Raw genomic sequence first — 115,343 nt, forward strand, 5'->3', positions numbered from 1 at the left:
ATGTTCTTGTTAATGAAAAAGATGTCTTTATTAACGAAAAAGATGTTCTTGTTAACGAAAAAGATGTCTTTGTTGATGAAAACCCAGCTAAGTCTAAATTTTTTAAGTTTGTTGCGAAATTTTAGAACAAAAGCGGTGTGTTAAGAAGTAGATAGGATACACCTAGTCAAGATAGGATATGATACTTGAAACTGCGGCGATCGCTGTTGGTACTATAATAGCCACCAAAGCCTTAGAAAAAACAACTGAAAAGGTAACAGAAACTTTAGTGGATAAGATTGGCAAGTTTCTTGTCACCCTTAAAAGACAGTCTCCCCAGACTGTACTGGCTATAGAGAAAGCACCAGAGCAACCACTCGATTATGGTAAAGCTGTACTAGAGGTGCAATCAGCTGCTAAAGCTAATCCTGAAGTGGCTCAAGCTATGCAGGAATTGGCCGCAGCAGCTAAAGCAGAACCAAATCCTAAATTGGCTGAAATTCTGGCTATGCCTAACCTGGAAAAATTAGCAGATAAAATTGGTCAAGTAGTTATGCCAGGTGGAACAGGAAATATTGAAAATATGTCTTTTTAAATTATTAACAAAAGTTATCGTGTTACTTAACCCCTAGCCGCTTCCCTACAAGAGAAGGGGAGCAAGATTCAAAGCCTCTCTCCGAAACGGAGCTACCGTGTGTGTATACACAAGTCGAATTACTCCCCTTAATCCCCCCGATGCATTGGGGGGAAACCGGAAAATTTAGTTCCCTCCCTTTGCAAGGGGAGAGTTAGGGTGGAGTAAAACCAATATTTATCGTGGAAAGCGGAAAATCTAGTTCCCTCCCCAATGCATCGGGGAGGGTTAGGGTGGGGTAAAACCGATATTTATCAACGACTTCAGACTTGTGTATACACGGTAGTCGAAAAAGAGAGAGGTCTTTCAGTTGTTGTGAACAGCAAAATTTAACTATGTATGCCTGAAGACTCTGGGAAGTTTGCCGAAAAAATTGGCGCTTTCGCCGCCCCTGGTTCTCAAGTTAATATTGGCACTCAAATTATTGAGGGGCAAAAACAGCTAACTCCCACAAAATCTATTCCTTATCGCGGTTCCCTCCATTTTGTCGGCGAGAAACAGAACTGACAATGTTGCATGAAGACTTGCAGCACGGAAATTATGTAGCAATAGCCGGAATGGGTGGCGTGGGCAAAACTGAATAAGCTACCCAATACGCCAGACGATATCAAGAAGATTATGGCGGAATTGCCTGGTTTAACGATAGGGAAACCAATCTCGCCGCCCAAGTTTTAGAGTTTTTCCGGTTGCGATTCGGTTTGGAGATTCCCCAAGAATTAGGAGGAAGATTTTTAAGCCTTAAAGAACAAGTCGCTTGGTGTTGGTCTAAATATCCTAACTCTGAGTTGCCAATTTTAATCGTCTTCGATGACGTAACTAATTTAGATAACCTCCGCCAAGTCGTTCCCGATGATAACCGCTTCCAAGTTTTAATTACTACTCGACTGCGGCATTTAGACCCGAATTTTATTCAAGAGATTCCCTTAGATATTCTCTCGCCTCAAAAAGAACCAGGCAAAGCATTAGAATTGTTAAAACTATTGTTGGGGAAAAAAGATAAGCGAGTTGAAAATCAACTACAAACTGCAACAAATATATGTGAATGTCTGGAATATTTGCCCTTGGGAATAGAGTTAGTTGGAGGTTATTTAGTACGCGACCTGGAAATATCCTTAGATATGATGTTTGGGCGATTGCAAGAACGTAAATTAGCAGAAGCAGCTTTACAAGACCGAGAAACTCTCAACTCCACTCAACTGGGAGTCAAAGCCGCTTTTGACTTAAATTGGTCAGAACTCGACCCACTAGCGCAACAACTAGGAAAATTTTTGAGTTTATTTTCTCCTGTACAAATTCTTTGGGATTTAGTTATTTGGGTGGCGACAGGTGGAGGAAAAGCAGAAAATCAAGAACAAAGACAGCTAACTTGGTCTGAAGATGAATTAAACGCAGCTAAAAATCAACTTTACGGGCGCAACTTGTTGCAATTGATAGAAGAAAGAGAAGGATATTATAAAATTCATGCCTTAGTGCGGTGGTTTTTGCAAGAGGAGTTAGGAAACTCTGGCGAAACCAAATCAGTTTTAGAAACAACTTTCGTCACTGCCATGATAGCTCTTGCTCAAATACTTTCCGATTCACCAACTTCTGAGCAAATTGAAAGCATCAGAGATATGGTTTCCCATCTTGAAGACCTGGGAAAACATTTAATTGCAGAGATAAAAGAAGCAAAAGAGAAACAAATAATTTCTTCAGCATCAGTCCCTAACGATAAAGTAATCTGGATATTTGTGGGGATAGGAAGATTTTACGAGGGACAAGGATTATATAATTTAGCAGAACCTTGGCGTAAAGAATGTTTAAATGTCTGCCAAGAATTGTTCGCAACCGACCATCCCAATGTGGCTACTAGCTTGAACAATTTAGCAGCACTCTACGAAAGCCAAGGGCGGTACAACGAAGCCGAACCCCTCTACAGCCAAGCCTTAACAATGAGAAAGTGCTTGTTTGATAGTGACCATCCCGATGTTGCACAAAGCTTAAACAATTTAGCGAAACTCTACAATAGCCAAGGGCGATACAGCAAAGCCGAACCCCTCTTCAACGATGCCCTGGAAATGACAAAGCGCCTGTTTGTTGGCGACCATCCTAATGTGGCTACTAGTTTAAACAATTTAGCAGGACTCTACAATAGCCAAGGGCGGTACAGCGAAGCCGAACCCTTCTTCAGCGATGCCCTGGCAATGAGAAAGCGCCTGTTTGTTGGCGACCATCCTAATGTAGCTACTAGTTTAAACAATTTAGCAGGACTCTACAATAACCAAGGGCGGTACAGCGAAGCCGAACCCCTCTTCAGCGATGCCCTGGCAATGACAAAGCGCTTGTTTAATAGCGATCATCCAGATGTGGCTGGTAGCTTGAACAATTTAGCAGGACTTTACCATAGCCAAGGGCGATACAGCGAAGCTGAACTCCTTTGCAGCAATGCCCTGGCGATGAGAAAGCGCTTGTTTGATGTTGACCATCCGGATGTGGCTGGTAGCTTGAACAATTTAGCTTTACTCTACCATAGCCAAGGGCGGTACAATGAAGCCAAATCCCTCTACACCAATGCTTTGGCAATGAGAAAGCGCCTGTTTGATGGTGACCATCCGGATGTAGCTTCTAGCCTGAACAATTTAGCAGCGTTCTACGAAAGTCAAGGGCAGTACAACGAAGCTGAACCACTCTTCAGCGATGCCCTGGAAATGACAAAGCGCCTGTTTGTTGGCGACCATCCTAATGTGGCTACTAGTTTAAATAATTTAGCTTTTCTCTACAAAAGCCAAGGGCGGTACAACGAAGCTGAACCACTCTTCAGCGATGCTCTGGCAATGACAAAGCGCCTGTTAAATGGCGATCATCTCAATGTGGCTACTGGTTTGAACAATCTAGCAGTAATCTACGAAAACCAAGGGCGGTATAACGAAGCCGAACCCCTCTACAGCCAAGCCTTGGCAATGACAAAACGCCTGTTTGATAGAGACCATCCCAATGTAGCTACTAGCTTGAACAATTTAGCTTTACTCTACCATAGCCAAGGGCGATACAGCGAAGCCAAACCCTTCTACGCCCAAGCCCTGGCAATGTGTGATCGCATTTTAGGCGTTAATCATCCCACTACAGCGACAATTCGAGAAAATCTAGCAATCTTGCAACGCCAGTCTACTCCCCGTACTATCCGGAAAGGTCGGTTAGGTCAGTTTGTGCAAACGTTAAAGGCGATATTAATTTTACCGTTTTCTCTGCTGTGGCGATTTATTAAAAAATTAATTCGTAATTAAAAGAGCGAGTCCAGGCGATATTTGCAATCTAGTAGTTGTGAGCGATCGCTATTCTCTCATCAACCAAGGTGTGATCGTTATTTCTAAGCTTTAATTACCAGATAGTCTCAACAGAATACTGTGCAATTTTCTGGCCTATGGTTACAATTGGCAAATTCTCTACTTGACTTTGGGCAATCAGAATCCGGTCAAACGGATCTCGGTGAATGTTTGGCAAAGTCGCAATCTGTAGAGTGTGTGTCATTTGAATATCTAGACTCTCAAAGCGGTTCACTGCTAGTCGGTTTGGAATATATTCTTTTACAGATTCAGGTAAAGTTAGTTTACCCAATTTAGTCTTTGTCTGATTACCTTGGTGGAGCAATTGCTTTTCTCTCATCAACATAAATGCGTAAGCGTGACTGTCGTAGTCGATCGCCTTTTACAATTGGAGTGTTAATTGTATTTACGTCTATGAACTTTCCTCCCCAACTCCAACAAAAGATTGAAAAATGGGCGAACAGTCAGGGAATTTCGACTGAGCAGTTTGTTTTGCAAGCTATTGCAGAAAAAATTGACACACTGAGTCAGCAAGTCACTGAAGAACATACTCAACAAAACTCTGAAATAACCAATATACTGCCCCTTAACCAAGCAAACATTTACCGAAAAGAAGGGATTTTAGTTGTAGAGGCAGAATTACCAGAAACCTTTGATATTAATGTTTTTATAGATGAGTTGAGAGAAGAACGCATTCAGGATCAAACAACTTAATGAAAGTCTTGTTTGATACTTCTGTCTTAGTTCCTGCATTCATTGTCAATCACCCACAACATTCTGTTTGCTTCTCCAAGATTAAAGCTGCAAAATCTAGGCAAACTCAAGGGTTTATCTCAACTCACAGTTTAGCTGAAACATATTCTGTCATCACACGCTTACCCATTCAACCGCGTATTAGTCCCCAACAAGCTGAGATGATTATTGTAGATATGTCTCAGTATTTAGAGGGAGTTCCACTGCTTTTCAATGATTATCAAGCTGCAATCGCTCAAATGGCAGCCTTAAATCTTCCAGGTGGCGGTATTTTTGATGCTTTAATTGCTCAAGCTGCTTTAAAAGCAGAAGTAGATGCTCTGTTGACCCTCAATCCAAATCACTTTACTCGTTTGGAAAATGCCATCGCTCACATTGTGCAAGTCCCTGAGTAGATACGTAGATGCTTCTTTGGCTTGTCGTTAAACTCAGGCGATCGCTTAATTTACCTGAGAATATCCCTGATTTCATCCTGGCATATTTCAAGGAACTTAACTGCGATCGCGTGAAAACTGAACCAGATAACCCTACTGTCTAACTTGTACAAATCTAAGCAATAAGATAACAATATAAGTATCTTTAGATAGAGCCGGAATCATTGACGTTCTAAGTAGATACGCAATAAAATTATTGTTGTAGAGCCTAACGATGGCGTTAATCAAAATAATTTGCCCAGAGAATAAACACAAGCAATATTAAAGATAATTTGGATAAAACAGATGAACACCAAAATTATTGCTTTCTTGGGGATTACGGCAGCCTTTGCAAGCTTAGGAAGCCAAGTATACGCACAATCACCAACATCAAGTTCAAATCTACAACAACACAGATCAACTGGTAATTCTCTCGTTGGAATTGATCAAAGAACAGCTCAAGAAGACTTTAAAAGCTTTTTTGAGCAAACTAATCCAGCAAGCCTTTCCAACAATAATAGAAGAGACAATAAAACTCCAGTCAAAATCAACTTTAACGAATCATTATCACAGCCAGACACCTCTGTTTTATTAGCACCAGCTCAGTCTGGGAGTGACAATGATGGATTGCAAGTACAGTTAGATATAGGAAGAGAATAATTTGGAGCAGGGAACAGGGAGAGGAAAAATCGCTTTAATTCCAAAAATTAGATAATTGATTTTTTGAAGTCCCCTAAAGTTCCAGGCTAACAGCTAAAGTCATACTGAAGTAGACTAATATCAATTTCATGTGAAGCTGCACAAAATGATTAACCCTCTCTTCTTGGCGCTCTTGGCGTTCTTGGCGGTTCGTTTTTAATTCTATGCATCTTCATAAAGAATTGGTATAAAGAGTTTTAACTATATTTAGTCATCTTCAGATGACTTTAGCTATTAGCAAGGAATTTCAATGCCTTGCAGGACACAACTTTTACGTTAAAGTCCCCTACTATTCATCTGTTGCAAAATTTTTGTCAATAGTATCAGACCAAATATTCCTGCTTGAATCAAAATAGTTTTGTTAGGAAATATTATTAATACAGCAGCAATTTTAGCTGCTCGTAATACGTCCTCCACAAGCATAAAGTTTCTTATCTAACTAAATCAGCCTTCCTGAGTTGCTAAATGTGCAATCATTTTGCAGTAAAATTAATCGTCTAGATAAGAGGAGGGCTTTTAGATGACTCGTGTCATCATTGTGCGCCACGGTCAAAGCGGTTATAACACCGAGCGGCGTATTCAGGGACGCACTGATGCGTCAACATTAACCGAGAAAGGTGGTAACGATGCCAGTATTGTTGGCAAAGCCCTCAGCAATATTTTATTTAATGCAATTTACAGCAGTCCCCTGCAACGAGCCAAACACACAGCAGATATTATCCATAGTGAGTTAGCTACTCATCCTGAACAGTCTGCTGTAATCCAAGTTTCTGATTTGCTGCTAGAAATTGACTTACCTTTATGGGAAGGACTGCTAACTGCTGAAGTTAAGCAGAAATTTGCCGAAGACTACCGCACTTGGCATCAACGCCCCAACGAACTGCGAATGCTGCTAAATGATGCACAAGGGACAAGAGAACATTTTCCTGTTCTTGCTTTATACGAACAAGCGCGGCACTTTTGGCAAGAAACTTTGTCTCAACATCAAGGCGAAACTATTCTCATAGTGGGACATAACGGCATTAATCGCGCCCTAATTAGCACAGCTTTAGGAATCCCTGCAAGTCGCTACCATTCAATACAGCAATCTAACTGTGGCATCAGCGTACTAAATTTTGCTGGAGGATTGGGGGAACCAGTTCAGCTAGAATCCTTAAATCAGACGCAACACACTGGGGAAAGTCTACCCTCATTGCGACCGGATCATCAAGGAATACGGTTATTATTAGTGCGTCACGGTGAAACTGACTGGAATCGCCAAACCAGGTTTCAAGGGCAAATTGATGTCCCCCTCAACGACAACGGTAGACAACAGTCGCAAAAAGCAAGCGAATTTCTCCAAGACGTAGCGATTGATTATGCTGTCAGTAGCCCAATGCTGCGCCCTAAAGAGACAGCAGAGATCATCCTAAAACAACATCCTAATGTAAAGTTAGATTTGCAAGATGGTTTAAGAGAAATCAGCCACGGACTCTGGGAAGGAAAATTTGAAACCGAAATAGAACAAGAATTTCCCGGAGAGTTGCAGCGCTGGCGGTTAGTGCCAGCCCAAGTGCAAATGCCTGAGGGAGAAAATTTGCAAGAGGTGTGGGAACGTAGCGTTGCAGCTTGGCAATCAATTGTAGAAACTGCATCAACTAATCAATTTAAAACTGTATTAGTAGTAGCTCATGATGCAACTAATAAAACCTTACTTTGTCACGTTCTAGGTTTATCGCTAGAAAATTTTTGGAATTTCCGTCAGGGTAATGGTGCAGTTAGCGTTATCGACTATCCTTGTGGAATCGATAGTATACCAGTATTGCAAGCGATGAACATCACCGCTCACTTCGGTGGAGGCGTACTAGATAAAACAGCAGCAGGGGCGTTGTGATAAAGAGACAAAGAGACGCGATTAATCGCGTCTGCACAAGAGAGACACGATTGATTAATCGTGTCTGAGGAATAAAGTTAGAAGTAAGGAATTAGAAGTGAGGAATTAAGGTTAGAAGCAATGACTGAGGAACAAATAACTCATAATTCCTAACCCCTAACTTATAACTAAAAACTTTTATGACTGAACTACTGCAAAAAGTACGAGTAATTGACCCAGTTTCTAAAATCGATGAACTTTTTGATGTGCTGATTGCTGATGGTTATATTCAAGAAGTGGCTTCGCACATTACTGACATCAGCCCCGATGCTTCAATCAGAGATTGTCGGGGATTAGTTATCGGGCCGGGGTTAGTAGATTTATACAGCCATTCCGGTGAACCAGGGTTTGAAGAACGAGAAACCCTGTTGTCTCTCTTACAATCTGCTACTGCTGGCGGCTTTACTAGAATTAGCATTTTACCCAATACATCCCCAGCTATTGATAACCCTGCACTTGTGGCACAGTTGCAGAAGAAGAGAGGGGAGACAAGGGGACAAGGGGACAAGGGGACAGGGGGACAAGGGGATAATTTTTCTCCCTTGTCTTCTCCTCTCCCCCTACTTCATATCTGGGGTGCTATCACCCTAGATGTTGCTGGGAAGCAAATGACGGAATTGGCAGATTTAGCATCTGCTGGAGTTGTTGGTTTTAGCGATGGTGAGCCTTTGGAGAATTTGGCGCTGGTGCGGCGAGTGTTAGAGTATGTCCAGCCGTTGGGTAAACCAGTAGCATTTTGGCCTAGCGATCGCCAGTTATCAGCAAATGGTGTAATGAGAGAAGGGGTAGATGCTCTGCGTTTCGGTTTACCCCCAATACCCGCCAGCGCCGAAACTAGTGCGATCGCAGCTTTATTAGAATTGGTTGCAGCTATCGGTACACCAGTCCATATCATGCGCGTTTCTACATCTCGCAGCGTGGAACTCATCGCTTCAGCTAAGGCTGCTGGTTTACCCATCACCGCTAGCACCACCTGGATGCATCTTTTACTTGATACAAAAGCGATTAAGAGTTATAACACTAGCTTGCATTTAGACCCGCCGTTAGGAAATTCTAGTGATGTCGCGGCGTTACGTGCAGGGGTGCGTGCAGGTGTGATAGATGCGATCGCTATTGATCACACACCCTACAGCTACGAAGAAAAAGTCCAAGCCTTTGCTGAAGCACCCCCAGGAGCAATTGGTTTAGAGTTAGCCTTACCTTTACTGTGGCAATATCTTGTTGAAACCGAGGAATTTACAGCTTTAGAATTATGGCGAGCATTGAGTACTAGTCCAGCAGAGTGTTTGGGGCAAAAAGTCAGTGCGATTCTACCTCATCAACCAGCAGAACTTACTTTATTTGATCCCCAGCAAATTTGGAAAGTCGAACGAAAAAGTCTTTATACACTTTCACAAAATACACCTTGGCTAGGACAACAAATCAAGGGTCATGTTGTGCAAACCTGGTGTTGAAAAATGGAAAATATAGCAAGCGACTGGGGACTAGGTGAAAAGTTTTTTTGTGTCTAAGTTTTATCATCTGTTGATGTCCTAACCACCAAGGCTTTTGCTACACTCTGACAGCTATGACATTTTCAGTAGACCGAAAAGTTTGGCGATCGCTATTGATTACGCACCTACACCTCAGTCGAACTCCAATTCATGCCCCATTCTGACGGCTGATACCTTTCTTCTTTTTTGTTAAACTTCTCTACCGCCTGTATGTGAAGAAGTTAACGTTAGTAGATAGCCGTCGGGCCCAGTCAAAAAAAATGAGCTGTGGATTCTGCCTGTTTCAATCTCAGAAACAGTCAGCCCCCACTTCTTAAAAGTATCTCTTGTGGCAAAAACATCGTCTACCATCAGATCAAAAGGCGCATTAATTCCAGGCGCGATCGTCTCTGAACTTGTTCTCAAAACTAAATGCGTTCCTCCCCGTAACTCTAAAACAGCTAATTGTTCTGATTGAGCGATCGGGCGCAGCCCTATTCTAACGAAAAAATCCCTAGCCTCTGGTACATTACTTACATATAATCTCACATGCCCAATCGCCACCGGGGGACGCATATCTTTTTCTTGTGCAATAGTCTCTGGTAGTGACATAGGTTTAATCCAAAAATCTTTAGTTACCGTTTAACTCTGTTGGCTTCAGCAGGTTTGCCATCTCCCAAATCAGCTTGGTCAAATTCAGCAGTTTTGGGCAAATTTATCTCAACGTTTGATAAAGTATCAAGTTCTACTTTAACATTTTGAAATTGTCCATCTAAAATATGTCCTCCAGTTTTCCGATTTTCAGTTATGAAATGAAAGTGATAGCCATTAACATTTACTCCTTGCATATATTTGGGTGTCCGAAAACCTACTAAAGTACCATTGACATTCCTTAACTCAAAAATTGATGATTGTTCTTTAACCACCTCTGTTAAAAGACGATAGGGTGGGGTTTGTTTGGGAATACTTCTAAATTTTAGATAAGGAAAATCACCATGAAGACGAATAGCATAAGGATAATTTTTAGTTGGTAAACGCTGATCTAATAATTGCTGCAATTGTTGATAATTAATCTGCCCTTCTAGATTAATTAATATTTGTGGTTTAAAAAAAGTGACTGTAGCAAAAGGGCTTGTCATCGAATCAGGAATCACAGAGGCAACTCCATCAGCTTTTATTTGGTAAAATTTGCCATCTAATCCAATCATTTCTCCATCAAGATAATTTACTGTCCCCAAACCAAAATTACCGTATTTTTTCAACTGCTTAAAATTAGTATTTCCCTCATAAAGACCTATTGACAAAGCAGTAAATGTAGATGTTTGAAACAGAGTCTTTGATGAGGTATATTGCTGAGTGTTCCCTGGAAGAATGATACCTAATAATGCAGTTATGGTTAAAATAGCGATCCATAAATAACGCTTGATTTTCATAAGATACAATTATTGTTTTTAAATACTCCCCTAGTACGTAGTAATATCCCTAGATGCCTGCAAGGCGGCTTATCATAAAGTAGGAGATAGACAGCGACTAGCTTACAACGTAGCAATAAATGCAAGCATGGATGAAACAAATCTTTTTGCTGGGTGCTTGATTCTTTTGTCTATCTTGTGATACTTTTCTTTCTACGTCCTAAAAATACTATAAACCCATCAAATTACCGTAGTTTATTAAATATCATTAACCTAGTTGTAGAGATTTGGGTTAAGAAGGACTAGCTAAATCTATCGATTTTATTCTTGTAGGCAGTACATCGTGAACCACCGCTCTAGAAATTCATCTCTAAGCCAGGGCATTCTCTATGAGTAAAATCCGTGCTGTGATTGTTGATCCGAATGTGGTTGGACGTTTGGCACTGAGTGAAGTGACTGCACCGAAGCCTGCCCCAGATGAGGCACTAGTCAGAGTGGCGGCGATTTCCCTCAATCGGGGAGAGGTGAAACGTTCAACTTCTGCTGAGGCTGGTTGGCAGCCTGGTTGGGACTTGGCAGGTGTAGTGGAAACCTCTGCTGCTGATGGGTCGGGCCCTCCCCAAGGGACGCGTGTCGTTGGCTTGCGCCGCGCTGGCGCTTGGGCAGAACTTGTGTCTGTTCCCACCAACGCCTTAGCAGAAGTGCCGCCATCGGTATCTTTTGCTCAAGCTGCCACACTGCCTGTAGCAGGTTTAACCGCGTATCATGCTCTGCTAAAAGGTGGTTCGTTGTTAGGTCGCCCAGTTTTGGTTACAGGTGCATCAGGAGGTGTCGGTTACTTTGCGATCCAATTAGCGCGGCTGTCAGGGGCGCACGTTGTCGCATACATTCGTCAAGGTAGTTATGAAACTCTAGTTAGAGAGGCAGGCGCACAATCGGTGGTGATTGGCGAAGACCTCTCACCCGCCAGCGAGTATGGCCCTTATCATCTAATTGTAGAGTCAGTAGGTGGCAAGACTTTGGGGGTAGCCCTTGGCTTATTGGCACAGGATGGAAAAACTGTGCTGTATGGAGTATCTGGGGGAGCAGAAGTGACATTCAACGCTGCCCAATTTTTCGGGACTGGTGGCGTGAGTCTGTATGGTTTACGTCTGTTTGATGAATTGAGATTTGAATCAGCATCAGTTGGTCTAAAACGGCTTTTAAGTTTAGTAGAAGCAGGTCAGTTGCGTCCTCACATTGATTTAGAAGCTTCTTGGACACAAATAGCTGATGTAGCCCAACAATTACTCGACAGGCGTTTTCCTGGCAAAGCTGTATTGCATATTTCAAAATAATTCGTAATTCGTAGTTCGTAATTAATTCTCTTTCATGTACTCATTTATGGAGAAACACTAATGTTCTTCTTTGTTGCAATCAAGCAGATTTATATGTGGGGTGATAATTACGAATTACGAATTAACAATTACGAATTATGCTGACTTCTGGTTCAAACTAGATCAGCTTGTAGCCGCTAGCAATCTCAAGATAGAACGCCCAAAAGGGACATCACATCCACGTTATCCATCCTTAGTTTATCCACTTGACTATGGATATTTGCAAGACACTCGCTCTGGAGATGGAAATGATATTGATGTTTGGATAGGTAGTTTGTCTAGTCAAACAGTAACTGCCGTCATTTGTGGTGTTGATCTGGAAAAGCGAGATACAGAAATCAAGATACTTCTGGGTTGTACATCTGAAGAGAGTCGAGTCATCTTGGATATCCACAATACAGGCTCTCAATCGGCAATATTATTGCTTCGCAAGTAAATTACATTTTTGAGCGTAAGATTGTATGAGTTTAGAACTAAAATTATCAGGTAAAACAGCGATCGTCACAGGAGGAAGTGCAGGAATTGGTTTAGCCACTGCCAAAGCACTTTATAGTGAAGGTGTGAATGTTGCGATCGCAGCCCGCAATCAAGAACGCTTAGATCAGGCTGTAGCAGACATCCAGTCCTTACCCACGCCAGGCGCTAAAGTTATTGCCATCAGCGCCGATTTAACTAAAGCAGAGGATGTTGAGAAAGTTGTCTCTACAACATTAGCCCAATTTAATCAGATTGATATTTTGATTAACAATGCAGGTTCAGCCCGTGCTGGATCTTTCCTGGAATCCACTGATGATTTATTTTTGGATGCTTGGAACTTAAAATTATTGGGCTATATTCGCTTAGTTAGAGCTGTCGTCCCACATCAAAAAAGTCGCGGTGATGGGCGGATTGTCAATATAGTCGGTGGTGCAGGACGCACACCTCGCCCTAACTTTTTAGCTGGTGGTACAAGCAATGCTGCTTTGCTGAATTTCACAAAGGGCATTTCTAAAGAGTTAGCCGAGTACAAGATTCGCATTAATGCCATATCGCCCGGTGCTACAGCTACTGAGCGTGCCGAGACTTTAGCGCGGCAGAACGCCCAAGCGCAAGGGATCACCGTCGAGCAAGTAAAGGCGCAAAACATCCAAAGTATTCCTTTAAAAAGAATTGCCCAGCCAGAAGAAATTGCCGCGCTGGCCCTATTTTTGGTATCCGATCTTGCTGCATCGATTACAGGAACAGAGATTATCGTTGATGGCGGCTCTACTCCTGGTGTTTAAAGAGCGATTTTTACCAATGTCAGAGTTAAGAATGTCAGAGTTAAGACAATGGTGAAAATTAGAAAGGCAGAAATAGCAGTTGCACGAGATCCCAACAGCGACCTACTAAATTACAACCCTACAGGTAAAGTACCAACCCTAGCGACTGATGACGGATTTATTTTGAGTGAAACACGTATAATTTGCGTTTATCTAAATCACTTAAATCCTAAAATCAAACTAATTGCTGACATTTCTAATGGCTTTTTACAGGAACTTGAAGGTATAACTGGTGGGTTTATAGATGGTATTGCTGTCTGGGTACGGCAGTTAAGGCGTCCTTTCAACGAGCAGTCTCCTGGGGTAATCGAGTTTGAGCGTGAGCGAGCATTAAGAATTTTGGACTACTTCGAGAAGATATCAGATAAACTCGACCAAACTCCCAAACTTGCTCATATAACTCTCGCCTCTGCACTTGGACTAGAAATCCGCCTTCCCGATCTGCAATGGCGGCAGAAATATCCAAAACTTGCCCATTGGTACGATGAATTCTCTAAACGGCCTTCCATCCAAGCAACAAGACTAGAGTCCTAATAACTAACATTTTCTTATTCCAAACAAGAGAACGAAAAAAGCATAAGTACGCCCTCGCAAATACAAATATGAGTACAAAAAAACAACTTAAACTCGGAGCATTTTTACCCGGTAGTGGACATCACGTTGCAGCATGGCGACATCCCAACACCCCGGCTGATGGAGGTCTGAACTTCCTACATTATAAGCATCTGGCACAAACGGCTGAACGGGGTAAATTTGATATGCTTTTCCTCGCTGATGGTTTGGCTGTCTGGGATAGAGGACAAGGGGCTGAGGCTTTTAGCCGTTCGGGACAATTCAGCGTCCATTTTGAACCTTTAACTTTATTGTTGGCTCTGTCTGCGGTGACAGAAAATATCGGGTTGGTGGCGACATCATCAACGACTTATGATGAGCCGTTTCATCTCGCCCGCAAGTTTGCATCACTGGATTATCTAAGCGGTGGTCGTGCCGGATGGAATCTTGTAACCTCTGCTGCTGAAGCCGCAGCGCAGAATTTCAGCCAAGAAAAGCACCTAGAACACTCACTGCGCTATGAACGGGCGAGGGAATTTGTGGATGTTGTTACTAAACTTTGGGACAGTTGGGAAGACGATGCTTTTCTCCACGATAAGGAGTCAGGTATTTACTTTGATGCAGAAAAGTTGCATGTTCCCCACCACAAGGGTAAATATTTCTCGGTGCGTGGCCCGCTCAATGTGGCGCGTCCACCACAGGGATATCCAGTAATCGTACAAGCTGGATCTTCCGAGGCTGGACAGGATTTAGCTGCCCAAACAGCAGAGGCGATTTTCACTGCACAACAGACATTGGCAGAAGCTCAAGCTTTCTACAGCAGCGTCAAGGGGAGATTGTCTAAATACGGACGTTCCCCTGACCATCTCAAAATTATGCCAGGGGTATTCCCGGTAATTGGTAAAACTGAGCAGGAAGCTAAGGATAAATATGAGCAACTTCAGGAGTTGATTCATCCCTTGGTTGGATTAGGGCTGCTTTCTGGGCTAGTGGGTGGCCATGATTTGTCCAAATATCCCCTAGATGGGCCTCTGCCGGATCTGCCAGATACCAACGGCGGCAAAAGCCGCTTGCAGCTGATCACCGATCTTGCCCGCAGAGAGAATTTAACAATCCGACAACTGTATTTGTGGATTGCAGGAGCGCGGGGACATCGAACGATTCTCGGAACACCAGAACACATTGCCGATCAGTTAGAAGATTGGTTCGTCAATGGTGGGGCTGATGGATTTAACATTATGCCGCCCTGGCTACCTGGAGGTTTAGAGGAATTCGTGGACTTGGTAATTCCCGAACTGCAACGCCGAGGAATATTTCGTACTGAATATGAAGGTAGTACTTTACGCGAAAATCTTGGTTTGCCCCGTCCCGTGAACCAGTTCATTACAAAGACTGCTCCTGAACCTGTGAGCGTTGGTTCCTTTGCATAGTCTTGGTTGAACAACTGGCAGCGTTTTTGAAGCGACGGCTTTGATTTCCTCAAACTTCATCTGGTTTGTTATTCCAGTGATTTTAACAATACAATCGAGTCGTCTCTAAGGAAACTTTTTATCGTGCTGGGCATCCTGACGGTTCTTCTATCCTCCTTTGTTTTGACGTTTCACAACGTTACTGTCCGAGTTTTGTTTTCAGAACATCTCGTACTAGGTTTATTTTTACTCGGTGGATACGTTAAACCGGATTTGCAGAATTCCTTCTTGCTGATGTTCATGCGAATGCTGCTGGTAGTTCCACTTATGGCATCTCTGTCATTTAAGCTGTATCCATCTGCTTGGACAGAATTTCAAGACTTGTTCACCCGCAAGCGCAGAGATGTTCTAATCCAAGCTCTTGGCTGTGGAGCGCTGATGTTTGTATATATTGCCTCACTCTACATTGCTATTGGCTTGATTCCCACAGGCATTGCCTTGACCCTCTTCTTTACTTATCCCGTATTTACAGCACTGCTATCTTGGAGGTTTTTTGGCGATCGCCCCACATTGTTCCGTTGGCTGGTAATGGCTATTATTTTGGTGGGAAGCGCTCTCACTATTCCCCAATCTTCTGCCACCTACAGCAGTCATACTATTGCGATCGGCATTTTCGCTAGTTTTGGCGCTGGGATTGTTTACGCCTTTTATTGCATCATTGCTCAAAAATGTTTAGAAAAATTTCATCCAATTCCCTTTACCTGGATCAGTTTTGCCTGCACTCTACTGCTCTCTGGTATTAGCTTAGTATTCTGGCCAGGTCAAAGCGCTCAACTTGACTGGACACCTTTATGGATTGGTAGCATATTTTCGGGTCTTGTCAGCTTTCTCGGACACACTTTAAACAATGTGGGGATTCAGATGGTTGGCGCATCTACCGCTTCCATAATCGGCTCTAGCAGTCCAGCATTGACGGCGTTAGTGGCATGGATAACCATTAACGAAACTTTAAACGTGATTCAGAGTATAGGGATTGGTGTTGTTACATTGGGGATCGCGTTACTTAGTGCAGAAGGCTTTGTGAAATCGCTCAAAATTAGGGGTTGAATTGGGAATTAAGATATGCTTTTCTCCGTTATCCTTTTCGATCTCGACGGGACTTTGACAGATCCTAAACCTGGCATCACTGGTTGCATTCAGTATGCACTCTCTGAACTCGGTTACAAACCGCCTGATGCCGATGAATTACATTGGTGTATTGGCCCACCACTGAAAGATAGCTTTTCGCAATTACTCAATACCTTGGATAGCAAAGTAATTGAACAAGCTATTTTACTTTATCGTCGTCGCTTTGCCACAATTGGATTATTTGAAAACTCCCTTTATCCTCAAATTTCAGAAGTCCTAAAAGCCATTCATTTTGGTGATTATAAAACTTTTGTTGCTACTTCTAAGCCATATATTTATGCTACGCAAATCATTGAACATTTTAGATTAATACCATTTCTTTGTGAGGCTGCACCAAACCCTCTTAAATTCTTTCTTTCTTTGTGTCCTACCCTGCGGGAAGCCACTTCGTGTCTATGCGTCCTTTGTGGTTCGTTTTTCTTCCTTGTACTTAAAGCGCATCTTCATACAGAACTGGTATAACGCTCCCATGACATTATTGGAGCCAAGCACAATTACATCGCTTCAATTGGTGTTACCTATGGTTATGGAACTGAGGAGGAATTAAAAGCTCATGGTGCTGATTTGATTGCCCATTCTCCAAGTGATATTCCCAAATTAATAATTCCTAAATAATGCCACCATCTTTAACACTTTTCCATAGCTTGCTATTGTTTAGTACCGCTTTCATTGCAGGCGGCTTAAATGCTGTAGCGGGTGGTGGAAGTTTTATCACCTTTCCAACTCTTATTTTTACGGGTGTACCCCCGATCGCAGCTAACGCCACCAACAATACTGCAATTTGGGTGGCTTCCCTAGCCAGTGCTGGAGCATATCGTCAAGATTTGGGCATTGAGCGGCGAGATTTTTTACTTTTATGTGGCGTCAGTTTATTTGGTGGCATGATTGGCTCCATCGCTTTGTTGTATACATCGCCAGATGTCTTTAAAAAGCTGATTCCCTATCTGTTACTGCTAGCAACCCTGGTATTTACCTTTGGCGAACCGTTCAAAAAGTGGTTGCAGCGTCAAAACCAGAATACATCACCGGAATCTGTACCCTTGTTTAATTTGGTACTGGCTCAACTTGCGATCGCAATCTATGGCGGTTTCTTTGGCGCAGGTTTAGGGATTTTAATGCTGGCAACTCTGACATTTTTAGGTATAAAAAGTATTCACAAAATGAATGCTTTCAAGACATTTTTAGGGAGTTGTATCAATGGTATTGCTATTATTCCATTTATTTTTGCAGGTGTAATTGCTTGGCATCAAGCTATTTTGATGGCTGTCGGTGGCTCTCTTGGTGGTTACTTAAGTGCCCATTATGCTCGTCAACTTGAACCGCACTTAATTCGGAAATTCGTGATGATTGTTGCCTTCAGCATGACTGCCTACTTTTTTATTCACGGTTAATAACTGGGAACTACTCAGGAGTGATATATGGAAGCATCAAAAAAATCACAAGTCATGCTCCGTGCTTTTAGTTCCAGAAATTTTCGCCTGTACTACATAGGTCAGGCAATTTCTTTGATTGGTACGTCCATGACTCAAGTGGCTACAAGTTGGCTGGTGTATCGCCTCACTGATTCTGCTTGGTTACTAGGTTTAGTGGGTTTTGTTAGCCAAATTCCCACACTTCTATTGATTCCTCTGGGTGGAATCATTGCCGATCGCACGAACCGCCACCGCATTCTGCTTGTTGCCCAGATTCTGGGGATGCTTCAGTCTTTGGCTCTGACTTGGCTGGCCTTGAGCGGTACTATTAACGTCTGGCAGATTGGATTTCTTGGTGTACTGCAAGGGATAATCAACGCCTTCGATATTCCCACCCGGCAGGCATTTTTACCAGAAACGGTCAGTAAGGAAAATCTCGGCAATGCGACCGCCTTGTACTCCTCCCTTGTCAGCGTTTCACTTATGGTTGGGCCTGCGATCGCAGGCTTGTTAATTGCGGCCATTGGTTCAGGCGCTTGTTTCCTAATTGATACTATCAGTTACATTGCCGTAATTATTGCCCTCCTAGCAATGCACCTTGCCCCCAAAAAAGTCGTTATTTCCACACGGAAACCCTTAGAAGAATTGAAAACTAGTTTTAACTACGCTTTCGGGTTTTTGCCAATTCGCTCAGTTTTGATTGGTTCGGCTTTAGTCTGCTGCGTGTGGGGATTTTATTTAGCTTTGGGGCCGATTTTTGCCAAGGAGATTTTGCAAGGTGGCCCTAACACCTTCGGCTTCTTGATGACAGCTTCCAGTTTGGGAACCTTAGCAGGTGGTATTTATTTAACTAAGCATAGCAATGTACTGGAATCGGGTAAAGTTCTAGCATTGGGTATAGGTTTTATGGGAATAAGCTTAATTATCTTTGCCCTATCCCGTGTATTCTGGCTTTCGCTGCTCTCATTATTAGCAGCTGGTTTCAGCTTTATTTTGCAGATAATTGCCGGACGCACTTTGCTTCAGTTGTTGGTGAGCGATGAAAATCGCGGGCAAATTACAGGTCTTTACGTTATGGCATCTACAGGCGCATTTGCTATCGGCAACTTAATAGCTGGCGCACTAGCAAGCAAAATTGGTAGTAGCAATACTGTCATCCTTGGTGCAAGTATTTGTATTGCAGGCTCAATTTTCTTTATGCAGCAAATCTCCACCTTCCGCGATCTGGTTCGTCTGAATTTACGTACTGAAGGAGCTTAAAAGAAAAATAGCTCTGACGATTTAAAAGAGTGCATAATCAGCCATAACATCAAAAATTGGTAACAACAATGACTACTATAAATGACCCTGCTGTTGTAGCTGAAGTAACCGATTTGTACCTCAAATACGAAGAAGCCCTTTCTAATAACAATTTGGAGGTGATGGATAGCTTGTTTTGGGATGCGGTTGAAGTCGTGCGCTTTGGAATCACAGAAAACCTCTATGGTAGCGATGAAATTCGTAACTTTCGTCAGAATCGACCCAACCCGAAAATAGAGCGAGAAATCTCGAATCTCAAGGTTGTCACCTTTGGGAAAGATGCAGCAACAGTGACATTAGAATTTCGCCGGATTATCAATGGTGTAGAGCGTTTCGGGCGACAAAGCCAGACTTGGTACAGGTTTATCGAAGGCTGGAAGGTAGTTTCAGCCCATGTTTCATTATTGCCAGTGTGAATTTTAAAAATTAATTTTGAATTTTGAATTTTGAATTTTGAATTCGGAGCGAAGCGACGTGACTAGCATTACCGAAATTGCCCCAGATATCTATCGCATCTCAACCTATGACCCAAAAATAGATATGCAATTCATCCAGTTTTTAGTGAAGGATGAAGAACCATTATTATTTCATACGGGTCTAAAGGGGATGTTTTCACTAGTACATGATGCAGTGGCAAAGATTATTGATCCATCACAAATTCGCTGGATTAGCTTTAGCCATTTTGAAGCTGATGAATGTGGATCGCTAAATGAATGGCTGTCCATTGCGCCAAATGCTCAGACAGTTTGTAGCCCTATAGCAGCCTTTGTGAGTGTAGATGATTTTGCAATTCGCCCATCCAAAATTATGCAACACGCTGAAGTTTTAAATACTGGTAAATATAGTTTTCAGTTTCACCATACACCACAAGTTCCTCACGGTTGGGATGCAGGATTATTCTTGGAAACTAATCATAAAACCTTATTTTGCTCAGACCTTTTCCACCAGTTTGGAGATGTGGAAGCAATAACTGAGTCTGATGTGATTGAACGGTTCCGTCAAACAATCGTCAATTATGAAGCCAGTCCTTTTCCCAATTACATACCATATACAACACATAGCGATCGCATTCTCCAAGAATTAGCAGCTCTCAAGCCGCGTACACTGGCGACAATGCATGGTTCAACGTTTGTGGGAGATGGTGAACGTGCATTGCAGGATTTAGCAGTTGTGTTGCGAGAAGTTTTGGTGAAGAAGTAGATATGACCACTTATCCTATTGCCTCAAGTCCATCATTAGTGCAGCAGGCCGAATCTCTAGCTGCACAACTTGAGTTTACCCAATCCTCACTCCCAGAAGTTGGTCGCCTATTGCACGTCCTCACCAGCCACATCACACAGGGTCAAATTGGCAAGATTGGTAGCGGGTGTGGAGTTGGTGCAGCGTGGATTGTGAGTGCATTACAGCCAAATAGTACATTCATTACTATTGAAAGCGATCGCGATTGTGCCAAAGTTGTGCAACAGCTATTTGCTGATAAGTCTAATGTCCGCGCACTTCAAGGCGACTGGCGCGACTTGCTCACCTACGCTCCCTTTGATTTGTTATTTGCCGATGGCGGAAAGGCAAAACTTACAGAACCTCAGACATTAATCACAGCACTCAAACCTGGAGGCTTCATCTTACTAGACGATCTCACACCCGAAGAATACTGGCCTCCAGAATGGTACGGACGCACAGATCCAATTAGGGAATTTTGGCTCAAAGATCCTCAGATTGTTGCCACAGAAATTCGCGTGACGGCAAAAAATTCAGTAATTCTAGCAACATGCATTCAATGAAATAATTACTGTAAAAAGCAGACAAATAGAGGTTTAAATATGAAAAATTCATTTGATTGGATTGTATTAAAATCTAGACATTTAGTAAAAGATAAATGGATTTCAGTCAGGTCTGATACTTGCCAAATGCCTAATGGAACAATAGTTGACCCCTATTATGTTCTGGAATATCCAACATGGGTAAATGTTGTAGCTTTAACCAAAAATCAGGAAGTTATTTTAGTAAAGCAATATCGCCACGGTCTCAAAAAAACAATTTTAGAGTTGCCCAGTGGTGCTGTAGAGATTGAAGATATTTTACCAGTGGAAGCTGCAAAACGCGAATTATTGGAAGAGACTGGTTACACTAGCAATCATTTTATTGAAACTGGTATATTATCACCAAATCCAGCTACTCATACCAATTTAACCCATTGTTTTTTAGCAAAAGATGTGGAATATGTAGCTAATTTAAAGTTAGACATAACCGAACAAATTGATGTAGTTTTATTACCTTTAAAAAAGCTCATTGGAGGTATTGATGAAGGTATACTGCTGCAAACATTACATATTAGTTCATTATTTTTGGCTCTAAAAAAACTTGATAAAGTGCAATTTTCTTAGTCATCAGGCTAGAGTTGCTTTTGTCAATAACTTCACTAAAGGATAAGAGACAAATGACTGCAACCATTTCATTTGATCGCGTTTCTGATATCTACGATGCAACACGAGGATTACCGCCTGAGATTTCCGAGCAAATCACAGATTTTATCCTGAATCTAGTTTCAGCAACAGCAGAAACAAAATTCTATGAAACAGGTATCGGCACTGGTAGAAGTCTCATAGCAATTTTCAGGTATTTAGACCACAATCAGGCGGGAACTAGTCTAGTTTAATTACTTGAAAAGCCCTATAAGCACTGAAGTCCTTACTATGTACCAGACAAAGATAAACTGGACAATGGCTAAACGAGGATTCACTAATGATATTGGAAACTCAACGCCTATTCCTGCGGGAAATGACGCTTTCTGACCTCGACGCGCTACTGCTTGTCCTCGGCGATGCAGAGTCGATGCGCTACTACCCAAAGCCCTTTGACCGCGAGATGGTGGAACAATGGATTGACCGACATCGCCGCAACTACGAACAGCATGGCGTGGGCTTATGGGCAATGGTTCTTAAAGCAACGGGCGAGGTAATTGGCGACTGCGGACTGGTTTGGCAAGAAGTCGAGGGACTTCGAGAACTCGAAATTGGTTATCATGTCCGCCGCGACCAACAAATGCAGGGTTACGCCACCGAAGCCGCGTATGCTTGCCAAGACTACGCCTTTAACGTGCTGGGTTGCGCTCGCGTCATTTCCTTGATTCGCCCAGAAAACATCCCCTCTCGGCGCGTAGCCCAAAAGAACGGACTCAAGGTTGTTCAGAAAACACTCTGGCGCGACATACCGCACTATATTTATGCTGTGGATCGCTGAAATTTGAACTTTTTGCAAGATGTACCTAAAGCGATCGCAGCGACAACAGCCTGATAAGCTAATCGTCATTCATTTTTCCAGAATGATTCGCTTGTAGTCAGGGCTTCAGCCCTGCTTTTATGCAATTTAAATGCCGATTAGCTTACTATTTAAGAATTAGTTCCACAGGAATAGGAGAAGTGATTTCTCTACAAAAACTAAATATTTCCAGCTTGCGAAGGGCAATTAAGCGAGTGTTGACGAAAAATTCTTACAAAAAAAATGCCCGCAGAATTCAGCAGTCAATTGAACTTTCAGGCGGCGTGAAACAGGCAGCAAATATAATTGAGCAGGTTACTGAACAAAAATCGTTGGATTTAGTCATTAGTCATTAGTCACTGGTACTAATAGCTAATGACTAGATTTTCTCACGGCTTTTTATGAAAACGATAGCGGAGCGTTAACGAGTCTATGAGTGTCGCGATCGCAAGAGCATGTCAAATGTTTTCGTAGCCGTGGGATGATACCAATTCACAATTCGCAATTCGCAATTCGCAATTCGCAATGACGCTCGCAGGCTCGCTACCGCTACGCTAACGCAATTAAAAAAATTAGATACAGCAATGCTTTCAAGGTTTGCATCTATATCATATTTTTCGTGAAATGGTATGAGTTGAAGGTTTCAAAGTTAAGGGACTTCCAGAAAATAAATTATCCAATTTACTCAAATAATATATATTTTCTTTCTCTTCCTGCTCTCCTGCCTACACAGCGATTGATTACTTTTTTATTGTAAGCTTCCTGCACTCTTTTGCTCCTGTGTTCGCCTCACTTTAATAGTTTTTTGCCTGTTCATCCAAAAAACACCATAACCATTGTTCTCCTAACTCAGCCGAGCTAATTACTGAATGTCCAGTTTCCTCATAATGCTGCCGGGCATGTTGATGAGGAGAAGAATCACAGCACAACATCTTGCCGCAACTTTGACAAATACGGAGATGCACCCAGCGACTGTTTATCAAGATACACTCTTCACAACGAAATACTGGGTAGTTTGCTTTAGAAATCAGAGTCTCCGCAGTCAGACTATCTAAATGTTCGCAGCTCATAGGGTTTGAATTACACGTTAATTAGAGTATAGATTTAGTGCAGGGAAACACAGCTAACTTTATCAGTTAAGAATTTTAAGAATTAAAGTTTATATCTAAATAGTACGCTTGATTAGGGCAAATTCATTATTTATAGGACTTACGCAAAAACCCTCTAAAACTCTGATTCCTCCGTGACCTCTGTGCCGCGCCAGATGCTACCCTGCGGGAACGCTAAGAGCGTAGCTTGCTTCCCCGTAGGGGTACAAGTCGGCACCGCCCAACGCACTGGCTTCTCTGTGGTAGTCTACGGCAAGCCACTGACGCTCCTTTGTCGCTACCGCTTCGTTAATGCGTCTACGTTTTCCGTTACCCGTGTGTAAGTCCTAATTTGTAAAGGTTTCAGGTACAGATATAGTAAATGTTCAGTGGGATTAAGATTATGTTTTCTTAATATTGTGACAACATTAGCAACATGAAGCCATCGTAGAGAACTGGCATAATTTTAACTGCGATCGCAGGAGCTATCATTACCGCTATCTTGATTTTCTACATTAAGCTGTGGAAGTAGTCGAATTTGGAAAAACATTGAGACTACTACCACTATTTTTCCAGCATTCAGTCTAAGTATCCATAGGTTCAGCTGATTTCATCCGTTCTTCACCGACCTCAGCCCTTGCCTCTGCGATAATATCGTCCCAAGTTTCGCTCAATTCGGCTAAAGCTTTTTTATTTCTGTCATAAAAAGCGATTCCACTTTTGACAAGCGCTTTAGCTATTGGCCTACCAGCACCACCGATTACTGGCAAGAATACTGGTAAAAGAATTATCCCTACAATACCTGTGACTCCTAATCCTTCCACTAAATCTCCAAGGTCGGGTAAAAGTTTCACTGACATAGTTTTTTCCTCTTTCGTCTTCTTAATCTCATCATAATGTAAGTGGAAATTAGTAGCCTGCTGAAGTACACAAGTTATCAGGTAGGCGCAGTTCGTTAATATAATCCTTCTGGTGGGGAAATATCAGATCCGACAGTCACACCAGTGTTAGTAGATTTAATCCCTGGTTTAACAGTAGGGGATTGTTGTTTTAACGATTGTAAAACAGAAGAAGAGTTATCTTGCTCAATTGATATATTAGTATTTGCTTGTTGTTGGGATATCAAAGCTAATCCTCCCATTGCACCAGCAAGAAGAGCTGTATAACCTACATATAAATGCGTCGGACAAATTTCCAATCCCATTCCTTTTTTAGATTGATCCAAAAAGGGCTGAGTTACTGGTGTAGCTGCTAGGAATGGCAAAGAGGCAGCTAAAGCAATACCATTAAGTCCTAAAGCATCTCCATAACGTCGGATAAATCCACGGATAAAAATGTCATCTGATGATTCTTTCCAGTTGCCGTTTTCTAATGCCTCTATCAGCTCTGTTCGGATATGAGTGGAAAGCTGGATGTGATCCAAAGAAAGCCCTTTGGACTGACGGGTTTTTTGGAGTTGTTGCCCGATTTGACGTAGGCACACTATGCGTTGTTGGGCTGCAAGTTCGGCTTTTTGAGCAAGTTTTGCTTGAGAAACTCTCTGATGATTCAGCAATTGTAGTGGTTTTTTCCACAGCGAATTTTCTGCTGTATTTTTAGAGGGTTCCTCCTGAAGAGTGCAATGCTCTTGCTGTATCTCTGGTGAAGAATTGACTGTTTCTGTGGCTTGCTTGGTATCTGTAGGTGTTTCAACTTTTTGAGATTGTTGGGCAAATTGTCGAAATGCTAACCCAATCGCTTCTCTACCTACGGCTTTTAATAAATCTTGAGCCTGGTCTGTTTCTGAACCTATTAACTTCTGCATAATCGCTAAAGCACGTCGATAAACTCCGCTACGATGCAGTTGTACTTCTATTTCTCCTAAAAGCGATCGCAACTCATCTTGAGAAATCTCAATATTCGGATTGTCCAGAATTTGCAAATAGTATACAGGAGTAGTAACCATTGTGAAAGCCTTTTATATTAACTCAAGAAAAGAAAGTTACAATCATATCTTCACTATTTTCCTAACTTCACCTTTTGTTTCCGGATATTATTGTATAATTTAAATTTTTTAATCACTCCTAAACACTGAAATACGGCAGTAATAACCGCAACAATAATTGCAAAAATGATACTAATATATTTTTGAGGAATAACCTTGCGTACCAAGGGTAAGTTCTAGAAGTACTGCAAAGTCGTCTACTATAGTCAATTGCAACAATCTACTAGAAGGGTTGTGGAAAATTAGTTTGGAGTGAATAGTAATGTTTCCTAATTTTCTACCAGCACAAGTTAATCAGCTAACAGACCCAAAAGCGATCGCTTTTGTTCAAAGTATTGAGAGAATTGCCCTTACAACCTCCCTAAGCCAACACCCAATCCTCACAACATACATTCACAAAGGTAGGGGAATCACACCAATTCTGCTGCTACACGGCTTCGACAGTTCCATCCTAGAGTTCCGTTTTCTGTTGCCATTACTTGCTACTCAAAATGAAACATGGGCAGTAGATTTGTTAGGTTTTGGCTTTACACAAAGGCAAAAAGAAATAAATTATAGTCCAACTACAATCAAAATTCACCTTTACGATTTTTGGAGAACTTTAATCAACAGACCGATAATACTAGTAGGTGCATCAATGGGAGGTACAACTGCAATTGATTTTACTCTAACTTACCCTCAAGTTGTAAAATCACTAGTATTAATTAATAGTTTAGGTTACACTAATTCTCCCCCCTTTACCAAATACTTGTTTCCTCCTTTTGACTTTTTGGCTGTGGAATATCTACGTCAACGTCACATCTTGGCATTAAATTTATGTAGTAAATTACCTAATTTAGATACCAAAATACTTTTGGCTATTCAATGCGCCATGCTACATCAAGAAATGCCTGGTTGGCATGATGCCATGATTTCTTATGTCAAAACTGGGGGTTATAGCAACTTGGCGAATAGAATTGCCAAAGTTGAAAAACCAACACTAATTTTATGGGGAGAAGCTGATGGAATGCTCCCACCTGAAGATGCAGAAAAATTTCAACAATCCATTGCCAATTCTAAATTAATAAAACTCAAAAATTGTGGTCATGCTCCTCAAGTTGAACAGCCGGAAATCACATCTCAATATATTTTGCAGTTTCTAAATAATCGTAATTTCTAATTGATTTCAAACTGACTGCGTTGTTTACCGCCGCAGGAATTATAACGCCTCAAATTGCTGCCAACAAAGGTACAATGCACGCGGTACGTGAAAACATCCTTTCCATTTGCCACCTTTAAGGTTCAACAATACTTCTCCACGCCGATTGAGGTAGCCAAACCACTCACCGTATTCTGAATCAGCAAAGTGTGACCAGGTGTAATCGTGCATCTTTTGATACCATTCCCAGCACTCCTCACGCTCACTCAAGCGATAACCCATTGCTAATGCAACCAACGATTCTAGGTGAACCCACCACAGCTTTTGATCCCATTCCAATTGTTGTGGGGGATGACCATCTGCATCCATAAAGTAATACAATCCGCCGTACTCGCTATCCCAAGCAAAATTCAGGATGTTTAGCACCACATCAACGGCTTGGTTAATAGTTTTAGTGTCATTTTTACGACGCGCGATATCCATGATAAACCACATAGCTTCGATACCGTGGCCTGGATTAATCAGCCTTCCCTCAAAAGAATCTATGTGAGAACTGTCAGGGGCAACATTTTCGTACATTAACCCCCTTTCTTGGTCGAGAAAATCAGTCATCACTTCGCGGACAGTCTCAGCTAAGACATTCTCTAGTGTTTCCTTTGGTAGCAACCATTCCATTTCTAGAGTTAAATTGGCTAAAATCATTGGTACAGCCAACGATTTCATCGGGCGTGTGCCGGGGTAGGTTTTATTATATTTGCCTTTGGGGTTGTCCTTACGGCGTAATACGTTATTATAAGCCTGCATCGCCACATCCTTTGCCCATTCTTCGCCGCCAGCGAGTGCATATTTACTAAATGCCATTGCTGCAAAGCAGTCAGAAAAGATATTGTAAGGCTCAACCAGTGGTTTCCCTTCACGAGTGAGGGCAAAGTACCAGTTACCATCACTATCTCTGCCATGTTGGGCGAGAAAATTAGCGCCATTGCTAGCAATTTTTAACCAGTTTTCGCGTTTTTCTAGCTGGTTGTAAAGCATGGAAAAAGTCCACACCTGGCGGTTTTGCAGCCAAATAAATTTGTCGTTATCATAAATTTTGCCGTAGCGATCAAGACAGGTGAAATAGCCGCCTTGCTGCCAATCGAGAGAATATTTTTCCCAAAAGGGGAGGACATCGTTGAGGAGAGCGTTTTTGTAAAGTTCAGCGAGTGCTTGAAAATTATAGTCCATAAACTTTCTTCCCTTTCGTGCTAAAACCAACAGCTTAACAGTTATCATATTTTGGCTCTAATATGGAGCGTAGGCGTAGCCCGTCGTAGATATCGCGTCAGCCTTTTACAAGATTTAGTCAGCAGCAGGTATACTTCTATCTTGTATCTTGCACCATTCTCAATAACCGTAGGGTCATTTTTTAGAGATGAGGTTGTTATGAGTCAGATTGAACGAGTTGCGATCGTTGGAGGAAGCCACGGTAATGAGTTAACCGGAGTACATCTTGTCAAAAAGTTTCAGCAGTATCCAAATTTAATCGACAGAGAAAGTTTTAAAACTTTGGCATTACTTGGTAATCTCAAAGCTATTGAAGAAGGTAAAAGATACATTGATAAGGATTTAAATCGTTGCTTTACTAATCAAGGCTTACAAAATCTTCAACTCTCAAGTTATGAAGATACGCGGGCAAAAGCAATTCAACAGATATTACAACCGCAAAATCAGCCCTTTGTAGATGTAATTGTTGATTTGCATAGCACAACTGCCAATATGGGGTTAAGTCTGATTTTTTGTAACATGCATCCTTTTTTACTTCGATTAGGTGCTTATTTAAGTTCTATAAATCCGATGGTAAAGGTTTTTGTAAATCAACAATCTAGAGAAGGTGGATTTCTCCGTTCTCTGTGTGAGTTGGGTTTTGTTATAGAAGTTGGTGCTGTGGCTCAAAATATCTTAAACGCAGAATTATTTCAACAAACAGAGCAGCTTATCTATGGAATTTTAGACTATTTTGAAGGCTGCAACCAAGGGAATATTCCGCAGATAAATAATATGCTGACATTCTATCAATACATTAAATCTGTCGATTATCCAAGAAGCGATGCCTACGGCGGGCTGCACCAACGCGGCGAGATTAAAGCCATGATTCACCCTCAACTTCAGTTTAGAGATTATCAACCTTTGAATCCAGGCGATCCAATGTTTATAACTTTTGAAGGAAAAGACATTTTCTATGAGGGAGAGTCTACTGTTTATCCTATTTTTATTAATGAAGCAGCTTACTACGAAAAAGGAATTGCAATGCATCTAAGTCAAAAACAACAAGAGATAGTTTAATTAGTAGTAGTGGTACAGGCTTGGGATTATCAACTAGCTATTCGATTGTGGTAGAAAACATGGGGGTCAGTTAAGCTGCATTTCCATACCAGGAGAGGGTACAGAATTTATCATTGAAATTCCGGTGTAAATTTTTGCTTTTGTTTATAAAAAACTTAATATATCTGGGAATACTAAATCTGGAAGTTTTCAGGATTTAGCAATTATGGTTAATACTTTTCTCAGTATTCCCGGATATGGCATCAGTGAAGAACTATACAATGGTTCCAGAACGCTGGTTTATCGAGGGTATAGAGAGACTGACTTATTACCAGTAGTGATTAAACTGCTAAAAAATCCTTATCCAAGTTTCAGCGAACTCTTGTCGTTTCGCAATCAGTACACCATTACTAAAAATCTTAACTCACCTCTGATTGTCCAAACTTACAGTCTCCAAGCCTATCAGAATGGTTATACGTTGGTGATGGAAGACTTTGGGGGGATTTCTTTAAAAGAGTGGGGAATGGGGGGAAGCGTAGAATTTCTAATGGAGTTTTTAGAGATAGCGATCGCACTATGCAATACCTTAAATGTACTTTATCGTTCGCGCATTATTCATAAAGATATTAAACCTGCCAATATTTTAATTAATCCCGAAACAAAAGAAGTTAAATTAATCGACTTTAGTATTGCATCTTTACTACCACGGGAAACACAAATATTGATCAATCCCAATGTGTTAGAAGGGACATTAGCTTATATTTCCCCAGAACAAACAGGCAGAATGAATCGGGGAATTGACTATCGGACTGATTTTTATTCTTTAGGTGTAACTTTTTACGAATTACTCACCGGAGAACTACCATTTCAATCAAATGATCCAATGGAGTTGGTACATTGTCATATTGCTAAAGCAGCACCCTTATTACATAGAAATAACCCACAAATACCGTCTGTATTTTCAGATATTATCAATAAATTGATGGCTAAAAATGCAGAAGATCGGTATCAAAGTGCATTAGGATTAAAATATGATTTAGAAATTTGTCTAACTCAACTGCAAGAAACTGGTAAGATTAATAAATTTAAAATTGCTCAAAGAGATGTGTGCGATGGCTTCATCATTCCTGATAAGCTTTATGGACGAGAAAGCGAGGTTGAAACCCTAATCCAAGCATTTGAGCGAGTCAGCCTTGGCGTAACAGAAATGATGTTGATAGCTGGGTTTTCTGGAATTGGGAAAACTGCGGTTGTCAATGAAGTTCATAAACCGATTGTGCGGCAACGCGGTTATTTTATTAAAGGGAAATATGACCAATTTCAACGCAATATTCCCTTTTCGGCTTTTGTCCAAGCATTTCGAGATTTAATGGGGCAGTTATTAACAGAAAGTGATACACAAATTCAGCAATGGAAGAACAAAATATTATCAGCCCTTGGAGAAAATGGACAAGTAATTATTGAAGTCATTCCTGAACTAGAAAGAATTATTGGTCAACAAACACCTGCAATCAAGCTATTAGGAACTGCCGCCGAAAATAGATTTAATTTATTGTTTCAAAATTTTACCGAAGTCTTTACCAGTACAGAACATCCATTAGTGATATTTTTAGATGATTTGCAATGGGCAGATTCAGCATCACTTAAGTTAATGCAGCTATTAATGGCTGATACAGGTCATCTTTTATTAATTGGTGCATATCGTGATAATGAAGTCAACCCAGCGCATCCATTAATGTTGACTTTGAGTGATATTCAAAAAAGCCAAGCAACCATTAATACAATTGTTTTAGAACCACTTAGCCAAGGGCAAGTAAATCAGTTAATTGCTGACACACTTAAATGTACAGAAAAATTGGCATTGCCTCTTTCTCAATTTGTCTATCAGAAAACTCAAGGGAATCCGTTTTTTACTACACAGTTTATTAAATTATTATATCAAGATAGGTTAATTAACTTTAATTTTGATTCAGGATTTTGGCAATGTGATATTGCCGAGGTGAATCAGCTAGCGATTACAAATGATGTTCTTGTCTTTATGGCATTGCAATTACGGAAATTGCCTCAATCAATCCAACAGGTATTGCAGTTAGCTGCCTGTATTGGTAATCAGTTTGATTTAGCAACTTTGGTAATTGTTTCAGAACAATCAGAAATTGAAATTGCTGCTGAATTATGGAAAGCTTTACAAGAAGGACTAATTTTACCGATTAGTGATGTTTATAAATTTTATCAAGGAGATCATAATGATAAATTTACAATAGAGAATGTTAATAACAGTAAACAATTAGCACAATATAAATTTTTACATGATCGAGTACAACAAGCAGCCTATTCGCTGATTCCTGCTCACGAAAAACAAGTAACTCATCTTAAAATAGGGCGATTACTTCAACAAAATTTATCAGAGATAGAGCAAGAAGAAAAATTGTTTGATATTGTCGGGCATCTGAACAAAGGACAGGAGTTAATCACTCAGCCAAGAGAACAAGAAATATTAGCTGAACTCAACTTAAAAGCCGCAGGTAAGGCTAAAAATTATACAGCATACGCGGCAGCAAGAGTCTATTTACAAACAGGTATCGAACTACTACAGGCAAACTGTTGGGTTCAACAGTATGAATTAACCCTAAACCTTTACGTTGCATCTGCTGAAGCCAATTATTTGAATGGCGACTTTGATGCTATGGAACAGATAGCAACAATAGTGTTGCAAGAAGCTCAGACGATTTTAGATAAAGTTAAAATCTACGAAATTCAAATTGGAGCGCAAACTTTACAAAGTAATGTGTTGGAAGCGATCGCAGTTGGCAGAAAAGCCTTATGCCAATTGGGGGTTGAACTGCCTTCAGAACCTGACGAAGCTAAGATTAGCAAAGCACTACAAACCGTTGCTACCCAACTTGAAGGTAGACAAGTTGAAGAATTACTCAATCTACCACTAACAAATGATGCCACCACTCAGGCTGCAATGCAAGTGATGGGAATGTTGTTTGCACCAATTATCCAAGGGATGCCCGATTTATTACCCTTACTGAGTTCAACGATGGTAAGTTTATCTCTGCAATCTGGTAATACTGTGGCATCAACAACTGGGTATGCGATTCATGGTATGGTGATGTCTGCTTTCTTGGGAGATGTTGTCTCAGGCTATGCTTTTGGTAAATTAGCTCTAAATTTACTTGAAAAACTTAATATACAAGAAGTTAAGACCGTCGTTATGTTTTTGTTTGGCTGCTTTATTCAGCACCATCAAGAGCGATTGAGTGCCACAATTCCTATTTTGAAAGCAGCTTACCATACTGGGATAGAAACTGGTAATTTCTTACATGCTGGTTTTTCTTTGGCTACCCACAGTAATGCCAGGTTTTTTAGTGGTGCAGAACTGAATAGTTTTGCTCAAGATATGGCTGATTATAGTGTGGCATTGGCTCAGGTGAAACAATATTCTGCTCAAGTATATGTGGATCTGGGAAAACAAATGGCAGAAAACTTGATTGAACTAGCCAGTCAACCACATAGCTTAATTGGCAATTCCTACAATGAAACGGTGATGCTTCCTAAGCACCAGCAGGATAACGATCTAACAGCGATCGCAGAACTCTACATATACAAACTGCTACTTGCCTACTATTTTGGTAATTATACAGATGCAAGCAACTATATTGCTCAAGCCAACCTATATTTGATGACCCTATCGGGAACGATTTATATTCCCATTTTTCATTTTTATGCTGCGCTAACGCACCTCGCTTTTTTATGCACCCAGCCAGAAATTGAACAAGCCGAAATTCTTGCTCTCGCACAAACTCATCAAACTATTTTGCATCAATGGGCACAAAATACCCCAATGAATCATTTGCATAAATGGTATTTAGTTGAAGCTGAACGTTATCGAATTTTGGGTGAAAAAATTGCGGCAATTGAGTATTATGACAAAGCCATAACTCTTGCCAAAGAACATCAGTTCATCAACGATGAAGCCTTAGCCAATGAACTAGCAGCAAAATTTTACCTAGAATGGACTAAAGAACGTATCGCTGGGGAATATATAATCCAAGCCTACTATGCCTATTCCCGTTGGGGTGCTAAAGCCAAAGTTGCCGACTTGGAAAAACGTTATCCTCAACTCCTTACTCCTATCCTTGAGCAAACCCGTTCTTCCTTCTCTACTAATGACACTATCTTTGCCTTGGAAAGTGTCACCTCCAACAGTTTTGCCACATCTAGCAGTAGCAGCGTTTCTATTGCTTTAGATTTAGCTGCCATTCTCAAAGCTTCCCAAACTATCTCAAGCGAAATCGAATTTGAAAAACTGCTTTCATCATTACTGCATATCGTCATTGAAAATGCAGGAGCTGATAAGTGTGTGTTAATGCTTGCAGAGTCAGGTAATTTGCTGGTTCGGGCATTAGCAAACTTAAAACTACAGAATAATGGAAATACCAAAGTTAATTTTTCTCCAATACTGACCAATCCCCAGCCATTTGAAGAGTCTATTGACGTACCAATTGGCTTAATTAATACAGTCAAACGCAGCTTACAACCTGCCATTATTGTTGATGCTAGTATACATCCGCAATTAATTCATGACCCTTACATTGGGCAACAGCAGCCCAAGAGTATCTTGTGTAGCCCAATTTTGCATGCAAGTAAGTTGCTTGGCATGTTGTATCTAGAAAACAATCTAGCGACTGGAGCATTTACGAGCGATCACGTCGAACTGCTGAACTTGCTGTGCGCTCAAGCGGCAATTTCTATAGAAAATGCCCAACTTTATGAGCGATCGCAGCAACATGCTCAACAGCTAGAGCGATCGCTTGAGGAGTTAAGCGCCGCACAGTCTGGCTTGCAAGCATCCCAGCAACGACTCCAGCTATTAGTTCAGCAAACTCCACTAGCAGTCATAGAGTGGGATACTAATTTTCATGTTAAGGATTGGAACCCAGCAGCAGAAAGAATCTTTGGCTACACCAAACAGGAGGCTTTAGGTTGTCAATTTCAATTCATCATTCCTCAAATAATTCAAGCAGAAATGGAGCAAGTTAGCGTCGAAATTATATCGCAGGAGGGCGGTAATTACAGTATCAATGAAAATGTGACTAAGGATGGTAAAATTATCATTTGTGCTTGGTATAATAATCCGCTTGTAAGTGCAGATGGCCAGTTAATCGGAGTTGCTTCTCTAGCAGATGATATTACAGAACAGCAAGCTGCGCTACGCGAACGCAAAGTTGCCGAAGTCCAACTCCAACAAAAAGCACAAGAGCTAGAAACTGCTTTACAAAATCTGCAACAAGCACAATTACAAATGGTGCAAAGTGAAAAAATGTCTGCACTGGGCAATCTTGTAGCAGGTGTAGCCCATGAAATGAACAATCCTTTAGGTTTTATTTCTGCCAGTCTCAAACAAACTAAACCTACCATTGCTGATATTACTGAACACTTGAAACTTTATCAAGAAATTTTTCCTGACAAGAGTGAGAAAATTATTGAGCACGCTGAAGAAATCGATTTAGATTATAGTTTAGAAGATTTGCCCAAGATGATTAATTCTATGTCTATGGCGTGCGACAGGCTCAAAAACATCAGTACCAGTTTACGCACTTTCTCTCGTGCCGATCAAGATTACAAAGTACCATTTAATATTCACCAAGGTATTGATAGTACCATTCTCATTCTCAAACATCGTTTGAAGGCAAATGAACAACGTCCCGCGATTGAAGTTGTTACTAACTACGATAATTTACCTCAAGTAGAATGTTTTCCTGGTCAATTAAATCAGGTATTTATGAACTTGCTTGCGAATGCCGTTGATGCTTTAGATGAATCTAATCAAGAACGAAGTTTTGAGGAAATTAAGAATAATCCTAACTGCATTACAATTACAACCTCAGTCGAAAGTAATCTAGTTAAAATAGCTATTGCTGATAATGGTAAAGGAATAAATGAAGAAGTAAAAGAAAAAATATTTAATCATTTATTTACTACAAAAGCTGTTGGGAAAGGAACGGGGTTAGGACTTGCGATCGCTCGTCAAATTGTCGAAGAAACCCACGGCGGAAAATTAAGTTTTAACTCAGTTCTCGGTGAAGGTACAGAATTTATCATGGAAATCCCGGTATGATTTTTGGTTGATCAACTACAGAAGCAATGCCTACTCTCCGATACGCTACGCGTAGCTCTCCTGCGGAACGCTGCGCGATCTCGTTAACGCACTTTTATCAAGAAGGAAAAAAGTAAAAACCTCGCTTTTTGTGGGTGGCTTGATTTAATTGCGTTAGCGTTAGCGAAGCGGTAGCGAGGAACAAGCGTCCGTAGGAGCGTCATTGCGTTAGCGGAGCCGGGCGTTAGCCCATTGCGAATTGGTTTCATCTTGCCACTAACCAAGCTTGTAAATCAGCCAAACTGGTAAAATCTAACACTGCTTCGCTCAAATCTTCTAGAACAGGTAGGGTTAAACCAGAAATTGCGGAGCGTATTTCTTCAGAGAGTTCTCCAAAACGCTTAGTCAACAGTCGAATAATGAGGTTAGCAGCCTCTTCTCGTCGGCCTTCTTCTCGTCCTTCCTCTCGGCCTTCTTCTTTAATTTCGCGGTAAACCCTTGTTTCCTTGAGCGTGATTCCTAGCATAGACTCTACCTCTATTCGGCTTAATTGTTCAAACTTGTACACCATTATCGTTGTCACTAATTCCATTATGACGCTACTTGATGGTTGAGGTTGTTCTTGGCGCGATCGCTCAAGTAAATATCTAGCTTCTTGTGGTGCTTGTTCTTCTTCCACAGTAGTTAACACCATTAGGGCTAACCATAAAGGTAATTGGCGAATATCCCCTAATTCATCCAAATACACTCGATGTACTTGCTCACCATTCAGCAATGAGCGATGGGGATAAATATCCCTTTGTTCAATACTGCGAGATGGATAAATTATCACTGCTTGCCAGTCGCTAAATCTAATTCGGTTGCGGTAGAAATATAGTGAAGATTCTGCAAATACTCTTTCGTAAAGCTGTTCATCTTTTTGAAACTGTACTTCACAGAAATATACAACACCTGCACCTTCATTTTCTGGTGGAAGAAATACCCCATCTATCTCAAATTTAGGTTCTTTAATAGCTACTGAATCAAATCGATAAGCATCTGCGTTTGTGGGCGGATTTGTCAATAATTCAAATAGCAAAGTGGGAGATTGTTGAAATAGTTTATAAAAAATGGAGTCTCGGCGCATGAATCATTATGCTTAATTTATTCAACTTGCGATACATTTAATCACATATCTCCCTACATATAGCAATCCTAAATCATTCGTGAAAAGTTAGCTCCACAACTTATTTGATAAGTCGTGGAGCTAAACACCGTAAATTTTTACAAATCAGATAGGATTGCTATAGCTATTCTCTAAACCTGATGATAAGTTTTTAAGCGCACACGATATTAAACGCTTACCTCGGCAGCCGATAGATAATTACTTTTCCTTTCCAATTTTCTTCCACAAATACTAGATGTTCACCATTTGAACGACGAAAAGCGCGGATACCGTAAGGTATATCAATCCAGCCACTTTCGCTGCCAACTTCTGGGCCTGGTTTTAACTGTTGTACCTGCGCTCCCGTCTTAGCATTATAGACATATATCTCTGCGGTTTTGACTGTCACGGCAAATACATAGTCTCCCGTCACACTGATTGCAGCTGTAGACACTTCGCGTTTACCAGTGGTGTCGTAGGGAATCACAATCCGCCAACGGGGAGTACGATTTCCTTTACTCCAATTGTCAAAACGGGCAATTTCAGATCCAGCAACTCCAGTATCATCACCGAATGCAGGGTGATCTCCTGTAAAGCCTGACAAATACATAGTATCTGTTTGGGGGAAATATTCGATTCGTCGCAAGTCGTTAAATATTTTGGGAGTAGTTTGCTTTTCCATCGAACTATAGCTGTAGATGGGGTTGCCTTTAGCATCTATTCTCTGTAAAGGATAGTGTCGGATGCCATCTTCTGTTCGCAAAGCTTTCCAAACATCTCCTTTGCTATCTACCCACCAGCCGCCGATATAGGGATAATCTTTGCTAGTATCATATTCGTTCTTTTCAAATTTGCCGTTTCCGTTGCGATCGCGCCAGATCCATTCCCCTTGTTTTGGTTGATTCGGTGGCCAATTTCCCTTAAGAAATGGTTTATCATTGCTGCCAACAAACATTCCGGCTGGGATAGCAACTTTACCATCTGTAGCTGGATTAAAACGATATATTTGCAGAAAGCTGTTATACATATCTGTGAGGAACAAAAACGGCTTTCCTTGGATGCGGCGAACAAAGGTTCCATCTGGCGATGTATGCAGACGTGGATCTTGAGGATATTTGAAAGGATTTAAAGTATAGGCTTTGTAAGTCCATTGCTTACCAGCAGCCTTACTGTAATCCATGAGATAGTGTTCTTGTTTGGTGAATAAATCTACACCATCAGTTTTCGGATCTGCATCTGCATTATCGACGAATATCAATCCTAGCGATCGCCATATTAGTTTTCCCGATGGCGAAAATTTCCGCAAATCTGTGCCTGATTTGTTGAAACCATTACTATTTATATAGATATTGCCTAAAGCATCTGTACCAACTCCGGTAAGTCCATAAAGTTTCAAATCTTGAACTTCACCAGGAACTCCTGCATAGATACCGCCTTTAACACCAAAACTACTCACCTGCGTCGGCTTATCTTTAATGTCATAAACCAACATTTGCTGACGTGGCCCATTTTCTGCCACTAATAACTTACCTTGATGATCAATTGCGATCGCAGTTGGTTCAATAATATCTGCAATCTGTTGGGCTAACTGCTTTCCACTCGGCGAATAATGTAAAATCTTGGCAGGCTTACTACCATTTTTGCTTTGAATAATCCACAGATTTTTTTGTGGATCAATAGTTATTGCTCCGGGATTAGCAACGGTAAAGCTGCGGAGTTCCTTCATCGTATTAGTATCATAGACACGAATCTGATTAGTAGCAAAATCACTCACATACAACTCGCTTCCCACAGTTGCTAATCCAGTAACTTCATTTTTAGTACTGGCAATCAGCATACTTTTATCCCAGCCACGCCCATTAGGAAAAGGCGCAGGTTTTCCCGATAAATCATAGCGTCTAACGCAATGCCAAGTTGTTCCTTCTGCTGGGTAATCTTCATCGGTTTTACCCTTCGATCCCTGAGTCATGGCAAGGTAAATATATTTACTATTTGCTGTTACAGCTATGCCACCACCACGACTCCAGCCGTGAGTATCTCCAATAGCACCAACAACTTTACCATCCTTATAAATGGCTGCTTCCATTCCTGCCTCATCCCAATGGCTGTTAGTATAAACTGTGCCATCAGGGGCAACATACATTGCCTCAATATTGTTTTGTATCCGCAGATTTCCACTGCCAATCGTATTACCTATCCACGATGTTTTATAGGTAGATGTGGATGTTCCCGTATTGTTTTCTACTAGTAGATTTTCACTAGCAATAGTATTACTTGCCGATAATTTTTTGTGTATAAGTGTGGCTGTTTCAGTATTGTTTTTTACTTGCAAATTTTCACTAGCAATAGTATTACTTGTCGATAATTTTTTGTGTGTAAGCGTGGCTGTTTCAGTATTGTTTTGTATCGTAAGGTTTTTAGCACCAATAGTATTACTTATGGATGATGTTTTGTAGATAAGCGTGCGTGTTCCAGTTGTTGCCCAGTCTGTTGTAATTCCAAGAGTAGTAACAATTACTCCAATAGTCAGACTGAGTAAAAATTTAAAAGTTTTACTTTTTTGTATATATCTAATCTTAAATATTTTTTTGAGGTACTGGTTGAGTTGGTGACGGAGTTGTATTAACCGCGTCAGTAATTTATTTTTCATATACTTTTTAAGCTTTTAATTATTTATATACAATGGTTTTTTCGGTAATCCGCAAAAAATATAACTATTTTGAAGTGCTTAAGATACAGGCTATGTATAGAGATGACATTTAATAGCAAGTTTTACATAAGTTTTATCAAGCTCACATGATTCTTTAAATTTACAGCTAATATATTTGAGGTATTAATATTTACTTATTATTCGATTTTAGCGGTAAAATTTAATACAAAATAGTTTATATAATTATTACTTGATATCAGTCTTTTCTTTCTCTATATAGCATTCAGCTTTCTTAATTAGCAAGTATCATATATATCTATATCGGTGTTATTTAGTCAATAAAAACACAATTTTCATTCCTTGTTGACGTTGACGTATAAATAGTTTATAAATTGGTGTTCTATACAAAAAATCTTATTGGTAAGTGAATTCATAAATTTTAATAATTCAGGTTTAGATACAGATGTAGAAGCACATATCTATGCGCTTGTTTTAATATATTTATAGGAGATATCTCAGTGGAAAATAAATCAGAAAATTTTGCTTCATCATCTGCATCTATTCTCACTCTTGGATTAGGCTGGTTTCCCAAAAGTCCAGGAGGATTAGAAAGGTATATTTATGAATTAACTCATAAATTAGCTGCAAATAAAGACCAGATTGAATTATGCGGAATCGGTTTACCAGAAGCTGAAGTAAATTTACCGATTAAGTTGACTAATTTGGCAAGTCCCGACAGTGCTATTTGGCAAAGATTATGGTCTATTCGCACTAATTTTCAGAAAACAAGAGCAGGCAAGCCAGATGCTATTAATTTGCACTTTGCATTATATAGCTTTCCTATTTTAGATATTTTACCAAAGGGAGTACCAGTTACTTTTAACTTTCATGGCCCTTGGGCTTCTGAGAGTCAGCAAGAAGTAGTTAATAAAAATCTTAGTCTTTTAATCAAGCACTGGTTAATAGAACGAAATACTTATAATCGGTGCGATCGCTTCATTGTTTTGAGCAAAGCATTTGGTAAAATTCTACATGATAAATATCAAGTACCGTGGAGCAAAATTAATATTATTCCTGGTGGAGTTGATATTAACTGGTTTCAACCAAATTTATCACCCCAAGAGGCTTGTACAAAGCTAGGCTGGCCAACTAATCGCCGGATCATATTTACATCGCGCCGCTTAGTACATCGAACCGGAGTAGACAAATTATTACAGGCACTGGCTATAATTAAGCCCAGAATACCAGATGTTTGGCTAGCGATCGCAGGTCGTGGTCACATCCAAGCTGCACTACAACAACAGGCTATAGAATTAGGGCTAGCCGACAACGTTAAGTTTTTAGGTTTTCTACCTGATGAGCAATTGCCTATAGCTTATCAAGCTGCTGAGTTAACTGTTATGCCTAGCCAATCTTTTGAGGGATTTGGATTAGTAATAATTGAGTCTCTAGCGTGTGGTACTCCTGTTTTATGTACCCCAGTTGGAGGAATGCCAGAAATTTTATCAGGATTTTCACCCGATTTAATTACTACTTCAACAGAAGCCTCAGCCATTGCTGAAAAACTAGAGCAAGTACTTTTGGGAAATAGCCCTATACCTTCACGAGAAGCTTGTCGCCAGTACGCCACCGCAAACTACGACTGGAATCAAATCGCCCAACAAGTACGGAAAATTTTATTAGCTTAAATAATTGATTGTAATAGATATTAAGGGTGCTAAGTGAGTAAAATTAGCTAAAATAGAGGTTTAATGAGAGTTTTTTTTCTAGACCAAAGTGGTAAACCAGGCGGCGCAGAATTATGTTTAATAGATATTGCTAAACCTTATGGTAATAGTGCTTTAGTCGGTTTATTTGCAGATGGGCCGTTTAAAGATTTATTGCAGCAAAATCATATCCCAGTAGAAGTTCTTGCAACTCAAGCAATCCAAGTTCGCAAAGAAAGCAGTTTGGTGCAAGGATTAAAGAGTTTGGTACAACTTGCGCCTTTAATTACTAAAGTAATTAAAATAGCGCATGAATACGATTTAATTTATGCCAATACTCAAAAAGCGTTAGTTGTCGGAGCATTAGCAAGTTTTTTCAGTCGTCGTCCTCTGGTTTATCATTTACATGATATTCTTTCCAAAGAACATTTTAGCCAAACTAATCTTCACATTGCTGTTAACTTAGCTAATCGTTTTGCATCATTAGTAATTGCAAATTCCCAAGCTAGTAAAATAGCCTTTGTACAAGCGGGAGGCCGCCCAGATATTATCGAAGTTGTCTATAACGGCTTTGAAACAAAAAAATATCAAACTGATGAGTCTGACATTAATAAATTACAGCAACAGTTAGGATTGCAAGGAAAATTTGTAGTCGGACACTTTAGCCGTCTTGCACCTTGGAAAGGGCAGCATATTTTAATTGATGCTCTTGCCAAATGTCCGCCAGAGGTGACAGCAATTTTAATGGGTGATGCACTATTTGGGGAACAAGATTACGTCCAACAGTTACACCGACAAGTTGCTGAACTAGGATTAGAAAACCGCGTTAAATTTTTAGGATTTCGTTCTGATATTCCTCAGTTAATGGCAGCTTGTGACTTAGTAGCACATACCTCTATTTCCCCAGAACCTTTTGGTAGAGTCATTGTAGAGGCGATGCTATGTGGAAAACCTGTAGTTGCACCCAAAGCTGGCGGTGTAATGGAATTAGTAGAACATGGACTTAATGGTTTTCTAATGACACCAGGAGAACCCCACGAACTTGCACAAATAATTATCACCTGTCTTCAGGAGACGGAAATAACTGCAACTATAGCTAATAATGCCCAGACTTCTGCTACTCGGCGTTTTGATGTCGCAATTATTAATCAGCAAATTGCCCAACTGCTGTCTCATATCACGTCCGCTTAAATAGACATATAGCGGTTTTAAATTGCGTGGAGTACAGACAATTCGTAGGGTAGCACAGCTAGCTTTGTGTGCCCCTACCTACTAAGTTTCAAAGCCTCTCCACGCTTGGGGGATAAGTTTCCAGCGAATGGAATTTAAAAACTTTGCCTTTCCCTGGGAATGAGTATACGAAGTTGGTTAAGTTAGCAATAATGTCATTAACAAGATTGACTTAAAAAACTATATACTATATCATATTTTGTGACTGATGCAGCAAAAATAAATTTAACTAATCAGACTTGGTAGATAAAAAGATTTTGCAGAACATAGCGATGTGTGACGAAAACACATAGCAGTACACAAGTGGAATCAAAGCAGATAAAGAACACTAATTTTATGACCTCAACCACAACTTACACTTACGATGTCGATGGCAAAGTGATATCTGAGAGGACAGACAACAACAGTGATGGAATAACAGACTCAGTTATTACCTACCGCTATGACCGGACATTCTTTACTTCTGACAACAATGGCGACGGCAAAGTTGATTATGTCGAAACCTTTACTTATGATGCCAAGGGCAACCGGACATCCGATAGCATTGACAACAACGGCGACGGCAAAGTTGATACTGTCGAAACCTCTATTTATGATGCCAAGGGCAACGTGACATCCAATAGCCGTGACAACAATGGCGACGGCAAAGTTGATTCTGTCGAAACCTTTACTTATGATGCCAAGGGCAAGGTGACATCCCATAGCTATGACTACAACGACGACGGCAAAGTTGATAATGTCTACACCTATACTTATGATGCCAAGGGCAACCAGACATCCTATAGCTCTGACTACAACGGCGACGGCAAAGTTGATGATGTCGAAACCTATACTTATGATGCCAAGGGCAACCGGACATCTACTACCTTTGCCAACGGCGACGGCAAAGTTGGTAATGTCGAAACCTATACTTATGATGCCAAGGGCAACCTGACATCTGATAGCGTTGACTTGAAGGGCGACGGCAAACTTGATTATGTCCAAACCAATACTTATGATGCCAAGGGCAACCGGACATTTAGTAGCTTTACCGACGGCGACGGCATACCTATTTATGCCACCACCTATACTTATGATGCCAAGGGCAACCTGACATCCAATAGCTTTGACAACAGCGGCGACGGCAAAGTTGATACTGTCGAAACCTATACTTATGATGCCAAGGGCAACCGGACATCCGATAGCGTTGACTCCAACGGCGACGGCAAAGTTGATTATGTCAACACCTATACTTATGATGCCAAGGGCAACCAGACATCCAATAGCCTTGACAGCAACGGCGACGGCAAAGTTGATTCTGTCGAAACCTTTACTTATGATGCCAAGGGCAACCGGACATCCGATAGCCGTGACAACAATGGCGACGGCAAAGTTGATTATGTCGAAACCTTTACTTATGATGCCAAGGGCAACCTGACATCCAATAGCCGTGACAACAACGGCGACGGCAAAGTTGATTATGTCGAAACCTCTACTTATGGACGCGCATCTGCCAGCTACGACTTCAACAATGATGGTGTAATTGATGCAGTTGGCATCTACAGCTACGATTTGAGCGGCAACCTGAAATCACAAAAAATTGACAATAATGATGATGGCATCTTTGATGAAGTCACCGCTTATAGTTACGACGCTAGCGGCAAACAGACTGCACAGGTAGCTGACAAAAATAATGATGGTATCCCTGATGAGATTACCACTTTCAACTACGATCGCAATGGCAAACTAATTTCCGCAGATATTGACAACAACAGTGATGGCATTACTGATGCAGTTGCCACTTATCTATATGATACCAATGGTCAATTAATCAGCAAAACCACTACAGACGAAAATGTGCCAAAGATTACTTTAAAAGGTAGTAACGGTGCAGATGAACTCAGTGGTGGGGCTGGTAATGATCAAATTTCTGGCAAAAACGGCAACGATAAACTCTTTGGATTAGCCGGAAATGACAAACTAGTTGGTGGTAGTGGTAATGACATCCTTAATGGTGGCGCTGGGCGTGATACCCTCACAGGCGGTTGTGGCGCTGATAAATTTGTGTTCAGTAGTCTGAGTGATTCGCTGCTGTCTAGCTTTGATAAAATAACTGACTTGAACATTTCTCAAGATAAAATTGATGGGCTGTATGCAGTTAGCGCAACTAATTTAGTTCAACTTGGCACTGTTGCAAGTCTAAATCTCTCAGATATACAACAGATATTGACTGCAACTGCTTTTGTAGCTAAAGGTGCGGCAACTTTTACCCTTGGTACAGGCAATAAGGAGCAGACTTTTCTGGCACTCAACGATAACACTAATGGATTCTCTGCCCTCACGGATGCTGTGATTGAGATTAGTTGCTACAAGGGTAACTTAGCCTCCTTAGCAGTTGTATAATCAGACTAAGGTTCAGGTGTGATTACAAACCAACTAATTCACGAGATTCAAAATCAGAGAGTTGTTGAGCGATTGCTAATCTTGCTTCTAACTTACCTACACTAAACTGGTTACGCAGATATTCCAAATGAGCAATGGCATTTGCTTTATCGAGAGTTAATCGAATTTGGGTGTCTATTGCCTTTTGATATTCATGATTCACAAGCAGCACTTCAAAGCGACGTGCCTTGCGTTGAGCATCATTTTTCAAATCCATCTCAAAGGCGGCGATACGATCCGCATTGCCTTCAAATCGGTTAATTTGGTGCTGCACTGCCATCAACTGAGAGTCTATTTCATTAGCCCGTTGGGCAGCTTGTGCGATTGCAGCTGGATAATGACTCAGTTGCATCATTTAATAATTTTCCTCTCAGAATCAAATATACTCATGATTCCGTTAGCCGTCAGACTGAAATCTGCGGCTACACGAAGTCAGCCTGCTTATGCAGGCTTTATTTTCTGCTAAACTCTGCACTTTAGCTCAAGCCGCTTCCCGCAGTTGTGGTTGTGACGGCACACTCACTTCTGGAAATGAAAGCGAGAGTTGTTCGGCTTGAGGGACTGCGGCTTGCTCCAAAACTTGAACTTCGATATTTACGCTCACTAGATAACTGCCTGTATCAGCACCAACCGCTTCAGAAATTAATTTGGCAATGTCTGGGCGTTTGGCAGTCAACGGGTCACGTAAAATACACCGATCCCATTCATGCTTGGCAGTCGGATTGAGGTTGAGAATGTAATGCTTCATCATCGAACTAACCCTTGAATCCATCTTCCAGAAGGTTTTCACACAGCCGTTATATGTTTGGCTAGGCTTTGTGGACGCTATATATATTATAGTATATTTGTACTAAATAGGCGATATCTGAGTGAGAAAGTAGAGAATATAGGCCATTACTAGTAGTTCGCCAAGGAAACTTGGCGGGGTAAAGGGCAAGAGGGAAAGGGAAAAGATGTTTACTCCTTTAACCTTTCCCCAATTCCTGCGCCCTCACTTAGCATTTTTGGGTTGGCAGACTACTAGGAGCGTACAGGTTTATATTCAGGCTCCAGTGTACACACAAGCCTTGCCCCGACTGGTCATATCTTTATTAATAAATCTCGTAATGCGTTTTTATCCCGCCTCGGAATGAATTCCGAGTCTCATAGCCCAAAACTAAAGTTTAGGGCGGGATGTCGGTGAATATGACAGTTTCACTCAGTCTTTTAGCAAAGAGAAATAGAAGAAAGTTACTGTGTATTAGCCATATTCCCCATTACTTTAGGGGCTGTGTTGTAATCTAGACGCAAATAATCAAAGCGCGATCTTATCTATTCAATTTGATAGCGAGTGTGGATCGGCAATCTCCAATTACAGAAAATCAGCCCATAGGTAATTTATAACACCAAGCTATTACAACTAAACTTACAGAGTAACGCTTAATTTTTATAAAAATCGCTATATGGTAGATATCTATATTATTGACCTATTTGTGATTGGTCTACTTCTGTTAATGGTCACATTAGGGTCAGGTTGGATTGCTCGTTTACCTCTTTCTTTTGCTCTTATCTATCTAGTAGTTGGTATTTTGCTAGGCCCTTATGCCTTTGGGCTGATTCAATTTCGTCGAGATGACGTTTTTAATGCCGAAGTGCTGGAAAAAATAACAGAACTTGTAGTAATTATTTCTGTGTTTAGCTGCGGCTTAAGAATTGTTCGCCCTCTAAGATTGGGGACTTGGGGCATTACGGCGCGATTGATTGTATTTCTGATGCCAATTTCAATTCTTGCTCTGGCTATTGTGGGTAAATTGTTTTTAGGGATGAATTGGGGAGAAGCGATTTTATTAGGAGCAATTCTTGCACCTACTGATCCAGTATTAGCATCTGAAGTACAACTGACCGATATAAACGACCAAGATGAGTTAAGATTTGGTTTAACTTCTGAAGGTGGGTTAAATGATGCTTTAGCTTTTCCCTTCGTTTATTTTGGACTTCATGCATTAAAAGATGATAACTGGGAAAGCTGGTTTAAACAGTGGATTGCGGTTGATTTAATTTGGGCGATCGCAGCTGGCATTGTTATGGGATTTGTTGTAACAAAATCTATAGTTTGGATTGAAAAAAGAATTCAAAAACGTCGTCGTGCTGATAAGTTAATGGAAGATTTTATTGCTATAAGTACAATTTTAATAACTTATTCCTTAACAGAAATGGTGAATGGCTATGGATTTTTGGCAGTATTTGTTGCTGGCTTAGTTGTCCAACGCAGTTACAGAAATCCTGAAAAACCGCTAGCACAGTTGGAATTTGTTGAGCAACTTGAAAAATTGCTGGAAGTTGGAACAATTTTACTATTGGGATCAATATTATTATTCAAGCCAATGCTTAACTATGCTATGCAATCTTTATTAGTGATAATTTTATTACTATTCATAATCCGACCTGTAGGAGTTTGGATTAGCACAATAGGCAAACGCCCTGTAGAATCACACCGCCGAACCTTTCATCCAGGAACTAGATGGTTGATTGGGTGGTTTGGTATTCGCGGTGTCGGCTCTTTATATTATCTAGCCTATGCCTTTGGTAATGGCTTAAAAGGTGAAGCTGCCGAACAAATTGCTTGGATAACTTACACTACTATTGTAGCTTCTGTGATTATACATGGCATCAGTGCAACTCCATTAATGAAGTGGTATCAGCGCAATATTGCTAATAAGATAAAGTCTAATACTCCTACCACAATAGATGAATTTGAGTAAAAGTAATTTAATTTTTTAAACCTGTGAGAGGTTTTGAATCTTACTCCCCTTCCCAGCAAGAGAAGGGGTTGTGGGTTCGGTGTATATTTCCTATTTACCTGTCACCTTTTCAATAACTTCTTTCGCTTTTTCACCAAAGCTTTCTGAGGGATTTTGTCCTTGTTCAGCTTTCAAATTTCTTTCGTAAGTCTTCTCTATAGTATTAAGGTTTTTTGAATCTTTTATTGCTTGCTCATAAGCTTCTTGTCGTTGTTCTTCTTGAGTGCCAACACCTGGATCAAATTCGTTAGCGCGATTAATTTTTTCTTCAGAATTTGGTTTATACTCTGACGGTATTAGCTTTAATTCTTCAAGAGTAGTTGCATAACTAGGTTGCTGAACGAAAATGAAAGAACCTGATAAGCTAATGAAAATAATTAAACCAACGATCAAAAAGCTTGAACGTAACGCTTGCTTTAAAGTTAATAAAATTTTTTGCACAAAAAAACGCTCCTGTTTTTATTTTATGAGCCGTGGTGATGTATAAATATATTCAATATTTCAGGCTCACAGGCATCCTAAATGTTTAGGTACAGTTTTTACTTCTATCGCAAGGTATATTAATTTTTGCTTATAGTCAGGGCGTACAAATGTACGCCCTTACCTCCATATCTGAATATTTCGTGAAATCTAATGAAATTTCTATCCAGTGTGCTTAACCCAAGCGTATTAACCTATAACCAAGTATGATTAATTTTTATTCCTCGGCTTTGCATTACTTCTTCAAATAAATCTGTTGGTAGTGCTTCTTCAACAGGAAAAACACCTGGTTTCTTGAGTTTACCTTCTAGCAATAACTGGGCAATACTACCTGTACCGCAACCAGAAGCCACGGCTGTGTTTTCATGCACTACAGTTGAACAATAAACGGCGGTTTCACCATCTTTTTGCCCTGTAACTTCTGAACGAACTGCTACACCAATCCCAGTAAAATTATTAGTGACATCTGTCATTGAATGGCTGACATGAGACAGAAATTCAATCATGTAACGACGCTGCATTAACCACTTGGGAAAAATATGTGCCGCAATCCAAGTTAGGTGATTGTAAAAATCAGGAACAGAGCCAAACTTAGTAATTACAGTTTTTACTGATGGGAAAGCTGTAGGTAGTGTAAAAGTTTCTGGCATATCAAACCAGTAAACTCCGGTGCGTCCATAAGGCGGTGGAAACTCAACTAACTCTCTTTCACTATAAGGTTTGATTATCTTCCATTTTCCATCTATCCAAGTTTCAAAAGGATACTGCAACCCCAGAAAAGTAGTCCGCATCACTGTAATGCCAGCACCGCCAGAACCGGAAACTAAATAACTTAAATGGATCTTTTCTGGTTTATCAAATTGTTCAACACCTTGACGTACCATGCTGTTTGAAATACCAGGAAAAATGCCAGTATTAATAATTGCTGTCACTCCGGCGGCAGCAGCTTTTTCACTAAAATTGAGGGCTTTGCTGGTATAAGAACGATGGTCACTGACATCTATATAATTAACGCCTTGAGCAATACAGGTTTCGAGAACATTAGTATCTCGATAGTGAAATGGGCCAGCACAATGGATGACTAAGTTAGAGTTTGCGATCGCATCTCGCAACTTGTCAACTTCTGCCAAGTCCAACACTAAAAACTGCACTTGTCCTCCCGAAGACAAGCTAACAGCCTTCCCAAACTCCGCAGAACGTCCAGTAATCGTAATTTGAGCCTGCGTATGGGTAGCAAGATCCTGAGCAACACTGCTACCAATCCGCCCCCGTCCACCAAGAATTAAAACGCTGTCTATCATTACTCCAGCATTCGCAACAATAACTTAATTTGACCAGTTTTTCGTCCCCTTTGCCATCGGTTACAAGTATGACTTGCCGTGCTAAGGAGGGAAGACTTTTTAACGAAGGAGCAGGGGGAAATGACTCCACTTTTGCACCAGTGGTTCTCGTAAAAAGCGGGAAGCTAATGCAACAGGTGTGGTTAGAATCCCAATTCTTTTTTATCCCCCTTGCTCCCTGCTCCCTGCCCCCTTGCCTCTTTTTCAATTTGCCTGACTACCGTTAGCGCCGAATAACTTACCCCAGCCGTACCTTCGCCTGGATGGGTGGAGTCACCAACTAACCACAAATTTTGGATGGGTGTACGATTAGCAAACCCAAAGGGGCCAAAAGTAGGAATCCTTTGACCAATACCGCCAACTATACCGCGATCGCGGGCTGTAAAATGGGCAAAAGTGCGCGGTGTTGCCGCTTCTTGATGAATAATCGTTTCTGGTTTGAGATAGAAGTATTGAGCAAGACGAGCGATCGCTTCTTGGGTAAACTTTTCTTTTAGTCCTTCATAATCATCAGTCTGCCACCACTGTGCAGGATCGACAAATGAAGAAGCGATAATTGTCGCTTTCCCTTCCGGTGCGCGTCCGTCTCCAGGATGACTGACGGAAACAAATAAGGAATTATTTTCGCCAATGGGGCCATCGGCATCGTACAGAAATTGTAAGTGCGGAGGACACCTAACCGGAATCGCGCTGGCATCTACACCCAAATAGACCACAAATGCGCCTGATGCTTGGGGCAGTTTTTCCACCCGATTTTTATATCCAGATGGCGCTTGTTCTCTCAACAACTGCACCAAATTTTGCACGGTGACATTGCTAACTATGTGGTCGGCGGCTTCAGTCCAAACTTCGCCAGTTTTCTGATTTCTAATAACTACAGCAGTAGCTTTGCCGTTTTCTACTTTGATTTCTTCAACAGTGTGGCGCATTAATAATTTGCCGCCATCTCTTTCTAAGGATTGTACCAGGCGATCGCTTAATACTTGCATACTTCCCTGGAGGTGAAACAATCCTTGGGGCAGTTGGGATACACTCAATGCTGTGGCAGCATAAAGTAATGCTGTATTCTCTGCATCCACCTGGGAGTATAGCTTCAATTGCAAATCTAAAAAAGTTCTCAATCGTTGGTTATTTCCCAGCCCACATAACCGTAAAGCATCTCCTACCGTAAACAAAGTGAAGGGTACGGTAATTAATGTACTGGGACGCACTGCTTGCGCTAGCTGCCACAAATCCCATAAATTACGTGGTGGTAACACCGGGTCGCGTCCTTGAAATTCCCAACTAGCATCAAATAAAGTTGCCATCAATTGCCAAAACGGTTCGCTACCAGGGAACTGTTTTTGTCGTTCTTCTTGCCATTTCTCTTGGTCACGCCAAACATTAATCGGTGTGCTTTCCCCAGGTAAATAGACCGCACAAGCAGGGTCACAAGGCGTTGCTGGTGGTAAATCTATGTCTAATTCTGAGAAAATGCGGTGGTGAATTCCCCCTGGTTCCAACCCCCCCACCTGAGTTGCGCCCACATCAAAGGTAAATCCCTGCCGTTTAAACGTCGAAGCACAGCCTCCTGGTACAAGAGCCTGATCTAAAATTAAGACGCTGTAACCTTTATGAGCTAATAATGCTCCAGCAGTCAGTCCACCTATTCCCGCACCGATAACGACGACATGAGAGTTACTTTTGTCAAGAGAAATGCTGGACATTGATTAGCTTCTTTAAAATTCTTAATACTTTTACTTATAATTTTACCTTCTTTGCGCTCTCTGTACCCACCAGTAGGGGCGCAAAGCTGTGCATACGTGCCTAGAAATAGCTTAACTGTTGGCTTCCTCACCCGCCTGGAACTAAAGTTCAAGGCTAATAGCTAAAGTCTACTTCAGTAGACTAAGGATTTTTGGCTATATTGAGTCATCTTCAGATGACTTTTGCTATTAGCAAGGAACTTCAGTTCCTTGCGGGACATGACTTTTAGGTTAAGTTAACACCAATTACAGCTGTGCGCCCCTACTATTATCCCGCGATTTGAATCACGGGCGGATCACCCTAAACCCAAAAAAGTTGAAATCAACGGTAACAGATTGCTGCACTGTTCAACCAACTTTGTAGCACTGGGTAAACTAGAAATTGTCCCTTTTAAAATCTTAATAGCCGTTTTCGCCGCCTTTTGCATTGCCCCCTCTTGGGGACTTTTCCCAGCTTCTGCTAAAGCTTTCACTTGTTCTAATGCCTCAGCTTTATCTTCTTGCGGTAAATTTGTATCAGCCTCAATCGCTGCTTGCAATTGCGTCAACAATTCCTTAATTCCCGGTTTATCAGGTTCGGGAGACGCTGGTAACTGGTTGATGGTATTTGTTACCGTACCGCTAATATCACCTAAATTTAAAGCTTGTCCACTAGCATTAAAATCTCTGCCAACACTGCCAATTTCAATTTTGCGGCTGGCATCATTACTATTAGTCATATTTTTATTCTCTACTTTATTGTCAACTTGAACATTAATCGGCTTATTAGCTAGTAATTTTACAATCTCTGTCATCTCTCCACTTTGTTGGCGATAGATAACTATTTGCTCATCTTTAGCTTGTAATTGTGCTTTATATTTTTCTTCTACAGCTTGCAATGCCAGTTGATAACTTTGTGTAAAGTCGCTATGAATCTTTTCTTTATCAGCACCATCAGGTACACCGACCTTAACGACTACTACGCCATCACCTTTATTTTCAATACTCTGTAGGGCTAATTCTGTGTCTTCATTTTGGTTTTGTGCATTTTGAAAGGCATTAACAAAAGCCTTCCAATCAATGCCATTACGGAAAATTAAATCAACAGTATTTAAAACTTCTTCAAATAGCTTGGTAAATTCTCCTGGTTGAAATTCGCCACTACTGGGACGGCGTTCGCGATCATCAGTATCATCAGTTCCAGGTTTAGGATTTTCTAGAAGATAAACAAAGCGACAATCAACATTATTTAACTGAGTTGTACTTTCAATATTCCACGCTTCCACACAAGCACCAGTCATTTGGGCACTAGTGAAATTAGTACTTACAGCTTGAGCTAGAGTTAAATTTGCCCACTCTAGACAAGCTCCCTGGAAGGTTGCTTCAGTAATATCAACATCTTTGAGATTTGCCTCTTTTAAATCTGCACCTATGAGGTTAGCACCTTTAAGGTTAGCACTGAGATATGATTTTTTTCTACCATTGCAGCTTACGAGCAAATTGAGAACAGCAAGGTTAATTAGTATAGTGTTGCCTACTCTGGCAAGGTCGAGTTTTTTGACTTCATAAAAACGAGTGCGTGTAAGGTTGGCATTTCTGAAATCTGTATTTTTGAGAATTGCACCTGTAAAGTCAACATCAGTTAAATCAGCACTACGAAAGCTAGTTCCACCTGTGGCAGCAAACGCGATCACGAATGAGCGAAGCCAAGTGTCTTTTTCATCTCCTGCTAGACTACGCCAACCAATATAAGCGTTAAATAATGTAAAGGCTACGGCTCCAGCTCCGGCTCCGACTCCGGCTCTAGCTACGGCTCCAGCTCCAGCTCCGGCTCCAGCTATAGCTACGGCTACGGCTCCAGCTCCGGCTCCGACTCCGGCTCCAGCTATGGCTACGGCTACGGCTACGGCTCCAGCTCCGGCTACGGCTCCAGCTCCGGCTCCGACTCCGGCTATGGCTATGGCTATGGCTCCAGCTTCGGGTACGGCGGCTCCGGCTCCGGTGCCTACGGCTAAGAATACGGCTACAGCTACGGCTAAGACTACGGCTAAGAGTGCAGCTACGGCTAAGGCTCCGGCTCCTAAACCTGCTATTAAACCCTTACGAATGTTAATAATACAAAAAACCAGCAGCACAATTAGGAAAACTATCCCAGTGATGAAATTTTTAGTGTTTTCGATGTCAAAAATATACACTATCAATCTACCAACATAGATTGAGAAAAACCCTGATAGTGGCGAAAGGAGTAATGATACTGTGAGCAACCCAATAGTCCAACGCTTTTGTAGTCCTCCTTTAGCACCTCTGAAGTCAGCATCTTTGAGAATAGCATTAGTAAAATCTGCTCCTCTAATATCTGCCTTGCTAAAGTTGACTCCAGTCAGGTTTTGACCTTTAAAAGAGCGACCTCGGAGATTTTGATTGGCGTAGTCTGGCGGCATAATTGCGTCAGCAAGAGGTTTTTAATGAGATTTTATACAACTTTACTCTGTAATATTCAGTATTTTGCCAAAATAAAGAAAATAAAAAAATTTTGGATGCAAAACGTGGTATCAGCGCATAACTGTGCGCCCTTACCTTTGAATGCTTAAGTCATCATCAGCAATATAAGCTAATCGGCATTTAAGTTGCATAACCAAGACGGACAAGATGCCCACCCCATAAGATGTTGAGAAAATTTTAATATGCAAATTAGATGTGTTTTAGCTTAGCAGTCCTAAATGAGTTACGAACAAAAATATCTCCGACTTCTTGAAGAAGTCGGAGATCTGAGCCTCTCGATGTTTGCAAATCAAATAGGATTGCTATATTTAAGTTGCTGTCACCATACTTAAGCTGTAGTTATTAATATTGCAACTGTAGCGGTCTGACTCGTAACGGGAGCGGTCTGACTCGTAACGGGAGTGGTCTGACTCGTAACGGGAGTGGTCTGACTCGTAACGGGAGTGGTCTGACTCGTAACGGGAGTGGTCTAACTCGTGACGGGAGCGGTCTGACTCGTAACGGGAGCGGTCTAACTCGTAACGGGAGCGGTCTGACTCATGACGGGAGCGGTCTGACTCATGACGGGAGCGGTCTACCTTGCAATGTGCTTGCACTCACAATTAAATCTCTACCTCAGCCATGAGGCATTGCCTGAGATAGAAGCATTTTCAATTGCCGATTCAACGTTTTAGCCTTAACGTGGAACTGCTAACTATATATTAAAGACGCGAGGAGTGATCATGGGACAGACACAGGAGCTAGGACAGATTATCATCCTGAATGGTGCCCCACGATCAGGCAAGTCGAGCATTGTTGCAATAATCCAGGAGACATTTGATGGTCTGTGGATGAACTTGGGTGTCGATAGGTTTATGCAAATGACTCCCCCACGATACCTGCCTGGGATCGGTCTGCGGCCAGGGGGAGAACGCCAGGACATCGAACCCCTTGTTCCCATTCTGTACAGCGCCATGTATGAGTCCATCGCCGCCCATAGCCGCCTGGGTGTGAATGTCGTGGTTGATGTCGGACACCATGATGCCTACGCAATCCCACGGGGCATTCTGGCCGATAGTGCGCGGCGTTTAAACGGATTGCCGGTTTTGTTCGTAGGTGTTCGTTGCCCCATTGAAATCATTATGGAACGGCGACAAAAGACGAGGAGAAAAGTGGGAAATGCAGCCGACTTGTTAATGCCACATCCGGTTGAGTTATGGCAACGTGAAGTCCACATCCCTGGCATCTATGATCTTGAAGTCGATACCTCGTTATTAAGCCCTGGTGCATGTGCCGAGGTGATACGCAAGCACCTCGCAGATATTCCAGCACCGTCGGCATTCCAACGACTTGCTGCACACCATATTTAAGCTGTCGGTATCAATATTACAACTGTAGCGGTCTTCGGGTTCATGGGAGCGGTCTTCGGGTTCACGGGAGCGGTTTCCCTTACAATGTTACTCACTAACACCCAGTTTATGTATGCTATTAAAAGGTTTTAACTCTAGAACTCTAACTAAAATGATTGCTCAAGATTAAGACGGTGTTCGTCAGACTATACGCTAAAGAATTGTTAAACTCAAGAGCAAAATTACCGCTAAAAGCCTGATTAAAGTTTCCTGTTTACCGTTTCCTTTTTGAGGATTGCTATATATGAACAATCAACTGTACGAACGAGATTTTCATCTGTGGCGAGAAAGCCTTATTGAGCAGATTAAAGAACATCGTTTTAATGATATAGATTGGGAGCATTTGCTTATAGAATTAGAAAGCATGGGAAAGTCAGAGAAACGGTCATTTATTAGTAATTTAACAATCTTGATTGCTCATTTACTCAAGTTAACCGTTCAATCTGATGCTCCTGAGATGATAAAAGAAAGCTGGTATAGTTCTGTTACAGAACATCGTTTTCGAGTAAAAAAGGATTTGTCAGAAAATCCTTCTTTCAAAAACTATATTAATGAAGTTATTTCTCATGCATACACCGATGCTCGCAAACTGGCAATCAAAGAAAGTAAAAAAGCTAAATTAGGAGTGAGAAAACCAACGGACACAGAATATCCTCTCGATTGTCCTTTTCTGATAGAACAGTTATTAAATGAAGATTTTTATGGAGAGAATGATTAAGATTCGTAGATTGGGTTGAATGCACCATCTTGATTGAATCTATTGTGGTGCGTTAGTCTTTGGTGTAATGCAAGCTAATGACGTAACTTGAAATTTTCTGGTTGTGTCATCTTCAGGATAGAATAAAATTTAACAGAAAATGGTTTAGCAGGCGATGCCTAAAGTGGGCTACGCCTACGCATTAGTCGGAAGGCAGTAGATTAAAGTTGTGGGTTGCATCAGCGATAATTGCTCGCAGCTACTCAATTACTCTAAAATTAGATTACCCCACCAAACAACAACCTCCAGATGACCAGAGAATTTAACGTCATTATAGAACGCGACTCTGAGGGTTATTTTGTTGCCTCCGTGCCTAATCTTGCTGGATGTCACACCCAAGCCAAATCTCTAGACGAACTTATAGAGCGGATTAAAGAAGCTATTGAACTTTGTTTAGAGGTTGAACAAGAAAACGCCGAAGCATTAGAGTTTATTGGTGTGCAGAGGGTTTCTGTTCAAGTATGAGCAAGCTACCGAGTTTGACTGGACGGGAAGTAATTACAGCTTTAAAAAAGCAGGTTTTGAGGTAGCAAGAATCCGAGGTAGTCACCATTTTTTGATACACAGTGATGGTCGTCGAACTGTTGTTCCAGTGCATTCTGGTGAAACAATTGGTTCTGGTTTGTTAGCACAGATACTCCGTGACTGTCAGATCAGCCGTGATGAATTCCGAGAACTATTGTAAAAATAGGTAAAACTTACCCTTCTGATGTCATGGATTCTCCTATATATAGTATGAGATTATTCCATTTTTTCTTCAAGTAGAACTACTACAATTACTATTGATGCTAGATAATGGGAAAGCTTTGACATTTGCTTGCCAATCTAGCCCGGAAACAATAACTAAGACTTATGCGAACTCACTATTGCGGCGAACTCCGAAAAGAACATATTGGAGAAACTGTTACCTTTTACGGATGGATAGACCGTCGCCGCGATCACGGTGGTGTGATATTTTTAGATTTACGCGATCGCTCTGGAATTGTCCAAATCGTCAGCGATCCGCAACGCACCCCAGATTCTTACGAACAGGCGAACGCCCTGCGAAATGAATATGTTGTCGAAATCACTGGTAGGGTAACGCAACGTCCCGATGAATCGTTGAATACCCGCATCCCAACAGGCGAGGTAGAAATCTACGCCGATAAAATTCAACTCCTGAATGCTGTTCGCAAACAGTTACCTTTCCAAGTTTCTGTAGCTGACACCGAGACAGTGCGGGAAGATTTGCGGTTGAAATATCGCTATTTGGATTTGCGACGCGAACGCATGGCGCAAAATTTGCAACTGCGTCATCAAATTGTCAAAGCCATGCGTCGTTATCTGGAAGATTTGGAAGGTTTTATTGAAGTCGAAACCCCAATACTTACCCGTTCTACCCCAGAAGGGGCGCGGGATTATGTTCTACCAAGCCGCGTCAATCCTGGGGAGTGGTATGCTTTGCCGCAATCACCCCAGCTATTTAAACAATTGCTGATGGTATCCGGCTTAGATAGATATTATCAGATTGCCCGTTGCTTTCGTGACGAAGACTTACGCGCCGACAGACAACCAGAATTTACTCAGTTGGACATGGAAATGAGCTTCATGTCTCAAGAAGAAATTATCGAACTGAATGAAAACTTAGTTTGCCATATCTTCAAAACAGTTAAAGGCATTGAATTACAGCGTCCTTTCCCCCGGCTAACTTACGCAGAAGGGATGGAACGCTACGGGAGTGATAAACCAGATACTCGCTATGGTTTGGAATTAGTTGATGTATCAGATATTGTCAAAGACTCTGGTTTCAAAGTCTTTCGAGACACTGTTACCAATGGCGGTATCGTCAAAATCCTGCCCATTCCCAACGGTAACGATGTAATTTCTAATGTCCGTATTAAACCAGGCGGTGATTTATTTAAAGAAGCCAGTGAAGCCGGTGCAAGGGGTTTAGCTTTTATCCGCGTCAGAGATGATGGCGAAATTGACACCATTGGCGCGATTAAAGATAACCTAAGTGAGGAACAAAAAGGAGAAATTTTACGCCGCACAGGTGCTTCTTCTGGACATTTGCTGTTATTTGGGGCAGGGGAAGCTGCTACAGTTAATAAAACATTAGATAGATTACGGCAAGCGATCGCTAGAGAATTTAACTTAATTGATCCAGAAAAAATCAACTTACTCTGGATTACAGATTTCCCGATGTTCGAGTGGAATGCTGACGAAAAACGTTTAGAAGCACTGCACCACCCATTTACAGCACCACATCCTGATGATTTGAGCGATTTAAAAACTGCACGCGCTCAAGCTTACGACTTAGTACTCAACGGCGTAGAAGTTGGCGGCGGAAGTCTGCGGATTTATCAGCGAGAAGTTCAACAGCAAGTATTTGAAGCGATTGGTTTATCTCCTGAAGAAGCACAAAGTAAATTTGGCTTTCTCTTAGAAGCATTTGAATATGGTACACCACCGCATGGTGGCATCGCCTACGGCTTAGATCGTTTGGTAATGTTGCTAGCTGGAGAAGAATCTATTCGAGATGTAATTGCTTTTCCGAAGACACAACAAGCACGTTGTTTGTTAACAGATGCACCTTCGAGTGTAGATGCTAAACAGTTGAAAGAATTGCACGTTGCTTCAACTTATAAACCAAAGTCTTAACAAAGCGCAAGGGGAGTACAGACAGTTAAAGTAAGCTTTTATAGCTCAATTCCTTTTTAACTTTTCTGTTCTGTTTATTATGCTCCCTTTGCCTTTCATTAATTGATGGACTGTATTCTAAGGGAAGCTCTAAACACTCTAAGTGTTCTTTTTCTCCATTTTGCAGCAACTGCCAGAAATTGGCTATCTAACAATTTCTAATGCATTACAGTAGTGATCGCAATAAGGTAGATTATTCAGGTAGCAACTACGACAACAATAGGTGTAGAAAATCTACTGGTAGGATGAAAGGGATTAATGCTGCTGTCACAATAGAATTAAGCTGCTACCTCCAGAATTATTTATGAGTGAATCTATCATCTTGACAGACGCTGGCTTATTACCAGAAGATTTGTTACCAGATGTTAGCCATCTGGTGACAGAGGACGATGAACCCTTGGATAATCTGCCATCTGAAAAACAACAACGCCTGCTGGCAGAAACACTTTACAGTTCTTGGAACGGGCCTAGTAATGCCCAAGGGTTTCTTGTGGCTGTCCAATGTAGGGTTGTTTCCCAGTAACAAACAACCGCCGATTGTACCTGATGTATTTTTGAGCCTGGATGTACAAGTAGCTGATAACTGGTGGGAAAGACGGCATCGCTCTTATTTTTTCTGGGATTTTGGTAAACCGCCAGAGGTAGTGATTGAAATTGTTTCAAATCGAGAAGGCAATGAAACAGGACGAAAAATCTTAGAGTATGCCAGGATGCGGGTAATATACTACATTATCTTTGATCCAACTCGACAACTTGGTGGTGAAGTTTTACAGATATACGAGTTGCGTGGGCGGCAATATATACCCATGAGTGAGCAATGGCTGACTGAAGTTGAGCTAGGTTTATGTTTGTGGGAAGGTGCGTATGAAGGTAAGCGGGATGTTTGGCTGAGGTGGTGTGACACTACGGGTAATGTAATTCCTACTGGTGCAGAACGAGCTGAACAAGAACGTTTACGAGCCGAACTTGAGCGAGAAGCTAATAAAGAAACTGCTCTGCAACGATCTGAACGCTTGGCGGCACAGTTACGAGCCTTGGGTGTTGAGCCAGAAGTATGAGGGTGGGGAGTGGGCTAATTCAATTAATTGAAAAACGCTGTAAGAACGAAATTGCTAGGAAACCTCCTCAAAACAAAAAAAACCCGCCATAGCGGGTTACACAACAAACTAAGAACATTGAAAACTTGATTTAGCTGGAATACCTCATTTCAGCTTCCAGTTGACGAATCAGCTGTTCGTCACCCTTTGCTCTGGCTACTTGCAAGCGATGTTCTAGGCTTTTTTGAATATTCTCTCTGTGAGCTTCTTGTGCTTTTCTGCCACTTTGTAGTCTATTTTGATTCATAGTGATTACCTTCTTTAATTTTTTGCTTTATGTCTTACATTCTTAACATAACACAATTTTTGTAGCTGTTGCTACAGAAATTTCTAACTTAATATATATTTTATCAAAAATATGTCTAAGAAGCAGATAAGCCAACAACAACTCCTAACTTTACTGAGCGATTTTGGCGATCGCGATGTTTATGTAGGCATAATGAAGGGTGTCATAGCCCAAATCAACCCCAGACTTACGGTAGTAGACTTAACGCACCAAATTCTGCCGCAAGACATAGCCGCAGCCAGATTTTCTTTGATGAATGCTTACCCCTATTTCCCAATTGGGACAGTACATGTGGCAGTAGTAGATCCGGGTGTGGGAAGCAAGCGACGAGCGATCGCAGTAGAATTTGCTCAAGGGTTTCTCGTAGGCCCAGATAATGGTATTTTTAGCGGCGTACTCAGTCAAAGTCCAGCGATCGCAGCTGTTGAACTTACAAATCTTAACTATTGGCGTCCTCAACCAAGCAAGACTTTTCACGGTAGAGATATCTTTGCACCAGTGGGAGCTAATCTTGCTAGTGGTGTCTCCCTTAAAGAGCTAGGAAAAGAAATTGATCCAGCAAGTTTGGTAAAACTGCATATAGGCGAGTGCCAGCAAACAACCACTGGTGTAGTGGGTTGCATTCAATATATTGACCACTTTGGCAACTTAGTGAGCAACATTGCAGGAAGTTATGTACAAGGCAAAACTTGGTCTGTGCAAGCTGCTGGATTGAGTATACCAGGCTGTGAAACTTACAGTGATGTCAAGGTGGGAGAGATAATAGCTTTAGTTGGTAGTCACGGTTGGATAGAAATTGCCATTAATAGCGGCAATGCTCAGTCTAAGTTGCAGTTAGATTCGCAAGATCCGGTTCAAGTTGTGCTAACTTCTGAATTCTAAATTTTGCTGTAATTAAACAATCACAAAATTGTTTTCAGTTAGTGAAACTGCACCAAACAGTTGTGCAAATTGTATTTGAGTAAAACTACCCCCGCTACCATCTCGGTCAAAGTACAGCGCACCTGTGGTGAAGTCATAGATAAATCGTTGAGTGCAAGTGGTTGCAGATGTTCCAATCGTAAACTGATTTGCTTTAAGTGAACCGATTGATAATCTGCAATCAAAACCAGCAGCCGATACTTGAATAACTTCGTTGGTAGGGTTGAAGTCATAAAGACTATCAATCCCTTCATTGAAACTATTGAAAACAAAGGTATCAGTACCAGATCCTCCAATTAGGGTGTCATTCCCAATGCCACCGTTGAAGGTGTTATTGCCTAACGCATCAGAGGCACTAAGATAATCATTACCATTTCCTCCAGAAAGTACGTTATTGCCTGTTGAATTGTCAATATTCAACGTATCATTACCAGCGCCACCGTCGAGGATGTTATTGCCAGATGCCCTAAGATATAGTTGGTAGTTGTCGTCTTCGTAGTAGCCAGAGGCACTAAGAGAATCATTGCCCTCGCCTCCAGAGAGTAGGTTATTACCTGTTGAATAGCCAATATCCAACGTATCCTTACCATCGCCTCCAGAGAGTAGGTTATTACCTGTTGAATACTCAATATCTAACGTATCATTACCAGCGCCACCGTTGAGTGTGTTATTGCCAGGAACGTTATGTGAATAGTAATAGTAATACAGGCTATCAAAGGAGGTATAACTAAAGAGAGAATCGTCACCATCGTCACCATTGAGCAGGTTATTGCCTGATGAAAGGTTAATATTCAAGCGATCATCACCAACGCCACCGTTGAGGGTGTTATTACCTTCGGAGGGAATAGCCTGTGGACCGCTATCGCCTATGATTTTGTAACTGGCGTCAAGAGTATCGTCACCAGCGCCACCATTAAGCAGGTTATCGCCTTCTGAACCTTTAGCATCCAAGCTATCATCACCAGTGCCGCCATTGAGCAGGTTATTGCCTGTTGAAAAGTCAATATTCAAGTAATCATCACCAGCGCCACCGTTGAGGGTATTATTGCCTAAAGAGGGATAAAAGTAATAATAGGCGTTGTCGCCAAGGGTTAAGAGAGCATCATTGCCATCGCCACCATCGAGCAGGTTATTGTCAGATGAACCTCCAACATCCAAGCGATCATTACCGTTGGTTCCAATGATATTTGCCATAACTTTTACCTAACTAAATCAATTTCACTACTTTTACAGTCAATTCAATTCTCAAGTTGCTGTTAATGCTGTTTGAAGTCAAACTTGAATGCTTGAAAGGATGTTTAGCACTCCAGAAGTTTACTTTCCCTCTATTTTTATCTCTGGTTTAATTAGGCGAGTTTTATGCAAAAATGAATTATTTTTACAAGACTTTACATTTTGACTTGCTCAATTTCTCTGTAAGAAATTGAGCAAGTCAGGTTAACGGCAAAAGAATACATATTGAAACGCGATCGCTCTACCCGCCTGCTCTTAGGGGAAACAAAGCATAACTTTGGCGGGGTAGGGTGCAATGACTACAGGAATCAGAACTAATTACCCGGACATGATATAAAAGAATATTGGAAACGATATTCTTTAACTATACTCATCCCAAACCACGGGAAAAGAATAATCTGAAATCGCCGATAAATCACGATTTTCGCTACGGGTTTCTTCATCCAGAACTTTGACGACTTTGTTATAAATATCTTGTGCTTGTTGTGGAGAATCTCCGATGCTGGTTAATCCCAATTTGCCAAACTGGGAAAGGCAACCCATCAGATGAAACACTGTACCTGTTTCAGTACCACTGTCAAAGTGCAGTCTGTGATGAGCAATGATATCCATCAAATCATTTGGTAATAATCCTTGATAGCGCTCTTTTTGCAGATTATCAGTGGCAATGTAATATTTTGGACGACCTTGTTGACTATAAAATAAACCCGTGGAAAGGTCATAGCGACCATTCGTTAATAATTTCAAGGTCATGAATGGATGAGTTGTACCGCCTTTACGCAGGTTAATTTCAATCGCCTGAATATCCCAATCTCCATTACCTTTGTCAACGGCGATAAAATCTACACCAAATCGCTCTAAAGTGCCTTTTTCTGCTAACTTTCTGCCAACTTGTAACCCCAATTGCTGTAATTGCAATCGATATCTTTCATCAGCCGGAAAGCTACAACCAAGATAAATCTGACCGTCTGGGCCTCCAAGAATTTGGTCGTGGGTTGAAAGGATTTCCACCTCACCAGTGGGTGTGATCCTTCCTTGGACGCTGGGCGATCGCTTAATTTCCCCTTCTACAAATGCTTCGGTAATTGCTCCCAACTCAGGGATTCTTCCCGAAAAATTATCCCAAGTTTCTTGCTTTGCTTGAAAGCGCATTGTTGAGAAGCGATCGCTAATTGCTGCTACCCTTTCGTCATGAGTACCTTTACCCGGTGCTAGATTCTCAATTGGTCTAAGATCCAGCAATGCATTTCCCTCTCCCGAAATGCCTTCGTTGAGTTTCACTACTACCCGTTTTAATGTGGGTTGTCGTTCCCACAAATCGCTGGTAGCTTCTGCTAAATCTGTATGGTTCCAAATTTTTTCACTGCCATCTGGATGCGGTACTCCACTTTCAGCGAAGATTTGCCGACTGCCACTTTTTGTCCCCCAAATTTGTAAATCTGGTGCGGCAGCATACAAAGGTACACCCAATTTTACAGACAATTCGCCTTCCCAATGCGAAGAGTTGTAGCAGATCATAAATGATTTATCTAGCCTCAAAGCTTCATGAATCCGCTTAAGCAGGCGGGGACGTTCTAAAATCTTTTGACTCAGGGGTTTAAGAGAGGAATCGTAAGTAGAAAGTAGCAGCAACCGATTGCGAGCATGAGAAAAGGGAATTCCTGGCAACAGTTGCAAGTAATAATCAATGATACTAGGATGCAATGGTACTGATGTTACATAAACCAGCCGAGTCCGGGGATTTTGCAACCGAATTAAGGAAAATAGTAATCTTTCTTCATAATGTTCGCAGCCTTCAATCTTTCGGAGTTCGCGCTGGTCGAGACTCAGGGAGGGAATAATTAAAATATCCGCTTCATTATTGTCAAATGACTCGCTCGTTTTCCAGCGATCGCTCAGGGTTAATTGTAAGTGGTGAAACTTTTCAACCTGCTCTGACTCAGAAATATTTAGTGTTGCCATAACCCCTACCCTCTAATAATCTCAATGTAGCGCACCATGCAGGCTTTTGGGCTATTATGCAAACTAGTCGTCAGATACCTTTTAGTCTGCAACAAAGCAACTATGCAAATATCAGTCTAAATAAATATTAACATTAACAAAAATGGATGGTATTTATGTAAGTATTTTTGTTAACCACTAAGTGATCAAGTATAAATCTTAATTTTCATTTAGCGAAAATGGCTTAATTATTGAGGCACAATAAATGTCTATTAATTATAGACTACTTCAGTAACTCTAATTTATTTAATTTATTCTATGTCTTAAGGTTGAGCAAATTTCAGCTTGTTTTACCTCTATGGAGTGATAAAGGACAGCGACATAATAGTTAACTTAAAAGCACATGAGAAGCAGAAATTCTTCATTGTATTGAGAGTTATGTACTTGGTTTTCGTGGTCGGTGAATAGTGTGAGTCAGGTGTGAGGAGAAATAATGTCAGCCGCGTACAATTGCCAGTTATAAGTAAGTTTGGTAAGCGTCGTGGGTATAAACGCCTAAAGTTGCAATGGCTAGTAGAAGCCAAAACAAAAATTAAACCTTGGGTTGAAGTTTCGATCCAAGGTTTAGTTTTGAAATGGGAAGTAGATGATTGGAAACGGCTTTTCCCAATATCCAATTACATTCAATCAATATTAAACTGGCGAGACAAAACCTATGGCTAAATCAAAAGAGAAAAAAGACCAAAAAGAGCAAAAATTACAACCGCCACAGCAGCAAGAAGCACCAGGTGTTGAATCAGAAATGACGCCAAAACCCAAGGCAGATGATGCCCAGTATCGGGGTAGTGGCAAGTTACAAGATAAAGTGGCATTGATTACAGGTGCAGATAGTGGTATTGGTCGTGCTGTAGCGATCGCATTTGCTAAAGAAGGTGCAGATGTAGCAATTCTTTACCTCAATGAACACGATGATGCCAAAGAAACAAAACAGTTGGTAGAAAAACAAGGGCGTCGTGCAGTAACCATTGCAGGTGATATTGGCAATGAAAATTTTTGTCAGCAAGCTATCCAACAAACAGTTGGGGAATTTGGCAAACTGGATATTCTTATAAACAACGCCGCCGAACAACATCCCAAAGAAAGTATCGAAGAAATCACCGAAGAACAACTAGAGCGAACTTTTCGTACTAATATATTCTCGATGTTTTTCATGACTAAAGCTGCACTCAAGCATCTACAAGCAGGCAGTGCTATCGTCAATACCACATCGGTAACAGCTTATAAAGGTAGCCCACAGTTACTAGATTATTCCTCTACAAAAGGTGCGATCGTTGCTTTTACTCGTTCCTTATCAAAAAATTTGGTATCTAAAGGAATTCGCGTTAATGCTGTCGCCCCCGGCCCAATTTGGACACCTTTAATTCCCTCAACTTTCCCCGAAGAAAAAGTTGAAAATTTTGGTAAACAAGTACCAATGCAACGAGCCGGACAACCAGAAGAAGTTGCTCCTAGCTATGTATATTTAGCCTCTGATGATGCTTCTTATGTCTCTGGACAAGTGTTACATGTCAATGGTGGAGATGTTGTCAATGGTTAGGTGAAATAGTTAGTCATTGGTCATTGGTTATTCACTTTGGATAAAGGACTAATGACTAATGACAAAAAAATAATTACTTGTAACTCTACCCTGATGGTCTTCCATTGGAGGGATGAGTAAATGCGGGAATATTGATACTCTATCTAGCAGCAAACATTTAAGAAATAATAAGTACGTCTATGGCATCTCCTACACCACTGAATGGCACAGAACTAGTAGATTGTGCTAGAGCAAATGCCCAGCAAGGAATTGAAACTGCTGCTTATCAATGTGGCTATGGTCAAGACCTCAATAAATTTGCTAAAGAACTTAGACAAGCTTGTGAAGACATGAATTTACAAGTAAAAGAACTTAGTGGATTGATTACTGACCAGGACATGATATTGCAAATAGGTACTGGCGAAATTGTTGCTCCAGATACAGAAACAGAATTGTAAAAGTTAGTCATTTGGACTTTATTCTTCACCAATGACTAATGACTGATTACTCTTTTCATAACTTTAAAATTATCCGTGCCAAATTGAAGTAAATCAAAACGCCCACGACATCAACTGCTGTAGTAATGAATGGTGCTGACATTAATGCCGGATCTAAACGGAGGTAGCGAAATAGAAATGGCAGTGCGGAACCGGAGATAGAAGCTAAAAGAGAAATAGCTACCAGACTAGTGCCAACAGCGATCGCTACTTCTAATCGTCCTTGCAAAAAATAAGCCCAGACAGTAGCGATCGCACCTAACATTCCTCCTAATAATACTCCTGCGATCGCCTCTCGGCCAATTACCTGAAATGCACCAAGCGATCGGATTTCATCGGTATTCATCCCGCGAATCACCACTGTGGAAGACTGGGCACCCACGTTACCACCAGTACCAGTCAGTAAAGGGATAAACGCCGTCAGTGTCACCACTTGTGCCAAAAGGTTTTCTTGTGACTTAATAATCGTTCCTGTAATAGTATTAGTTACAAGTAAAACCAACAACCATACAACCCGCTTCCGAGCGATTTCCAGTAAATTCATCTGAAAATAGTTGTCGCCCCCCGACTGCACACCACCACCCAAGGCGTAGATATCTTCGGTGGTTTCGCGTTGCAGAATATCAATTACATCATCGACGGTAACAATACCTACTAGAAGCTGTTCTCGATCTACCACTGGCACAGCTAGAAAGTCATATCTTTGGATTAATCTAGCAACTTCTTCTTGGTCTGTATCAGTGTGGACAAACACCACATCACGGGTCATAATTTCGCCAATAATTTGCTCAGGCTGAGATGTAACTAACTCCCGCAACGATACAATCCCCGTTAAACGCCTTTGGGCATCCATGACATAAAGATAATAAATCATCTCACTAGCATTAGCTAGGTTGCGAATTCGCTCTAGAGCTTGAGACACTGTAAAGTTTTCTTTCAGCGAGATTAACTCTAGCGTCATAATTCGCCCAGCAGTATCAGCTTCATAACCCAATAGTTGGGCTGTAGCTTGGCGTTCTGCTGGACTCAGTTGTTCTAGCAAACGATTAACGACTTTTGCCGGTAATTCATCAAATAACTTAGCTCGGTCATCCGGCGACATTTCATCGACAATATCGCGGACTTCCTGACTTTTAAGTTCCTCAATTAAGCGTTCTTGAACACTGTAGTCGAGATATTCATAAACCTCGATAGCCTCATCTTTAGAAAGCAAGCGAAAAGCCAAAGCGTGCATCGCTTCTGGCAAACCCTCAATCGCTTCAGCAATATCGGCAGGCTGCACAGGCACGAGAATAGCTTTTGCTCCCTGCAAGTCTCCCGCTTCTAGGAGCATTTGCAGCTGAGTCCGCACTAAATCTCGCAATTCCCTGCGTGAGACATTCTGAATGGTAGAGTTAAAATTGTTAGTCTCAGTCAAAGTCCACTTTCCTTAGCCAGTTTGAACAAGGTTGCTGCCCTTAGTCTAGGGGAAAGTGGGAATGTGCAGGGCTAAACTTGTGATTTTCTGACTTTAAATAAATTGAAAACTTTTGTAAATAAGTAAATAATCAGAGTTTCAAACGCTGATAATTCCTTACGTTCAACCTACTCTGTAGGGGATTGTGCTACGCAAAGCGTCTAGTTTACGACACGCTACGCGTACTCCTCCAAGGAAGCAAGCTACGCGTCAGCGTCCCGCAGGGAACGTAGAGAAGTTGTCGTGTAACTATTCCCTGGATAGTCCACCGACAACAAGCTTACTCGAAAAGTACGATAATCTCTTAATTCCAACAGATTGTGTTTTCTATCTTAAATACATAGAGTGGTAAAGCTTTTGCAAAATCACTTTTTTACTTGTTAGTACTATTCTCTACTGGACGTTTAATACTAAGTTAAAACACATCTAATTCGCATATCAAAATTTTATCAATATTTTGTAGAGTTGGTATCTTGCCCATCCTGATTATGCAACTGAATGCTGATTAGCTTATTCTCTGCTGGGTTTTATAACAAAGATATGAATTAACACTCAATTATGAAGCATAGATAAACAAGACCTCTTCAAATCTTTAAATATTAAATATCTTCTTTATCTAAATTTTATGTAAGTAAAAACTATGTAAATACAAAACAAAAACTTCATCCGGTAGATCAGGAATTTTTATTTTAAGATCATCAAAACTTTTATATTCCTTTAAAAAAGATAAATCAATATGAATCTTTAAACAAGGTTCCATGAAGAAGATGGACAGAAGCCCCTAAACTATTGTCAAATGGTAAATTAATTGATTCCATAAAAATACTTAAGTAATAATATGTAAAGATATTAGTTTAGCTAGTTAGATGGGTATCCGCCGCGATTAGGGTTGCTTGATCTCAACTTCATACACCTGTATATAAGTGAGATTAGAAGCTCTCAGGGAGGTGATCTATAATTTTTGATTAAATTCATCAAACTTATATTTCCATCTATCAAAAGTTAGGAAATTGTCGAAATAAAACAAAGATTTGTAAGAACTAATACATCCTTAAAGTAATCTTTGATTTTTTTGTCATACACATTTTTATATATATCTGCTTTTAAGGAAGATAAAGCAAGGTATATAACTTTATACTGTCTTATTATAAGTTTTATTTCAATAAACAGTATAAATACTAATAAAGTAACTTAGCAAAACACTAGATAGGTAAGAAGTTTTATCAGTAATTAAATGGAAAAATATTGAAATCAAAAAGTATATTAATCAGCTAATTATTATATTTTTGCTAATAATATTGATATCTAAAAAAGTATATATTTTTTTAAAAGTATTCAATATCAAGCTGATTTTAGAACATTGGTTATGGAATTACTTTTAGTACTATTGTGAGGCATATATCTCAATGACTGATTCACAAAATCAACTTTTGTCAACATCTTTAAGTCCAATAACTCCTCAATCATCTCTACAAAGTATTGATCGCGTATTATCTCAAGGGAATGGACTCAAAGCAGAGTATTACGACAACATCGACTTCACCAACTTGAAGCAAACTCGCACAGATCCGACAGTCAACTTTAACTGGGGTGAGAAGTCTCCAGATTCATCTATTGATGGAGATACATTCTCAGTGCGTTGGACGGGTCAGGTAGAAGCCAAGTACAGCGAGACTTACAACTTCTACACCACAAGTGATGATGGTGTGCGACTGTGGGTGAATGGTCAGCAAATCATCAACAAATTTGTCAATCAATCTGCTACAGAATACAGTGGTGCGATCGCATTGGTTGCAGGGCAGAAGTACGATATTAAACTTGAGTACTATGAAAATAAATACGATGCAGTTTCTCAACTGTCTTGGTCAAGTTCTTCTCAGACCAAAGAAATCATTCCTCAATCGCAACTGTATAGTAATGTCAGCACAGTTGGTAATGGCAACGGCAACGGACTCAAAGCAGAGTACTACGACAACATCGACTTCACCAATTTGAAGCAAACTCGCACAGATCCGACAGTCAACTTTAACTGGGGTGAGAGGTCTCCAGATCCATCTATCGGTGCAGATACTTTCTCAGTGCGTTGGACGGGTCAGGTGCAAGCCAAGTACAGTGAGACTTACAACTTCTACACTACTAGTGATGATGGTGTACGACTGTGGGTGAATGGTCAGCAAATCATCAATAAATTTGTTAATCAATCTGCTACAGAATACAGTGGTGCGATCGCACTGGTTGCAGGTCAGAAGTACGATATTAAACTTGAGTACTACGAAAATAAATACGATGCAGTTTCTCAACTGTCTTGGTCAAGTTCTTCTCAGACCAAAGAAATCATTCCTCAATCGCAACTGTATAGTAATGTCAGCACAGTTGGTAATGGCAACGGCAACGGACTCAAAGCAGAGTACTACGACAACATCGACTTCACCAATTTGAAGCAAACTCGCACAGATCCGACAGTCAACTTTAACTGGGGTGAGAGGTCTCCAGATCCATCTATCGGTGCAGATACTTTCTCAGTGCGTTGGACGGGTCAGGTGCAAGCCAAGTACAGTGAGACTTACAACTTCTACACTACTAGTGATGATGGTGTACGACTGTGGGTGAATGGTCAGCAAATCATCAATAAATTTGTTAATCAATCTGCTACAGAATACAGTGGTGCGATCGCACTGGTTGCAGGTCAGAAGTACGATATTAAACTTGAGTACTACGAAAATAAATACGATGCAGTTTCTCAACTGTCTTGGTCAAGTTCTTCTCAGACCAAAGAAATTATTCCTCAATCACAACTATATTCACCAAATATTCAAACCGCTATCACATTAGGATCATCTTCCATGACAGTCAACGAAGGTGCTGATAATGTGACCTTAACGTTGTTGAGAACTGGTGATTTAAGCAGCACATCTTCAGTCAAGTATGCAACCTTAGCTGGTACTGCCACAGCAGGAGTTGACTACGGAAGTGAAGGCACCGAAAGCGCTGGAACACTTATTTTTGCCCCAGGACAAAGCAGTAGACAGATATCCATTCCAATTAATGACGATTCCTTAGTAGAAGCAGATGAAACCTTTAGTTTTGTCATCGATCAGACAGAGGGAGCAACATTAGGACTTCAAAGAACTCTGGGAATTACAATTCAAGATAACGATCACTCTAGCCTCGATTTCAGTAAGCCAGTAGTTAATGAGAATGACGGTACTGCTACAGTGACAGTTACACGGGGTAACAGTTCGGGAGCTGCTAGCCTAGACTACATAACCTGGGATGGGACTGCTAAAGCTGGATCTGACTACCAGGCTGTATCTGGAACCTTGTCCTTTGCAGCAGGACAAGCCAGTAAAACCATTTCTATCGCCCTTAAGAATGACACTGTTAGCGAGGAAAATGAAACATTTACTTTAAAGTTCAGTAACGCAGTTGGAGTACAGTTAAATACTCAACAGACAACTATCACTATTATTGATGATGACGCTGGTAACTTTGCTTTAGAAACTGTAGCTTCTGGTTTAAATCAACCTACAGCTTTTGACTGGACAGCTGACGGTAAAAGCATGTTCATTGCTCAGAAAAATGGGGTAGTACGAGTCTTGAACAACGGCACTTTATTATCAACACCATTCATCAACATCTCTGGACAGGTTAATGATACGCGCGATCGCGGTCTTTTAGGCATTGCCGTACATCCAGATTTTGGCAAAGCCACAAACCCCAAAAACTATGTTTACCTGTTGTATACCTACGATCCACCAGAAACCAATCCAAACAACTCCAAAAACAATCCCAATACCACATTAGACAATCCCGATCAGAATGGGAATCGGACTGCACGGCTAATTAGGGTAGAAGCTGACCCCAAGACTAATTACACTACTGCTATTGCTGGCAGTGAAGTTGTGCTGCTAGGTACTAATGGCACTTGGGAGAATATTAGCCACCCAGATGGAAATAGTACAAGTGTCTCACTTGGCTATGCACCATCAGGAATTCTCAACAAAGATACTGGTAAGCCGTTTACCAGCTTACAGGATTATCTGAATAATATTGATAAAGTCCAAAATGTCCAAAACTTTATAGCTAATGATAGTGAATCTCACTCAGTTGGTTCTGTGCGCTTTGGCACCGATGGTTTTCTGTTTGTGAGCTTCGGAGATGGTACTTCTTACAATGGGATAGACCCACGAGCAATTCGTGTTCAGGATGTCAATAATCTGTCCGGCAAGATTCTGCGGATTGATGCAATTACTGGTCAAGGCTTATCAAGTAATCCTTTCTACAACGGCGATCCTGATAGCAATCGTTCCAAAGTTTATAACTTAGGTTTGCGTAACCCTTTCCGTTTTACAATTGATAAAAACACCAATACCCCTGTAATTGGTGATGTTGGCTTCGATTCTTACGAGGAGGTCAATATCGGAAAACCAGGAGCTAACTTTGGCTGGCCATTCTATGAAGGTGGTCTTGATGCAAATGGCAATATCGTCAATCTGAAACAACCAAAGTATTCTACTTTAGATGCAGCGAAAGCCTTCTATAGTAGTGACAAAACTGTTACAGCACCAGCTTACACTTATAAGCATTTTAGTTCTAATTCGATTATTATGGGTGACTTTTACACAGGCAATACTTTTCCCTCAATCTATCAAGGTGCATTATTCGTTGGTGATTTCAGTCAAGGAACTATTGATGCTTTGAAATTCGATAATCAGGGCAAAATTGTCTCAGTTAAGCGGTTTGCTTCTGAAGCAGACAGACCAAATTTAGGAGTCCCTACACAAATCACCACTGGAAAGGATGGTAATTTGTACTATGCAAACTTGACCGGGGGTGAGATTGATCGCTTCCGACCTGTTTAGAGTGGGAAAGTAGGGGGAGTGAGGGAAGCAGAGGGGACAAGGGGACAGGGGGACAGGGGGACAGGGGGACAAGGTGACAAGGTGACAAGGGGAGTATGCTTTATCGCCGAATTACCCAAACAGAAGGGTTATTAATCATGCTCACCAATCCTCCAAGGACTCGGTTATAAAGTCCATACAATTCTCGGCCTTGTTCTAAATCTAAATAATTACATTTAACCGCAAACTTTAGCCAGACTTGAGTTTCTGCCGCCTCTGCTTGTCTACGACACGCTCCGCGAACACAATCACTTAGTTTAGCGATAAAGGCTGCCTCATATCTTCGCTTGCGCCAAGCTACCCTTCGGGAACGCTGCGCGAACAGCTAAATTAGCACACACGGAGCGAGATGATCTGCGAATTTGGTCAGTTAAGGAATATCGCTCCTCAACAGGAAATTTTTTCGAGATTTCAAAGATTTTCATTGCTGCGGAGAACGCCAGTTGATAAACCTCTAAATCTTCATGACTCTTGATAGATTCTTTTCCCATCCCCTTGTCCCCTTGTCCCCTTGTCCCCAAGTCCCCTTTCCCATGCCCAATTCAGGATAACTTTGTTAAAAATCCCAACAATTTTTTAGTATTTGATGTCAGGAGAGTTCGACGATAAGCATCAGCAGCTTTTTTAATCGCTTCGGCTTGAGTGGGGTAAGGATGAATTACACTGCTTAACTTACTCAAACCGATTTTATTCACCATTGCTGTAGTTACTTCTGAAATCATCTCACCTGCGTGACTAGCGACAATAGTTGCACCGATAATTTCATCAGACCCTTTTTTATGGTGGATTTTGAGAAATCCTGATTCTTCACCATCTGCGATCGCTCGGTCTACACTACTAAAAGGTATGTTAATTGTCGTCACCTCAATACCTAATTTCTTAGCCTCGTGCTCGTACAAGCCTACATGGGCAATTTCTGGATCAGTATAAGTTACCCACGGCATCACCAGACTACTGAGTTTCGAGCGTCCTATGCCAAAGGGAGAAAACAGCGTATTTTTAATCACAATTCGCGCCGCAGCATCAGCAGCATGGGTAAACTTCCAGTTCATGCAGATATCGCCAGCTGCATAAATTTTGGGATTCGTCGTCTGGAGATAATCATTTACCTTTATACCTTGGCGCAAGTCATATTCTACACCCACTGCTTCTAAATTTAGACCTTCAACATTTGGCGATCGCCCCGCACCGACTAAAATTTCATCTACTGTCACCGAATCTCGATGACCATTGGAGGAAAAGTAAAGCCGTTTCCCCTCGGTAACAGTTACCACTTCTTCCAACTTGGAATTCAGCACCACGCGAATTCCTTCGCTAATCAAAACCTTTTGGAGAACTTGAGCAGCCTCAGCATCTTCTTTATTCAGAAGATGAGAACCGCTATGGATAAGTACTACCTCAGAACCTAAGCGCCGGAAAACTTGCGCCAATTCGCAACCAATAGGGCCACCACCAATCACCGCTAAACGTTCCGGTCGTTGAATCAGAGAAAAAACCGTCTCATTAGTTAGATAACCCGCTTTTTCAATTCCCGGAATCGCCAATTGTGCGGCTCTTGCACCTGTCGCAATTACAGCTTTTTTAAACCGGAGGGTTTTGTCGCCAACTTCCACGGTATTTTTAGTTGCAAATCGCCCGCTACCCAAAAAGACATCGACACCCAAGTTTTGAAACCGTTCCGCCGAGTCATTAGGGCTGATACCAGCTCTTATCCGCCGCATCCTTGCCATGACTTTGGGAAAATCAACATCAATATTATGTTGGGGAATATTAACACCCAAGTTTTGAGCATTCCAAATTTCGCCAACAACGCGAGCAGACCGAATAATAGTTTTAGATGGTACGCAACCAACATTTAAGCAATCTCCACCCATGAGATGCTTTTCAATTATTGCCACTTTTAAACCCAAATCCAGACCCGCCGCCCCCGCAGCCACTACTAATCCTGCCGTACCAGCCCCAATTACTACCAAATCGTAAACATCTGCGGGTTGAGGATTAACCCAATTTGGCGGATGAACGTAAGACACCAACTGTTGGTTATACTCATCCGTTGGGCGAACAGTAACTATCTCTAAATCTGAATTGGTCATTAGCAAAACCTCTTTTAAGAATTGAAAATACTAAAGTCAACTGCCTTTTGGGAGTATTCAAAATTAAAAATTAAGAATCCCGATGAATTTAGGCGGCTCAGTCTTTTATTTTTTATGCTTGTTTAATAAGGAATACAGCCTTTAAATTGTTTTGTCCGTTTGGGAATTGACAGATACAATTGAAGCTTTCCTGTATAAACATTTCAACAATTGATAATTTAGAGCAACTTGCAGCTAAATAGACCACAGTCAAAGAAGAGGACAAGGGGCAGGGGGCGGGGGGCAAGGGGAGAACCCCATAAATAAATTTATTTGCTCTGAAACTCTAAAAGCCAGGGTAATTCCAGAATTTTTCTCCCCCTGCAAAGGGCTGCTTGCTCAAGAGCCTCTTTGTTAAGGATGCACAGTTGTTGTACGTCTCTACAATTCCTCTTCTAAAGCTTTGCGTGCAATCCGGGTTACATAAACTGTCACAGCTACTGTAGCAATCAAACCCAAAATCCGAATTGCCCATTGTAAAGTTGGGTTGGTAGGTTGAGTTTCAGTACCAATCATGGCAAGATTACCTGCAAGGGAACCAATATAAACGTACATCACAGTTCCAGGAATCATGCCTACAGAGCCGATGAAGTAATCTTTAAGTGAAACTCCTGTGATGCCAAAGGCATAGTTTAATAAATTGAAAGGAAATATTGGAGACAATCGCGTTAACAGGACAATTTTTAATCCTTCTCTACCAACTGCTTGGTCAATGGCAGCAAATTTTTTATTATCTGCGATTTTCCCAGCAACCCAGCCTCTTGCTAAATAACGTCCCACAAGAAAAGCAGCAGTAGCGCCAAGGGTTGCACCGATAAACACGTAGAGAGAACCCCAAACTGTACCAAAAATTACACCAGCCCCCAAGGTGAGAATAGAACCTGGGAAAAAAGCGATGCTAGCGATAATGTAAAGAGCAATAAAAGCTATGGCTCCCAGCGCACCCAGACTATCAATCCATTGCAACGAGTCCCGTAAAATGGCTTGGGGATTGAAAGAAATTGGATTTGTAGATTCTTGTGCTAAAGCTGGGTCTGTGTTTAATGCGAAAGCACTCGCTAATATTATTAATATTAATACAGTTAACCTAAAAAACTTCTGTAAGTTTTTGGTATTAATACTTTTAAATATCTGAATTATTGTTATTTTTGTCATAGGTTGTTATTTCTTCTAATGCCACACTTTCAGCTAATGCTTTTTGAGCAACTTTTGTGATATATACAGTCACAGCAACGGTAGCAATCAACCCAATTATTCGCATTACCCATTGCCAGACTTGAGTTTCTGGAGTAGTTGGTTGATAAGAGGTGTTAATCATGACAAGATTACCAGCTAACGAACCAATATAAACGTACATCACAGTACCGGGAATAATGCCAAAGGAACCCAATATATAGTCTTTGAGGGAAACCTGTGTTACTCCAAAAGCATAATTCAATAAATTGAAGGGAAAAATGGGAGAGAGACGAGTCAACAAGACAATTTTCCATCCCTCTTTGGCAACTGCTAAATCAATCGCTTTAAATTTAGGATGTTTTTCCATTTGTCGGAAAACCCAATCCCGTGAAAGGTAGCGTCCAATGATAAAAGCCAAGGTTGCTCCGACTATTGCAGCAATTAGCACATATATTGACCCCCAAAATACTCCAAACAGACAACCGCCTTTGAGCGTTAGGAGGGAACCGGGTATAAACAGTAATGTTGCTAAGTTGTAAATTACTATGTAAGCGATAGGCCCTAAAACACCAAGACTCTTAACCCAAATCACTAAGGTTTGTAAAAGTCCCTGAAAGTTGAATTGTTTAGCGACAATTATCAGAGTGACAATTAGGCAACTTAAGAGTAATAGTTTGAGTTTGGAATTTAATAAACGCTTCTTCATTTTTATGAGTTTGACCTTCTGAGGCTCGACGTTGTAACTTACACCTTAAATCCAATTGCCCCTAAGATATACTAGCCATATTAGAAACAGCTTAAATTCTCTTAAATTTTTCTTGGCGATACCAGCAACGAATTCGCTTAGGTGAAACGCCGAGTAAATAGGCAATAATTACTATTTGATTAAGCAGCGTGGTTTTAAACACTCCCTTTTGTAACCATCTACGGGCTGAGGTAACAACTGGTGTAGGAATAATTACAATCCGTCCGATGCGTTTTAAACGACGCATGAGTTCAAAGTCTTCCATGATAGGCAATTCAGGAAAACCGCCAATTTGCTGAAATACTGCTTTTGTTAAAAAAATTGCTTGGTCGCCATAGGGCATTTGATAAAAATGCGATCGCAAATTTACACCCAACTCCACCCATCGTAAACTTAAAAGTGATGCATCAATCCGCAACTTAAATGCACCAGCCACAGTCTCAGGCTGTTGTAGCGCCGTGCGAACCATGTCATCAAACCCAGTCGGTAAACAGGTATCTGCATGGAGAAACAGCAGAATCTCGCCGCTAGCAGCTACAGCACCCCTATTCATTTGCACAGCACGACCGGGAGATGATGAGATAATTTTGACACCTAAAGACTGAGCGATCGCTACAGTATCATCACTAGAGCCACCATCGACTACAATGACTTCTATATTTAGATTGGCTTGAGTAGTAGCAATGGCTTTTTTAATATTCCCCGCTTCATTAATAGCCGGAATAATAATCGAAATTTTAGCAGCGCCAATACTTTGACTCATGATTGCTGAGTTTTCTTTTCCGGTTGGTTAGGAAATGAACACTCTACCGTTACCTTAAGATTACTTTCAGCCGTGCCTTTAGTTATGTAAGGTATACCTGCTTCACCGCCAACTTTGATCCCAAATTCTAGAGTAACTTTATCAATATTAGCAACAGGGATTCTTTTAAAAGCATTGAGTGAATAAACAGTGTAAGCCCGAATTGTACCTTCAATTGCTTGAAAATTTTGCACTATCTGTTTTTGTGCAGCATCAGCATCCCATCCCTTATCAATTAGTGCTTCTTCTCCCTCTGGAGAAACTTCGATGTTAACTGGTGGTACATCTATATTATTTGTGGCTTCGATGTAAATAATCGTGCCATCTTCTAAATAAATAGGTGTGAGTTGAGTCATGGGATAAATCTCGCCTAAAAGAATTGCGTCTAGGGTAGTCCAGCAGTGCTTATCTACAAAATCTTACGGAAAATGCGGTAAATTTCTTGTAGAAGCTGGAAATAATTCGGCACAACTATCATAGGGCTTTCTAAGATGAGTCGAGACGCTTTGGTGGTGGGAATTAATACTTATGACCGCTTAAAGAGTCTTAATGCGCCAGCTGGGGATGGTGAAGCGATCGCTCAAATCTTACAACAATATGGTGAATTTCGGGTAACGCGGCTACCAGCAGTCAAAGACAAGGAAAATGAGACGATTCGCATTGGGAAGCAAACTAAAGTTAGTTTAACTCAGTTAGAAAAAGCGATCGTCCAATTGTTTAAGCCAGATGGGAAGCCGCCAGACACAGCGCTACTGTATTTTTCTGGTCATGGATTGCGGAAAAATTTAGGGATTCAGGAAGGTTTTTTAGCGACAAGTGAAGTCAACCCGGAGGCGGGAAATTGGGGATTATCTCTACAATGGCTGCGGCGACTGCTGCAAGAAAGTGAAGTCAGACAACAAATTGTGATTTTAGATTGCTGCTATAGCGGAGAAGTGCTAAATTTTGCAGAGGCAGATCCAGGCGATAGAGGTAAAGGCAGAGACAGGTGTTTTATTGCGGCTTCTCGTGATTTTGAAGTTGCTTTTGAAGAGATTAACAGCCAACACAGCGTTCTCACCGCCGCACTGCTTCAAGGTTTAGAACCAAAACAAGACCGTTGGGTGAGTAACTACACTTTAGTAGACTTGCTCAATCAAGAACATCACCCGTTCCCCCAGCGTCCCATTTTTGCGAACTCTGGTGAAGCAATTAATCTCACACGCAAATGGAATTCCTCTGTTGTTAACCCCACAGTACAAGTATCAGCAATTTGTCCTTACAAAGGGTTGTCTTATTTTGATTGCACAGAAGCAGATGCCAACTTATTTTATGGCAGAACAGCGTTAACCGACGAATTATTAGAAAAAGTGCGATCGGGTAATTTCCTCGCTGTGTTGGGAGCATCAGGAAGTGGTAAATCTAGTGTTGTGAGAGCAGGTTTACTTTATCAGTTAAAGTTAGGACGTAGGTTATCAGGTAGCGATACTTGGCAGTTGAAAATATTTCGACCAGGGATTAATCCCTTACAAAATTTAGCGCTGGCATTTGTAGAGTCAGAATTATCAGATATTGAACGCGCATCACAATTAGCCAAAGCAGAAGAATTAATTGCCAAAGGTGCAGTTGGTTTAGGACAGTTGATTACTGCTAGTCAAACTCAGCGCGTAGTGTTAGTAGTAGACCAATTTGAAGAAGCTTTTACTCAATCTCAAGACATTACAAAACGACAGGAGTTTTTTAAATGTTTGCTAGGTGCTTTGCAGCATGATGATAATAAACTCTGCCTCATAATTACAATGCGGGCTGATTTTTTTGGTAAATGTCTCGAACAAGAGTATGGCGGACTAGCTAAGAAAATTCAAGAGCATTTAGTAACAGTAACACCGATGAATCGGGAGGAATTAGAAACAGCAATTATCAAACCTGCCCAACAGGTGAACTTAGCAGTAGAACCGGAATTAGTTTATCAAATGATTGCAGATGTAGAAAATTCACCGGGGAGTTTACCGTTGTTGCAGTACACGCTAACAGAACTATGGCAGCAAAGAACTGAAGAACGGTTAACCCTGACTACCTATAGCAAACTAGGTGGAGTCAGGGGAACCCTGCAAACACGCGCTACAGAAGTTTATGAGTCATTATCACTTGAGGAACAGCAAGCAACAAAGCGGATTTTTTTAGAATTGACACAGTTGGGAGAAGGAACAGAAGATACGCGTAGACAGGTTGTGCAACGGGATTTAGTTACTTCACAGCATCCAGAAGCTTTAATTAATAGAATAATTCAACGGTTAGCTGATGAGAAGCTAGTTGTCACCAGTACCTTATCTAATCAAATTGCTGTGGTAGATGTGGCACATGAAGCACTGATTCGCAATTGGTTGCTATTACGCAAATGGATTGAGGAAAGTCGGGACATACTGCGACAAAAGCGGAGAATTGAAGCGGCAGCTATTGAATGGCGGGATAGGCGAAGGGTTAAGGATTATCTCTTTCAAGGGAAGCGGTTAAGAGAGGTAGTAGATTTTCAGCAGCAACAAACTGAGAACTTAAGATTATCTGACTTAGCCATTGAGTTTATTCAAGCAAGTGTCAGACAAAGACGGAATAATCGCTTTCAGTCAATTGCTTTTTTCTTAATTATTCCGCTGGGTTTATCGGTATATGTGGGCATAGTTATTGAGAAATCGATTAGGATAAACCAACTTTGGCAAACTGTTGATGCTGCTAGAGGAAAGGAGTATAGTCAGGCAAGAATTCAAGCACTTGAAAAATTAATCCAAGCTGGTGAGAGTCTAGCTAGTAAAAATTTCAGCGGTGCTAACCTCAGCGGTGCCAACCTCAGCGGTGCCTTGCTCACCGATGCCAACCTTAGCGGTACCAAATTCAGCGATGCCTACCTCATCCGTGCCGACCTCAGCAGTGCCAACCTCAGCGGTGCCAACCTCAGCGGTGCCAAACTCAGCGGTGCCAACCTCACCGATGCCAACCTCAGAGGTGCCGACCTCAAGGGTGCCGACCTCACCGATGCCAACCTCAGCGGTGCCTTGCTCACCAATGCCAACCTTAGCGGTGCCTCCCTCATCCGTGCCAACCTCAGCAGTGCCTTGCTCACCGATGCCAACCTCAGCGATGCCTACCTCTGGGGTGCCGATCTCAGATTTGTCACAAACCTTACTTTTGAGCAAGTTCAATCTGCTAAATATTGGGATAAGGCAAAATACGAAAACGATTTTCGTACCAAGCTCGGTTTACCACCAGAACCAGCTAAGTGAATACTTTGGGATTGCGTTTTTACTTCTAACCAATCCTGCAATGCAACTTTCCGCAAACTTTTTCTAGATTATTATTCGGCTAAAAGTAGCTGTTTTGTTGTCTTATTTGCGTCTCTGGGCAAAACAAAAAGATTTATTTGTCAGAGCGAGTAAAGCGATCAAAGATTGCTTTGCTGGTAATGAGTTTTTATAATTAGGCGATCGCAGAGCTAATCTGAAAAAATGGCATTAAAGAGCGATCACTCTTTTCGGAGATTGCTTTGCTGGCAATGAGTTTTTATAATTAAGCGATCGCAGCAAACAAAGACGAACCCTGCATCTAGTCTGAAAAAATGGTGTTCAAGAGCGATCGCTCTTTTCAGAGATTGCTTGGCTGGCAATGAGTTTTTATAATTAAGCGATCGCAGTAAACAAAGACGAACTCTGAAGTTAAGGAGATTGTCAAATGGATAAGTTAACTCAATATCAAAATCTAATCAAGGAAATTTTAACAGAGTATCAAAGGATTTCATCACAGGTTCCTATTGTTGATGTGGATGAAGTGTTAATGTTTGATGATGAAAGAAGTCAATATTTATGGTTCAATATTGGTTGGAAACAAGGCAAAAGAATTAAAGGAATTTCTGTCTATATTCGCATTAAAAATGAAAAAATTTACATAGAAGAAGATTTGACTGAAGAAGGAATGGCAACTGAGTTAATGCGTTTAGATGTTCCTGCAAGCGATATTGTCTTGGCTTTTCAGCCTCCCGAAGTGAGGAAATATACTGAGTTTGCAACGGTTTAAAGATTATTTTCTCTTACTAGCGCGGCTGAAAGCGGCTTATTAGAGCATCTAGTTTGAAAAGATGGCATCAAACAGCGATGCCTGCGGCGGGCTACGCCAACGCTTGACTCTGAAATTCATTGCCAGGATGTCTTGATACAATTGGTCTGTGCTACTAATGGTGATTTTGCCATTTACCTGAAGTTTCTTGATGACTGCTAAGGTTCCCTTAACATTTAATCCTAGTCGAGTTGCTTCTTTTCTAGCTGCGAAGTCATCTAAAATTATGTAATCTGTTTGTAATTCAGTGCCTAAAGCAATGGCTTCTGATTCTCCTCTCCCTAGTCGCATATTTAGGCGATTGGCTAAGGAAAGTAATTGAATTTCTTTGACTAATATTTTCTCGGAATCAATTGAAGCTTTTACCTGCTGACTCGCTGCATCAGATTTAGCACTAATTTCTTCTGCAACAAAATTTGGCAAATAAAATTCATCAGAGGAATCTAGAAAAATATTGAGAAATTCCAGGCGCGATAAAAAGATTAATGGAGAAGAGTTAAAAACAACCTTCACACACCTTACCAATCCTTCTCTATAGCGATATCTTCTTCAGTCAAGTAGGAAAATTCCAGCCCCATCAAATCTAATAGTTTAAGAAATACATCAGGCTCTATTTCCATCATTTCTGCGGCTTTTTTCAAAGTAATAACTCTCGAAAATAACGCCCCTATCACAAATAAAAACGTTTCTTTTTCCTCAATATTATTAAATAATGTAATTTCTGAAGCAACACTTCTTAATTCTTCCTTACTAGTCATAGATATTTCAAGCTACCAACTGAATATCCTTAGATATTATCCCAAACTTCTGTAAGCGATGTCTACTGACAAGCGAAATGGGCAGTTAAAAACTGTACGTCAGTTGATTCCGATAAAGATTTTTGTACCAAGCTGGGTTTATGCCGCCTCAATATGTTTAATCTGAAAAAATGGCATCAAAGAGCGATGCCTGCGGTATTTGCTAGCCAACGCAATGCTCAGAGATTGCTTTGCTGGCAATCAGTTTTATAATTAAGCGATCGCACCAAACAAAAACCAACCCTGAAGTCACTCCCATCAACCCTGTAGTGACTTTCGTCAACCCTGTAGTCACTCTCGTTAACCCTGTAGTGACTCCCGTCAACCCTGTAGTGACTCCCGTCAACTCTGTAGTGACTCTCGTCAACCCTGTAGTCACTCTCGTCAATCCTGTAGTGACTTTCGTCAACCCTGTAGTGACTTTCGTCAACCCTGTAGTCACTCTCGTTAACCCTGTAGTGGCTTTCGTCAACCCTGTAGTCACTCCCGTCAACTCTGCATTTAATCTGAAAAGATGGCATTAAACAGCGATGCCTGCGGTATTTGCTAGCCAACGCAACGCTCAGAGATTGCTTTGGTGGCAATGAGTTTTTATAATTAAGCGATCGCACAGCTAATCTGAAAAAATGGCATCAAACAGCGATGCCTGCGGTATTTGCTAGCCAACGCTTGACTCTGAAATTTGACAGTCGCTACTAGCGCGGCTGAAAGCACCCAAGAATTAGTAATAACTTGCGAAACCAAATTGAAAATAATAGACCTCTTGCAAAAGTACTTTTTGCAAGAGGGGAAAAAGGGGTTCATGTTAAAGGGGAAGGGGATAATACAGAACCTTTCCCCCTTCCCCCTTACCCTTTTCCCGACTTATGCAAGAAGTCTAATGATAATTGCTTAAGTATTGCCAGTGTTTGGGAAATGGTAATCAAACACAGTATTGGCAAACTCAGCTTTAATTTAAATTTTTCTGAGTTTGTCGAACAATTTTGTCGAACAACAAATAATTATGAAATAGCTTATTCTCACTCATAATTCCTAAGTTTTGCGTTGGTTTACCCAGCGTGCCGCCTCAATAGCAGATGCGAACCGCATAGACACTCCAAAAACCTGCACTTCTCCCGTATTCGGATTTGTTACTTTGAGAAACTGCTTAGGCTGGACATTAATTCCTTCTTGAACGGTACGTAACAACTTGTATTCTTCCCAAGAGTCAATTTCGACGGCGTTCATTTTTTCAAATAACTTTGCCCAGGCGATATCATCGAGTTTACGGTTCCGTTGTAGAGTTATTTTACCGTGATGTGCATTCAGGCTATACCTATCTGCAAAGGCTACAGCAGGTATATCTTCGCCGTGGAGATGGTTGTTGCTATCAATATTAATTGTGGTGGCATGGTTGGAAATAATAGCAGTATTCTTAAAGAAGAAAGCCCAGCCACAATTTTTAACAAATTCTTCTAATATTAATAGTTTGCTTTCAAACTGATAGTATTTTAAAGTATGAATACAAAACTCAAAATAACTACATCCTGCGATTAAAGTTTCGGGTTTGCGGCAGGAAGAGAATATATTTTTAATTAAATTGCGATCTCGTTTGCCAAAATGTTCCTCCAAAACATCTCCCCATTGTATTTCTAACTGTTCTTGCAGTAATTTGGAATATTCTTTTGCTAGATGATTGTCAAACAACGAATGTAAATTTTTTTGTAAATCAACAGGTACTCGCACAAGCAAATATGAGTGCAAATTACTGTAGAGTCTGCTCCAATAGGAGCTATCTATGGGATCACCCAACATTGCCTGGGAATCGACTTTGAGTAAATTCCAGATGTACTCGAACGCAGCGTTAGGGCTATCAACGATAATTATTTCAGGTTCCGTGAGTTCTAGTGCAGTATATATTGCTCGAACTGCATCTGTAGCGTGTTGTTCGTTGATGCGTTCAGTGGATAGCCCAATGTGTTGCCATTTTTCTCGATATCGGGATATGAATCCACGTTGTTCTGGTGTCAGATAGTCGGCGGACATAGCAGGTATGCGATACAGTGGCTATTTTGTATTAAAGCAGGTTATTTGACTTGGTTAGTAGAATTTAAGAAAAAGCTACTCTACTGGTTTAAAAATGTCATCTTCAAAATAATCCCCATGACAGCTATCACCGTCAACTTGAACCCCATCATCCAACTTACCGACAACCAATTTTATCAACTCTGTCGGGAAAACCCAGAAGTTAAATTTGAACGGAATGCAGAGGGAAAACTACTAATAATGCCACCTACAGGCGGAGAAACTGGAAATCGCAATTTTGAAATTGCGGCAGATTTTGTAATTTGGAATCGCCAAACTAAACTTGGAGTTGGCTTCGATTCTTCCACCTGCTTTAAACTTCCCAATGGTGCAAACCGTTCTCCTGATGTAGCTTGGATAAGAAAAGAGAGATGGAATGCACTCACACCCGAAGAACAAGAAAAGTTTCCGCCGATCGCGCCAGACTTTGTTTTAGAGTTAATGTCACCAAGCGATAGTTTGCGAGAAACGCAAGCGAAAATGCAGGAATATATCGATAACGGAGTTCAATTAGGCTGGTTAATTAATCCGAAAATGCGTCAGGTAGAAATCTATCGGATTGGTAAACCAGTAGAAATATTAGCATCTACCCAAGAATTATCAGGAGAAGATATTTTACCAGGATTTATTTTAAATTTACAAATAATCTGGGGATAAAAATTTATTGATTTTGGAGTACCTGCTCAAATTCAATAATAGCATCGTACTGGTCAGGTATTGCGATATAACTCAGCAGTAAAGCGGGGTCTAAATTTGGAAAAAACCCACTCCGGTTTACTTCTTCATACTCGCCACTCTCGCTAAGATGGAATATTTTTATTTGATTAGATTTCCAAAACCAAACTTCCGGCACTTTTTTAGGCTTGTATAACTCCTTCCTGTTAATGCTTCCACTAGTAACAATAATTTCAATCACAATATCAGGAACTTCTCTTTCTGTTCCAATACTGTAAGACTCATCTGGTGTGCCAGAAGCATACCCAGGTTCTTCCAAAGTGAAACCACCACGTCTGTAAAACCGGATGCCCAACTTTTTCATGTAAGCTTCTAGTAGCAAGCCAACAGTACTTTTCACTTTCTCATGCTTATCTCCAATGGGGGACATAATTTCTAGAATTCCTGACAAATAAGATAGTCTGACATTGCGATTTTCCTGAAGTTGTGCCTCAATCCCTTTGAATTGCTTCCAAGAAACATCCTTGAGAGTTACCAGTTTTTCTTCTGTGGCCTGGTCTACAAGTGGAATGCTCATAAAAACGCTTTCCTTATACGCTCACTAATTCTACTTTGATATAGAGTTATCCCAAAATTCTGCGATCGCTCACTTGCCGTATTGGTTCTCAATAAGATTAAGCTGTCCTTATTACACAAACTTGTGTTGTTCATAGTATTGACATAGTGCTACTTATGGAAACCACCAGCTACTTCTATTGCTGTAAAACTGAAACCGTCCAAAGCCGAGAAATTGTCCGTGGGATTGCTCACCTACTGGGAACGCAGTGACACCCAATAAGTAGACACCAGAAATGCTGGGATTACTCACAGGGCGGAGGGCAATTGTAACTGTCTGTCCCGGAGTTACAGGCGGATCAAAGCTCACAGTAACAGTTCGTGTTTTGCGTTCTGCTGTGACTGGGCCTAGTGTTAGCCGAGATTCTTTGCGATCGCGAGTTCCGACAAATGCGCGGGTATCCTTAAGCTTGTAGTCGATGTTTTCTGCTCCCTCCTTCTGTGCGATCGTTACCTTCTGGAGCGATTCTCCAGCATTCTCCGGCACGTTAATAGTAAAATAATAAGTTCCGCCCCAAACATTCACTTCTTTGTAAATAGTTATCGCTTTAACAAGTTTCGGCGGTTCGACAAAGTAGACTGTACCATCTCTAAGCTGCACCCCTTGAGTCACCGGAACAGCAACTCCTCCAATGCTTATTGCTAACGAGAGTGTTATGCCAAACAAAGTTGTAACGCGCATAATTCAAATATAAAAAACGCCCTCATTTCAATTCTAATTCTTTGGGAATGAGCGACTTGGGAATAATAGAAGCTTGTTTTTCCCCATCATAAGATTTGGTGTACCACCAAGCCCAAGCAATTAAGACTGCTTGAAAGGGAAGCCTGACTACGTGTACCCAAGGTGAATTTGGTATATGTTCAATCTTAATTAGGTTAACCGCCATATAAATATTGGCAGGGTAAACAGCAATAAAAAGAGCAAGAAGTCCCCAAGCAGCAGCCTGACTGACAGGCGGGACTAATAAACCGATACCACCCAAAATTTCATAAAAACCACTGAGATAAACTAATCCTAAAGGGTAAGGTAGTTGTGGCGGCACAATTTTGACATATTCTCCTGGGACAAGAAAGTGTGTCACTCCAACCACAATAATGCATATAGCAAGGATGACTCGTAATGTTTCCTTATATTTGTTCATAGGTTTGACCTGATTTATATACTTGTTCCTATTACTTCAGTTTGAGTTATGGATGTTAATCTGTCTTGAGTCAACAGGAGGAAAATCAGCAATTTTTTCAAAAACCTATTTAATTCAGGGATTTATTTATAACAGTCCTAATTATTTGTAAAATTAACAAACCGCCATCGCGTAGCGTATTGCAGAGAAGCCGCCTTGGCGCAGCCTCTCAAAGAGAAGACCGCCAATAAAAGAAAGAGAAGTTTTCATATCTGATTTAGGATTGGTGTAACTTCCTATTACTAATTATTATTCATAAAAAACATGAGCGATGCCTTTAACCGACTTGCACCCTTCATCCAAGAATATATTTATCATCACCAGTGGACTGAATTACGACCAGTTCAAATTGCCGCTTGTCAAGTTATATTTGACACCGATGCTCATTTGCTAGTTACTGCTGCAACTGCTGCGGGTAAAACAGAAGCAGCCTTTCTGCCAATTTTGACTTTATTACATACCAACCCTGCTACCACCATCGGCGCATTATATATTAGCCCAATCAAAGCTTTAATTAACGATCAATTTGAGCGCCTCAATGACTTACTCAAAGAAGCAGATATTCCAGTTTGGCATTGGCACGGTGATGTTTCTCAAACTCGAAAAAACAAACTCTTAAAAAACCCTCAAGGTATTCTACAAATTACACCAGAATCTTTAGAAAGCTTGTTAATCAACAAAAATAACGACCTCCTTCGCTTATTTGGTGATTTAAGATTTGTCATCATTGACGAGATTCACGCCTTTATGGGAAGCGATCGCGGTTGTCAAATCATTTGCCAATTACAACGTTTAGCAAAGTTGACGCAAAAGCAACCGCGCCGTATTGGTTTGTCGGCAACTCTTGGTGATTACTCAATAGCTGAAGAGTGGTTGCGTTCAGGAACAGATAAGCCAGTTATTACACCCCAGACTGACGGCATAAAACGCCAAATCAAACTAGCTGTAGAACATTTTTATATTACTGATGAAGTAGATGAATCAGAGGCAACAGCTTATGAAAAATATATTTTTAACCTCAGCCAATCTAGGAAATGTCTGATATTTGCTAACAATCGCACGCAAACTGAATCTGTAATAGCATCTTTGCGAAAAATAGCCACTGAACAAAAGCTACCAGATATATATCATGTGCATCATGGGAGTATATCTGCTAGCTTACGGCAAACTGCTGAAAATGCGATGCGTGAACCTAACAATCCAGCAGTTACCGCCGCCACTCTGACTTTAGAATTAGGCATAGATATCGGTCATTTAGAGCGAGTTATTCAGTTAGAATCACCCTTGTCTGTAGCTAGCTTTTTACAGCGCTTAGGACGTAGTGGCAGAAGAGGTGAAGCTGCCGATATGCGCTTTATCTGTGCTGAAAATAAACCATTATCAGAAGCTTCTTTACCAGAGCAAATACCTTGGCAACTTTTGCAGTCTATTGCTATCATTCAACTTTATTTAGAGGAAAAATGGATTGAACCCATCAGACCGATTAAATATCCTTTGAGTTTGCTTTATCACCAAACAATGAGTATTTTAACAGTAGCAGAGGGAATTTCACCTAATGCCTTAGCTAAACAAATTTTTAGCTTGCCGCCCTTTGCTACTATTTTAAAAGAAGATTTTCAACTATTGCTCCGCTATTTAATTGATATTGGTCATATTCAGCATACTGAGCAAGGTAAATTAATCCTGGGTTTAGCAGGAGAAAAGATTGTGAGAAAATTCCAGTTTTATGCTGTCTTTGCTGAACAGCAAGAATATATTGTTAAGCAAGGTGCAACGCAAATTGGCAGTATCGTCACGCCGCCTGCTGTTGGAAATCAATTTGCTTTAGCTGGGAGAACTTGGGAAGTCATAGAAGTTGACTTTAAAAAGAAAACTATTTTTGTTAAACAAGCCGAGGGTAAAGCTACTATTTATTGGCGTGGTAGTGGTGGTATTATTCACACCAAAGTTTTACAAAGAATGCAACAGGTTCTATTTGAGAATGTCGAGTACAGCTATTTGCAAAAAAATGCTTTGCAACGTTTACTTCAAGTTCGCCAATTGGTGCAGCAGGTAGGATTAGATAAACAAAATATATTGCAATTAGAAAAGGGCAAATGCTGCATTTTTCCCTGGATGGGTACGGTTACTTACCGCACTTTAGAAAGATTACTCAATTCTTATTGTCGAGAATCGTTGGAAATTACAAGTATTGGCGGAGTAAATCCTTATTATTTAACAATTAAATTAGGCAAGGATAAATTTAAATATCTTTATCACGAAATTGCTTCATTGTGTGATCAAAGAATTACCTCAGAAGATTTACTCAGTACTTCAGAAGCACCGGAAATTCAAAAGTATGATCAATTTATTCCTCATTCACTTTTACGAAAAGCTTTTGCTAGCGATTCTTTAGATATGAAAGAACTTAAACAGAAAGTGGCGCTTTGGAGACAATAAAACATAGGACAATCATTTAATTACCTGGAAATTTCTATAATTTAGAAAAATTATAATTAGGTAATCCAGCAACATCAGTTTGGAGGGCAAACAAATCACCAGAGTAGAAACTTTTTTCGATCTCTGCTTGGCTGAGTCCAACTGAAGCAGTAGTTATGTAGAGTGTTTGCAAATATTCGCCGCCAAAAGTACAGCTAGTTGGCACTTGCACAGGTAGCTTTATTCGCAATATCTCTTCACCCTTGGGATTGAACCGAATCACGCACCATCCATTCCACATAGCTGACCAAATATGTCCTTCACTGTCTATTGCCAAACCATCTGGATGGAAGGATTCATGAGTTAAATCAATAAAAATTCGACGATTACTAATGTTTCCTGTTATTGAATTAAAGTCATAAGCATATATTTTTTGCTGAGGAGAATCTGTTAAGTAAAATGTCTTTTGATCTGGACTCCAACCTAAACCATTAGAAATAGTCAATCCTGTTTCCATTACATGCAATGAACCATCATTATCATAGCGATAGAGGCTAGCCTGTGGTTTTTCTAAAGAACACATTGAGCCAAACCAAAAACGTCCTTGAGAGTCACATTTACCATCATTGAAACGATTATCTGGTAGATGCCCTTCAATTTCCAAAATGGGGGTAACTTCACCTGTCTGGGTGTTGAGGAATGCTAGGTGATGACGCTGTGCCATTATTAATCTATCTGCACCTGCTGTTGCGATCGCACCGACGACATCTCCCACATCAAAAAAGCAGTTTTCCCCCGTAGCAGGATTGAACTGATGCACCCGATGATTATAAATATCGACCCAGTACAGTAGGTTTTTAGTTGAGTCCCAAATAGGGCTTTCACCCAAGCGAGCCCTGGCTTTTAGAACATTGGAGAGTGGATATTGTGCCATAAACAGTTAATTTAAATATTAAATCTTCAACATATATTTAAATGGTTGCTTTCATTGGGTAAAACATTTACGACACATTTATACCACTTCTTCCTTTTTATTCAAGTTCAGGGTTTGTATACTATTTCCAAATTCCTGTTCCAGTAAAAGCTAAAGACGCGATAAATTGCATCTTTCCCAGGTATAAGAATAAATATTTTCTTTTAACTTTGGTCAAACCTTTATCGTGATCCGTTAACTTAAAGTTAGTCGGTCAAGATTCCCCTTATGTACCAAACAGACCCGCCTCTCTCCCCCAAAGAAGTCCTACCTACAATGTATGATCTTCCCAGTGAATACCCGGAGGACTCTGGTTTGCCTGACGAATTTCACCTTTTTCAACCCCAACTTCTGCGCGAAACCTTTTGTCCACCTAACTATCCAACAGAGGAGGTATTTGTTGGCACTGACTTAAACCTTTACTATGACCTCCGGCATACACTGTGGTACAAACGCCCAGACTGGTTTGCTGCTGTCGGAGTTTCGCGTTTCTACGAACAGCAAAGCTTGCGTCTGAATTATGTCATTTGGCAAGAAGGAGTTGCTCCTTTTGTAGTGGTAGAATTGCTTTCTCCTGGCACTGAAAAAGAAGACTTAGGACAAACTCTGCGGGAGATTAACCAACCGCCGACCAAATGGGAAGTTTATGAGCGGATTTTACGAGTTCCTTACTACATTGTGTTTGACCGCTACACAGATAAACTTCAAGCATTCCAATTAGTTGCAGATAGTTACAGCGAATTGGACTTGACTACCCCACGGCTGTGGATGCCGGGTTTAGAACTGGGCTTAGGACTTTGGCAAGGTTCTTACCAAGGAATTGAGCGATTATGGCTACGTTGGTATGATGCATCCGGGAATTGGCTTCCCACGCCGCTAGAATGAGAAAGTCAACGTGCTAACAGATTAGCAGCACAACTGCGAGAGTTAGGCGTTAACCCTAATGAGTTGTGAAGATGCGATCGCATCAGTAGGGACACACAGTAATGTGCCCCTAAACATCTTTACTCACACAGCTTGTAAAATCTCTTCATCTACGGAAAAATCAACATCAGCCTTATCTTTTACATTAGCTAAATAATCATTTTCCAGAGAATCTTGTAACCCAGAAATTAAATCATATTCAGGATGCCAATTTAATTCTGTTTGTGCTTTGTTCACCGAAGCAAAGAAATGCTGCACTCGCATCGGAAAAGCTTTGCGTTTGCCAAAGTCAAACTTTTTCGGGTCGTAATGGACGATTTTGACAGCATCAGGTGATTTGCCAGCCGCTACAGCACTAGCACGGGCTAAACCATCAAAAGTGACAAAGCGATCGCCTGAGATATTATAAATCTGCCCTATGGCTTCTTTATTCCCTAAAACCTTAGTCATTGCTAGTGCCAAGTCTTTTACATGACCTAGCTGGGTAATATGCAAGCCATTTCCGGGGATGGGAATGGGGCGATCGCGCACAATTCTATCAAAAAACCAGCCTTCCAACTCATTATAATTGCGAGGCCCGTAAATATAAGTAGGACGAATGGAGGTAAAAGGTAATCCCAATTGAGTCAGATAAGCTTCTGTTTCATGTTTACCCTTGTGGCGACTTTTAGGATCTACTGGATCACCTTCTACGTGGGGCAATTGGTCAGATTTGAGATATACCCCCGCAGAACTCATATAGACAAAATGTTGCACTCGGTCTTGAAAAATCTCTGCTAGTGGTTGAGTATCAGTAAGTTCTCGCCCATTATTGTCAAAAATGACATCAAAGTTTTCTTGTGATAACTTTGCCTTTAATTGAGTAGCATCAGTGCGATCGCCTATAATTTGTCCTACTCCCTCTAAAGCAGGTGCTGGCCGATTTCCCCGATTGAACAGCACCACTTGATGTCCTTGTTCCACTAATAGTTGAGTCAAATAGACACCAATGAACCGAGTACCACCCATAATTAAAATTCGCATAAATTCACCATTTCTATATCAGTTGTTGTTAAGGGAGTAGGGAGTACGGGAAAAGCAGGGGAGGCAGGGAAAAATAACTATTGGTATTTCCTATTCCCCATTCCCTACTCCCCATTCCCCACTCTGAGATTATCAGGTTGCAGCATCCATCTGGAACCTCTAACGTAAAATTGCGTCTTGTGTGCTAATCTGGGGCGTTTCCCGTTAATTAATCACAGGGGAAGACTTTTCAGTTAACGTCATCAAGTTGCCGTTTGTAATTTCAATTTATTCAAGTTAGCTGTGCCCTTGAAATATGCTCTAGTTCATGAGTGGCTGACACCTAAAGCCACAGGTGGTTCAGAACTCGTTGTCCGAGAAATTTTGAATCATATTGATGCTGATTTGTATGCTCTCATAGATTTTGAATCTAGTAATCCTGAAAGTTATTTATATAAACGTCAAATTGGCAAGACGTTTCTCCAGAACTTTCCATCTGCTCGCAACGGTATACAAAAATACTTGCCTTTGTGGCCTTTGGCAATTGAACAACTTGATTTACGACATTATGATGTAATTCTTTCATCATCCCATGCCGTTGCCAAAGGAATCCTTACTACTTCAGAACAAACGCATATTTGCTACTGTCACAGCCCTATGCGCTATGCCTGGGACTTGACTTTTGATTACCTGCGCCACAGCAAACTAGGCAGTGGTTTTCCTGGATGGGTGACGCGATATTTATTACATAATTTGCGTCAGTGGGATATATTAAGTGCCAATCGAGTTGATTACTTCATTGCCAACTCGCAGCATACAGCTCGACGGATTTGGCGTTGCTATCGACGAGAAGCAACAGTCATTTACCCACCAGTGAATATTGCTCAATTTCCATTTCTATCTGAAAAAGACGACTTTTACCTGACTGTTTCCCGCTTAGTGAGTTACAAGCAAATATCGTTGATTGTCAAAGCTTTTAATCAACTCAAACGACCATTAGTAGTCATTGGTACAGGAGATGAAATGAACAAGATTCGTGAAATGGCAAACTCTAATATCCAAATATTGGGATGGCAACCCGATAATGTGGTAAAAAAATATATGTCTAGGGCTAAGGCGTTTGTATATGCAGCTTGTGAAGATTTTGGTATCGCTTTAGTGGAATCACAAGCCTGTGGCACGCCAGTCATTGCCTATGGTGCAGGGGGTGCTTTAGAAACAGTGCGAGATATTCGCTCTGATGCGGATACAGGGACAGGTATATTCTTCAGGACGCAAACAGAGGCGGCTTTGGTGGAGGCAGTAGAAAAGTTTGAAGTGTATGAGGGTTCATTCAGTTCCGAGTATATGCGATCGCACGCCGCGCAGTTCTCACCGCAAATTTTTGCAGATCGTTATCTAGATTTTGTAAACAAATGTAACGAAAAAAGACCATTTTTGCAATGATGGTCTTGAATAACGTCTTATTTTTTTAGGCTTTTGGCAATTTTCCCCAGAAGCACCTCATTTTGGCTTTAATATTGGGACTATGTGTGGTGTGGATTATTAAGGAGTATGATGACTGCCCAGAGCTCACTCCTCTCCGGCAAACGAGGCGTAAGGCAAGACACCAGAACGTCTACGCGTTTCTTAAAACGCGGTCAAAAAACGAAAACACCAAAAGTTAAACCAAAAGGTTTATCTTTTCAGGGTTTAAACGGAGAGTTTGCCAAACGACTGTTTGATATAGTGTTTTCGCTGTCGGTGTTAATTTTGTTCTTGCCCGTTTACTTAATTTTGGCCTTGCTGATTGCTTTCAGCTCAGAAGGCCCAATTTTTTATGTCCAAGAACGGGTAGGGAAAAATTACAAAACGTTTAATTGTATTAAATTCCGAACAATGGTAAGCAATGCTGACGAAATCCTCATGCAAATGATGGAAACATCGCCCGAATTGCGACAAGAATTTGAAAGCAGTTTTAAGCTGAAAAAAGACCCCCGGATTACCAAAATTGGTCGATTTTTGCGAATTACTAGCTTAGACGAATTTCCCCAGTTCTGGAACGTTTTAAAAGGGGACATGAGTGTAGTTGGCCCCCGACCCTTGGTAGCAGAAGAATTGCCAAAATACGGTTCTTACATTGATGAGATTTTAACAATCCGTCCAGGAATTACAGGTTTGTGGCAGGTGTCTGGGCGTAATGATATTCCCTATCCTCGGCGAGTCCAAATAGACCTGCATTATGCTAGGTTTAGGAATCTCTGGCTTGATTTATGGATCATCTTGAAAACTGTTGATGTGGTCATTCTGCCCAAAAATAACGGGGCATACTGAGTAATTACTTAGGATCAATTCTGTGGGGCAGTTAATGCCCCTAAATACCAATTTTTATCTAAGACTAAATGATTGTTCTTGTTTATTTATAATTTATCCGTTTCTACTTAAATTAGACTTATTTGAGTGTGTATCTGTGATTTGCTTTGCTCTTATTCTGATTTTTAGCAAAAATCTAATTTAAAATATTTATTTTATTTAGCCTTCATAAAACCTATTACATTATAAAATTTTCACAAACAAAGAACGTATACAAAAAAAATCTTGATTTATCTGAGAAAAGAAATATATATATTTAAACAATCTTGATATATCTAGGTTGAACTTACGTGTTAAATTACTTTTTATTAAGTATATCTATTTAGGGAGAAAGTCTCTGAACAACAATAACTCGTAGGTTTACCATTAGGCAATTGGGCAATTAACTGCTAGGTTGTATCAGATTGGCTGTAACTTTTTAATCGAAGATAATAAGGGATAATTAAGCATGACGCAACAGAAACGAGCGTTGATTACTGGTATTACTGGTCAAGATGGTTCATATCTAAGTGAATTTTTGCTAGAACAAGGTTATGAGGTTCATGGCATTATTCGCCGGACTTCTACCTTTAACACAGACCGCATCGATCACATTTACGAAGACCCTCACAAAGAGGGAGTGCGGTTGTTTCTTCACTATGGTGACTTGACAGATGGTACAACGCTGCGACGCATTTTAGAAGAAGTCCAGCCAGTAGAGATTTACAACCTGGGCGCTCAATCCCATGTCAGAGTAAGCTTTGATTCACCAGAATACACGGTGGATGCTGTCGGAATGGGAACGTTGCGTCTATTGGAAGCAATTCGGGACTATCAACACCGTACCGGAATTCAGGTGCGATTCTACCAGGCGGGTTCTTCAGAAATGTACGGTTTAGTACAAGCAATACCTCAAACTGAAACAACGCCCTTTTATCCCCGCAGTCCCTATGCCTGTGCAAAAGTTTACGCCCACTGGCAAACTGTAAATTATCGTGAGTCTTATAATTTGTTTGCTTGTAATGGCATACTTTTTAACCACGAGTCACCACGACGGGGTGAAACCTTTGTAACCCGCAAAATTACTAGAGCAGTAGCTAGTATTGTTGCTGGTAAGCAGAAAAAACTTTACATGGGTAATCTAGACGCCAAGCGAGATTGGGGCTATGCGAAGGATTACGTTAAAGCAATGTGGTTGATGTTGCAGAAAGACCAGCCAGACGATTATGTAATTGCTACTGGTGAAACCCACTCGGTGCGCGAGTTTTTGGAACTGGCATTTAATTACGTAAATCTCAATTGGGAAGATTATGTAGAGTTTGATGAGCGTTACCTCCGTCCATCGGAAGTAGAGTTGTTGATTGGAGATTCTACCAAAGCACGCCAAAACTTGGGCTGGACACCATCAGTAACCTTTCAAGAATTAGTTTCCTTAATGGTAGAAGCAGATTTACAAGCATTGGGTTACACTTCACCCAATGGAAATGGTTCGCAATTTCCATTAGATATTGCAACTATTCGTCAACAACTGGGCGCTTTGCACTTCTGATTAGCACCACAGAGGATAAAAATATGACCGGCTTAGAATTAAAAAATAAACGCATTCTTGTCACTGGTGGGTCGGGGTTTCTAGGTCGTCAGGTGATAGATCAACTGTGTAAAGCAGGCGCTGCTCGTGAGAAGATTACAGTAACGCGATCGCGCGATTGTGATTTGCGGGTTTGGGAAAATAGCCAACGCGCAGTTGACCAGCAAGACATAATTATCCATCTAGCAGCTCATGTTGGGGGTATTGGTCTGAACCGTGAAAAACCCGCAGAGTTGTTCTACGATAACTTGATCATGGGAACGCAGCTAATTCACGCTGCCTATCAAGCTGGAGTAGAAAAGTTTGTTTGTGTTGGCACAATCTGCGCCTATCCTAAATTTACCCCGGTGCCATTCAAAGAAGATGATCTGTGGAATGGCTACCCAGAGGAAACCAACGCCCCCTACGGAATTGCTAAAAAAGCCCTTTTAGTCCAATTGCAATCTTACCGCCAGCAGTATGGTTTTAATGGAATTTATCTCCTGCCAGTGAATTTATATGGCCCAGAAGATAACTTTGACACAGGAAGTTCTCACGTTATTCCAGCATTAGTTCGCAAAGTTCACGAAGCCCAAATTAAGGCAGAAAAGCAACTCCCAGTTTGGGGTGATGGCAGTCCCACCCGTGAGTTTCTGTATTCAGAAGATGCCGCGCGGGGGATTGTTATGGGAACTCAATTCTATAACGAATCAGAACCAGTTAACTTGGGAACAGGTTATGAAATCTCCATCTTTGATTTAGTAACTCTAATCTGCGAATTAATGGAGTTTAAGGGTGAAATTGTTTGGCAAACTGACAAGCCTAATGGTCAACCCCGCCGTTGTTTAGATACTGAACGAGCAAATCTTGCCTTTAATTTCACGGCTCAGGTGGGCTTTGAGCAAGGGTTAAAAAATACCATTGAATGGTATCGTCAACACGCTCTATAACAATGTACTGCTGAGTGTAGAGTACTTAAGCTGGGCATCGCCCAGCTTATTTATTTAACGCTATTTTCATGGACAAAGTTAATCATCAATTAAATAAAGCAGAACTACGGCGCACTCTACTTAAAACCCGTCAATCAATGTCTGTTCGAGAGTGGAGAGAAAAAAGCGATCGCTTATGCTTTCATTTACAAAACTCTACTTTGTTTACCCAAGCAAAAACAATACTTGCTTATTTCAGCTTCCGCCAAGAACCCGATCTCAGTCCACTATTTGCAAATACGAAATACCGTTGGGGATTTCCTCGCTGCATTGATAAAAAATCCCTATCTTGGCATCTTTGGACACCGAGTGATTCTATCCAAAGTGGCGCTTATGGCATTACTGAACCACACGCCGACGCTCCCCTATTAGATGCGGCTGAAGTGGATTTGATTCTTGTCCCCAGTGTCGCTTGCGACTATCAAGGATATCGCCTGGGCTATGGCGGCGGATATTACGATCGCTTGCTCAGTTTACCGCAGTGGCAGACAAAGCCGACTATCGGAATTGTCTTTGAGTTTGCCTATTTGTCCGAAATACTTAGTGAGCCTTGGGATAAACCACTACAAGTTATTTGTACGGAAACCGGATTGACTCATAAAGGTTCCAGGATTCAGGATAATGAGGACACATTATCAAATGTTTTATGACTAACCCAACGTCATCTACCACTGAGCAAGAAGCAATAATTGACGAAATTATTGCAAGTAGTCTCCAATCTCAACAAAAAACAGGCCCAGACCTCCGCCAAATTCATAGCAAAAGTCATGGACTCCTTTGGGGAGAGTTTATTATTGAACCCAATCTTCCTGAAGACCTGAAAGTAGGTTTATTCAAAACGCCCCAAACCTATCCTGCATGGATTCGGTTCTCTAGTGGTGGTTCGCCTGAAAAACGTGGTAAATTTCACTCCGATAGCCAACCTGATGTTCGCGGTATCGCCATCAAAGTGATGAATGTGGACGGGCAAAAAGTGCTGGATGATGAAGAAAAAACTCAAGATTTTATACTCAACAATTATCCTACTTTTTTGGCCAAAGACGTTCGTGATTACGCTGATCTTTCAAAAGCAGGTAGTGGACAACTCAGCCCAGAACGGATGGAGGAACTTGCTTACGTCTTTGCTATCTTGCAAAAAATTGGTAGTCAGAAGGTAGGAAATCCGCTTTTGATTCAATATTGGAGCATGGCTCCGTTTAAATTTGGTGAGCGGATTGTAAAATTATCTGTCAAATCTCAACAGCCTGAACAACCACCAGAAACACTTCCAGAATCAGAAAATTACCTTCGAGAAACGCTGGTAAAATATTTGACTGAAGAAGGTAGAGAAGCGTCTTTTGATTTTTTAATTCAGTTTTATGTAGATGATGACAAAACACCGATTGAAGACCACGTTCAGGAATGGCAAGAGGCAGATTCACCATTTATTAAGGTTGCAACTGTCCGCATTCCCAGCCAGAAATTTAACTTTGAAGAACGTAAACGTTTAGATGAGGGTATATTGTTTTCCCCTTGGCATACACTGCTAGACCATGAGCCTGTTGGAAGTGTCAATCTCTCTCGTAAGAGGCTTTACAGCGAACTTGCAAAGTATCGACGAGAACAAATTGCCCAACGTTCGCGGGAACCACAACCTTATGTAGCGATTGAAGATTAATCACTATAATTTAAAACTGTAGGATCATAGGTTACAAGCCTACTTGATTAGATACATTTTTTGGTGTTGCTGATTTGATGTATAAAGATTATGAGTTGTGTAGCCAAAACTATGTATATGTAGAGACGTACAACTTTACGTCTCTACATATACATAGTATGGTGCATTACATTTCATAAACCTAGATTTAAAACCTTAGCACGAACCAGAATTACATCTAGAATCACACCAAGAGAATTATATGAATTGCTTTGACCAGATTTTTGATGATAAGTTACGATAAAATTAGCCAAATTCTCAAGTAAAGCCATGTCTGACTCAGTTCAGTATGTCACTAATGCAGAGGGGAAAAAAGTTGGAGTACTATTAGATTTAGAAACTTACCAACAACTAACTAACTTATCTGTAGATTCGGAATTATTGATTGGTTTAAATATAGATGAATTGCAAGCTTTAGCAGAAAGTTATTTATCTCCAAAAGCTCATAGACAGTTACAGGAATTATTAGTTAAAAATTCTGGCAATGATTTGTCAGATGACGAAACTGAAACCTTAGACAGATTATTGGCACAGATTGACCAATTAAATATTCTTAAAACTAGAGCTAGATATACCTTAGATATTTTTCAAAATAAACAGCAATTAGCATGAGTGTTTACATTCCTGTTGAATTAAAAAAGGAAATTCGTAATTATTTTGCTGATTGTTGTGCTTACTGTCGCACTGCTGAAGCTTTAATAGTCAGTCTGCAATTAAATCATGTGCGGAAAATGTGGGTAATAATGGGCGAACATCCACCAAATATTTGAGCAAGTACAACAGATGGAAAGCAAGCAAGAGTCTTATAAAGAAAGCTGTCATAAATATTTATAAAGCTTGGAAATTTATTAATCAAATGCTGAACTGGAAAAAATCACGATCGCAGATTCTGTTAATGTATGCGCTATTGGGAGCGATCGCACTGGTGATGCTCTTTCCTTTACTGTGGCTAATTAGTACTGCCTTAAAATCGCCTACAGAAAATATTTTGCAGTCGCCGCCACAGTTATTGCCTGCCTCACCTACACTAGATAACTTCTTCAGTGTGTGGAACTCTTTACCTTTTGGACAATACCTGTATAACAGTACTTTGGTATCAGTGCTGACTGTGGGCTTAAATCTGCTGTTTTGCGCTTTAGCTGCCTATCCGTTGGCAAGATTATCATTTGTCGGGCGAGACTGGATTTTTGTAGCGATCGTCTCTACGATTATGATTCCCTTCCAAATCGTGATGATTCCCCTTTATATTTTGACAGTCCAGTTGGGTTTGAGAAATAGTTATTTAGGAATGATTTTTCCGAGTTTAGCTTCTGCCTTTGGGATTTTTCTGTTGCGCCAAGCTTTCATGAGTGTCCCCAAAGAGATAGAAGAAGCGGCTCGAATGGATGGAAGTTCGGAGTTAGGTTTGTGGTGGCATGTAATGTTACCAGCAGTTCGCCCAGCATTAGTAACTTTAGCCATTTTTGTATTCATTGGTGCTTGGAGTGACTTTTTATGGCCTTTAATTGTCATCCAAGATGAAAATTTATACACTCTTCCGTTAGGAGTCGCAAAGCTAGCAGGTACATTTTCCCTTGACTGGCGGTTAGTAGCTGCTGGTTCAGTAATTGCGATCGCCCCAGTATTATTACTATTTTTATTTTTACAGCGTTACATTGTACCCACAGAAACTGGTAGCGGGGTCAAGGGTTGAAGAAGAAAGTGGAGATGCACGAACCTGGGAAAAAATTAATGACTAATGACTAATTCAATAAGCCCCAGTCTTTTTCAAGACTACCCCAATAGTTTTAATAATCAGACTCAGGTCATAAGTTACAGACCACTTACGTTGATAGTCTAGATCCATCTTGACAATGGTTTCAAAGTCTGTAATGCTGGAGCGCCCATTAGCTTGCCATTCTCCTGTAATACCTGGTTTAACTCGCAATCTATCCCAGTGATGTGGATCGTAATTGCTGACTTCATCAGGAGTCGGTGGACGAGTACCAACTAAACTCATGTCCCCTACCAGAACATTCCAAAATTGAGGCAACTCGTCTAAACTAGTACGCCGCAAAAATTTACCCACAGGAGTAATGCGAGGATCATCAAAAGATTTAAAGATGTGACCCTTGGCTTGGTTTTTAACCAAATGCTTGAGTTTATCGGCATCGACGATCATGGAACGGAATTTCCAAATGCGGAAAGTTTTTCCGTTTAAACCACAGCGAATTTGGGAATAAAATATTGGGCTTGGAGCATCTATAAAAGTAACAATTGTTACAGGAATTGCTACAATAAACGTAATTATCAGCCCTATAATGGCTCCAACAATGTCAATTAATCGTTTTCTCACGCTTAAGGTTGACGGGTGGAAAGGCTGTTGCGAGCAATTAACTGAATAAAGATAAAGATGATTCACAACGACTAAACTTATCTACAACAGGACTTTTTGAATCAGTAGTGTAGACATAAAAATAATTACTAGATGATTTTTATTGATTTTGTCAATACTACTGAGTGTTAACATACACAAAAATTAAGTAATATAAAAACAGAAAACCTAAAGTTTACAGAATCTTTTAATTAAGGTAGGAATTTGTAAAATTACAGTATCATCCCATAAGCTAAAAAAGCTAGTGTTATGGATATACTACATCCAAAGCATTACAGTGTTGAAAGTTGAAAGCTAATCGGGATGTGACCGACTCAAAAAGACACATGAACCTATCCTACACTTCTAATAATCTCTACTTCTTTTCGTAAAATGTGCTTAAAAACCTTGATTTTTCGTTTTTAGTTCTCAATAAGCTTAAGCTTTGTAGCACATATATTATTAATGGGATAGGTTCATCTGTGATGTAAGTAAAACGGTGTAAATAATTAAAGGTTTGTAGTAAAGACTTTAGTCCTAAAAGAAGGACTGAAGCTCTTACTACGAAATCGATTACAATAATTTTGCATTACTTAAAATAGTTCAATTTATTCGCACCGACTTACTTACTAATGTCAATGATTAACCTCTAAAGCGAAATTTGCTAAGTATGCTTCCTCCAGTGATTGCTGATTACTAGCCTTGATTGCATCTAGATAGCGACGCAAAGACAACAGTTGTTGGAAATTGGGACGATATGTGAGACTCCCTTGTTTTTCAAAAAGTGGTGCTGTAGCGATCGCCTGATAATCAGGATTTTCTTGCGAACTCTGAGTCAGCCAAGCCGAATCTGTAACTGAAGGTATCAAACCCGAAGGCAGTTCACCCTCCAAAAAAGCCAGCAGACGTTGCTGACAAGTGCGAGTATTAATTCCACGACCCTCAAATAACTGGATAACTTCACCGAAAGATAAAGATCGGTCTGGTAGCAACCGCAGCAATTCTGTAAATAGGAAATAATCAGTGTATTGTTGCCTGGGTATATCTAATATCTGGGGATGCAAAGGCAGCATCGCCAAACCATAAGCAACTCGGCTGCAATTGGGAGCGCTGTTTTCGCCAAGATATAAATCTTGAATAATCTTAGCGCTGGGGAGTTTTTGCCGTAGCCAACGATTCACCGTCCCAACACAAGCCACCCCACCAGTCAGGATAGCTTGATTAATGGATTCTGTGGGGATGCCACGAGCTACCAACAACTTGTTAAGTTCTCGGTTCAGGCGACGCACAAAAGGGATAAATACCTGGCTTTCTAAATCTCGTCGCAGCAAATTCCACTGCTGATCAGCCAATTCTAAGGTAAAAGACTCTTGGTGTTGCAAAATCAGCTTTAGAGCTAGTGCGGCATCTAATACTCCCTGTCCCAGCAAGGAACTTTCTAGACGCTGCTGGAGGCGAATCCGAGCGGTGATATCTGGCTCTCCGACTCTGGGTAGTTCTAATTCTTCTAACCCTAAACTCTGCCAGCGCATTTGGTCTAAACCGGGAATTGACGATTGCCATTGCCAAGGATTATTGGTGGTAGTTTTGCGTAGCCCGTCGTAGGCATCGCTTCGGGTTTCTTTTCGTGATTGCCGAGATTTAGGTGGCAATAGCAGCTGACAGATTATATCTTGTTCAATTCCCTTACCAGCATAAGCAAAACTGTGGAGCATGAAATCATTGTATGTCAATTGCTGTAATGTCTCTGGGAGATTGACCAGCAACATTTCTGTGGCAGTTGCCCCAATGTTAATCACAAGGGTATCCCCAACAATGGGATCTTCGCTGGTTTTTGCCGGATGAGAACCTTGATGTTTACTTAATTTTACTTGCTCACCGTTAGCAGCATCGAGTTCTGGGAGTAAACTAGCGATCGCTTCTTCGACAAAAAAGACTTGCTGTGGATGTTGGATGAGTTTACTGGTAAGTAAAGCTGACCGCACGTTAAAGCGGTATTGTTCCGACCAATTAGATGGACAGGTGCAAATTACACCTGCAATATTATTAATAATTTTGGAGAAATCTTGTTCGCTGATCCCCATAGCAGCAGCTATTAAACTAGGGGTGGTACTAGTTTTTTCAGATTTGAGGGTTAATAGTAGCTTAGAGAGCGATCGCACAACCCAAATTAAAGGGCCTGCGGAAAATTCATTTAATTGCAAAACAGGTTCCCATTTCTGCCGTTCACTCTTGTAGGGAATAGCTACTTGTAAATAAGGCTTCAACTGTGCCGAGTAGAGATTATTTTGCGTCGCATCTGTCGTCCGTGTTGCAGGAGTGTTGGCACGATCAGTTACTTTATCTTGGGCAACAGCAGCTACAGTTCGTTCATGTACTTCGATACTTTCGTTTTCTCCGTGGGGTACAGAAGCTGTAGGCAAATAAACCTCTGTTGGTAAACGAAATGATTGCTGAAAAGAAGTTGTTACCGGTGGATTTTCTGCTGACCAGTAAATAGGATGTACAACAAAAGTAGAGCGATTTAATAATGCCGCAGAAATTCCTGTTGTACCTAAATCAATTCCTAAATACCAGACTGATTCTAAAACATTTAGCGATTCTGGATTGTTGATGGAGTTGGAATTTGGAGGTAAAGAGCTTTCTTCAACAGGGGTAGTGACTTCCTTTTCTTGTTCAGTTTCTACCTGGGGAACTGCTGAGGTATTTTCTACTATTTGGAGATTTTCTGTTGGCGGCTCAGGAGAAGTTATGGGAATTATGTGTAGATTTTCATCAAGTAGTTCTGAAAAAATATCCAAGTTGGTAGCTGGTTGCGACTCCGAATTTAGCTGTAGATCAAAATTAGCTAAATCTTGATCTAATTGTTGCAACTGTTCATCATCTAAAGAAATATCAAGTACGCCTGGAGCCTGATTTGACTCAACACAAAGCAAGTTTTCTTGTGGCGAGGCAGCAATGTAGTCATCTGAAGACAGTTCTGGCTGATTATCGTTAATTAATACTTCCGGTTTGGCTATCGAAGTTTCCGCAATTTCTTTTACTTCGGGAGTAATTGGTGCTGTAGTTGTGCCATTATCCTCAAAAAATGACACTTCCAGCAGTTCCTGCTCATTACCTGTATCAGGCAATAGCTCAGTTAGATTATTAATTGTATCAGCGCTAGCTGGCTGATTGCCGATCTCCAAGCTGTCAATTGCGGAAACTGATTGTGGAGTAGAGAAACTAACAAGCTCTATATCTGTATCTTCTTCAAAAAATAGTTCTTCATGTGAATCTGATAATGCTGTAGTTTCTACTGGAGTTTGTTGGGTTGTTTCTGGGTTAACGTTACCCAGATCAAACAAATCCGTATCTGCTGTTACAGCCTCAGAATTCACACTTGGAGGAACAGATCCGCCCTCAGCGATGTTCAACGTTGATTCTAAGGCTGTGGAAACTTCAAGACTTGCATTATTAACATCACCAGTACCAAACAAGCTGGTGTAAAGTTGGTCTACTTCATCACCAATTAACGCGGAAATATCTTGCGGTAATTCAGTCTGCTGGAAAGATTGAGACGAGTCTATACCAAGCTGCAACAGCGCTGCATCTAAATCTTCTGTAATGTTAGTGTCCTGTTGCTTAGAATCAATTGTGAGTGAAGATGTTTCTGGCTGTATAAGTTCTAAGGGTTGGGGTGCAACTCCAGCAGAAATCTTGGTGGCATCAGTTAATGATCCTGGTGTATCAGATTCGACCTTAAGGAAAGATGGTTGGGAACTAGGGGATTGCTGCAAATGCTGGGTCAAATTATTGAGAAAGCTGGCCATCAACTGTTCGCCTTGCATCCCCTGACTATGCATTCTTGCCAATGCTTGCGACAGCGACTCGTGATAAGTATTAATGTTGCGTTGTAGTGCTTCAAAAACTACATTTACAGTCCCATCTAGTGATAATAAACGTTGATCTAACTCCCTGGACAGGTGAGTTAAACGTTCCACAGGGTTTAGTGATTCTAATAACGGTTGAGTTGTAGAGATTCTTGGTTCTGAGTTTGCACTATTTGCTCCTGAAATGGCGGAATTTTCCCGCGCCTGTGCTAGCAGTGGCGTTAAAGTTGGCACAAGATGACTCATGAGTACCTGTAAAAACTCGGTAATCATCTGCTCTTGATTTGTCAACTGCTGCGCTAAGGAGTAATTTTGCAATCGCTTTTGCTCTAACTGCCTAATTTCTTGTAGGAGAGCGGCTCGCTCTTGCAAGAGCAATTCTAATTCCGATCGCAATGGCTGGAGCAAGCTCGAAAATTCACTTTTTAATTGTCCTGCCCCAACACTACTTTGTTCCTGATTGGGTTCGGGCCGAGGTAGTGGTGACTGATTATAACCTTGCTCAATAAATTTTGTTAATAAAGGCGATCGCTCTGCCAACGCCGAACGCGGTTCTTTAGAAGACTGATTTGGGATGCCATTCTCTAATGCTTCTTTTTCTTCTAGCCTCACTAAGAAGTTGCGAATTCGTTCTAAAACTTCTTTAGGCTCTTGCGCCTGACCAGACAGAAATCTAGACATACGCTTGCCACCACTGGCAAGTAAGTTGTCAATGTCTGCGATCAGCTTTTGAATTTCGTCTGCACTGGAAGTCACTTTTATCACCTTACTTAGAGATATATGTCAACTAATGTGACAATTACTTTACAATCACCGTACCCTATGGGATTTTGCTACGCGCAACGTCGGTCATAAGAGAAGTTTTGAGTGGCAAAAGCCCCTGCTTGGACTTGTGACTGTCATTATGTTATGGATTACTGCGAGTCGTGGCAATCTTCAGTCAGCCTTTGTGTGGAAGCTTAGTTTTACAGACCATTAAATTGCCTATTTTTGAAAATGGCTAAAAATACCTGAGCAATAATTTACTCCCTTTAGTATCATTAATGTTGTTTGCCTATATTGTGAACTAATCAAGTTTGCAGTGCAGCCAGCCCCTAAGCAATACAAATGTCGGCTATAAACTACTTTTTGCAAAACTATTACCCTGTTTAAACTTATAGGTAAAGATTATTTAGAAAAAGGTTCTTGTCGCTTTCTTATGTAGCATAGTTTAGTTTTCTTTTTGAAAGGGAGCTGTGCAATGATAGCTTAGGCTGAAAATGGCGCTCTTGTTTGTTGTGTGTATATAGCCGCTTGAATAAAGATGTCGTAATGGAAGACCGATATAGCTTGCAAGCACAGGCTAATTCCTGGATGATCATGTCGTCGGCTCCCTTTTTTCAAGGGTTGCCAGAAACTGCTGTAGAATCAGCCCTCATCCATCTTGTTACCCGTACTCACCCAGCCAATCAGGTAATTCTGCTAGAAAATGACTGGGGCGGTTCTGTGTATTTTATTTTGGACGGATGGGTAAAAATTCGCACCTACAATCTGGAGGGAAAAGAAGTAACGCTGAATATTCTTGGTAAAGGGGAATTGTTCGGTGAAATGGCGGCGCTAGATGAAGTGCCTCGATCTACAGATGTGATTACCTTGGCCCCAACGGTAATTGGTAGTATGCCTGCTCAGGATTTTGTCAAGTTACTTCAGATAGAACCCTTAGCGGGAGTTCGATTGGCGCAACTAATGGCACGACGTTTGCGGCAAGTAAATCGCCGATTGCGGTTGCGGGAATCTGATAGCCAGTCACGGGTGGCAGATACGTTGGTATTTTTGGCAGAAGGACAGGGAATAAAAGGGCAAACAGGAACCGAAATCCCCAATTTACCTCATCGAGAATTGAGTAGTTTGAGCGGACTGGCGCGGGAAACTGTGACAAGAGTGTTGACAAGGCTAGAAAAAAAAGGCTTGATTAAACGGGATCAAGACACCATTTGTATTCCCGATTTGTCAGCTTTAGAAAGAATGATCGTTTAAAAACTTGTCAGATATGAGTATTTTAGATTCTTTGCCAGATGAGCCAGAGGAAGATCCATCCTCTGAGTCTCAAACTCTCCATAATCATTGGTTAGACAAAGAACAGCAGTTAATACCTCCTCAACTCAAGGCTGATGCCCCCTTAAGGATGGTGGAAACAGCGTTTTTAGCAAGTGCTGCTAGCTTAATTTGGTTTATTAATTTCTACTTTCCCTTAGGCCCAGTTTTGCGGATATTTTTTCCGGTACCGATCGCTCTAGTTTATCTGCGTTGGGGTAGGCGTGCGGCATGGATGGCAGCACTCACCTCCGGGTTACTGCTGACGGTATTGATGGGGCCAGCCCGCAGTTTGCTGTTTGTCATGCCCTACGGGTTTATGGGCGTGCTTTTGGGAGCTACATGGTGTCGTCGTCGTGTTCCCTGGATTGTTTCTATCAGCTTGGGTACACTATTGGGTACTTTGGGGGTCTTTTTTCGGCTGTGGTTGCTGTCTGTTTTGTCAGGTGAAGACCTATGGATTTATGTAATTACCCAGGTGACTGAGTTCATAGAGTGGGTATTTTTTAACTTAAGTTTGTTGACGAGTCCCAGTGTGTTTTTAATTCAAGTGGGAGCGATCGCTTTAATTGTACTCAACAACTTTATCTACCTTTTTGTGGTACACCTAGCAGCATGGTTTCTTTTTGACCGCCTGGGCAACCCTATTCCCCCTCCACCACGCTGGGTGCAAGTCCTCATGGATTATGAAGGATAGTTATTAGTCATTTGTCATTTGTCATTTGTCATTTGTCATTTAGTTGAATGATAAGTTCTAACTAATATCCAATGCCCAATTTCCAAACTCGTATTTATACGCAGAAAGAACAGGGTGAAGAATGGCTACGACGGTATCGTGGCTGTCTACCCGTATTTGCCTGTGTTTTAGGATTTACTGAAACTGGTTTAATTCCAGGAATTTCAGCAGCTGGTCACACTCCAGAGGATCGGAAATATACTGCTTGTGCCGATGCTGAGTTTTTGTACTATGGCCCAGAACATAAAGCCAAATATCCCCTACCACCACTAGCAGCCGGGGCTTCACCTGTGCTGATTTCTCGCGCTGTCTTTGAGTCGCTAAAGATACCAGTTCATTTGTTTAATGCTGGTTTACCTCAGCCCCCGGCTGTGCCAGTAATTGATTTAGGCGGCACAGCTGCTCGGTGTTTAAGTAGTGGTGCTGCTATGGAAATCACAACTGTACACCACTTGTTTAAACAAGGGCTACTTTGGGGAGAACGCCTTGCTGCCAATAACCAACATAAGTATGTGATTCTCGGTGAGTGCGTCGTTGGAGGCACTACAACCGCCCTGGCAATCTTAACTGGTTTGGGTGTAGATGCTGCCGGAAAAGTTAACAGTAGCCACCCTATTTGTAACCACGCGCAAAAGTGGGCGCTAGTGCAAGCTGGCCTGGAGAAGATGAGGGGTAGTAGGGAGCAGGAAGCAGGGGGAGAAAATTTTACTTTGTCCTCCTCATCTTCCGCAGTTAACCCCTTGCAACTCGTCGCTGCTGTGGGTGATCCGATGCAAGTGGTGGTAGCTGGAATGGCGATCGCTGCTAGTCGAAGTTGTGGTGTAATGCTTGCTGGTGGGACGCAAATGCTGGCAGTTTATGCGCTGACAAGTGCGATCGCTCAATCTTACGCCTTATCATGGCAACCAGAAGAAGTAGTTGTAGGCACAACTCGCTGGGTAGCAGAAGATCCTACTGGCGCTACAGTTGATTTAGCCCTCAGCTTAGAAAAAGCCAGCTTAATTCAAAGTGGAAGAATCCCTCCCCTATTAGCAACTCATTTAAGCTTTGCTGATTCTCGTTATCCCCAACTCAGAGCTTATGAGCAGGGCTTTGTAAAAGAAGGTATGGGCGCTGGAGCCGCTTGCATAGCCGCCCATCTTAGCCAAAATTGGCAGCAACACCAGCTTTTGGCAGCCATTGAAGCCCAACTTGAACGGTTAAGTACAGCATTTTATTAATTCATAGCAAATTAAATTCGGCAAGACTCTGCGCCCCACCAAAGTTATAGGCGGAGGTTTCCTTTGCTCATACCTCTCTCTACGTTTAAAAGCACTACAGTTTTACGCAAAGCTTTACTTAGCCAAATCAACAGTTAATAATCTAATCGTTATTCAAATTGCATCTGGGTGTTTTCCGAACTTTTGATCTTAGGAAGCCAGAAGCTCCTGATCTGTGTGTCCGTGCGTAAGAGCGTCTTTCTAGCAATTTGAACTATGCAACTTTGTTTACCATCTTGTTTTTCAGGAGAATTATCTAATGAAATTAGTAAAAAAGCTTGGTATTGCTACTGCTAGTGCTGTTATAGGTATTACTGGTGTCAGTACATTTTCTACGGCACAAGCTGTACAGCTATTTGATTTTCAATACTCTTTTCCCAGTTATGAAGCAGATGGTACAGGGATTTCCGCTAGCGGTACTCTTACCACCACTGATTTAGATCCTATAAAAAACAATTACACAATTACAGGGATAACTGGAACAAGGAAAGCCCAAGGAATTACTGAGACAATCATCGGGTTGCTCTCACCAGGTACATACGGAATCAATGATAATCTTTTAAATGCAAATACGTCCTTGTTAACCCAAAACGGTTTTTCTTACTTGGTTTCTGGAAGTGGGGAAGACGGTAATGGAAACGTTAACGTATTCTATAGTAGTTTCAATGAAGGTTATTCAGAGCTTTCAAGCGATGTAGATTATGGCAGCTTTACTGTTGTGCCACGTTCTGTTCCCGAACCCTACACAGTAAGTGGTTCATTTCTTGCTCTTGGTTTTGGCTGGTGGATGAAGCGAAAGCAAGCATTAGCTTCCCAGAAGAAGCCCTATAAAAATATCTGGCGTTACTGAATCGGGGTATGGACTTGGATGTAGAGACGTAAAATATTACGTCTCTACAAGGATTTTCACCACAACGCACAACATCTATCTGTTAGATTCATAGTGCATCTGCAATCTAGATTGCATTAAAAAAATGTGCTTGTTATCCTACTTTTACAGTAATACCAAGTCGCGTTCATGATATATCACTAGACGACTTGGTATTAACATAGAATATTAGCTTTAACTAAAATTAAAAGCTTCCAGGATTGTCATCAAGTGCTAACAAGAAATTAATCAGGTCTGTTTGCTGGTTGAAATCAAACCCAGACTGTCTATCTACGTAGAAATAATGACCAGTGCCATCAAGATTACTACGTACTAAACTAGGGTTAGCTTTGTTAGCTTTCACAACTAAGGCACGAAGATCGCGATCAACCAAGGCACGCAAGCTGCTAGCTGGATCGGCAGGTATACCTTGGCTAAGAGTGCCAGAAAGCCCTAAGCCAGTCTTGTCAACAAACGTGATTCCATTTGAGTCAACTTTCACGCTTCCTGCCCTTACTGCTACACCACCATCATGCAAATATGGTGCGCTTAAATAAAGACCACGTAAGCTAGTAGTTTTATAACCGCCTTTTGGCAATATACCTTTGGGTAGAGTTGTAGGACTATCGGAAATACCCTGCGTTGGTACATCCAGCACTTCAGCCTTAGCAGGTATGGGAACTGGAGTGTTGAAAGTATATAGCTTGGGTGGTACTAACAAATTACTCAGCCCCAAACGAGATTGGGCACGAGCGGGGTTAGTACGTATTTCATCAATTGGATGAATTTTATTGTCTGTGAAGAATGGTGGAATATGGCAAGTTGCACAATTAGCTTTCTCAAAAACTTTTGCGCCACGCTTAACAGAATTGCTGTTCAACGCTTGCCAGTTTTCTGAAGTCTGGTTAGCAGGTGGTACTAAGCTATTTTGGAAAGCAGACATAGCGTTGCTAGCAAATAAAAAAGTGCCACTAGCAATATCACCGGGCTTTTTAGTATTTGGGCTGAAAACCAAACCGTTGTAAGTAAATAAACTGGGACGTAGGTTTGGGTAAGTTCCTGTACCAGGAACAGGAACTTGGTCTTCTAATTCTGCTTGTATAGGATTCGGTGCGATTTTCCGCAGCCATTCAGAGGGTTTTACTATCACTCCTTCTGGTAAACGTAATCTGGGAGTGACAGCGTTTTGCAGAAATGTACCAATATAAACCTCTGGGTCAATACCAAGAGTATCTGCACTTAGTTGAGCAGCTGCCAACAGATTGATTTCCGAAGAGTGAACACCGTTGTTGATAGTACTCAATCCTGCAAACGGGCCAACAGCAAACTGTCCATCAGCCCCATAAGGATGATCCTTAAAGGTGAAAACACTAGGGATTTGAGTAGTGTTTCTAATACCATCCGGTGAACTCTCGAAATTACCGAAAGGTATATCTAACACAGCATCATCAAAGGCTTTTTCAAACTTTTCAGGATCAGGTAATTCTACTTTATTACCTTTACTGTCAATAATTGTCTTGCCATTGCCTTTGTATTGTGGGTCTAAAGGGTTAAGGTTTAACCGTGCAAATCCTCCAGCTGTATTTGGTGCTAAAGCAATCAACAGAGGTGTGGCAATTTCGCCATTAGGTACTCCTAAAAGACGTTCGCCTTTCTTTGAAAGGGAGATGTGGCAACCAGCACAACGAAGGTCAATCTGAGATGTATTTGTTGTTCTATTAACTGTGATTCCCAGCCCAATAGGAAAAGACCCTCCCCTTTCCATTTTTAAGCCTGTATTAATGACACTTCCTTTTGGAAAAGTTCGACTGCCTAACGCTATATCCTTCTCAAGAATAATTTGTAAGTTCGTTGTCGGTTGACCTTGCAACTTAACTATTGCTGTCTGTAATTCTGGCAAAATTTTAGCAATGCCAAGTCCAAAACCAAATACCCCTTGCAAACCAAATGTGTCACCAATCTTACGGTTGAAAAATATATCTTCACCTTGGGCGATTAATTCCTTAGTAATTTTAACTGCCCCCACCCGTTGATAGGAAATGGGGTTATTGGGATTGAGTCCCTTATTTGCAACTAGTTGTGATGCTTCTTGAGGACTCAGCAGTTTGCCAAAATAGTCGTAATAGCCTAGTGGTTGAGTAGGAGCAGGTTGTAAAAGGTCAATTTTTGCAAAAGCTGTCTGGCCTGTCATCAACGAATTTGATAACAAAATGCCAAAAACACTAATGATAAAAACGCAGATTAATAAGAAAATTTTGGTTTTTGCACCATATAACATCCTAAAGACACCAGTCTTAGGGTTGTTTTTTTTATGTTTCATAGTGAGGTACTCACTAAAAGCTATAACGTAGATATATCATACTCTTACGTATATATATGCAAGAGTGTGTTTAAGTTTTTTATCAATTTAATTACTGGATTACTTTCTAATACTTAATATATGCTTACAAAGCCATCGTTTAACATTAAAATAATTCGTAATTCGTAATTCTTAATTAAGTTTTGTAAGAGGATTTAGCGTAAAGTTCAGAGTGCCAGAAAATGTCGCTTTACTAGCCTAGCTTTAACGATGCTCAAACTGACTCTGAAATCTTTATGGGACGGTAGGTTTATTTTTTAGATTTTACCGATAATCTGTAAAGTGGAAAAAGTATTTGCCAAAAAATCAGGTTTTTTGCTGGATAAAAAAAACCGAGTTCTTAATTTTTGGATAAAGTCAAGCTAAGAGAGAAAGAGCCACAAAACTTTCCGCTTGTTAGTTACTATGCAACTAAACCCCAGAATTTAGTTAAATTTAAAGGCTTTACTTCCTTCTCTCTAGCCATTTTTTTAATTAGTAGAACTGAGATTAAATTTAATGAATTCTCTCTCTAAGTAATTGTTCTTCCAAGGCAGCAATGCGATTGTATGCTGCTGTTAATTGTGCTGTAAGTCGTTGTATTTGAATTTCTGGTGTTATGTTATCTCCACCTTGACGATGCATGTCTAGATAAATACCATCTGTCAAGACATCCTTGTGTTCCATTTCTGGATTTAAATTGTTACGTCCTTTGAACTGGTAGCTTCCAGCCGCGCTATTTTCCTGATAATTATGGTTTGCTTGTGTATTCGCTAAAGAACACTCTGAGAAAGCTTGAGCGACTTTACCATCAAGCTTTTCAATCACTTGGCAGAGCGCATCCAGTTTTTCGCTTAAAGTCAGGATTTGCTTCTGTAATGGCTCCATTTAATACCCTCATCCGTATATTTTCTTTATGTTATTCAATTTACTCTCAACGTTAACAATACTTATGGATTATTTAAGTATTGATAATTTTTGGTGCAAATGTAACATTTAAATCATTACTTACAAATATGAGTAAAATTTAACTATAAGTATTAATGAGGAAAATTATGAAGATAAATTTATTTTTAAGTAGCTATTTGCCCAAAAAATCGCTATTTTGATTTAAATAGCCAAATTTATCAGTATTGCAAAGAAAAATACCGTTAATTTTCTAACTACAGTTTTTCAGTTAGTCAGCCTCTGGCGAATCTTTGCTTAATATTAGGTATAATCAAAAATCTCAAATCCCAAATCAATGGATCGACGGTCGTTTTTGCTAGGTACAAGCACACTGGCACTTTCACAATTGCTTTTTGGCTGCGGTGGAAACAAGCAGACGCAACTAAAAGTACAGTTATTAAAAGGTTCTATACCTGGTCAGGTAGTTAATCAGTTCCACAAAGGTTTGCAGCAACAGGTGCAGTTAAAGTTTGCTCCAGTTGAGCAGATACAAGGTTTATTTCAGCAATTACAAAATTGGCAGCAGAAACCAAAAACCACTGATGAGCAGGGATGGAGACGGTTTATACCCTTTAGGCAAGGTCAAAAAACAGCTGATGCAGACCTAGTGACATTGGGAGATTACTGGCTAAAAGCAGCTATTGAGCAGAAGCTGATTCAACCAATTCAAGAGGTACAGGGAAACCAATTAAAGCAGTGGTCTACTTTAGATGAAAGGTGGAAACAACTGGTAACGCGCAACGACCAAGGTAACTTGGATACTCAAGGGAAGGTGTGGGGTGCGCCTTATCGGTGGGGTAGCACAGTGATTATTTATAACCGTGACAAGTTGCAGAAATTGGGATGGACGCCGAAAGATTGGAGTGATTTGTGGCGAGATGGATTGCAGCAGCACATTTCTCTACTCAATCAACCACGAGAAGTTATTGGTTTGGTCTTAAAGAAGCTAGGAAAATCTTATAATACAGAGAATCTTGACCAATTACCAGGCTTGGAAAAGGAATTACAGACATTAAACCAACAGGTAAAGTTCTACAGTTCTAATAACTACTTAGAACCTCTAATTATGGGAGATACTTGGCTAGCGGTTGGTTGGTCAAGCGATGTACTGCCAATTTTAGGACGTTATCCGCAACTTGGTGCAGTTATTCCCCAGTCAGGAACAGCAATCTGGGCAGACTTGTGGGTACGTCCGGCAGGTATTACTACTAAGAGTACTTTATCAGATCAATGGATTGACTTTTGTTGGCAGCCAAGCACAGCTAAACAAATTTCGGTGTTGACCAAAAGTAATTCCCCAATTTCTACAAATCTGGTCGCTTCCGATATCCAAGAAGCATTACGGAGTATTTTACAAAGCGATCGCCAAGTTTTTGATAAAAGCGAATTTTTGCTTCCCCTACCCCCCTCAGCAATAAAACAATACGAGTCTTTATTCGCCAAAATAAAGGTTTAATTGGGAATTGGGACTTGGGCATGGGAAAGAGGATTTGGGGACAAGGAGAATTGGGGACAAGGGGAAAGACTTGTTGGAAGTTCTAAACTTTTGTCACCTTGTCCCCTTGTCCCCTCTGCTCCCCCCTGCTCTGTCATCTCCACTCCCCACTCCCTACTCCCTTCTTTTTACAAAGAACGCTCTAATCCTATCTTGTTCTTAACAGTTGTTTGGATACTGCATAAAGCTGGACTTGTACTAAAGTTGCAAGTATAAGTTGCCAAGGGTTCTTTTTGATAATTAAATACCCTGACGTTGTAACCAAAGTTCCGTGCAGTGCTACCCAAGCGATTTACGAAGTCGTAACGTTCTACATAGTCTAGTAAGCTCCAAATTTGCTGATTCACGATCAAGTCTACTCTTGCAGGTTCTTTTCCAGAAGGTGGATATGCTATCCAATTATCTAATAGCTTCCTTTCAGAGTTTTGTTGTGCCCACCATAAACTAGGAACGGTTAATCGTTCTAGATTTATGGTGTTAGCTGTGATTACATAGTCTTTTGGCTTGGTTAATAAGTCTAGTTCCAAAGGGGCATTAGAAGGTGATGGGATTGGGGGGGTTTGCGCTAGCGAGGGCGGGACTAGTAAAGTGGTAAGGCTAATGGTTAGTAATAATAAAAACGATGTTTGGCGATGGCTGCGCCAACGCCAAGGGCGAACGCACAATTTGAGTATATGCATAGCTGATACTAATTCGTAATGACGCTCGATAGTGGAGCATTAGCGACGTAGGAGCGTCTGAGTCGCTAACGTAATTAAGGGAATAGTAAAAATTCGCAAATTTTAATTAAAGTTTAATGGCAACGATGCGAATTCTTCGATAGTCTGCTATCCAAGTTCCTTGCTGATACAGTGTTGGCTTAAGATATTCTTCAACGACGCGAATTACTTGTATTTGTTGCTCACTAGAAAGTCCTGCTAAAAAAGTGCAAGCGAACATCCCAATCCAGTTTGCCATACCTGCTTCTCCTTCTGCTAAAGGAGTTGGACGAGCAAAAAGCATGGCATGAATGACATCAAAGCCTTGCTGTTCTAGTAAGGTGGCGTATTCACCAATACTAGGGAAATACCACGGATTTAGGGCTTGTGTGGGGATATTAATTGCTTCTAAGGCGCTTTCTAAAGCTGTGGCGATCGCTTGCACATTTCCCTTACCACCAAATTCTGCCACAAAACGGCCTCCAGGTTTTAAAGATTGATGTATGGAAGCGATCGCACTATCTGCTTCTTTCACCCAATGTAGTACAGCGTTGGAAAACACAGCATCCAATGGCTTATCTATTTGAAAATTCCTAGCATCAGCAACATCAAAACGGATATGGGGATAGTTTTGTCTTGCCTTTTCGATCATCGCAGGTGCAAAATCAACTCCCATAACTTCAGCACCAGCTTGGGCAATTTTTTCTGTAAGTTGTCCAGTCCCACAACCTAAATCCAAAATGGATTCTCTTGGCTGGGGGTTAAGGAATTTTAGTAAGTCCTCACCATACTGCCAGACAAAGGCGTGTTTATCTTGGTAAAGAGCAGCATCC

General features: G+C 41.0%; 102 protein-coding genes and 3 pseudogenes (1 of these 105 running past the window's edge). 65 read left to right on the forward strand and 40 right to left on the reverse strand.

Annotated elements, in window-relative coordinates:
• Nucleotides 1-178: 178 nt before the first annotated feature.
• From RMY00_RS19605 to RMY00_RS19615, 3 genes are all read left to right on the forward strand, one after another.
• Entirely contained in the window at nucleotides 179-574 is a 396-nt protein-coding gene (locus RMY00_RS19605) for a hypothetical protein (RefSeq protein ID WP_322649134.1), read from the forward strand.
• Between the two features lie 378 nt (nucleotides 575-952).
• Nucleotides 953-1,120, forward strand: a complete 168-nt coding sequence (locus tag RMY00_RS19610) for a hypothetical protein (RefSeq protein WP_322649135.1) — start codon at nucleotides 953-955, stop codon at nucleotides 1,118-1,120.
• A 179-nt stretch (nucleotides 1,121-1,299) separates the two neighbouring features.
• Nucleotides 1,300-3,876: a tetratricopeptide repeat protein gene (locus RMY00_RS19615; RefSeq protein ID WP_322649136.1), complete on the forward strand. Its 2,577-nt coding sequence runs from the start codon at nucleotides 1,300-1,302 to the stop codon at nucleotides 3,874-3,876.
• A gap of 94 nt (nucleotides 3,877-3,970) precedes the next feature.
• Here RMY00_RS19615 and RMY00_RS19620 read toward each other — a convergent pair whose 3' ends face one another.
• On the reverse strand, nucleotides 3,971-4,261 hold the full coding sequence (locus RMY00_RS19620) for a type II toxin-antitoxin system VapC family toxin (protein WP_322649137.1): 291 nt from the start codon (nucleotides 4,259-4,261) through the stop codon (nucleotides 3,971-3,973).
• A gap of 2 nt (nucleotides 4,262-4,263) precedes the next feature.
• Between RMY00_RS19620 and RMY00_RS19625 the strand changes: the two genes are divergently transcribed.
• From RMY00_RS19625 to RMY00_RS19650, 6 genes are all read left to right on the forward strand, one after another.
• A complete protein-coding gene (locus RMY00_RS19625) occupies nucleotides 4,264-4,629 on the forward strand; it encodes a hypothetical protein (protein WP_322649138.1) in 366 nt (121 codons plus the stop codon).
• Complete coding sequence (locus RMY00_RS19630) at nucleotides 4,629-5,063, forward strand: type II toxin-antitoxin system VapC family toxin (protein ID WP_322649139.1); 435 nt, start codon at nucleotides 4,629-4,631, stop codon at nucleotides 5,061-5,063. Before RMY00_RS19625 ends, RMY00_RS19630 begins: the two co-directional genes overlap by 1 nt.
• Nucleotides 5,064-5,071: 8 nt before the next feature.
• Nucleotides 5,072-5,206, forward strand: coding sequence for a hypothetical protein (locus RMY00_RS19635; RefSeq protein WP_322649140.1), 135 nt, complete (start codon nucleotides 5,072-5,074; stop codon nucleotides 5,204-5,206).
• A gap of 181 nt (nucleotides 5,207-5,387) precedes the next feature.
• On the forward strand, nucleotides 5,388-5,741 hold the full coding sequence (locus tag RMY00_RS19640) for a hypothetical protein (protein WP_322649141.1): 354 nt from the start codon (nucleotides 5,388-5,390) through the stop codon (nucleotides 5,739-5,741).
• Between the two features lie 559 nt (nucleotides 5,742-6,300).
• Nucleotides 6,301-7,653, forward strand: a complete 1,353-nt coding sequence (locus RMY00_RS19645; protein ID WP_322649142.1) for a histidine phosphatase family protein — start codon at nucleotides 6,301-6,303, stop codon at nucleotides 7,651-7,653.
• A gap of 179 nt (nucleotides 7,654-7,832) precedes the next feature.
• The gene (locus RMY00_RS19650; protein ID WP_322649143.1) at nucleotides 7,833-9,146 is read left to right on the forward strand and encodes a dihydroorotase; all 1,314 of its coding nucleotides are present in this window, start codon (nucleotides 7,833-7,835) and stop codon (nucleotides 9,144-9,146) included.
• Between the two features lie 228 nt (nucleotides 9,147-9,374).
• On the opposite strand, the gene RMY00_RS19655 is transcribed toward RMY00_RS19650, so the two are convergent.
• Together RMY00_RS19655 and budA are read right to left on the reverse strand one after the other, a co-directional pair.
• A complete protein-coding gene (locus tag RMY00_RS19655; protein ID WP_322649144.1) occupies nucleotides 9,375-9,776 on the reverse strand; it encodes a VOC family protein in 402 nt (133 codons plus the stop codon).
• Nucleotides 9,777-9,799: 23 nt separating this feature from the next.
• Nucleotides 9,800-10,597 (reverse strand): acetolactate decarboxylase, encoded by a 798-nt coding sequence (budA, locus tag RMY00_RS19660; protein WP_322649145.1) that lies wholly within the window; start codon nucleotides 10,595-10,597, stop codon nucleotides 9,800-9,802.
• Nucleotides 10,598-10,965: 368 nt separating this feature from the next.
• On the opposite strand from budA, the gene RMY00_RS19665 reads away from it, so the two are divergent.
• From RMY00_RS19665 to RMY00_RS19740, 16 genes are all read left to right on the forward strand, one after another.
• Entirely contained in the window at nucleotides 10,966-11,913 is a 948-nt protein-coding gene (locus RMY00_RS19665) for a zinc-binding dehydrogenase (protein WP_322649146.1), read from the forward strand.
• 100 nt (nucleotides 11,914-12,013) lie between these two features.
• The gene (locus RMY00_RS19670; protein WP_322649147.1) at nucleotides 12,014-12,388 is read left to right on the forward strand and encodes a hypothetical protein; all 375 of its coding nucleotides are present in this window, start codon (nucleotides 12,014-12,016) and stop codon (nucleotides 12,386-12,388) included.
• A 25-nt stretch (nucleotides 12,389-12,413) separates the two neighbouring features.
• Complete coding sequence (locus RMY00_RS19675) at nucleotides 12,414-13,214, forward strand: SDR family oxidoreductase (RefSeq protein ID WP_322649148.1); 801 nt, start codon at nucleotides 12,414-12,416, stop codon at nucleotides 13,212-13,214.
• Between the two features lie 48 nt (nucleotides 13,215-13,262).
• Nucleotides 13,263-13,787, forward strand: coding sequence for a glutathione S-transferase N-terminal domain-containing protein (locus RMY00_RS19680; protein WP_322649149.1), 525 nt, complete (start codon nucleotides 13,263-13,265; stop codon nucleotides 13,785-13,787).
• Between the two features lie 68 nt (nucleotides 13,788-13,855).
• Entirely contained in the window at nucleotides 13,856-15,235 is a 1,380-nt protein-coding gene (locus tag RMY00_RS19685; protein WP_322649150.1) for an LLM class flavin-dependent oxidoreductase, read from the forward strand.
• A gap of 123 nt (nucleotides 15,236-15,358) precedes the next feature.
• Nucleotides 15,359-16,321: a DMT family transporter gene (locus RMY00_RS19690; protein WP_322649151.1), complete on the forward strand. Its 963-nt coding sequence runs from the start codon at nucleotides 15,359-15,361 to the stop codon at nucleotides 16,319-16,321.
• A 15-nt stretch (nucleotides 16,322-16,336) separates the two neighbouring features.
• The gene (locus RMY00_RS19695; RefSeq protein WP_322649152.1) at nucleotides 16,337-16,864 is read left to right on the forward strand and encodes an HAD hydrolase-like protein; all 528 of its coding nucleotides are present in this window, start codon (nucleotides 16,337-16,339) and stop codon (nucleotides 16,862-16,864) included.
• Between the two features lie 152 nt (nucleotides 16,865-17,016).
• Nucleotides 17,017-17,793, forward strand: coding sequence for a sulfite exporter TauE/SafE family protein (locus RMY00_RS19700; protein WP_322649153.1), 777 nt, complete (start codon nucleotides 17,017-17,019; stop codon nucleotides 17,791-17,793).
• Nucleotides 17,794-17,820: 27 nt separating this feature from the next.
• Nucleotides 17,821-19,074, forward strand: coding sequence for an MFS transporter (locus RMY00_RS19705; protein WP_322649154.1), 1,254 nt, complete (start codon nucleotides 17,821-17,823; stop codon nucleotides 19,072-19,074).
• 68 nt (nucleotides 19,075-19,142) lie between these two features.
• Nucleotides 19,143-19,529: an oxalurate catabolism protein HpxZ gene (hpxZ, locus tag RMY00_RS19710; RefSeq protein ID WP_322649155.1), complete on the forward strand. Its 387-nt coding sequence runs from the start codon at nucleotides 19,143-19,145 to the stop codon at nucleotides 19,527-19,529.
• A gap of 58 nt (nucleotides 19,530-19,587) precedes the next feature.
• Complete coding sequence (locus RMY00_RS19715) at nucleotides 19,588-20,313, forward strand: hypothetical protein (RefSeq protein ID WP_322649156.1); 726 nt, start codon at nucleotides 19,588-19,590, stop codon at nucleotides 20,311-20,313.
• Between the two features lie 2 nt (nucleotides 20,314-20,315).
• Nucleotides 20,316-20,894: an O-methyltransferase gene (locus RMY00_RS19720; RefSeq protein ID WP_322649157.1), complete on the forward strand. Its 579-nt coding sequence runs from the start codon at nucleotides 20,316-20,318 to the stop codon at nucleotides 20,892-20,894.
• Between the two features lie 39 nt (nucleotides 20,895-20,933).
• Nucleotides 20,934-21,497, forward strand: a complete 564-nt coding sequence (locus RMY00_RS19725) for an NUDIX hydrolase (RefSeq protein ID WP_322649158.1) — start codon at nucleotides 20,934-20,936, stop codon at nucleotides 21,495-21,497.
• A gap of 53 nt (nucleotides 21,498-21,550) precedes the next feature.
• Nucleotides 21,551-21,769: a hypothetical protein gene (locus tag RMY00_RS19730; RefSeq protein WP_322649159.1), complete on the forward strand. Its 219-nt coding sequence runs from the start codon at nucleotides 21,551-21,553 to the stop codon at nucleotides 21,767-21,769.
• 86 nt (nucleotides 21,770-21,855) lie between these two features.
• On the forward strand, nucleotides 21,856-22,353 hold the full coding sequence (locus tag RMY00_RS19735) for a GNAT family N-acetyltransferase (protein ID WP_322649160.1): 498 nt from the start codon (nucleotides 21,856-21,858) through the stop codon (nucleotides 22,351-22,353).
• A gap of 119 nt (nucleotides 22,354-22,472) precedes the next feature.
• Nucleotides 22,473-22,727 carry a hypothetical protein gene (locus tag RMY00_RS19740; RefSeq protein WP_322649161.1) on the forward strand — a complete coding sequence of 85 codons (255 nt, stop codon included), beginning with the start codon at nucleotides 22,473-22,475 and terminating at the stop codon, nucleotides 22,725-22,727.
• 438 nt (nucleotides 22,728-23,165) lie between these two features.
• Here RMY00_RS19740 and RMY00_RS19745 read toward each other — a convergent pair whose 3' ends face one another.
• Nucleotides 23,166-23,441, reverse strand: a complete 276-nt coding sequence (locus tag RMY00_RS19745; RefSeq protein ID WP_322649162.1) for a UBP-type zinc finger domain-containing protein — start codon at nucleotides 23,439-23,441, stop codon at nucleotides 23,166-23,168.
• Nucleotides 23,442-23,614: 173 nt separating this feature from the next.
• Between RMY00_RS19745 and RMY00_RS19750 the strand changes: the two genes are divergently transcribed.
• Entirely contained in the window at nucleotides 23,615-23,803 is a 189-nt protein-coding gene (locus tag RMY00_RS19750) for a hypothetical protein (RefSeq protein WP_322649163.1), read from the forward strand.
• A gap of 240 nt (nucleotides 23,804-24,043) precedes the next feature.
• On the opposite strand, the gene RMY00_RS19755 is transcribed toward RMY00_RS19750, so the two are convergent.
• Complete coding sequence (locus RMY00_RS19755; protein WP_322649164.1) at nucleotides 24,044-24,319, reverse strand: DUF5132 domain-containing protein; 276 nt, start codon at nucleotides 24,317-24,319, stop codon at nucleotides 24,044-24,046.
• A 95-nt stretch (nucleotides 24,320-24,414) separates the two neighbouring features.
• A complete protein-coding gene (locus RMY00_RS19760) occupies nucleotides 24,415-25,404 on the reverse strand; it encodes a helix-turn-helix domain-containing protein (protein ID WP_322649165.1) in 990 nt (329 codons plus the stop codon).
• Nucleotides 25,405-25,705: 301 nt separating this feature from the next.
• Between RMY00_RS19760 and RMY00_RS19765 the strand changes: the two genes are divergently transcribed.
• Nucleotides 25,706-26,602 carry an alpha/beta hydrolase gene (locus RMY00_RS19765; RefSeq protein ID WP_322649166.1) on the forward strand — a complete coding sequence of 299 codons (897 nt, stop codon included), beginning with the start codon at nucleotides 25,706-25,708 and terminating at the stop codon, nucleotides 26,600-26,602.
• Nucleotides 26,603-26,641: 39 nt separating this feature from the next.
• On the opposite strand, the gene RMY00_RS19770 is transcribed toward RMY00_RS19765, so the two are convergent.
• Nucleotides 26,642-27,808, reverse strand: coding sequence for an AGE family epimerase/isomerase (locus RMY00_RS19770; RefSeq protein WP_322649167.1), 1,167 nt, complete (start codon nucleotides 27,806-27,808; stop codon nucleotides 26,642-26,644).
• 198 nt (nucleotides 27,809-28,006) lie between these two features.
• On the opposite strand from RMY00_RS19770, the gene RMY00_RS19775 reads away from it, so the two are divergent.
• The gene (locus tag RMY00_RS19775) at nucleotides 28,007-28,906 is read left to right on the forward strand and encodes an aspartoacylase (RefSeq protein ID WP_322649168.1); all 900 of its coding nucleotides are present in this window, start codon (nucleotides 28,007-28,009) and stop codon (nucleotides 28,904-28,906) included.
• Nucleotides 28,907-29,111: 205 nt separating this feature from the next.
• Nucleotides 29,112-35,012, forward strand: a complete 5,901-nt coding sequence (locus RMY00_RS19780; RefSeq protein ID WP_322649169.1) for an AAA family ATPase — start codon at nucleotides 29,112-29,114, stop codon at nucleotides 35,010-35,012.
• 244 nt (nucleotides 35,013-35,256) lie between these two features.
• Here RMY00_RS19780 and RMY00_RS19785 read toward each other — a convergent pair whose 3' ends face one another.
• Together RMY00_RS19785 and RMY00_RS19790 are read right to left on the reverse strand one after the other, a co-directional pair.
• A complete protein-coding gene (locus RMY00_RS19785; protein ID WP_322649170.1) occupies nucleotides 35,257-36,117 on the reverse strand; it encodes an Rpn family recombination-promoting nuclease/putative transposase in 861 nt (286 codons plus the stop codon).
• 214 nt (nucleotides 36,118-36,331) lie between these two features.
• Nucleotides 36,332-38,785: a hypothetical protein gene (locus tag RMY00_RS19790; RefSeq protein ID WP_322649171.1), complete on the reverse strand. Its 2,454-nt coding sequence runs from the start codon at nucleotides 38,783-38,785 to the stop codon at nucleotides 36,332-36,334.
• Between the two features lie 518 nt (nucleotides 38,786-39,303).
• Here RMY00_RS19790 and RMY00_RS19795 point away from each other — a divergent pair.
• The 3 genes from RMY00_RS19795 (at nucleotide 39,304) to RMY00_RS19805 (ending at nucleotide 44,103) form a co-directional block, all read left to right on the forward strand.
• Nucleotides 39,304-40,473 (forward strand): glycosyltransferase family 4 protein, encoded by a 1,170-nt coding sequence (locus RMY00_RS19795; RefSeq protein ID WP_322649172.1) that lies wholly within the window; start codon nucleotides 39,304-39,306, stop codon nucleotides 40,471-40,473.
• A gap of 63 nt (nucleotides 40,474-40,536) precedes the next feature.
• Nucleotides 40,537-41,682, forward strand: coding sequence for a glycosyltransferase (locus RMY00_RS19800; protein ID WP_322649173.1), 1,146 nt, complete (start codon nucleotides 40,537-40,539; stop codon nucleotides 41,680-41,682).
• 375 nt (nucleotides 41,683-42,057) lie between these two features.
• Nucleotides 42,058-44,103 (forward strand): bluetail domain-containing putative surface protein, encoded by a 2,046-nt coding sequence (locus RMY00_RS19805; protein ID WP_322649174.1) that lies wholly within the window; start codon nucleotides 42,058-42,060, stop codon nucleotides 44,101-44,103.
• Nucleotides 44,104-44,125: 22 nt separating this feature from the next.
• Here RMY00_RS19805 and RMY00_RS19810 read toward each other — a convergent pair whose 3' ends face one another.
• Together RMY00_RS19810 and RMY00_RS19815 are read right to left on the reverse strand one after the other, a co-directional pair.
• On the reverse strand, nucleotides 44,126-44,497 hold the full coding sequence (locus RMY00_RS19810) for a hypothetical protein (RefSeq protein WP_322649175.1): 372 nt from the start codon (nucleotides 44,495-44,497) through the stop codon (nucleotides 44,126-44,128).
• A 126-nt stretch (nucleotides 44,498-44,623) separates the two neighbouring features.
• Nucleotides 44,624-44,893, reverse strand: coding sequence for a hypothetical protein (locus RMY00_RS19815; protein WP_322649176.1), 270 nt, complete (start codon nucleotides 44,891-44,893; stop codon nucleotides 44,624-44,626).
• A 691-nt stretch (nucleotides 44,894-45,584) separates the two neighbouring features.
• On the opposite strand from RMY00_RS19815, the gene RMY00_RS19820 reads away from it, so the two are divergent.
• On the forward strand, nucleotides 45,585-46,883 hold the full coding sequence (locus RMY00_RS19820; protein WP_322649177.1) for a sodium:proton antiporter: 1,299 nt from the start codon (nucleotides 45,585-45,587) through the stop codon (nucleotides 46,881-46,883).
• Nucleotides 46,884-46,973: 90 nt separating this feature from the next.
• Here RMY00_RS19820 and RMY00_RS19825 read toward each other — a convergent pair whose 3' ends face one another.
• The 5 genes from RMY00_RS19825 to RMY00_RS19845 all read right to left on the reverse strand — a co-directional run bounded on the left by RMY00_RS19825 (nucleotide 46,974) and on the right by RMY00_RS19845 (nucleotide 53,564).
• Entirely contained in the window at nucleotides 46,974-47,363 is a 390-nt protein-coding gene (locus RMY00_RS19825; RefSeq protein ID WP_322649178.1) for a hypothetical protein, read from the reverse strand.
• Between the two features lie 233 nt (nucleotides 47,364-47,596).
• Nucleotides 47,597-48,703, reverse strand: a complete 1,107-nt coding sequence (locus tag RMY00_RS19830; protein WP_322649179.1) for a saccharopine dehydrogenase family protein — start codon at nucleotides 48,701-48,703, stop codon at nucleotides 47,597-47,599.
• A gap of 182 nt (nucleotides 48,704-48,885) precedes the next feature.
• Nucleotides 48,886-50,448, reverse strand: coding sequence for a C-3',4' desaturase CrtD (crtD, locus tag RMY00_RS19835; protein ID WP_322649180.1), 1,563 nt, complete (start codon nucleotides 50,446-50,448; stop codon nucleotides 48,886-48,888).
• 335 nt (nucleotides 50,449-50,783) lie between these two features.
• Nucleotides 50,784-52,907 (reverse strand): pentapeptide repeat-containing protein, encoded by a 2,124-nt coding sequence (locus tag RMY00_RS19840; protein WP_322649181.1) that lies wholly within the window; start codon nucleotides 52,905-52,907, stop codon nucleotides 50,784-50,786.
• A 369-nt stretch (nucleotides 52,908-53,276) separates the two neighbouring features.
• Complete coding sequence (locus RMY00_RS19845) at nucleotides 53,277-53,564, reverse strand: hypothetical protein (RefSeq protein ID WP_322649182.1); 288 nt, start codon at nucleotides 53,562-53,564, stop codon at nucleotides 53,277-53,279.
• Between the two features lie 126 nt (nucleotides 53,565-53,690).
• Between RMY00_RS19845 and RMY00_RS19850 the strand changes: the two genes are divergently transcribed.
• The 6 genes and pseudogenes from RMY00_RS19850 (at nucleotide 53,691) to RMY00_RS19880 (ending at nucleotide 58,850) form a co-directional block, all read left to right on the forward strand.
• Nucleotides 53,691-54,317 carry a chloramphenicol phosphotransferase CPT family protein gene (locus RMY00_RS19850; RefSeq protein WP_322649183.1) on the forward strand — a complete coding sequence of 209 codons (627 nt, stop codon included), beginning with the start codon at nucleotides 53,691-53,693 and terminating at the stop codon, nucleotides 54,315-54,317.
• A gap of 283 nt (nucleotides 54,318-54,600) precedes the next feature.
• Complete coding sequence (locus tag RMY00_RS19855) at nucleotides 54,601-55,074, forward strand: DUF29 domain-containing protein (protein ID WP_322649184.1); 474 nt, start codon at nucleotides 54,601-54,603, stop codon at nucleotides 55,072-55,074.
• Nucleotides 55,075-55,362: 288 nt separating this feature from the next.
• Nucleotides 55,363-55,578, forward strand: coding sequence for a type II toxin-antitoxin system HicB family antitoxin (locus RMY00_RS19860; protein WP_100900333.1), 216 nt, complete (start codon nucleotides 55,363-55,365; stop codon nucleotides 55,576-55,578).
• A complete protein-coding gene (locus RMY00_RS19865) occupies nucleotides 55,550-55,798 on the forward strand; it encodes a type II toxin-antitoxin system HicA family toxin (protein WP_229451863.1) in 249 nt (82 codons plus the stop codon). Before RMY00_RS19860 ends, RMY00_RS19865 begins: the two co-directional genes overlap by 29 nt.
• Before the next feature lie 167 nt (nucleotides 55,799-55,965).
• Nucleotides 55,966-57,753, forward strand: a complete 1,788-nt coding sequence (gene aspS / locus RMY00_RS19870) for an aspartate--tRNA ligase (RefSeq protein ID WP_322649185.1) — start codon at nucleotides 55,966-55,968, stop codon at nucleotides 57,751-57,753.
• A 343-nt stretch (nucleotides 57,754-58,096) separates the two neighbouring features.
• Nucleotides 58,097-58,850, forward strand: a pseudogene (locus RMY00_RS19880) (Uma2 family endonuclease).
• Between the two features lie 130 nt (nucleotides 58,851-58,980).
• Here the strand turns inward: RMY00_RS19880 and RMY00_RS19885 are convergent.
• A complete protein-coding gene (locus tag RMY00_RS19885; protein ID WP_167755997.1) occupies nucleotides 58,981-59,136 on the reverse strand; it encodes a hypothetical protein in 156 nt (51 codons plus the stop codon).
• A gap of 111 nt (nucleotides 59,137-59,247) precedes the next feature.
• Here RMY00_RS19885 and RMY00_RS19890 point away from each other — a divergent pair, with 111 nt between their 5' ends.
• The gene (locus RMY00_RS19890; protein ID WP_322649188.1) at nucleotides 59,248-60,057 is read left to right on the forward strand and encodes an SAM-dependent chlorinase/fluorinase; all 810 of its coding nucleotides are present in this window, start codon (nucleotides 59,248-59,250) and stop codon (nucleotides 60,055-60,057) included.
• A 12-nt stretch (nucleotides 60,058-60,069) separates the two neighbouring features.
• Here RMY00_RS19890 and RMY00_RS19895 read toward each other — a convergent pair whose 3' ends face one another.
• Both RMY00_RS19895 and RMY00_RS19900 read right to left on the reverse strand, forming a co-directional pair.
• Complete coding sequence (locus RMY00_RS19895; protein WP_322649189.1) at nucleotides 60,070-61,290, reverse strand: calcium-binding protein; 1,221 nt, start codon at nucleotides 61,288-61,290, stop codon at nucleotides 60,070-60,072.
• A gap of 399 nt (nucleotides 61,291-61,689) precedes the next feature.
• Nucleotides 61,690-63,291 (reverse strand): peptide ligase PGM1-related protein, encoded by a 1,602-nt coding sequence (locus RMY00_RS19900; RefSeq protein WP_322649190.1) that lies wholly within the window; start codon nucleotides 63,289-63,291, stop codon nucleotides 61,690-61,692.
• A gap of 459 nt (nucleotides 63,292-63,750) precedes the next feature.
• Between RMY00_RS19900 and RMY00_RS19905 the strand changes: the two genes are divergently transcribed.
• The 3 genes from RMY00_RS19905 to RMY00_RS19915 all read left to right on the forward strand — a co-directional run bounded on the left by RMY00_RS19905 (nucleotide 63,751) and on the right by RMY00_RS19915 (nucleotide 65,304).
• Nucleotides 63,751-63,993, forward strand: coding sequence for a hypothetical protein (locus RMY00_RS19905; RefSeq protein ID WP_322649191.1), 243 nt, complete (start codon nucleotides 63,751-63,753; stop codon nucleotides 63,991-63,993).
• Nucleotides 63,986-64,867 carry an SDR family oxidoreductase gene (locus RMY00_RS19910; RefSeq protein WP_322649192.1) on the forward strand — a complete coding sequence of 294 codons (882 nt, stop codon included), beginning with the start codon at nucleotides 63,986-63,988 and terminating at the stop codon, nucleotides 64,865-64,867. The genes RMY00_RS19905 and RMY00_RS19910 overlap by 8 nt, the downstream gene beginning before the upstream one ends.
• A gap of 179 nt (nucleotides 64,868-65,046) precedes the next feature.
• A complete protein-coding gene (locus RMY00_RS19915) occupies nucleotides 65,047-65,304 on the forward strand; it encodes a hypothetical protein (protein WP_322649193.1) in 258 nt (85 codons plus the stop codon).
• A gap of 55 nt (nucleotides 65,305-65,359) precedes the next feature.
• On the opposite strand, the gene mgtE is transcribed toward RMY00_RS19915, so the two are convergent.
• Nucleotides 65,360-66,760 (reverse strand): magnesium transporter, encoded by a 1,401-nt coding sequence (gene mgtE, locus RMY00_RS19920; RefSeq protein ID WP_322649194.1) that lies wholly within the window; start codon nucleotides 66,758-66,760, stop codon nucleotides 65,360-65,362.
• Between the two features lie 1,445 nt (nucleotides 66,761-68,205).
• Between mgtE and RMY00_RS19925 the strand changes: the two genes are divergently transcribed.
• The gene (locus tag RMY00_RS19925) at nucleotides 68,206-71,661 is read left to right on the forward strand and encodes a PA14 domain-containing protein (RefSeq protein ID WP_322649195.1); all 3,456 of its coding nucleotides are present in this window, start codon (nucleotides 68,206-68,208) and stop codon (nucleotides 71,659-71,661) included.
• A 100-nt stretch (nucleotides 71,662-71,761) separates the two neighbouring features.
• On the opposite strand, the pseudogene RMY00_RS19930 reads toward RMY00_RS19925, so the two are convergent.
• The 6 genes and pseudogenes from RMY00_RS19930 to RMY00_RS19955 form a co-directional block, all read right to left on the reverse strand.
• A pseudogene (locus RMY00_RS19930) lies at nucleotides 71,762-72,191 on the reverse strand (four helix bundle protein).
• Between the two features lie 51 nt (nucleotides 72,192-72,242).
• Nucleotides 72,243-73,793, reverse strand: coding sequence for a mercuric reductase (locus tag RMY00_RS19935; RefSeq protein WP_322649196.1), 1,551 nt, complete (start codon nucleotides 73,791-73,793; stop codon nucleotides 72,243-72,245).
• Nucleotides 73,794-74,213: 420 nt separating this feature from the next.
• Complete coding sequence (locus tag RMY00_RS19940; protein ID WP_322649197.1) at nucleotides 74,214-74,987, reverse strand: TVP38/TMEM64 family protein; 774 nt, start codon at nucleotides 74,985-74,987, stop codon at nucleotides 74,214-74,216.
• On the reverse strand, nucleotides 74,956-75,714 hold the full coding sequence (locus RMY00_RS19945) for a TVP38/TMEM64 family protein (protein WP_322649198.1): 759 nt from the start codon (nucleotides 75,712-75,714) through the stop codon (nucleotides 74,956-74,958). The genes RMY00_RS19940 and RMY00_RS19945 overlap by 32 nt, the downstream gene beginning before the upstream one ends.
• A 91-nt stretch (nucleotides 75,715-75,805) precedes the next feature.
• The gene (locus RMY00_RS19950; RefSeq protein ID WP_322649199.1) at nucleotides 75,806-76,516 is read right to left on the reverse strand and encodes a TIGR04283 family arsenosugar biosynthesis glycosyltransferase; all 711 of its coding nucleotides are present in this window, start codon (nucleotides 76,514-76,516) and stop codon (nucleotides 75,806-75,808) included.
• Complete coding sequence (locus RMY00_RS19955; protein WP_322649200.1) at nucleotides 76,513-76,911, reverse strand: CU044_2847 family protein; 399 nt, start codon at nucleotides 76,909-76,911, stop codon at nucleotides 76,513-76,515. The genes RMY00_RS19950 and RMY00_RS19955 overlap by 4 nt, the downstream gene beginning before the upstream one ends.
• A gap of 135 nt (nucleotides 76,912-77,046) precedes the next feature.
• Between RMY00_RS19955 and RMY00_RS19960 the strand changes: the two genes are divergently transcribed.
• Together RMY00_RS19960 and RMY00_RS19965 are read left to right on the forward strand one after the other, a co-directional pair.
• Nucleotides 77,047-79,812 (forward strand): pentapeptide repeat-containing protein, encoded by a 2,766-nt coding sequence (locus tag RMY00_RS19960; protein WP_322649201.1) that lies wholly within the window; start codon nucleotides 77,047-77,049, stop codon nucleotides 79,810-79,812.
• A gap of 445 nt (nucleotides 79,813-80,257) precedes the next feature.
• The gene (locus tag RMY00_RS19965) at nucleotides 80,258-80,599 is read left to right on the forward strand and encodes a XisI protein (protein ID WP_322649202.1); all 342 of its coding nucleotides are present in this window, start codon (nucleotides 80,258-80,260) and stop codon (nucleotides 80,597-80,599) included.
• Nucleotides 80,600-80,647: 48 nt separating this feature from the next.
• On the opposite strand, the gene RMY00_RS19970 is transcribed toward RMY00_RS19965, so the two are convergent.
• Together RMY00_RS19970 and RMY00_RS19975 are read right to left on the reverse strand one after the other, a co-directional pair.
• Complete coding sequence (locus RMY00_RS19970) at nucleotides 80,648-81,151, reverse strand: DUF3368 domain-containing protein (RefSeq protein WP_322649203.1); 504 nt, start codon at nucleotides 81,149-81,151, stop codon at nucleotides 80,648-80,650.
• Nucleotides 81,152-81,156: 5 nt separating this feature from the next.
• Complete coding sequence (locus RMY00_RS19975) at nucleotides 81,157-81,396, reverse strand: hypothetical protein (RefSeq protein WP_322649204.1); 240 nt, start codon at nucleotides 81,394-81,396, stop codon at nucleotides 81,157-81,159.
• 230 nt (nucleotides 81,397-81,626) lie between these two features.
• Here RMY00_RS19975 and RMY00_RS19980 point away from each other — a divergent pair, with 230 nt between their 5' ends.
• Both RMY00_RS19980 and RMY00_RS19985 read left to right on the forward strand, forming a co-directional pair.
• Nucleotides 81,627-81,959, forward strand: a complete 333-nt coding sequence (locus tag RMY00_RS19980; protein WP_322649205.1) for a hypothetical protein — start codon at nucleotides 81,627-81,629, stop codon at nucleotides 81,957-81,959.
• A gap of 208 nt (nucleotides 81,960-82,167) precedes the next feature.
• Nucleotides 82,168-82,464, forward strand: a complete 297-nt coding sequence (locus RMY00_RS19985; protein WP_322649206.1) for a hypothetical protein — start codon at nucleotides 82,168-82,170, stop codon at nucleotides 82,462-82,464.
• 3 nt (nucleotides 82,465-82,467) lie between these two features.
• On the opposite strand, the gene RMY00_RS19990 is transcribed toward RMY00_RS19985, so the two are convergent.
• A complete protein-coding gene (locus RMY00_RS19990; protein WP_322649207.1) occupies nucleotides 82,468-83,460 on the reverse strand; it encodes a DUF6745 domain-containing protein in 993 nt (330 codons plus the stop codon).
• A 117-nt stretch (nucleotides 83,461-83,577) separates the two neighbouring features.
• Between RMY00_RS19990 and RMY00_RS19995 the strand changes: the two genes are divergently transcribed.
• Nucleotides 83,578-84,156, forward strand: coding sequence for a Uma2 family endonuclease (locus tag RMY00_RS19995; protein WP_322649208.1), 579 nt, complete (start codon nucleotides 83,578-83,580; stop codon nucleotides 84,154-84,156).
• A 4-nt stretch (nucleotides 84,157-84,160) separates the two neighbouring features.
• Here the strand turns inward: RMY00_RS19995 and RMY00_RS20000 are convergent, their stop codons facing one another.
• The 3 genes from RMY00_RS20000 to RMY00_RS20010 form a co-directional block, all read right to left on the reverse strand.
• On the reverse strand, nucleotides 84,161-84,751 hold the full coding sequence (locus RMY00_RS20000; protein ID WP_322649209.1) for a Uma2 family endonuclease: 591 nt from the start codon (nucleotides 84,749-84,751) through the stop codon (nucleotides 84,161-84,163).
• 153 nt (nucleotides 84,752-84,904) lie between these two features.
• A complete protein-coding gene (locus tag RMY00_RS20005; RefSeq protein WP_322649210.1) occupies nucleotides 84,905-85,471 on the reverse strand; it encodes a DUF2808 domain-containing protein in 567 nt (188 codons plus the stop codon).
• A 22-nt stretch (nucleotides 85,472-85,493) separates the two neighbouring features.
• A complete protein-coding gene (locus RMY00_RS20010; protein WP_322649211.1) occupies nucleotides 85,494-85,931 on the reverse strand; it encodes a DoxX family protein in 438 nt (145 codons plus the stop codon).
• A 303-nt stretch (nucleotides 85,932-86,234) separates the two neighbouring features.
• Here RMY00_RS20010 and RMY00_RS20015 point away from each other — a divergent pair, with 303 nt between their 5' ends.
• On the forward strand, nucleotides 86,235-88,409 hold the full coding sequence (locus RMY00_RS20015) for a DEAD/DEAH box helicase (RefSeq protein WP_322649212.1): 2,175 nt from the start codon (nucleotides 86,235-86,237) through the stop codon (nucleotides 88,407-88,409).
• A 34-nt stretch (nucleotides 88,410-88,443) separates the two neighbouring features.
• Here the strand turns inward: RMY00_RS20015 and RMY00_RS20020 are convergent, their stop codons facing one another.
• Nucleotides 88,444-89,322, reverse strand: coding sequence for an SMP-30/gluconolactonase/LRE family protein (locus RMY00_RS20020; RefSeq protein WP_322649213.1), 879 nt, complete (start codon nucleotides 89,320-89,322; stop codon nucleotides 88,444-88,446).
• Between the two features lie 267 nt (nucleotides 89,323-89,589).
• On the opposite strand from RMY00_RS20020, the pseudogene RMY00_RS20025 reads away from it, so the two are divergent.
• Nucleotides 89,590-90,315: pseudogene (locus RMY00_RS20025) on the forward strand (Uma2 family endonuclease).
• Between the two features lie 54 nt (nucleotides 90,316-90,369).
• Here RMY00_RS20025 and RMY00_RS20030 read toward each other — a convergent pair.
• Nucleotides 90,370-91,308, reverse strand: a complete 939-nt coding sequence (locus tag RMY00_RS20030; RefSeq protein WP_322649214.1) for an NAD-dependent epimerase/dehydratase family protein — start codon at nucleotides 91,306-91,308, stop codon at nucleotides 90,370-90,372.
• Nucleotides 91,309-91,590: 282 nt separating this feature from the next.
• Between RMY00_RS20030 and RMY00_RS20035 the strand changes: the two genes are divergently transcribed.
• From RMY00_RS20035 to RMY00_RS20075, 9 genes are all read left to right on the forward strand, one after another.
• The gene (locus RMY00_RS20035) at nucleotides 91,591-92,733 is read left to right on the forward strand and encodes a glycosyltransferase (protein ID WP_322649215.1); all 1,143 of its coding nucleotides are present in this window, start codon (nucleotides 91,591-91,593) and stop codon (nucleotides 92,731-92,733) included.
• A gap of 111 nt (nucleotides 92,734-92,844) precedes the next feature.
• The gene (locus tag RMY00_RS20040) at nucleotides 92,845-93,600 is read left to right on the forward strand and encodes a sugar transferase (RefSeq protein ID WP_322649298.1); all 756 of its coding nucleotides are present in this window, start codon (nucleotides 92,845-92,847) and stop codon (nucleotides 93,598-93,600) included.
• A 487-nt stretch (nucleotides 93,601-94,087) separates the two neighbouring features.
• Entirely contained in the window at nucleotides 94,088-95,167 is a 1,080-nt protein-coding gene (gene gmd / locus RMY00_RS20045) for a GDP-mannose 4,6-dehydratase (protein WP_322649216.1), read from the forward strand.
• 23 nt (nucleotides 95,168-95,190) lie between these two features.
• Nucleotides 95,191-96,135, forward strand: coding sequence for a GDP-L-fucose synthase (locus RMY00_RS20050; RefSeq protein ID WP_322649217.1), 945 nt, complete (start codon nucleotides 95,191-95,193; stop codon nucleotides 96,133-96,135).
• Between the two features lie 68 nt (nucleotides 96,136-96,203).
• Nucleotides 96,204-96,824, forward strand: a complete 621-nt coding sequence (locus tag RMY00_RS20055) for a 5-formyltetrahydrofolate cyclo-ligase (protein ID WP_322649218.1) — start codon at nucleotides 96,204-96,206, stop codon at nucleotides 96,822-96,824.
• Entirely contained in the window at nucleotides 96,821-97,831 is a 1,011-nt protein-coding gene (locus RMY00_RS20060) for a catalase family protein (protein WP_322649219.1), read from the forward strand. The genes RMY00_RS20055 and RMY00_RS20060 overlap by 4 nt, the downstream gene beginning before the upstream one ends.
• A gap of 309 nt (nucleotides 97,832-98,140) precedes the next feature.
• Nucleotides 98,141-98,482 (forward strand): hypothetical protein, encoded by a 342-nt coding sequence (locus tag RMY00_RS20065; protein WP_322649220.1) that lies wholly within the window; start codon nucleotides 98,141-98,143, stop codon nucleotides 98,480-98,482.
• Nucleotides 98,479-98,640 carry a hypothetical protein gene (locus RMY00_RS20070; protein WP_322649221.1) on the forward strand — a complete coding sequence of 54 codons (162 nt, stop codon included), beginning with the start codon at nucleotides 98,479-98,481 and terminating at the stop codon, nucleotides 98,638-98,640. The genes RMY00_RS20065 and RMY00_RS20070 overlap by 4 nt, the downstream gene beginning before the upstream one ends.
• A gap of 86 nt (nucleotides 98,641-98,726) precedes the next feature.
• Nucleotides 98,727-99,563, forward strand: a complete 837-nt coding sequence (locus RMY00_RS20075) for a carbohydrate ABC transporter permease (RefSeq protein WP_322649222.1) — start codon at nucleotides 98,727-98,729, stop codon at nucleotides 99,561-99,563.
• Between the two features lie 54 nt (nucleotides 99,564-99,617).
• Here RMY00_RS20075 and RMY00_RS20080 read toward each other — a convergent pair whose 3' ends face one another.
• Nucleotides 99,618-100,271, reverse strand: coding sequence for a sugar transferase (locus RMY00_RS20080; protein WP_416212083.1), 654 nt, complete (start codon nucleotides 100,269-100,271; stop codon nucleotides 99,618-99,620).
• A gap of 587 nt (nucleotides 100,272-100,858) precedes the next feature.
• Nucleotides 100,859-104,851 (reverse strand): hypothetical protein, encoded by a 3,993-nt coding sequence (locus RMY00_RS20085; protein WP_322649223.1) that lies wholly within the window; start codon nucleotides 104,849-104,851, stop codon nucleotides 100,859-100,861.
• Nucleotides 104,852-105,406: 555 nt separating this feature from the next.
• Here RMY00_RS20085 and RMY00_RS20090 point away from each other — a divergent pair.
• From RMY00_RS20090 to RMY00_RS20105, 4 genes are all read left to right on the forward strand, one after another.
• Nucleotides 105,407-106,111 carry a Crp/Fnr family transcriptional regulator gene (locus RMY00_RS20090; protein WP_322649224.1) on the forward strand — a complete coding sequence of 235 codons (705 nt, stop codon included), beginning with the start codon at nucleotides 105,407-105,409 and terminating at the stop codon, nucleotides 106,109-106,111.
• Nucleotides 106,112-106,124: 13 nt separating this feature from the next.
• Nucleotides 106,125-106,865: a DUF2232 domain-containing protein gene (locus tag RMY00_RS20095; protein WP_322649225.1), complete on the forward strand. Its 741-nt coding sequence runs from the start codon at nucleotides 106,125-106,127 to the stop codon at nucleotides 106,863-106,865.
• 71 nt (nucleotides 106,866-106,936) lie between these two features.
• Nucleotides 106,937-108,124, forward strand: coding sequence for a nicotinate mononucleotide-dependent phosphoribosyltransferase CobT (gene cobT, locus RMY00_RS20100; RefSeq protein ID WP_322649226.1), 1,188 nt, complete (start codon nucleotides 106,937-106,939; stop codon nucleotides 108,122-108,124).
• Nucleotides 108,125-108,422: 298 nt separating this feature from the next.
• Nucleotides 108,423-109,013 (forward strand): PEP-CTERM sorting domain-containing protein, encoded by a 591-nt coding sequence (locus RMY00_RS20105; protein ID WP_322649227.1) that lies wholly within the window; start codon nucleotides 108,423-108,425, stop codon nucleotides 109,011-109,013.
• Nucleotides 109,014-109,236: 223 nt separating this feature from the next.
• Here RMY00_RS20105 and RMY00_RS20110 read toward each other — a convergent pair whose 3' ends face one another.
• Entirely contained in the window at nucleotides 109,237-111,351 is a 2,115-nt protein-coding gene (locus RMY00_RS20110; RefSeq protein WP_322649228.1) for a di-heme oxidoredictase family protein, read from the reverse strand.
• 534 nt (nucleotides 111,352-111,885) lie between these two features.
• On the reverse strand, nucleotides 111,886-112,257 hold the full coding sequence (locus RMY00_RS20115; protein WP_322649229.1) for a hypothetical protein: 372 nt from the start codon (nucleotides 112,255-112,257) through the stop codon (nucleotides 111,886-111,888).
• A gap of 355 nt (nucleotides 112,258-112,612) precedes the next feature.
• Between RMY00_RS20115 and RMY00_RS20120 the strand changes: the two genes are divergently transcribed.
• Nucleotides 112,613-113,773, forward strand: coding sequence for an extracellular solute-binding protein (locus RMY00_RS20120; RefSeq protein ID WP_322649230.1), 1,161 nt, complete (start codon nucleotides 112,613-112,615; stop codon nucleotides 113,771-113,773).
• Between the two features lie 167 nt (nucleotides 113,774-113,940).
• Here RMY00_RS20120 and RMY00_RS20125 read toward each other — a convergent pair whose 3' ends face one another.
• Together RMY00_RS20125 and RMY00_RS20130 are read right to left on the reverse strand one after the other, a co-directional pair.
• Nucleotides 113,941-114,492, reverse strand: coding sequence for a hypothetical protein (locus RMY00_RS20125; RefSeq protein ID WP_322649231.1), 552 nt, complete (start codon nucleotides 114,490-114,492; stop codon nucleotides 113,941-113,943).
• Nucleotides 114,493-114,598: 106 nt separating this feature from the next.
• Nucleotides 114,599-115,343 carry the 3' portion of a methyltransferase domain-containing protein gene (locus RMY00_RS20130; protein WP_322649232.1) on the reverse strand. Its footprint extends 32 nt past the window's final position, so the window shows 745 of its 777 coding nt (coding positions 33-777); its start codon lies beyond the right edge, outside the window; its stop codon occupies nucleotides 114,599-114,601.

Source organism: Nostoc sp. ChiVER01, from assembly GCF_034531155.1.
In the GTDB taxonomy this organism is placed as follows: domain Bacteria; phylum Cyanobacteriota; class Cyanobacteriia; order Cyanobacteriales; family Nostocaceae; genus Nostoc.

Coding starts and splice junctions, on each gene's coding strand:
- RMY00_RS19770 (WP_322649167.1), bottom strand. CDS start 27,808: ATGGACTATAATTTTCAAGCACTCGCTGAACTTTACAAAAACGCTCTC.
- RMY00_RS20000 (WP_322649209.1), bottom strand. CDS start 84,751: ATGAGCATTCCACTTGTAGACCAGGCCACAGAAGAAAAACTGGTAACT.
- RMY00_RS19700 (WP_322649153.1), top strand. CDS start 17,017: ATGCCACCATCTTTAACACTTTTCCATAGCTTGCTATTGTTTAGTACC.
- RMY00_RS20020 (WP_322649213.1), bottom strand. CDS start 89,322: ATGGCACAATATCCACTCTCCAATGTTCTAAAAGCCAGGGCTCGCTTG.
- RMY00_RS20030 (WP_322649214.1), bottom strand. CDS start 91,308: ATGCGAATTTTAATTATGGGTGGTACTCGGTTCATTGGTGTCTATTTG.
- RMY00_RS20015 (WP_322649212.1), top strand. CDS start 86,235: ATGAGCGATGCCTTTAACCGACTTGCACCCTTCATCCAAGAATATATT.
- RMY00_RS19815 (WP_322649176.1), bottom strand. CDS start 44,893: ATGATGAAGCATTACATTCTCAACCTCAATCCGACTGCCAAGCATGAA.
- RMY00_RS20060 (WP_322649219.1), top strand. CDS start 96,821: ATGACTAACCCAACGTCATCTACCACTGAGCAAGAAGCAATAATTGAC.
- RMY00_RS20075 (WP_322649222.1), top strand. CDS start 98,727: ATGCTGAACTGGAAAAAATCACGATCGCAGATTCTGTTAATGTATGCG.
- RMY00_RS19785 (WP_322649170.1), bottom strand. CDS start 36,117: ATGCGCCGAGACTCCATTTTTTATAAACTATTTCAACAATCTCCCACT.
- RMY00_RS19685 (WP_322649150.1), top strand. CDS start 13,856: ATGAGTACAAAAAAACAACTTAAACTCGGAGCATTTTTACCCGGTAGT.
- RMY00_RS19760 (WP_322649165.1), bottom strand. CDS start 25,404: ATGGTTACTACTCCTGTATACTATTTGCAAATTCTGGACAATCCGAAT.
- RMY00_RS19740 (WP_322649161.1), top strand. CDS start 22,473: ATGCAATTTAAATGCCGATTAGCTTACTATTTAAGAATTAGTTCCACA.
- RMY00_RS19765 (WP_322649166.1), top strand. CDS start 25,706: ATGTTTCCTAATTTTCTACCAGCACAAGTTAATCAGCTAACAGACCCA.
- RMY00_RS19885 (WP_167755997.1), bottom strand. CDS start 59,136: ATGAATCAAAATAGACTACAAAGTGGCAGAAAAGCACAAGAAGCTCAC.
- aspS (WP_322649185.1), top strand. CDS start 55,966: ATGCGAACTCACTATTGCGGCGAACTCCGAAAAGAACATATTGGAGAA.
- RMY00_RS19940 (WP_322649197.1), bottom strand. CDS start 74,987: ATGACAAAAATAACAATAATTCAGATATTTAAAAGTATTAATACCAAA.
- RMY00_RS20095 (WP_322649225.1), top strand. CDS start 106,125: ATGAGTATTTTAGATTCTTTGCCAGATGAGCCAGAGGAAGATCCATCC.
- gmd (WP_322649216.1), top strand. CDS start 94,088: ATGACGCAACAGAAACGAGCGTTGATTACTGGTATTACTGGTCAAGAT.
- RMY00_RS20090 (WP_322649224.1), top strand. CDS start 105,407: ATGGAAGACCGATATAGCTTGCAAGCACAGGCTAATTCCTGGATGATC.
- RMY00_RS19665 (WP_322649146.1), top strand. CDS start 10,966: ATGAGTAAAATCCGTGCTGTGATTGTTGATCCGAATGTGGTTGGACGT.
- RMY00_RS20065 (WP_322649220.1), top strand. CDS start 98,141: ATGTCTGACTCAGTTCAGTATGTCACTAATGCAGAGGGGAAAAAAGTT.
- RMY00_RS19890 (WP_322649188.1), top strand. CDS start 59,248: ATGTCTAAGAAGCAGATAAGCCAACAACAACTCCTAACTTTACTGAGC.
- RMY00_RS19820 (WP_322649177.1), top strand. CDS start 45,585: ATGGTAGATATCTATATTATTGACCTATTTGTGATTGGTCTACTTCTG.
- RMY00_RS19725 (WP_322649158.1), top strand. CDS start 20,934: ATGAAAAATTCATTTGATTGGATTGTATTAAAATCTAGACATTTAGTA.
- RMY00_RS19605 (WP_322649134.1), top strand. CDS start 179: ATGATACTTGAAACTGCGGCGATCGCTGTTGGTACTATAATAGCCACC.
- RMY00_RS20040 (WP_322649298.1), top strand. CDS start 92,845: ATGACTGCCCAGAGCTCACTCCTCTCCGGCAAACGAGGCGTAAGGCAA.
- RMY00_RS19895 (WP_322649189.1), bottom strand. CDS start 61,290: ATGGCAAATATCATTGGAACCAACGGTAATGATCGCTTGGATGTTGGA.
- RMY00_RS19635 (WP_322649140.1), top strand. CDS start 5,072: ATGCTTCTTTGGCTTGTCGTTAAACTCAGGCGATCGCTTAATTTACCT.
- RMY00_RS20110 (WP_322649228.1), bottom strand. CDS start 111,351: ATGAAACATAAAAAAAACAACCCTAAGACTGGTGTCTTTAGGATGTTA.
- RMY00_RS20120 (WP_322649230.1), top strand. CDS start 112,613: ATGGATCGACGGTCGTTTTTGCTAGGTACAAGCACACTGGCACTTTCA.
- RMY00_RS20115 (WP_322649229.1), bottom strand. CDS start 112,257: ATGGAGCCATTACAGAAGCAAATCCTGACTTTAAGCGAAAAACTGGAT.
- RMY00_RS19830 (WP_322649179.1), bottom strand. CDS start 48,703: ATGATAGACAGCGTTTTAATTCTTGGTGGACGGGGGCGGATTGGTAGC.
- RMY00_RS19995 (WP_322649208.1), top strand. CDS start 83,578: ATGACAGCTATCACCGTCAACTTGAACCCCATCATCCAACTTACCGAC.
- RMY00_RS19640 (WP_322649141.1), top strand. CDS start 5,388: ATGAACACCAAAATTATTGCTTTCTTGGGGATTACGGCAGCCTTTGCA.
- RMY00_RS19855 (WP_322649184.1), top strand. CDS start 54,601: ATGAACAATCAACTGTACGAACGAGATTTTCATCTGTGGCGAGAAAGC.
- RMY00_RS19990 (WP_322649207.1), bottom strand. CDS start 83,460: ATGTCCGCCGACTATCTGACACCAGAACAACGTGGATTCATATCCCGA.
- RMY00_RS19960 (WP_322649201.1), top strand. CDS start 77,047: ATGAGTCGAGACGCTTTGGTGGTGGGAATTAATACTTATGACCGCTTA.
- RMY00_RS19705 (WP_322649154.1), top strand. CDS start 17,821: ATGGAAGCATCAAAAAAATCACAAGTCATGCTCCGTGCTTTTAGTTCC.
- RMY00_RS19915 (WP_322649193.1), top strand. CDS start 65,047: ATGGCATCTCCTACACCACTGAATGGCACAGAACTAGTAGATTGTGCT.
- RMY00_RS20050 (WP_322649217.1), top strand. CDS start 95,191: ATGACCGGCTTAGAATTAAAAAATAAACGCATTCTTGTCACTGGTGGG.
- RMY00_RS19925 (WP_322649195.1), top strand. CDS start 68,206: ATGACTGATTCACAAAATCAACTTTTGTCAACATCTTTAAGTCCAATA.
- RMY00_RS19850 (WP_322649183.1), top strand. CDS start 53,691: ATGGGACAGACACAGGAGCTAGGACAGATTATCATCCTGAATGGTGCC.
- RMY00_RS19610 (WP_322649135.1), top strand. CDS start 953: ATGCCTGAAGACTCTGGGAAGTTTGCCGAAAAAATTGGCGCTTTCGCC.
- RMY00_RS19955 (WP_322649200.1), bottom strand. CDS start 76,911: ATGACTCAACTCACACCTATTTATTTAGAAGATGGCACGATTATTTAC.
- RMY00_RS19755 (WP_322649164.1), bottom strand. CDS start 24,319: ATGTCAGTGAAACTTTTACCCGACCTTGGAGATTTAGTGGAAGGATTA.
- RMY00_RS19720 (WP_322649157.1), top strand. CDS start 20,316: ATGACCACTTATCCTATTGCCTCAAGTCCATCATTAGTGCAGCAGGCC.
- RMY00_RS20070 (WP_322649221.1), top strand. CDS start 98,479: ATGAGTGTTTACATTCCTGTTGAATTAAAAAAGGAAATTCGTAATTAT.
- RMY00_RS19630 (WP_322649139.1), top strand. CDS start 4,629: ATGAAAGTCTTGTTTGATACTTCTGTCTTAGTTCCTGCATTCATTGTC.
- RMY00_RS19695 (WP_322649152.1), top strand. CDS start 16,337: ATGCTTTTCTCCGTTATCCTTTTCGATCTCGACGGGACTTTGACAGAT.
- RMY00_RS19730 (WP_322649159.1), top strand. CDS start 21,551: ATGACTGCAACCATTTCATTTGATCGCGTTTCTGATATCTACGATGCA.
- RMY00_RS19910 (WP_322649192.1), top strand. CDS start 63,986: ATGGCTAAATCAAAAGAGAAAAAAGACCAAAAAGAGCAAAAATTACAA.
- RMY00_RS19950 (WP_322649199.1), bottom strand. CDS start 76,516: ATGAGTCAAAGTATTGGCGCTGCTAAAATTTCGATTATTATTCCGGCT.
- RMY00_RS19945 (WP_322649198.1), bottom strand. CDS start 75,714: ATGAAGAAGCGTTTATTAAATTCCAAACTCAAACTATTACTCTTAAGT.
- RMY00_RS19900 (WP_322649190.1), bottom strand. CDS start 63,291: ATGGCAACACTAAATATTTCTGAGTCAGAGCAGGTTGAAAAGTTTCAC.
- RMY00_RS20105 (WP_322649227.1), top strand. CDS start 108,423: ATGAAATTAGTAAAAAAGCTTGGTATTGCTACTGCTAGTGCTGTTATA.
- RMY00_RS19965 (WP_322649202.1), top strand. CDS start 80,258: ATGGATAAGTTAACTCAATATCAAAATCTAATCAAGGAAATTTTAACA.
- RMY00_RS19650 (WP_322649143.1), top strand. CDS start 7,833: ATGACTGAACTACTGCAAAAAGTACGAGTAATTGACCCAGTTTCTAAA.
- RMY00_RS19680 (WP_322649149.1), top strand. CDS start 13,263: ATGGTGAAAATTAGAAAGGCAGAAATAGCAGTTGCACGAGATCCCAAC.
- RMY00_RS19935 (WP_322649196.1), bottom strand. CDS start 73,793: ATGACCAATTCAGATTTAGAGATAGTTACTGTTCGCCCAACGGATGAG.
- RMY00_RS19840 (WP_322649181.1), bottom strand. CDS start 52,907: ATGCCGCCAGACTACGCCAATCAAAATCTCCGAGGTCGCTCTTTTAAA.
- RMY00_RS19810 (WP_322649175.1), bottom strand. CDS start 44,497: ATGATGCAACTGAGTCATTATCCAGCTGCAATCGCACAAGCTGCCCAA.
- RMY00_RS19620 (WP_322649137.1), bottom strand. CDS start 4,261: ATGTTGATGAGAGAAAAGCAATTGCTCCACCAAGGTAATCAGACAAAG.
- RMY00_RS20010 (WP_322649211.1), bottom strand. CDS start 85,931: ATGAACAAATATAAGGAAACATTACGAGTCATCCTTGCTATATGCATT.
- RMY00_RS19790 (WP_322649171.1), bottom strand. CDS start 38,785: ATGAAAAATAAATTACTGACGCGGTTAATACAACTCCGTCACCAACTC.
- RMY00_RS19655 (WP_322649144.1), bottom strand. CDS start 9,776: ATGTCACTACCAGAGACTATTGCACAAGAAAAAGATATGCGTCCCCCG.
- RMY00_RS19735 (WP_322649160.1), top strand. CDS start 21,856: ATGATATTGGAAACTCAACGCCTATTCCTGCGGGAAATGACGCTTTCT.
- RMY00_RS19805 (WP_322649174.1), top strand. CDS start 42,058: ATGACCTCAACCACAACTTACACTTACGATGTCGATGGCAAAGTGATA.
- RMY00_RS19775 (WP_322649168.1), top strand. CDS start 28,007: ATGAGTCAGATTGAACGAGTTGCGATCGTTGGAGGAAGCCACGGTAAT.
- RMY00_RS19625 (WP_322649138.1), top strand. CDS start 4,264: ATGCGTAAGCGTGACTGTCGTAGTCGATCGCCTTTTACAATTGGAGTG.
- RMY00_RS19645 (WP_322649142.1), top strand. CDS start 6,301: ATGACTCGTGTCATCATTGTGCGCCACGGTCAAAGCGGTTATAACACC.
- budA (WP_322649145.1), bottom strand. CDS start 10,597: ATGAAAATCAAGCGTTATTTATGGATCGCTATTTTAACCATAACTGCA.
- RMY00_RS19975 (WP_322649204.1), bottom strand. CDS start 81,396: ATGACTAGTAAGGAAGAATTAAGAAGTGTTGCTTCAGAAATTACATTA.
- RMY00_RS19800 (WP_322649173.1), top strand. CDS start 40,537: ATGAGAGTTTTTTTTCTAGACCAAAGTGGTAAACCAGGCGGCGCAGAA.
- RMY00_RS19745 (WP_322649162.1), bottom strand. CDS start 23,441: ATGAGCTGCGAACATTTAGATAGTCTGACTGCGGAGACTCTGATTTCT.
- RMY00_RS19860 (WP_100900333.1), top strand. CDS start 55,363: ATGACCAGAGAATTTAACGTCATTATAGAACGCGACTCTGAGGGTTAT.
- cobT (WP_322649226.1), top strand. CDS start 106,937: ATGCCCAATTTCCAAACTCGTATTTATACGCAGAAAGAACAGGGTGAA.
- hpxZ (WP_322649155.1), top strand. CDS start 19,143: ATGACTACTATAAATGACCCTGCTGTTGTAGCTGAAGTAACCGATTTG.
- RMY00_RS20005 (WP_322649210.1), bottom strand. CDS start 85,471: ATGCGCGTTACAACTTTGTTTGGCATAACACTCTCGTTAGCAATAAGC.
- RMY00_RS20055 (WP_322649218.1), top strand. CDS start 96,204: ATGGACAAAGTTAATCATCAATTAAATAAAGCAGAACTACGGCGCACT.
- RMY00_RS19780 (WP_322649169.1), top strand. CDS start 29,112: ATGGTTAATACTTTTCTCAGTATTCCCGGATATGGCATCAGTGAAGAA.
- crtD (WP_322649180.1), bottom strand. CDS start 50,448: ATGTCCAGCATTTCTCTTGACAAAAGTAACTCTCATGTCGTCGTTATC.
- RMY00_RS20125 (WP_322649231.1), bottom strand. CDS start 114,492: ATGCATATACTCAAATTGTGCGTTCGCCCTTGGCGTTGGCGCAGCCAT.
- RMY00_RS19675 (WP_322649148.1), top strand. CDS start 12,414: ATGAGTTTAGAACTAAAATTATCAGGTAAAACAGCGATCGTCACAGGA.